Here is a 112,154-nt window from a genome sequence, read left to right on the forward strand (position 1 = left end):
TTTCCCTGTCACCCGCCGCCGCCCCGGGAGGCGACGCTGCGCGTCACGGGTTTTCCCTGTCACCCGCCGCCGCCCCGGGAGGCGACGCTGCGCGTCACGGGCTGCGCGTCACGGATTCCTTGTTGACTTGTCGTCTGCCCGCGGTGGTCCGGCCTCCGCCGGCCCACCGCGGGCGGCGCGGGGGCGGGTTCCCGGGTACGGGCCCCGGACACCCGGTCCGTGCCGCCCTTCCCAAGAAGTCCCCGCCCGCCTTATCGATTCCCGATCAGTTCCCGGTCGTCGAGCCCTGCTCGCCGCCGAGCTTGGCGACGCTGGCGTGTACCGCGGCCACTACCCGGTCAGCCGTCAGACCGAACTGCTCGTAAAGGGTTCCGTAGGGCGCGGAGGCGCCGAAGTGCTCCAGGCTCACGGCCTCGCCCGCGGGACCGATGAACTCGTGCCAGCCCAGCGCGATACCGGCCTCGACCGAGACGCGCGCCTGCACCGACGGCGGCAGGACGCTGTTGCGGTAGGCGGTGTCCTGGGCCCGGAACCACTCGACGCTGGGCATCGACACGACACGGGTGGGCGTGCCGGCCTCCTCAAGGCGCTCGCGGGCGTCCAGCGCGACGGCGACCTCGCTGCCCGTGGCGATGATCAGCGCCTCAGGGCTGCCGCTGCCGGCCTCGGCCAGGACGTAGCCGCCCTTGGCGGCGTTCTCGGCCGGGGCGTAGCGCTCGCGGTCCAGGGTCGGCACGTTCTGGCGGGTCAGCGCGAGCGCGGTGGGGCGCTCGCCCTTGGCCAGGATCGACCGCCAGGCCACCGCCGTCTCGTTGGCGTCGGCCGGGCGCACCACGTCCAGGCCGGGGATGGCCCGCAGCGCCCACAGGTGCTCGACCGGCTGGTGGGTGGGGCCGTCCTCGCCCAGCCCGATCGAGTCGTGGGTCCAGACGTAGGTCACCGGCAGGCCCATCAGCGCCGCCAGCCGCACCGCCGGGCGCATGTAGTCGCTGAAGACCAGGAACGTGCCGCCGTAGGGCCGGGTGGGCCCGTGCAGCGCGATGCCGTTGAGGATGGAGCCCATGCCGTGCTCCCGGATGCCGAAGTGCAGCACCCGGCCGAACCGGTTGCCCGAGAACGCCTTGGTGGAGTACTCCTCCGGGATGAACGACGGCTCGCCCTTGGGGGTGGTGTTGTTGGAGCCGGCCAGGTCGGCCGACCCGCCCCACAGCTCGGGCAGCACCGGCGCGACGGCGCTGAGCACCTCGCCGCTGGCCTTGCGGGTGGCCACGCCCTTCTCGTCGGCGTCGAAGACCGGTAGGGCCTTCTCCCAGCCCTCGGGCAGCCGACCGGCGTGGAGCCGGTCGAACAGCTCGGCCCGCTCACCGGCGGAGCCGTGCCAGGCCGCGAAGGCGGACGTCCACTCCGCGTGGTCGGCGCGTCCTCGCTCCACCGCCCGGCGGGTGTGGGACAGCACGTCCTCGGGCACGTCGAAGGAGGCCGCCGGGTCGAGGCCCAGCTCGCGCTTTGTGGCGGCCACCTCCTCGGCGCCCATCGCCGCGCCGTGGATTGCGCCGGTGTTCTGCTTGTTGGGCGAGGGCCAGCCGATGATGGTGCGCAGCCGGATGAACGAGGGCCGCTCGGTCTCGGCCTGGGCGGCCGTGATCGCCCGGTGCAGCGCCTCCACGTCCTCCTTGTAGGCGCCGCCGGCGGTCCAGTCGACCTCCTGCACGTGCCAGCCGTAGGCCTCGTAGCGGGCCGCGACGTCCTCGGAGAACGCGATCTGGGTGTCATCCTCGATGGAGATGTGGTTGTCGTCGTAGATGAGCACGAGGTTGCCCAGCTTCTGGGTGCCCGCCAGCGCGCTGGCCTCGTGGCTCACGCCCTCCTGCACGTCGCCGTCGGAGCAGATGGCGTAGACGAAGTGGTCGAAGATGCTGTCGCCGGGCGCGGAGGCGGGGTCGAACAGGCCGCGCTCGCGGCGGGCGGCCATGGCCATGCCCACGGCGTTGCCGATGCCCTGCCCGAGCGGGCCGGTGGTGGTCTCGACCCCCGGTGTGTGGCCGACCTCGGGGTGGCCGGGCGTGAGGCTGTCCCACTGCCGCAGGCGCTTCAGCTCGTCCAGGCCGAGCCCGTAGCCGGCCAGGTAGAGCTGGATGTAGAGCGTGAGGCTGGAGTGGCCGCAGGAGAGGACGAAGCGGTCGCGGCCGACCCAGGAGGGGTCGGCGGGGTCGTGCCGCATGATCTTCTGGAAGAGCAGGTAGGCCGCCGGAGCGAGGCTCATCGCGGTGCCGGGGTGGCCGGAGCCCGCCTCCTCGACGGCGTCCATCGCGAGGGCGCGGACCGCGTCCACTGCGCGCCGGTCCGGTTCCGACCACTCAAGGGACTTGGAGGTGTCGATGTTCACGCGGGCTCAGGGCTCCTTTCGCGCATTCAGCAGAACCCGGGCGCGCGCCGCCCGGGATGGTGAATGTGGGGTTGTCCAGGGTCGCGGTGGCCTGAAATCCCGCGGGTGCCGGCGCACGGGTGCCGTGGGAGGGGGGCCGCCGGGCCGCCAGCGCCGGCGGCGGACCGGGGCCCGGGCCGGGACCGGGGTGCCCGCCGGGGTGACACGTGCGACCGTGTGCGAGCCTATCGTTCCCTGTCGGGATGGCCTATGTCCGACACGTCTCATCGCGCCGGGCCCCTCCTGACGGCCGTGCGGGGCGGGCCCGCGCGGCGGCTGTGCGCGGCACCCCGGTGTGTGCGACCCTGCCACCGCGGCGGCGGCGCCCGGCAATGGGCCGCGCTCCGGAGCGACCGGCGGGGGACCCCGGCGAGGTGCGCCCGGGGGAAGTACTACAGTATGTCGTTGACGGGGTCGTCCTCGGCGCGCTGCCACCGCCGGTACGGACGGGCCCCGCTGTGGCGAGCAGAGCAGACCCCTGAGTTCCGTTGAGGTAGAGCGTGTCAGTGTCCGGAGTGCCGAAGTCCCCCGAATCCGCGGTGCCCGGGGCGGCATCCGCCGTGCGGTGGTACTGATGGCGCTCTCCGAGCCTCCCGCGCACGAGTCGGCGGACGGAACGGCCGCCGACTCGCCCGGCGAGCCCGCCGGCCGCCCCTCGCCGGGTGCCTCCCTGCTGGCCCACGTGCGCGCCTACGTCGCCCTGTCCAAGCCGCGGGTCATCGAGCTGCTGCTGATAACCACCATCCCCGTGATGTTCGTGGCCGCGTCGGGGGTGCCCCCGCTGGGCACCGCGCTGGCCACCCTGGTCTTCGGCACCATGTCGGCGGCCAGCGCCAACGCGATCAACTGCTTCATCGACCGCGACATCGACCAGGAGATGCGCCGCACCCGGCGGCGCCCGGTGGCGATGGCCCGGGTGACGCCGCTCGGCGCGCTCGTATACGGGCTGGCGCTGGCGGTGGGCTCCACCGCGGGGTTCGCGCTGCTCGTCAACCTGCTCTCGGCGGCACTGTCGGCGTTCGCGATCCTGTTCTACATCTTCGTCTACACGATGCTGCTCAAGCGGCGCACCGCGCAGAACGTCGTGTGGGGCGGCATCGCCGGCTGCATGCCGGTGCTGATCGGCTGGAGTGCGATCACCGACCGGTTGGACTGGGCGCCGTTCGTGCTGTTCCTGGTGGTGTTCTTCTGGACGCCGCCGCACACCTGGGCGCTGGCGATGCGCTACCGCGAGGACTACGCCGCCGCCAAGGTCCCGATGCTGCCCGTCGTGGCCACCGAGCAGCGCGTCATGCTGGAGTGCGTGCTCTACAGCTGGGCGACGGTCGTGACCTCCCTGCTCCTGTGGCCGGTCGCCGACACCACGCCGTTCTACGCGCTGGTCGCGCTGGCGCTGGGAGCGGTGCTGCTCGTGCAGGCCCACCGGCTGCTGGCGCGGGTGCGCGCCGGCGTGACGGGGCCGAAGCTGTCGACGATGGGCTTCTTCCACTTGTCCAACGCCTATCTCGCGCTGCTCTTCTGCGCGGTCACCGTCGACCCGCTGCTGGCCGGCCTGCTCGACTGAGCCCGCGCGGCCGGCCGCCGCACAGCGTCGCGTCAAGCCCCGCTCGGTGGCCGGTAGTGGCCGCCGCCGAGGCCGGGCCGGAATCACCCCGGCACTTCGGCGATCGCGCTGATGGAGCGGCTGTCGCCATACCTGCGCACTCCCGGAAACCACTACGATCTGAGGCCATGCCCGCACTAGACGCGAAAGCCATCCTGGAGGGCCGCAAACCCGGCCGCCGCTCCGTCGGACTCACCATCGGCATCATCATCAGCGTGCTCTGCATGCTGGCCATGATGGGCTACCTGCTGTGGTCAGGCCTGGCCGGCGGCGGCGTCGCCGGTGTCGTGGGGTTCGTCATCAGCCTGGTCGCCGCGATCATCCCCGTGGCGATCCTGGTGCCCCTCATCCTCACGCTCGACCGGCTCGAACCCGAGCCCGGGATGGTCCTGCTCTTCGCGTTCCTGTGGGGCGCGGGCGTGGCCGTGGTGGTCTCCTTCATCCTCAACACGGCGGGCATGGCGCTCGTGACGGTCCCCGCGTTCGGGCAGTCCATGGGCGACTTCGTCTCGACCGCGGTGGGTGCTCCGCTGGTCGAGGAGAGCGCCAAGGGCCTGGTGCTGCTCATCCTGCTCTGGCGGCGCCGCTACGAGCTCGACTCGCTGACCGACGGCGTCATCTACGCCGCAATGGTGGCCACCGGGTTCGCCTTCACCGAGAACATCCTCTACTTCCTCAGCTCCTACATGAGCGAGGGCGCCTTCGGCCTCGGCTTCACGTTCGTGCTGCGCGGGCTCGTCTCGCCGTTCGGCCACCCGCTCTACACCTCGATGATCGGCATCGGCGTCGCCTACGCCGCCATCAACCGCGGCGGCGGGCGGCTGTTCGCACCGGTGCTGGGCTGGCTCGGCGCCGTGGTGCTGCACGGGCTGTGGAACGCCTCCACCGCCTTCGGCTGGATCGGGTTCGGCATCGCCTACGTGGTGCTGTTCTTCGTGCTGGTGTCGATCATCGTGCTGGCCGTGCAGGACCGCCGCCGGCAGGTGGCCGCGATCGCGCACTTCCTGCCTCCCTACGTCTCCACCGGCCTGGTGACCCCGGCCGACGTGCGCATGCTCAGCTCGATCCCGGGGCGCCGGGGCGCACGCTCGTGGGCGCAGCGCAACGCCGGCCAGCGCGGGCGGCGGGCGATGAAGGACTACCAGCTGGCGGCGACCGAGCTGGCGCTGCTGCACCAGCGCCTGGCGCGCGGAGTGGCCCGCCCGGCCTGGCAGGAGCGGCGCGACAGCTTCCTCGCGCTGATGCACGCGGCGCGCACGGCGTTCCTCGGCCACATGCAGCAACCGGTCGTCCCGGCCTGGGCCCCCCAGGCGACCGACTCCGGTTTCCTGCAGCGCGCCGACTTCGCGCATGTCATCGCCCAGGCCCAGCAGCAGCGCGCCGCCCAGGGCCAGCCTCCGCCGCAGGGCCCTCCGCCCGCGCCGGGCGCGCCAGGTGCCGGGCCGCCTAGTCCCGGGCAGCCGCCGTATCCCCCGCAGCAGCCGGGGCCGGGCCGGGGCTGGTGACCTCCACCCGCTCGGCGGTGGCGAAGTAGACGCGCAGGACGGCCACCCACACCAGGCCCGACCCCAGCACGTGCAGCACCACCAGCCATTCCGGCAGGCCGAGCAGGTACTGGGTGTAGCCCAGCGCGGCCTGGGCGAGCACGGCCGCCAGCAGCAGCCGGGCGGCCGTGCGCAGCGGGGCGGGCGCGCGGCGCACGGTGGCGACCGCCAGCGCGGCGGAGCCCGCCAGCAGGGCCCAGGCCAGCCCGGAGTGGATGCGGGCGACCGCGACCATGTCGAAGCCCCAGCGCGGAGCGTCGGCGTCGCCGCCGTGCGGGCCGGTGCCGGTGACCACCGTGCCGGCCACCAGCAGCGCGAACCCCAGCGGGAGCAGGGCGGTGGCCAGCAGGCGCACCGGCCGGGCGACGGTGGGGCGCAGCAGGCCCCGCGGCTCGCGGCAGCGCACGTAGTAGGCCACGGCCGGCACCACGACCAGCATCGACAGCAGGAAGTGGGACGCCACCGAGGCCGGGTGCAGGTCGCTCCAGACGGTGATGCCGCCGACCACGGCCTGGCCGAGGACGCCGAGCGGGATGAGCGTGGCGTAGGCGAGCAGGTCGCGGCGGCGGGGCCGCATGCGCAGGGTGGCGATGAAGACGATGACGCCCACGGCCAGCACCAGGAACGTCAACGTGCGGTTGCCGAACTCGATGGCGGCGTTGATCGCCGAGTGGCCGGTGTCGACGGGGACGAAGCTCTCCTCGGTGCAGCGGGGCCACTCCGAGCAGCCCAGGCCGGAGGAGGTCACCCGCACCGTCGCTCCGGTCACTGCGATCCCGACGTTGACCACGATGTTGCCCAGGCCCCACCAGCGCAGCGCCGCCGTGGTCGGCTGCCACACGGTGCGCGCCAGCAGCGCCAGGACGACGACCCCGACCACGGCCAGCGCGATCTGCCAGGCCCACAGGGGCAGGTTCAGCAGGAGGATTTCGTCGGCCGCATAGGGGGCCGGAGCTGGGAGACCACGCATACGACAGACTGTAGTACCTCCTGTCCGGGCCCCGGCACGGGGACGGCGGCCCCGGCCCGGGTGCGGTTCGGGTGCGGCTCGCGGCGTCCGCGACACGGGTACGTGAATGCTTGCTTATATAAGCCGCGGCCGTAAGTTGGCGCCATGAACGCGTTCGACGTGCTCGGCGACCCTGTGCGCCGCCGCATCCTCGAACTGCTCAGGGAGGGGGAGTCGACCTCCGGAGCGATGAGCGCGGTCATCTGCGAGGAGTTCGGAATCGGCCGGCCCGCCGTCTCCCGGCACCTCAAGGTGCTGCGTGAGACCGGGTTCGCCACCGTGCGCCGGGAGGGGGCGCGGCGGTTGTACGCGGTCGACTCCGGGCCCCTGCGCGACATCGACGTATGGCTCGACCGGTTCCGCGGCTTCTGGGAGCCCCGCCTCGACACCGTGGGCGCGGAGCCGGCCCGGGCCGGGCGCGCGCCGCCTCCGCGAGCGCCGCGCCGGCGGGGACGGGACGCACCCGAGCCGGACCACCACCGAGGCTCGTGAGGAGACCACAGTGATCGACGTAGACCACCAGATCAGCGCAGTACGCAGGCGTCTGGGTACCCGGATGCTCGACGCGGGCGAGGCGCGCGTGCTGACCATCGGCCAGACCTACGAGGTGCGCGTCGAGGACGTCTGGGACGCCTTGACCAACCCCGAGCGCATCCCGCGCTGGTTCCTGCCCGTCTCGGGCGACCTGCGCGAAGGCGGCCACTACCGGCTGGAGGGCAACGCCGGCGGCACGATCACCGCCTGCGACCCGCCCACGTCCTTCACCGCCACCTGGGAGTCCGGCGGCCAGGTCAGCTGGATCGAGGTCGGCCTGGCCGCCGAGCCCGCCGGCACCCGGCTGGAGCTGGTCCACATCGCCCACGTCGACGACGAGGCCTGGGAGTCGTTCGGCCCGGGTGCCGCGGGCGTCGGCTGGGACATGGCTCTGATGGGGCTGGGCGAGCACCTGGCCGGCGGCGAGAGCGCCGACGCGGCCGAGATCGAGAGCTGGATGGCCTCCGACGAGGGGCGGCGGTTCGTCGAGCTGAGCAGCGACCGGTGGCGCCGGGCCAACGTCGAGTTCGGCACCGGCGAAGAGGCGGCCCGCGCCGCCGCCGACCGCACCACCGCCGCCTACATCGCGACCGAGGAGCCCGAGGGCCGGGGCTGAGCGGGCGCCGGGTCCGGTCGGCGGACCAGGCCCCGGCGCCGCCGCCGGACCCGGCCCGCCTCCGGTGCACCAACCCCGGCCGGCTCAGCGCACCGGAGCCGCCGGGTCGAGGGACTCCGCGGCCGCGGAGCGGTCGGAGCCGGCGAACTGCGTCCGGTACAGGACCTCGTAGCGGCCGCCGGCCGCCAGTAGCTCCTCATGGGTGCCGCGCTCCACGATCCGGCCGTCCTCGACCACCAGGATCATGTCGGCCGCGCGCACCGTGGAGAGCCGGTGGGCGATCACCACCGCGGTGCGGCCCTCCAGCGCCTCAGCGAGCGCCTCCTGCACCGCCGCCTCGGAGGTGGAGTCCAGGTGGGCCGTCGCCTCGTCCAGGATCACCACCCGGGGCCGGGCCAGCAGCAGCCGCGCCACCGTCAGCCGCTGGCGCTCGCCGCCGGAGAAGCGGTAGCCGCGCTCGCCCACCACGGTGTCGAGGCCGTCGGGCAGCGAGGCGACCAGGTCGTCCAGGCGCGCGCGGCGCAGCGCCCCCCACAGCTCGGACTCCTCGGCGCCCGGCCGGGCCAGCTGCAGGTTGGCGCGCACGGTGTCGTGGAACAGGTGGCCGTCCTGGGTGACCATGCCCAGGGCGGAGCGCAGGGACGCGGCCGTCAGGTCGCGCACGTCCACCCCGCCCAGACGCACGGCTCCGCTGTCGGCGTCGTAGAGCCGCGGCAGCAGCGAGGCGATGGTGGACTTGCCGGCGCCCGAGGAGCCCACCAGCGCCACCGTCTGCCCCGGCTCGGCGCGGAAGGACACCTCGTGCAGGACCTGCTTGCCGGCGCGGGTGTCCAGGTCGGCGACCTCCTCCAGTGAGGCCAGGGAGACCTTGTCGGCGCTGGGATAGGCGAACCCGACGCCGTCGAACTCCACGGAGACCGGGCCCTCGGGGACGGCCACGGCGTCCGCCCGTTCCGTGATCAGCGGCTTCAGGTCGAGCACCTCGAACACCCGCTCGAAGCTGACCAGGGCGCTCATGACCTCGACCCGGGCGCCGGCCAGTTCGGTCAGCGGGGCGTAGAGCCGGGTCAGCAGCATCGCCAGCGCCACCACGGCCCCGGCCTTCAGCGTGCCGCTCAGCGCCAGGAACCCCCCGAGCCCGTAGACGAAGGCCAGCGCGAGTGCGGAGACCAGCGTCAGCGCCGTCATGAACGTCGTCTGCAGCATGGCGGTGCGCACGCCGATGTCGCGTACCCGGCGCGCCCGCGCGCGGAACTCGTCGGACTCCTGCTCGGGTCGGCCGAACAGCTTGATCAGCACGGCTCCACTCGCCGAGAACCGTTCGGTCATCCGGTCGCCCATGGCCGCGTTGTGGTCCGCGGCCTCGCGGTCCAGCCGCGCCAGGCGGCCGCCCATCCGCCGCGCGGGGATCACGAAGACCGGGAGCAGCAGCAGCGAAACCAGCGTGACCTGCCAGGACAGCACGAGCATGGCCGCCAGTGTCAGCAGCAGCGTCACCAGGTTGCCCACAACACCCGAGAGGGTGTCGGAGAACGCCCGTTGGGCTCCGATGACGTCGTTGTTCAACCGGCTGACCAGGGCGCCCGTGCGGGTCCGGGTGAAGAAGGCGATCGGCATGCGCTGCACGTGGTCGTAGACGGCCGAGCGCAGGTCCAGGATCAGGCCCTCGCCGATCCGGGCCGAGAACCACCGGGTCAGCAGACCCAGGCCCGCCTCGGCCAGGGCGATCGCCGCGATCAGCACCGCCAGCGCCACCACCGTTGCGAACGGCTCGGAGGCGGTGATCGCGTCGACGATGCGCCCGGCCAGCAGGGGAGTCGCCACCGCGAGGGCGGCGGTGACGCTGCTGAGCAGGACGAACGCGAGGAGTGCGCGCTTGTGCGGCCGGGCGAAGCGGCCGATGCGCCGCAGCGTGGCCGCTGAGAACGGACGCGTGTCGTTCGGCGCGTGTACGGCGTGGTACATCGAGGTCCACGCACTGATCTCTATGCTCATGAGCCTTTCATCCTGTCCGTGCTCGGCGGCGTGCGGAGGCGGGGGGACGGCGGTCCGGCCACCGCTCCGACTGCACGGCCGACACTAAAATCTCAAGTTAGCTTGAAGTCAATCGCGCGGGGAGGCCGGAACAGGCCGCCCGGCAGCGCCCGGCCGTGTCCGGGCGCGGACGCGCGCACCCCCGGGGCGGGGAACGCTACGTTGAGTCGCATGCGGCTGCTGATCATCTCCGACACCCACATCCCGCGGCGGGCGCGCGGGCTTCCCGCCGAGGTCGGCGCCGAGGTCGAGCGCGCCGATGCGGTGGTGCACGCCGGCGACTGGGTGGACCTGGCCTCGCTGGAGGACCTGCAGGCGCGGGCGCGCCGGCTGGTGGCGGTCTACGGCAACAACGACGGCCCTGAGCTGCGCGCGCGGCTGCCCGAGGTCGCCCGCGCGACCCTGGAGGGGGTGCGCCTGGCCGTGGTCCACGAGACCGGGCAGGCCAAGGGCCGCGAGAGGCGGTGCGCCGAGCGGTTCGGCGACGCCGACGCGCTCGTGTTCGGCCACTCCCACATCCCCTGGGACACCACCGCCCCCAACGGGCTGCGACTGCTCAACCCCGGATCGCCCACCGACCGCCGGCGCCAGCCCCACCACACCTACATGACGGCCACCGCCGCCGACGGGCGGCTGAGCGACGTGCGCCTGCACCGCATCGGCCTGGACTGAGGCGGGAGCCGCCCGCGCGCGAAGCGGCGCGGTCGTAAGCGCCCCGCGGGGGTATCACCCCGTCGGGGACGCCGCCCCGGAGGGGGCGGGACCCGCTGCGAAAACCCGGGCGCACCGCGATGAGTCCGCGCGCCCGCGCAAGTCCACCTTCCGGCACCGCGGTGCGGTGCCCTCGGGCAGGCGGGCCGCCCGGGTCCGCACAGCGTGAGGAGCCTGCCATGCAGAAGATCATGACGCACCTGTGGTTCGACACCCAGGCCGAGGAGGCCGCCCGGTTCTACACCTCCGTGTTCGACGACGCGCGGATCGTGGAGATCAACGACTACGGCAAGATGGCGCCCGACAGCGACGTGGCCGTCAAGACGGTGGCCTTCGACCTGGCGGGCCAGCGCTTCCTGGCCCTCGACGCCGGCCCCGTCTTCACCTTCAACGAAGCCGTCTCGCTCTACGTCGACTGCGCCGACCAGGAGGAGGTCGACTACTACTGGTCCCGCCTGCTGGAAGGCGGCGGGCAGGAGAGCCAGTGCGGCTGGCTCAAGGACCGCTACGGCCTGTCCTGGCAGATCGTGCCGCGCAAGCTCACGGAGCTGACCACCGACCCCGATCCGGCGCGGGCCGGGCGCGCCATCGACGCGATGATGGGCATGCGCAAGATCGACGTCGCGGCGCTCGTCGCCGCCGCAGACGGCGCCGGGTAGCGGCGCGGCCGCCCGTGGCGCGGCCCGCCCGGCGGCCGCGGCGTGTGCGGCCGCGCACCCCTCCCCAGCGCGCCGGTTGGCCCCCGGGCGACGCGGGTAGGCGCCCGCGCGGACGACGCTGGGCGGGGCATCGGCCCGCGCCCCGATGACGGACGACGACCGCGGTCCCGCGCGGCTGAGGGGTGCCGACGTTGATCGAGCTGGTGCTGGCCTTTGCTGTGGTGCTGTTCGCGGCGGTGCTGGTTTCGGGCATCGCGCACCGGACCGTGCTCTCCACGGCCGCGCTCTTCCTGGTCGCCGGGTTCGTCCTCGGCCAGGGGGTCCTCGGCCTGGTGCCGCTGTCGGGCGGGACCCACTCGGTGCGGCTGCTGGCCGAGGGCGCGCTGTTCGCCGTGCTGTTCACCGACGGCATGCGGCTGGACGTCAAGGATCTGCGCGCCCACTGGAGGCTGCCCGCCCGCGCCCTCGGGCTCGGCATGCCGGCCACCTTCGCGCTGATCGCACTGCTGGCCCATTACCTGGCCGGGCTGGACTGGCCTGAGGCCCTGCTGATCGCGGCCGTGCTCTCGCCGACCGACCCCGTCTTCGCCGCCGCGCTGATCGCCCGCGAGCGGGTGCCCTACCGCGTGCGCCACCTGCTCAACGTCGAATCGGGGCTCAACGACGGGCTCGCGCTGCCCGTCGTCGTCGTCCTGCTGTCGCTGGCCGCGGACCAGCCGCCGCACCCGGCGTCGCTGGCGGCGGAACTGGGCCTGGGCGTTCTCGTGGGCGTGGGGATCGCCCTCGGCGGGATCGCGCTGGAGCGGCTGCCCGGCCTGACCGCGACCACCCGCTACGAGCCCCTGGGCGCGTTCGCCATCGGCCTGGCGATTCTGGCGGTGTGCCAGCTTGTGCACGCCAACATGTTCCTCGCCGCCTTCACCGCGGGGGTGACGATCGCTTCGGCGAGCCCGGAGATGCGTGCCGCCTTCGACAGGTTCGGCGAGTCGGTCGCCGAGCTGCTCAAGCTCGCGGCCCTGCTGGCCTTCGGCGCGCTGATGTCGCCGTCCTTCCTCGCCGAGATCCCGCTGAGCGGGTGGGCCTTCGCGGTGCTCGTGCTGCTGGCGGCCCGCCCCGCCGCGATGCTGGCGGCGCTGACCGGCTCGGAGCTGGGCAAGCGGGAGCGGGCCGCGGTCGCCTGGTTCGGCCCCAAGGGCTTCGCCTCGGTCGTCTACGGCCTGCTGGTGCTGGAGTCGGATTTGGGGCGCAGCGACGAGCTGTTCCACCTGGCGGCCCTGGCCATCGTGCTGTCGATCCTGGCCCACTCCTCGACCGACATCGTGGTCGCCGGCCGGTTCGCGGAGAACGAGGGCAACAGCCCGGCCCGAGGCGCGGACGGTGGTGGCTCCGCGGACCGCCGGGGGCAGCAGGAGCCGCCGCCGGGAGGCGCCGCCCCCGAAGGGCCGGACACGCGCTGAGGGCGCCCGCGCCGCGCGGGGGAGGCCCGAAGCCGCGGTTGCCCCGCGCGGGGGAGCAGCGCGCCCGGGCGCCCGAGCGAGAGTGGTGGCCATGGAACCCCACACGGAACCACGCGGCGTCCCCGGTCCGGCCATGCGCCGAGAGGGCGGGGCCGCGCCCGGTCCCGGTCGGCGCGGGCGGCGCGCTCGGAGCGGGTGGGCGGTGGCCGCCGCCGCGTGGACGGCGCCGTACGTCGCATCCAAGGTCCACTACGCGCTCGACGGGCGCCTGGGCGTGACCGGAGGCCCGCGGGTGCCCGAGTCCGGCTACGCCGCCTACGGGCCGGGCGAGGCCGCCGCGGCGCAGTGGGCCAACGCGGGCGTCGGCGCCGCCGCCCTGCTGCTGTTCGCCGCGTGTGCGCTGCCCGCTGTGCGCCGAGCCCCCCGCTGGCTGCCGGCCCTGCCGGTGGGAGCGGCGGCCCTGGTGGCCGCGGCCGGCGCGATCGGCATGACCGGGCGGGCGATCGCCACCGACGCGGGCGGCGCGCTCTTCGGCGCCTACTGCCTGGTGTGGGCGGTCCTGGCGCTCGGGGTGCTGCGGGAACTGCTGCTCGGCGGTCGGCGCCGGAAGGGCTGAGCGCCGGCCGGGGACCGCCCCTGCCCGCGCACCGGCGGACGGGTGCAGGCGAGAATGCCCCCGGGGCCGGCGCCCTACGGGCCCGCCGGTCCGGACGGGCGTCGAGCCGGAGGGAAGGCGGCACATGAGCGAGGACGCGGCGGCGGGCGGGGCGCACGGCGATGGAGTGGACGGCGGGCCGGAACTGCTGGTGGAGCGGCGCGGCGGCGTGCTGGCGGTGACGTTCAACCGCCCTGCCCGCCGCAACGCCATGACCTGGGCGATGTACGACGGTTTGGCCGAGGCGTGCGAGCGGGCCGACGCCGACGACGACGTACGTGTCCTCCTGCTGACCGGCGCCGGGGGCGCCGCTTTCGTGGCCGGCACCGACATCGGCCAGTTCGCCGGGTTCGCCGACGGAGCCGACGGCGTCGCCTACGAGCAGCGCATCGGCGCCGTCATCGACCGCCTCACCGCGGTGCGCGTGCCCACGCTCGCGGCCGTGCGCGGCTACTGCGTGGGCGGCGGGCTGGCCATCGCCGCGGCCTGCGACCTGCGCATCGCCGCTCCGTCGGCCCGCTTCGGCGTGCCGATCGCGCGCACGCTCGGCAACTGCCTGGCCATGCCGGCCTTCGCGCTGCTGGCCGACCACCTGGGCACGGCGAGGACGCTGGACCTGCTGCTGACCGCGCGGATGCTCACCGCCGACGAAGCCCACGCCGCCGGGTTCGTCACCCGGCTGGCCGCGGAGGACTCGCTCGACGCCGGCGCGGAGGAGCTGACCGGCCGCCTCGCCGAGCACGCCCCGCTGAGCATGTGGGCGGCCAAGGAGTCGGCGCGGCGGCTGCGCGGCGCCGGTCTGCCCGCGGACCGCGACATCGTCGAGCGGGTCTACGGCAGCGAGGACTTCCGCAACGCGGTCGCCGCCTTCGCCGACAAGACCACCCCGACCTGGCGCGGCCGCTGACCCGCCCGAGCCTGCCCCGCGAAGCCCGCCGCAGCGCGGGGCCGGACGTCGGCCGACGCCGCGACGGCCGCCGGATCACCGGCCGCGGCGACGCTCCGGCCCGCCCCCGGCGGGGTGCGGCGGGTGCTGCCGCGCCGCGAACGGAACGCTGGCGCCGCCGGTCGAGGGCTCCGGGGCCGGTGGTGCCGGCTCGGGCCCACGAGGTCCGGGCCCGGCGGCGCCGGGCCGAAGGCCGGGCTGCCCTTGCGGTGTCGTCCGAGCGGTGACGGGGCGCGGTCGGCGCGGTCCCGCGCGCGGGACGGCACAATCGTGGGCGTGCGCAATGGTGCGGGGCATGAGGACCGGCTCGCGGACGCGGCCGGGATCGCGGCGGCCGTTGCACGGGGGCGGACGAGCGCCTCGGCGGCGGTCGCCGACGCGCTTGCCGCGATCCGGCGGCTGGACGGCAACACCAACGCCTTCTGCGCTGTCTGGGACGAATGGGCGCGTGAGCGAGCGGCCGCCGTCGACGCCGCGTTGGGGCGCGGCGCCGCCCTGCCCCTGGCCGGGGTACCCATCGGTGTGAAGCGGTCCGAGGGCATCGAGTCCTTCCAGGCACGCCGGCTGGTCGCGGCGGGAGCCGTGCCCGTGGGCGCGACCGCCGTGCCCGGTCCCGGAACCGAATGGAAGACCTGGGGCGCGACCGACCGGGGCACGACGGCCAATCCGCGCCGCTCCGGGGCCAGCCCGGGCGGGTCGTCCGCGGGTTCGGGTGCGGCGGTGGCGGCGGGCATGGTGCCGATGGCCACGGCCAGCGACGGCGCCGGCTCCACCCGCATCCCCGCCGCGTGGTGCGGCGTGGTCGGGTACAAGCCCACGACGGGCCTGCTGCCCTCCCGCGACGCCGCAGGACTGACGGTCGGCGGCCCCATCGCCCGCAGCGTGGCCGACATCGCGCTCTACCGCCGCGCGGTCCTGGGGGACGGCGAAGCCCGGGACGCCTCCCGCTCGGCGGGCGGCCGCCGGCGCCGCCTGCGGGTCGCGTGGTCGGCGACCCTGGGCTTCAACCGGGTCCACGCGGGCGTGGCCGCGGCCGCCACCCGTGCGCTGGGCGAGTGGGAGCGGTGCGCAGGGGTCGAGGTGAACGAGGCCGGCCTCGCCCTCGACGACCCGGCCGAGCAGTGGCGTGCCCTGCGCTCCCGTCCGCAGGGCACCCCGTGCGGCGACCGCAACGCCGCGCGCCTTGCGGAGCTGTTCGCCGGATTCGACCTGCTGGCCACTCCGACCACCCCGAACCCGCCGCACGGACCCGGCGGACCGGGCGACGCGATGAGCGTGGGGCTGACCTGGCTGTTCAACATCACCGGCCATCCGGCCGTCAGTCTGCCGACCGCGGCGCCGGCCGACTGCGGCCCCGTCGGCCTCCAGCTGATCGCCGGTCTCCATGCCGACGCCGCCCTGCTCCGGGCGGCCGCGGACTACGAGCGGCGGGTGCTCGCGCCGACCTCGTGACTTCGGTGCTTCCGTTGTGCGAGCGCTGCTCGGGCTATGTCGGCGGTCGGCGAGGGCGGGGGCGCGGGGGCGCCGCGCGCGGTTCGGCGACGGCGGTCGGCGGAAAAGGGGGACGGGTGGTGGAGGACGGCCCGGCCGGATCGGCCGCTCAACGCCGGCCGGGTGTCACCAGTGGGCGAGGCCGGGAACGTTGTGGCGGAGGAGGCCGCGGAAGGCGAGCCGCTTCAGTTCGCCGCGCTCGGCCGGGGTGGCCGGGCGCAGGTGGGCGCCGGCCTCCAGCAGGTCGGCCCTGCGCGCCGAAGGCTCGGTGAACGGAGCCGCGACGCGCGTCGCGGCTCCGCCCCCGCGGACGAGCAGTTCGAGGCGGCCGGTCGTGTCGCGGTGCAGCACGCCGACCCCGTGGCGCTCGCAGGCGCCGCCACCCTCGGAGCACGGGTCGCCGCCGGCGCCGTGGCCGGGACCGGTGGGGACCCGGACCTCCAGTTCGCCGCCGGACGGGCCGTCCGGGCGGTAGGTCAGCACCAGCGAGTCACCGCCGACCCAGACCTCCCGCAGCTCCCAGCGCGGATGCTCCAGGACCGGAACGGCGCCGTCAGCGGACTCCACGGCCGCCGCGGCCTCGCCCCGCATTCCGCCGAGGAAGGCCGCGGCGCAGCCGGCCGCCAGGACCAGCAGCGCCAGCGCACTGCCGGCGGCCGCCCAGCGCAGCGGGGCTCGCCGCTGCGCCAGGTGCACGACCAGCACGAACGCTCCCGCGCTCAGCGCAGCGCTCAGCGCGAACGTCGCCGGGTCCGGCGGCTGCCACGCCCTCCACACCGACCAGACCGCCGTCGGGCAGGCCAGCAGCAGTGCCACCGCGGCCGCCGCCCCGCCGTGTGCCGCACCCCGGCGGCTCAGCAGGCGGCCGACCGCCAGGGCTCCCCCGAGGGGGACCGCCGCCGAGAACAGGACGACCCAGGCGGCCTCCTGGAGTGTGTGGGAGTAGGCCCGCCAGAACAGGTGCTGGACGCCGATACCGGAGACGGCGAGCACGACCGGCCACGCCGCACCCGCGGCGGCCGCGGTGGCGACCTGCCCCCGCGGGACCGGCGCCCGCGCGGTCCGCCGCCGCCCCGCCGGCCCGCCGGCCCCGTCCGCGATGCCGGCACCCACCGCTCGTCCCGCCCGTCCGCGCTGCATTCCGGGTTCGATGCGCGCGGCGGCGGGGCGGTTCCGACGCTTCGGGGACGCCGCCGGCGGCGAAGCGCCCGGCCTCCGGCCGGCCGTTCGGCCGAGCGGAGGCCGCGGGCGGGGCGGGCAAGAGCAGAGGAGAACCGCACCGGGGCCGGACGCTGTTGCCGTCCGGCCCGGGTCGGCGCGCCGACCCCGCGGTAGGCCGCCGACGCCGGCGAGTCCCGGACCGTCCGCGTCGGCGGATCCGCTCGATGCGGCCCTCGGCGGAGGCGCCCGGCCCGTCCGGCTTTCGCCGCGGGCGGGCGCTCGCGCGAGGAGCGTGTGGGGGTGCGCCCGCGGTGCGCGGCCGCCCACACTGGCCCGCGGGGCGAAGGTGTTAGCACCCGGCGGGTTGCATGTCCGGCTACCCGAGCTCCCCGCGGCGGAAACCGAAACTCCGCAGGTACCTCGCACCTCCCTCTCCGCGGGCGGTCGGGCGGGGCGGGGGAACGCCGAGGCGGTCTGCTGCGTCCAAGCGGGCGTCGGTGCAGGAACCTCGGAAAGGGCGGGCATGAAGCGGTACTCGGGACCATCCGGATCCTCCGACAGCGGGGCGCGGCGCGGCCTCGCCATCGTGTTCGCCATACCGTGCGGCATCGCCGCACTCGTGCTCCTGATCATCGGCGGGATCTTCACGCTGGTCGCGCAGGCCGACTACAGCGGGCACACGGGACGGGCCGAGGCCGTGGTCAGCACCGTCGAGGTCGAGCGGGACACCGTCGGCTCCGGCGACGACGGCCAGGGCAGCGACGACGTGGACATCACCGTCTACGTCGACTACAGCGCCGAGGGTGTCGAGTACAGCGACGTCAAGCTGAACGGACTGAACCCGGACGACCACGCCGAGGGCGAGCGGCTGACCGTCGCCTACGACCCCGCCGCCCCCGGCGACCCCGTGACGGTGGAGAGCACCGAGGAGGGCGCCTTCGACGTGTTCCTGTGGTTGGGCGTCGGCATGCTGGCCGCGGGCGGGCTCGCCGGCCTCGTCGGACTGGTCCTGGTCGTCGTCGCGGCCCGCGGCTGACACCGGCGGGCGTGACCTCATCAGAGCCTGGCCGGAGGCCCCGTCATTGGCGTGTCCGCCCGGTCGGCGGGTGGCAGCCGCCCCAACCGGACCGGCGGAAAGGACGGACACCCGCACCGCGGCGGCCCCTCGACTCCGCCGGGCGGGCGCTGGGCTGCGCGCAATCCGCGGCCACCGTCACGTCCGGGTCCGCTCGGGCATGAGGCGGGACAGCAGCCACGCCGCAGCGCCGCTGACCGCGCCGACCAGGACGCCGGTGACGACGCTGCTGACGAACGCGGCCGTGCGCACCACTGCGCTCTCCACCGCCGGAGGCAGGACGCCGGCGAGGCTGCCGCCCAGCTCCGGGGGCTGGCCCGCGAAGCTGTGGGTCCACAGCACCTGGTGCGCCGCTCCTAGCAGCAGGCCGTAGACCGCGCCCACCGCCAGCAGCGCGAGCACCGGCCGGGGCAGCCTGCCCAGTACCGCCACCGCGACCCACACCACCATGGGCGCGAAGACCAGGACCGTGTTCACGCCCGGCCCCACCAGGTCCAGGTCGTGGGCCACGGCGCGCGGCAGGCCCAGGGCGGCCAGCCCGAGCACCCCCCACCAGGGGATCCGCCGCCGTCCGCGCACCTCGCCGCCGCTGTCGCCGTCCACCGATGCCGCCCCCTTCCTCGCGTGCCGCAACCGCTCCGCCGGCCCGTGCCGGCCGTGCGCGCACCCGCCCGCGCAGCTCGCGCGGGCGGGCCTGGGCGCGCACAGGACGACGCTAGGGCGGCGGCACGCATCGGGGCGTCCGACTCCGCGCCCCATCCGGGCTACATCCCGCGATGTAGCGGGGCGGGCGCCGCTGCGCCCCGGGCGGCACGCTGCCCCGGAGCGCGGCGGGTCAGGCTCCCTGCACCACCGGGTTGGACAGCTCCCCGACCCCCGGGATGCGGCAGCCGGCGACGTCGCCCGGCGTGAGGTGCACCGCGCCGGGGGTGCCGGTGGAGAGGATGTCGCCGGGGAACAGCGGCATCACGCGGCTGTGGAAACCCACCAGGAACTCGGGGGAGTAGCGCATGTGGTCGACGGTGTTGACCCGCTCGTCGGAGCCGTTGAGCACCGTCGTCACGCTGAGCCGGCCGAGCGAGCCGGCCTCGGCCAGCGCGACCGACAGCGGCACGATCGCCGGGCCGAAGGAGAAGAACCCGGGGAAGTTCTTGCTGCGGGTCAGAAAGCGCGGATTGCGGGCCAGGATGTCCTCGGCGGTCTGGTCCAGGACCGTGCACACGCCCCACACGTGGCCGAGCGCGTCCTCGTCGCTCACGTCCCGGCACTCCCGGCCGATGATCAGCCCCAACTCGGCCTCGGCGGTGACCCGCCGGCTCTGGCCGGGCAGGGGGATCGCCTCGCCCGGCGCGATGATGGTGTGGTCGCCCTTCATGAAGGAGGCGGGCTCCTCGGGCACCGACTCGGTCAGGTCCGAGGCGTGCTCCACATAGTTCAGGCCGATGCCCCAGATCTTGCGCGGCCGGGTGTAGGGCGCGGCGAAGACGGTGCCCTCCACCGGGGAGAAGGCCGAATCGGGGGCCGAGCGGACGGCGGCGGCGAAGTCGGACTCGGCGACGCGCTCGACGACCTCCAGCGCGGTGGCGGGCGCGCCGGGGAGCACGTCGGCCGCGGCCGCGACGCCGCGTCCTCCGTCGACGACGACCGCGGCCTCACCGGCGGCGCTGCGTGCTGTGGCCAGGTACATGCGAACTCCCTAGGGTCGGGCGGCCCGCCGGCGACGGGCCTTCGGGGGGTGGCAGGCGGCGGTGGCCGCCTCCCGGTGCGGGGCCCGGCCGCGTCCGCGCGGACGCGGCCGGGCCGTCCGTGCGCCGGCGCACGGACGCGAGCGGGGGCGGGGGCGCCGCCTCAGGGCAGCGACGGCACGAGCCCGCCGTCGACCAGCAGGCTCTGTCCGGTGACGTAGCCGGCGCGCTCCTCAGCGAGGAAGCCGACCATGGCTCCGAGCTCCTCGGGGCGCCCGTAACGGCCCGCCGGGATCGCGGCCTCCGCGCCGCGCCGCACCTCCTCGGCGGTGGTGCCCTGGCGCTGGGCCTTGCGCTCGTCCAGCGTGCGCACCCGCCCGGTGTCGATGCGCCCGGGCGAGACCATGTTGACGGTGATGCCGTCCGGAGCGAGGTCGGTGGACAGCGACTTGACCAGGCCCGTGAGCGCGGGGCGGAAGACGTTGGACAGCACAAGACCGCCGATGGGGTGGCGGACGCTGGAGGAGCCGATGACCACGATGCGCCCGAACCCGCCTTCGCGCATCGCGGGAACGGCGGATCGGATCGCGGTGACCGCGCTGCGCAGCGTCAGCGCGTAGGCGGCGTCCCAGTCGTCCATGCTCACGTCGGCGAAGTCGCCGGGCGGAGGGCCTCCGGCGTTGACGACCAGCACGTCCAGTCGGCCGTAGCGCTGGACGGCCCCGTCGACCAGGCCCTCGACCTCCTCGGCGGACGAGACGTCGGCGCGCACGCCGGCCACGGCCTCGGGCCCGGCGACCGCGCCGAGCTCGGACACCGCCTCCTCCAGGCGCTCTGCGTCGCGGCCGCAGACGGTCACCCGCAGTCCGCCGCGCAGCAGCTCGGCCGCGCTGGCCTGGCCCAGGCCCCGGGTGCCGGCCATGACGACCGCCGTCCGGCGCGGGGCGTTCTCCTCTGCCATCGTGCTCCTTCGTGAATCGTGGACGTCTCGGTGGGCGGGCGCCCGGCGCGCCGGCCGCCCGCGTGCCCGGCCGCGGCGGTGACCGCGGATCCGGGAACGGTATAGCGTTCCACCGCCTCAGGGACGAAGCCGAACCCGGGCCCCGGCGTCTGCGGCGGCACCGGCTCGCCGCCGCGCACCTCGATCCGCGTGCTGAGCAGCCTGCGGAGGTCGAGCCTCCGGTCGTGTCGGGGGTCGAGGCCACCAGATGCGCGTGCAGGCCGTGGAACCGGTGCGGCGCCACGGGCACCGACCGTGGCCGGCGGCCGGTGCCGCGATCAGGCGGAACCCGGTGACCCCGCCGCAGACGGCGGTGCGGGTCTGCAGCGCATCCGCAGCTTCCTTCTCCGGCAGCTCCTTGTGCCGCCGGCGCCCGGCCCCGATCCCGCGGGTCGCCACCGGGTCCCGGAGGCGCGCGCGAGTCGGGCGCGGCGGCCACGCGCGCCTTTTCCGTCACGACGGCGGTGCCGCTCCCACCGGGCGTCTCCTCGGCCATCCCACTCACTCTCGACCCTCATCGCGCGAAAGGCGTCCCCTGCCCGGCGGGCCCGCGCCGGGCGTTCGACCGCCGTAGCGGGATTTGGCATTTGGTATTCCATATCCCCTTGTTGCGGTCCAGAGCGCAATGTACCGTGCGTCACATGGATGCGCTAGCCCCCATGCGTGCACACGGCCCCCTCAAGACCTCGCGGATGAGCGAGACCGCCTACGAGGCGATCGAGGGCGCCATCGTGCGCTGCGAACTGCCGCCGGGCACACCGCTGGTCGACCGCCAGCTCTCCGAGGCACTCGGGGTCAGTCGCACGCCCATCCGCGACGCGATGCAGAGCCTGGAGGCCGTCGGCCTCGCGATGCGCGTGCGGGGGCGCTACGCCGTCGCGGGCTTCGACGTCGAGGACGTCCGCGAGCTCTACCAGGTGCGCCGGCTGCTGGAACCGGCCGGTCTGGAGGAGCTGGCCCGCACCTGGGACGAGGAGACCGTCGACGAGCTCGCCGGCTTCTTCGACGAGGCGCAGCGGCCGGGTCCGCCGGGGCCCTACGAGGACTACCTCGCCCGCGACCACGCCTTCCACAAGCGCATCGTCTCGCTGACCGGCAACTCGCGGGTGAAGCGCTTCTACGCCGTGAACGAGAAGCAGATCAACCGCATCCGGCACTACCTCGCCCCGGGCTACGAGGGCCGGATGACCGAGGTCGTCAGCGAGCACAAGGAGGTCTGCGAAGCGATCGGCAGAAGGGACCTGACCGCGGCCCGCGCCGCGCTCATCGGCCATCTGGAGGCCGGCGAGGCGACGATGATCACGTTCCTGGCGCAGCAGCAGGAGCCGAACGAGGGCTGAGCTCGCGCCGGAGGCCGCATCCAACCCCCCGTTGCACGCGACTCCGTCCAGCACGGCGCCTCGGCCGAGGTGTGCCGCATTCCACGCAGGCGGGATCGCTGCGGCCCCGGTGCCGGCCCGGAGGCCACGGCGGCGCATCCCCGACCGGGAGTCGGTCCGCGCGTGAGCGTCCGCACCCCCACGATCGCCACACCGCCACATGAAAGCGGGGACAGCACATGACCGTCCGCAACGGGCACCTCCCGGGCGTCGAGCCCGGCGGACTGCGCGACCTTGCCGCCGCGGTGTTCACCGCCGCCGGGATGAGCGGCGACGACGCGGCGGCGACGGCCCGCCACCTGGTCGAGGCCGACCTGCGCGGAGTCGACTCCCACGGGGTCAGCCGCACCGCGGTCTACGTCCACCGGCTCCGCCGCGGCCTGGTCACCGCCCGGCCGCGGCGCCGGGTGGTGACCGAGACACCGGTGAGCGCCCTGCTGGACGCCGGCAACGGCCCCGGGATCGTCGCCGCCGAGCACGCCATGCGCACCGCCGCGGACAAGGCCGCCGCGACGGGGGTGGGCATGGTCAGCGTGCGCAACTCCAACCACTGCGGGATGCTCGCGCACTACACCGCCGCGGCCGCCCGCGAGGGGCTCGTCGCCCTGGCGACCACCAGCGCGCCCGCCGCGATGGCCCCGTGGGGCGCCAAGGACCCCTACTTCGGCACCAACCCGGTCTCCTACGCCGTGCCCGCGCCCGAGGGCCGGCCCGACATCGTCTTCGACATGGCCACCAGCCACGTCGCCAAGGGCAAGATCATTCTGGCCGGCAAGAACGGGCAGGAGATCCCGCTGGGGTGGGCGCTGGACGGCGCGGGCCGGCCCACGACCGACCCGGCGGCGGCGCTCGCCGGCAGCGTGCTGCCGGTGGGCGGGCCCAAGGGGTCGGGCCTGGCGCTGCTGGTGGAGGTGCTGTCCGCGCTGTTCTCGGGCGCCCACCACGGCCCGCACATCCCCCCGCTCTACGACAACGACGAGCATCCCCAGGGTCTCGGCCACTTCTTCCTGGCGATGAGCCCGGCCGTGTTCCTGCCGCAGGAGGAGTTCGCCGCGCGGGTGGGCCGCCTGGCCGACGAGGTGGCGGCGCTGTCGGCGGCCGAAGGCCACGAGCGCGTGTACCTGCCCGGCGAGCCCGAAGCCGAGCGCGCCGCGCACCGCCGCACCCACGGCGTCCCCTTGTCGGCCGAGGTGCGCGCGGAACTGCGCGCGGTCGCGCAGGAGCTGGGCGTCGCCCCCGCGCTGACGGCGGTCCTGGACGGTGCCGCCCCCGCTTAGGTGCCACCAGGGGCCCAAGGCGCCCAGCACGGGGCGCGGCAGTGCCGCCGGTAGGCGCAGCGAGGAGCTGTTCTCCGAGGAGGGGGTCGCGGGGCGGGGTTCACCGACCGGGCGATGACACGTCCACGGGGCTGGACGACGCGAGCATCCGGCGCCCGCTCGTCGACGCGGGTCCCGTCGGCGGCCCGCGGATGCCCCACCGGCCCCGGCTCGCTGCGAGCAGCAGCCGGGCGCCCGGCTCGCGGTGCGCAAGGACGGGCTGATGCGGCGCGGCATCCTCGCCGACGACGCACAGCGGCGCCCCTCGGCGCCGCCGACGCCCGCGGAGGCCGACCACCTGCTCACGCGCCTGGCGCGGAAGGACCGGCGGGCCGCGGCGGTGCTCCGGTGGCACGGGCTTCCCCGACTCGGGGAGGCCCGCCGCGGCGGGACCGGAACGCGGCCGGTCCCGCTTGCGCCGAAGCCGCCCCGCCCCCGCCGCGGGCCGCTCGCACGCGGCGGGCGGGACGCCTCAGTCCCGCGGGCCGCCGCTCCCGGCGCCCGCGGGCGCCGGGCCGCTGTCGTCGCGGTGCTCGTGGCCCCAGGTCACCAGCGGCTCCAGGGCGTCCAGCAGGCCCCGGCCGCGCGGCGAGGGCCGGTAGAGGATCTGCACCGGGGTGGTGGGCACCACCTCGCGTTCGAGCAGGCCCAGCGACTCCAGCTCCTTCAGCCGCTGGGAGAGCATCCGGTCGGAGATGGCACCGATGAACCTGCGGTACTCGCTGAAGCGCTGCGCCCCGCGCGCGCCGGCGAGCAGGATCACCCCCATCCAGCGGCGCCCGACGAGCTCCAGCACCTCCTGGAAGACGTCGCAGTCCTGGTCGTGGGCAATGTGGGAGGGCGCGGCGGCCGGGGCTCCGGCGCCGCCGTCTCCGGCAACTGCTGAGATAGTCACATACTCAAAATAAGTAGCTAACCTGAGTCTGGCAAGGGGGTCGGGCTCGGCGGCGCGGCCGTGCGCCGCGAACCCGCGGAGCGCCCGCATCGGCCGCATTCGGGTCGCTGACCGTGCACCCGCGGCCCCGGGACCCTGGGGGCCCGCCGGGGTCGGCACCGCCCGTCGCGCGGGTGCGGAAACGCCGCCCGGACAGAGCGCCGCGGCCGCCGACCGGCCCCTGTTCAAGAAGGCGCGTGTGCCGGGCGTGACCGGCATGTCAAAGCTGCACATGAACGAGGCCTCCGGTAAACGGGACAACGACCAAGCAGCCCGTATACGGAGACCTCGGTGGCCAGGGTACCGATCGGAGGACGCAAAGACCTCGGCGCCAAGCAGTGGCGCACCCTGCGCCCGCTGCTGCCCGCAGCAACGGGGCGCGGCAGGCCGGCCAGATGGAGCCGCCGGCAACCGCCGGACGGCATCGGATGGCGCAGCCGTGTCGGCGCGCCCCCGGGGCGACGTTCCGAACGCTACGGCCACTGCCAGTCGATCTATGCGCTGCTGCGGCGCCGGCAGCGCGCGGGAGAGCGCGGGCCGCCGCTCTCACGCGCCGGGCCGGAAGCGGTCCCGCTCCGCCGTCGCCTCGCGTTCCGCCGCGTCCGCGCCGTGCGAGAGCGCGCGCAGCGCCGGTGCCGCCAGCGCCGTGCCGAGCACGATCACGGTGCCCGCCGCCAGCGACGGCAGCCGCAGGTCGACGCGACCCAGCAGCCCGCCCAGAACGGCGCCCAGCGGTGCCGCGCCCTGCCCGACCGTCTGGATGCAGGACAGCGCGCGTCCCAGCAGGGCGCCCGGGACGACCAGTTGCCAGATCCCCGCCGCGACCACGTTGACCACGGCCGCGGCGAACGCGAGAGCGCACCACGCCAGCCCGGCGGTCACGGCGCCGGGGGAGAGCGCGAACGTGGCCGAGAGCGCTCCCAGCGCACCGAAGGCCAGCACGCAGGTGGCGAACCTCCCCAGGCGGCGGACCAGTCCGCCGGTGGAAGCGGCACCGAGCACGCCGCCCGCCGCCGCGGACGACAGGAAGAGGCCGTAGAAGGCCTCGGGGACACCGAAGCGGTCCTGGACCAGCAGGACGAGGACGACCGACTGGGCCGTCATCGCCGCGTTCACTAGCGCGAGCAGCAGCGCGACGCTGCGGAACCCGCGCCTGCCGAACACCGCGCCCAGTCCCGCTCCCAAATCGCCGGCGACCGACCGGAGGCCGGCGCCGGAGCGTGCGGGCACCCCCGGCTCTGCCGGGCGGCGCACCGCCGCCGGCAGGCCCAGCAGCACGAGCGCGCCGACCAGGTAGGCGCCCGCGTTGAGGGCCAGCGGCAGCGCCGCCGCGACGGCGAAGAGCAGTCCGGCCAGGGAGGCTCCGGCGAAATGCTCGGCGACGAGCTTGCCGCCCTGCAGCCGGCCGTTGGCCCGGTCCAGCGTCCCGGCGGGCACCACCTCCGGCAGCGCGGCCCGCCCCGAGAGGTCGTAGAACACCTCGCAGAGCATCGCGGCGAACATGACGGCGTACAGCCACCAGACGGTGGCCTGACCCGCGCCGACCAGGACGGCCAGCAGCGCGAGCGCGCAGCACCGCACCGTGTTGGCCGCGGCCATCAGCCGCACGCGGTCCACGCGGTCCACGACGACGCCCGCGAACAACCCGAACAGAAGCCACGGCAGGAACCGCGCGATCGCCAGCCCGGAGATCTGGAGCGGGTCGTCGGTCAGCGTCGCCGCCGCCAGCGGCAGCGCCGTGAGCATGACGCCGTCGGCGAGGTTGCTGGAGAGTGCGCCGGTCCAGAACCGGCGGAAGTCCCGCCCCAGAGCGACTGCGCCGCCTCCGCGGCCGCCCGGCGCGCCCCGCGCGGCGGGAGCTGCGCCGCCTTTCTGCGGGCGGGACCTTCTCCTGTTGAACACGACGAGCGCCGATTATCCGCCATCGGACTCCCCGACAACAAGAGCGCCGGTAGCCGCCGCCGGCGAGGCGGTCGAGGCCGGTGAAAGTCCGCTGTGCGGACCGGCGGAACCGCCGGACCCGGGGCTCGCGGGTGTCGATGCGGCCGAGCGCGAGGAGCCGACCGCGCCGCCGCGTCTCGTCGCGAGACGGCCGAGAGGGGCCGCCCCAGAGCGGGCCTGCGATGGTCGCGGTGCGCGATCGGCGGGGCTTACCCGGCGGACGGCGCGGGGGCCTCGGCGGCGTCCCGCGCCAGCGCCGCCAGCCACCCCGGCGCGTCCGGCTCCCGCAGTACGGCGCAGAGCGCTCCCCGGAGACGGCGGCGGTTGCGGCCCGAGCCGGCCGACGCCGCCTTCGGCGGGAGGGCCGCCAGGAGCGGTTCGCACTCTCGCCATGCCCCAGCCGCCGTGTACGCCCGCAGCAGGGACACCTGATGGTGGAGAGCCGCCCTGCCGTCCGGGTGCTGCGCGGCGGCGGCCGCCGCCGCGTGTTCGAGCTTCGGCAGGGCCGCGCCGGGGTTGTCCAGGGCGAGCAGCGCCTCGCCCTCGTGCCCGCTCAGCTCGCCGTCGTCGACCCACCACGTCCACGCCGGATCCCGGCTCGTGAGCGAGTCGCTCAGAGCCGAACGCGCACGGCCGAGCTCGGTCGCGGCGCCCCGGCCGTCGCCCATCCGGGCGAGTGCCCTTCCCCGGCGGATGCGTGCCAGCAGTGCTACGCGAGGCGGGATTCCGGACCGGCTCAGCAGTTCGTCCGCGATACCGAGCGACTCCCCGGGGCGGCCGGCCTCCGCCTCCAGCAGCGCCAGGTTCGTCAGCGCGAAGTGCTCCATGGAGCGGTCGCCGGCGTGGCGCGCGAGGACGCGGGCCTCCAGCGTCGCCCTGCGTGCGGCGCCCTGCTCGCCGGCGTCGAACAGCAGCCACCCCGCGAGTTCGGCCGCCTCGGCCGCCGAGGCCAGGTGGTCCCGCCGGTACGGCTCGCGGACGGCGCCGGAGGCCAACCGGTGGTGCGCACCGCGCCAGAGGCGCACGGCGGCGGGAGCGGTCGCCTCCCCTCCATGGCGGCTCTCCTGAGCGACGAGGCGGTCGACGGTCGCCCGCATGTGCTCCATCTCGCGCATGTGGCGGGCGAGGCCTCGGGGGGACCGGCCGCACTCGTGCTTCGCGCGGCGGACGGGGATGCCGAAGTCGTCGGCCATAAGGCGGGGCTCCCGGGGTGGCGGCCGTTGCCTCCCAGCGTAGGCGGCCGGATCACCGCCGCACCGGCGGCCTCCGCCGCGGACGCAGCGGGACCGCGGCCGGAGCCGTGCGGATCGCGCGGCTCGCCGAGCGCGGCCGCGCCGGAACGGCGGGGCACATTCTCGGAAAAAAGCTCGGCTGGGGTGTCGATCCGGCGGGCGGCCGTTCGACGCACAGGGTGAGGGGCGGGGAGAGTCCCCGCCGAACGCGAACCGGGGAGCAGACCATGCCGCGCTTTTTGTCGATCAGCCGCCACGACGAGCAGAACCGTCCCACCGAGCCGCCCGCTCCCGAGCTGCAGCAGCGCATGGCCGAGCTGTACGAGGAGATCACCAAGGCGGGCGTCGTGCTGGACATGGCCGAGCTCGCGCCGACGTCCGAGGGGACCCGGGTCGCCTGGGTCGACGGCCGGGCCGAGTACACCGACGGCCCCTTCACCGAGAGCAAGGAGGTCGTCGGCGGCTACACCGTCATCCAGGCCAAGGACAAGGCCGAGGCCCTGGAGTGGACCCGGCGCTTCCTCGAGGTGCAGGGCCGGTACGAGCCCGGCACCACGGTCGAGGTCCGCGAGATCTCCGAGGGCTGAGCGCACGTGCTTGCCGCGCGCATCCGCCCCTGCTGAGATGGCGGCATGAGCACGGTGAGCACGGCCGAAGCGGTCGAGACGGTCTTCCGCATCGAGTCCGCGCGGATCATCGCCGGCGTCGCGCGCATCGTGCGCGACGTCGGCATCGCCGAGGAGATCGCGCAGGACGCCGTGGTCGCCGCGCTGGAGCAGTGGCCGGAATCGGGTGTCCCGGACAAGCCGGGCGCCTGGCTGACGGCCACCGCCAAGCACCGCGCCGTCGACCTGGTCCGCCGCAGGCAGACCTACGCCCGCAAGCTGGCCGAGGTCGGCCGGGCGCTGGAGGACCGCCCTCCCGCCGAGCCGCCCGACGCCGACGGCATCGACGACGACCTGCTGCGGCTGATCTTCACCGCCTGCCACCCCGTGCTCTCCGCCGAGGCGCGGGTGGCGCTCACCCTGCGGCTGCTGGGCGGGCTGACCACACGCGAGATCGCCCGCGCCTTCCTGGCCGCCGAGCCGACCGTCGCCCAGCGCATCGTGCGCGCCAAGCGCACACTGGCAGCGGCCGGGGTCCCCTTCGAGGTCCCCTGCCGCGCCGAGCGCGCCGAGCGGCTGGACTCGGTGCTGGAGGTGGTCTACCTCGTGTTCAACGAAGGCTACTCGGCGACGGCCGGAGACGACCTCGTGCGCCCGGGACTCTGCGAGGACGCGCTGCGCCTGGCCCGGGTGCTGGCCGGACTGATGCCCGATGAGCCCGAGGTGCACGGGCTGGCGGCGCTCCTGGAGTTCCAGGCCTCCCGCACCGCGGCCCGCACCGCCCCCGACGGCGCGCCGGTGCTGCTGGCCGACCAGAACCGCGCCAAGTGGGACCGGCTGCTGATCAGCCGCGGCTTCGAGTCGCTGCGGCGCGCCGGGACGGGGCCCTACGCGCTCCAGGCCGCGATCGCCGCCTGCCACGCCGGCGCGGCGTCCTACGCGGACACCGACTGGGCGGCGATCGCCTCGCTCTACGGGCGGCTGCTGGAGGTGCGGCCCTCTCCGGTGGTCGCGCTGAACCGGGCGGTCGCGGTGTCCCGGGCCCGCGGTCCGGAGGCGGGCCTGGCCCTCGTGGAGGAGCTGGCCGACGTGCCCGCCCTGCGCGACTACCACCTGCTGCCCAGCGTCCGCGCGGACCTGCTGCACGCGCTGGGCCGGACGGAGGAGGCCGGCGCCGAGTTCGCGCGGGCGGCGTCGCTGACCGCCAACGAACGCGAGCGCGCCCTCCTGCTGGAGCGCGCAGCCCGAGCCGAAGCGGCCGGAGGCCCTCCGGCGGGGGAGCGGCCGGCGTGACCGGCGCCGCGGGGCGGGTGCTCCACGACGACACCGGCGCGGCGGTGGTGCTCGCGCGCCCCCCGCGGCGGGTCGTCTCGCTCGTGCCCTCGCTCACCGAGGCGCTCGCGGCCGGTGCGCCGGACGTGTTGGCGGGCGCGACGCAGTGGTGCACGCACCCGCCGGAGCTCGGGGTCGCGCGGGTGCGCGGCACGAAGAACCCGGACCGCCGCGCGATCGCGGCGCTGGAGCCCGGCCTGGTGGTGGCCAACAAGGAGGAGAACCGCGAGCTGGACGTGCGCCGGCTGCGTGCGGCCGGTATCCCGGTATGGGTGACCGTGGTCGAGTCCGTCCCCCAGGCGCTGGCCTCCCTTGAGCGGCTGTTCACCCTGGCCCTGGACCGCCCGGCGCCCGACTGGCTGCGCAGCGCGCAGGACCTCTGGGACGGACCGCCGCCGCGTCCGCACGCCCGGGTCGCGGTGCCGGTCTGGCGCGACCCGTGGATGGCGGTGGGCTCGGCGACCTTCGCCGGCGACCTGCTCGCCCGCCTCGGCCTGGAGAACGTCCTCGCCCGCGACCCCGGCCGCTACCCCCGCGTCGACCCCGCCGAGCTGGACCGCGCCGGCCTCGACCTCGTGGTCCTGCCCGACGAGCCCTACCCCTTCACCGCCTCCGACGGCCCCGACGCCTTTCCAACGACGCCCGCCGCCCTCGTCGAAGGCCGCCTGCTCACCTGGTACGGCCCGTCCCTCGTCACCGCACGCACCGCGCTGCCGGGCCGCCTGCGCGCCCCGCGATAGCCGTACCTCCCGGGCTCCGCGCCCCGCTCAGCAGGTCGAGTGGAAGAGCCCGCCGACCGGCACGGTCGCGGCGAGGCGGTTGTAGATGCGGACGGCCTCGGTGGTCTCGGCGGTGTGCACCTCGACCGAGCGCGAGCGCAGCAGGTCGAGGGTGCGCGGGTCGACCTCCAGGCGGCCGTGCATGCCGCGCGAGAGGACCACCGCCGCGGCGCCGCGGTCCAGGAGCTCCTCGACGTCGGCGGGCTGGATGCCCGGGTGGTGGGCGGTGCCGGTCTCGTTCCAGTCCCAGGCGCGGCCGCCGCCGGGGTAGAGCTTGAAGTCCTTGCCCACGGTCGTCGGCGAGGGGCCGCCGCGGCCCTCCGCCGAGCCGGCGCGGGCGACCTCCATGCGGCCCCACGACAGCGACAGCACCCGCGGCGAAGCGGTCGGTGTATCCGCCATCTGCACTCACTCCCTCCGTCCGCTCGGCTCCCGGAACCCCGCCGCTGTCGGTGTCCGGCGATTCCGCGCCGCCGCCTGCGGGGCGCCCGCGGATCCGGCGGATTATGTTCGCGGAAGTCGCCCTATGCGCGGGAGCGGACCCGTACAGTTTCCCTCAGACAAGGCTGACGCGCCGTCGAGTCCGGCTGTTCCCCGCCCCCCGACAGTGAAAGAGCAGAATTCCGATGAGCGATGCCCTCAGGTTTCCCCCGACAGATCTGGACATGTCGAAGCCGACCATCGCCCGGGCCTACGACGCCCTGCTGGGCGGCAAGGACAACTTCGCCCCCGACCGCGAGCTCGCCGCCGCGGTGGAGGAGCTCAACCCCGGCATGACCGTACTCGCGATCGAGAACCGCGGGTTCCTCTCGCGCGGTGTCGAGTACGCGGCCGGCGAACTGGGCATCGGCCAGTTCCTCGACCTCGGCTCCGGGCTGCCCACCGTCGAGAACACCCACCAGGTCGCCCAGCGCAACTCTCCGGAGAACCGCGTCGTCTACGTCGACATCGACCCGATGGTGCTCGCCCACGCGCGCGCGCTGATGGTGGAGAACGAGACGACCACGGTGATCACCGCCGACCTGCGCGACGTCGACCAGGTCCTCGGCGACCCGGGCGCGCGCCGCCTCCTCAACTTCGACGAGCCGGTGTGCCTGATGCTGGTGTCGCTGCTGCACTGCATCCCCGACGAGGACGACCCCTTCGACCTCGTGCGGCGCTACCTGGAGCCCTTCCCGTCGGGATCGGCGCTGGTGTACTCGCACCTGTGCTCCGACATCGCCGAGCACGGCCGGCTCTTCACCGAGCGAGTCCACGCCTCGGGGGCGCCGTGGGGCCGGGTGCGCAGCCCCCGGGAGTGCGAGGCCGCGGTCGCCGGCCTGGAGCTCGTCTCGCCGTCCGTGGACGGCGCGGAGCCGGCGCGCCTGGTCGACTGCGACACCTGGCGCAAGCCGGGCACCGCCCCGGTCGACATCCCCGGCGAGGACAAGCGCATCTGGGAGCACGCCGGGGTCGCGATCAAGCCCTGAGGGCGAAGCACCCACGACGAAGGCCGGGCGCCGCGGCCGGTTCCGCCGCAGCGTCCGGGCGCCGGCCGGCCCACCCGGCGGACGCGGGCGGCGCACCCGCGTGCGCCGCCCGCGGCGGACGAGCCCGTCATGTGCGCACTAGTGCCCGCCTCTGCCGTGGCCGGGCCGGCCCGGCCACCACCGCTTCTCGTCCTTGAGCGTGTCGTACACCGCGAAGAAGGACTTCTTGCGGGTGAAGTCCTCGGTCATGACCGTGGCCGCGCCCTGGCCCTCGAAGAACACCGGCACCCAGGAGTACTTGTCGGTGAAGCCCCAGATCGTGAAGGAGTCGCAGCCCTCCACGTCCAGGCAGGCCGACAGTGCCTGCCGGTAGTAGTCGGCCTGGGTGTCCAGCTGCTCCGCGGTGGGCTCGCCGCTCTCCGGCAGGGTCATGCGCACGTCGATCTCGGTGATGGCGGTGCCCAGGCCCAGCTCGTCGAAGCGGCGCAGGTTCTCCTCCAGGCCGCCGGGGAACGGGTAGTCGAGGCTGAGGTGCGCTTGGGCGGAGAAGCCGTGCAGCGGGACTCCGTCGGCGAGCAGCTCTCGGGACAGCTCGTAGTAGGCGTCGCTCTTGGCGTTGACGCTCTCGACGCCGTAGTCGTTGAGGTACAGCTCGGCGTGCGGGTCGGCGCGGTGCGCCCAGCGGAACGCGTCGGCGATGACACCCGGGCCCAGCTCGCGCAGCCAGATGTTCTCCTCGGTCCGCAGGTTGCCCTCGGAGTCGAAGATCTCGTTGGCGACGTCCCACTGCTGGATGCGGCCCCTGTAGCGGCCGACGACGGTGGTGATGTGGTCGCGCAGGATGGACCGCAGCTCGGCGTCGGAGAAGTCGCCCTCCTCCAGCCACGCGGGGTTCTGGCTGTGCCAGAGCAGGGTGTGGCCGCGCACGACCTGGCCGTGGCGCCCGGCGAAGCGGACGATGCGGTCCGCCATCTCGAAGTCGTACTCGTCGCGCTCGGGGTGGATGTACTCCCACTTCATCTGGTTCTCGGGCGAGACCGAGTCGAACTGGCGCGCCAGCGTCCTGCGGTAGCGGCGGTCCGAGGTGAAGGGGTCCGGGTAGTCCTGTTCGAGGTGGTGGCCGCCTCCGGCGACCGCGGTACCGATGTGGAACCCGTGGGGTGCGGCCCAGCGCAGCCGCTCGGCCTTGCCGTGGGAGTGGTGGGGAGGCCAGTGGCGCTCGGCGGTGTCGGCGGAGGCCGCGGGGACGGCCGCCGGAACGGTCAGGGCGGCCGCGGCCAGGGCGGTGATGGCGAAGCGGATGGGTCTCATCTGGGGGATCTCCCATTCGGTCTGCCGCTTGCTACTTTTCCGGAAAATTCCGATTTGCGGCGTCGATGGACAGTAAGCGCTCCTGGCCAGGGCGTCAATCCCCCGGGTCGGGCGCCCCGCCGCCTCCTCCGCCCGCGCGGTCGGGCCTCCCGCCCGCGCGCCTCCGCCCGCGACGTCCGTACTCTGGGTAGGTACGAAGGAGGAGCAGTGGCCGATACCCCGACCCCAGCCGTGACGATCTCCGCCATCGCCGAGGAGGCCGGCGTCTCCGCGCCGACCGTCTCGCGCGTCCTCAACGGCAGGGGCGACGTAGCGCCCGCCACCCGCGAGCGCATCGAATCCTTGCTGCGTGCCCGCGGCTACCGCCGCCGGGGCAGCCGCGGGGGTGAGATGGTCGGGCTGCTGGACCTGGTCTTCAACGACCTGGACAGCCCGTGGGCGGTCGAGATCATTCGCGGTGTCGAGGACGCCGCCCACGCGGTGGGCAGCGGCATCGTCGTCTCGGCGATCCACCGCCGCGCCAGCTCCACCCGCCAGTGGCTGCAGAACGTCCGCTCGCGCACCAGCGACGGCGCCATCCTCGTCACCACCGACCTGGACTCCTCGCTGCGCGCGGAGCTGGAGGACCTGCACATGCCGTCGGTGGTCATCGACCCGGTGGGCGTGCCCGATCTCGCGGTGCCCACGATCGGCGCCACCAACTGGGCGGGCGGCCTCAGCGCCACCGACTACCTGATCAGCCTGGGGCACCGGCGCATCGCGTTCGTGGCCGGCCGGCCCGAGCTGTGGTGCAGCCGCGCCCGCCTCGACGGCTACCGGGCGGGGCTGGAGACCGCCGGGCTGGACGTCGACGACGACCTGGTCGTGCCGGGCGAGTTCGACTACGAGTCGGGGTTCCGCGCAGGCGAGCACCTGTTCGGCCTGGCCGAGCCCCCGACCGCGGTGTTCTCCGCCAGCGACCAGATGACGCTCGGGGTCTACGAGGCGCTGCGCCGGCGCGGCCTGCGCGTGCCCGCCGACGTCAGCGTGATCGGCTTCGACGACCTCCCCGAGGCGCGCTGGGCCTCGCCTCCGCTGACCACGGTGCGCCAGCCGCTGGCCGAGATGGGCCGGCTCGCCGTGCGCACGGTGCACCGGCTGGTGAGCGGCGAGTCCATCGAGAGCCCGCGCGTGGAGCTGGCCACCGAGCTCGTCGTGCGCGACAGCACCGCCGCCGTGCCGGGCGCGCCGGCGGAGTGAGGAGAGGAGGGGAGAGAGGAGCGGATCTTCATCCGCGACCGGCTGCGGCGGTTCGGGCCGTGGGGCGTTGACATCCCGCACTCCGCTCTTTATGTTGCGATTATCTTCCGGAAAATTCCGGAACACAACGCTCGAGGAGTCTCGCGTGAGTGACGGAATATCCCCCAAGCGGGGCCGCGTCGTCGCGACCCTGCTGACGATCGGCCTCACCGTCTTCGCCGCCGCCGCGCCGGCGCACGCGGTGCCACAGGACTATCGCTATCACCCCGCCGGGCGCACCGAGGGCACCGCCACGCCGGAGGTCGTCACCCAGACGGGGGTGCCCGGCCAGTCGGTCGCCCTCACCTTCGACGACGGCCCCAACCCGGGCGAGACGCCTCAACTGCTCGACGTGCTGCGCCGGCACGACGTCAAGGCCGTGTTCTGCCTGTGGGGCGAACACGTGCAGCAGCACCCCGGCCTCGTCCGGCAGATCGCCGACGAAGGCCACACGCTGTGCAACCACTCGATGCGCCACGCCGACCTGAGCTCCTGGTCCAGGAGCCGCATCGCCGCCGACCTCGAGGCGACGAACCAGGCGATCCACGACGCCGTGCCCTCGGCCGACATCCCCTATTTCCGCGCGCCCTACGGTTCCTGGGGCCAGAGCCCGCAGGTGGCGGCGGACATGGGGATGCAGCCGCTGGGCTGGAGCCTGGCCGTCGAGGACTGGAACCCGCCCGGCGCCGACGTGCTGGCGGAGCGGCTGCGGCGGGGCATCACGTCCCAGTCGGTCGTGCTCCTGCACGACGGCGGCGGCGACCGCAGCCAGACGGTCGAGGCCGTCGACCGCGTCGTCCCAGACCTGCAGTCCCAGGGCTGGCGGTTCGTCCTCCCGGCGAACCGGGGATAGCCCCGTGCGCCGGCAGGACACTCCGGCGCGCCTCCGAGCCCGGCGCATCGGCGCCGTCGCGGCGGGCGCGCTGCTGCTGATCGGTGCCGGGGCCGCGGCCGTCGGCGCCGAGCCCCGGCACCACCCCGGCGGCCACCGCGGCTGGGTGGGCACCTGGGCGGCCGTGCCCACCGCGACCCCCGAGTCGGCCACGCCTGTCCTGGAGGACGAGACCGTCCGCCAGGTCGTGCACACCAGCGTCGGCGGCGACCGGCTCCGGCTGCGGCTGACCAACGAGTTCGGCGAGACGCCGCTGCGCATCGGCGAGGTGCGCGTGGCGCTGCGCGCCGGTTCGTCGGGCACCGACACCGACCCCGGAACCGACCGCGCGGTCACCTTCGGCGGCCGCACGTCGGTGTCGGTACCGGCGGGCGCGCCGCTGCTCAGCGACCCGGTGAAGCTCCGCCTGCCTCCGCGCTCGGACCTGGTGGTCAGCATCCACCTGCCCGAGCGCACGCCGGTGACCACCCTGCACGGGTTCTCGTTCCAGGAGAACGAGGTCGCCGCGGGCAACGTGACCGCGAAGCCCTCGATCACGCCGACCGGGACCATGACGCAGTGGCACTTCCTCTCCGGTGTCAGCGTGCGCGCCCGCGGGCACACGGATGCGGTGGTCGCGCTCGGCGACTCCATCACCGACGGCTCCGAGACCACCGTCGGCGCGAACAACCGCTGGCCCGACCTGCTCGCCGAGCGGCTGGGCGGGCGCACGGGAATGCTGAACTCGGGCATCGCGGGCAACCGGCTGCTGCACGACCCCAACCCGCCCGAGGGCAGCGAAGCCGAGGGCTACGCGGCGTTCTTCGGGCAGAGCGCCCTGCGTCGTTTCGACCGCGACGTGCTGGCGCACCCGGGGGTCGGGCACGTGATCGTCCTGCTCGGCGTGAACGACCTGGGCCATCCGGGAACCGCGGCGCCGATGTCGGAGACCGTCACAGCCGAGGAGATCATCGGCGCGCACCGGCAGATCGTCGCCCGGTCCCACGCTGCCGGGCTGAAGGTCTACGGCGGCACGATCCTGCCGTTCAAGGGCGACACGCTCGGCTTCCACAGCGAGGAGAACGAGGCCAAGCGGCAGGCCGTCAACGAGTGGATCCGCACGAGCGGGGAGTACGACGCGGTCATCGACTTCGCGAAGGCGATGCGCGACCCGGACGACCCTCTGCGGCTGAACCCCGCCTACGACAGCGGCGACCATCTGCACCCCAACGACGCGGGCATGGCAGCCATGGCCGACGCCGTGCCTTCCGGGCTGCTGCGCCCGGGCCGGGCGCGGTAGGCAAGGCCCTCCGCCCCGGCCGTACACGGAGCGGCCGGGGCGGAGGCGGGTCCCGCGCGGGCGCGTGGCGGGGTGCCGTGGTGCGCCCTCCAGCGCCGCGCGTTCGTGTTGCCCACGACGGCGTGACCAGCGTCGACCCGGGCCGGGGAGGGGGCACCGTGTTCACCGTGGTGTGCCGGTGCGGTGAGGGGGGCGGGGCGGCCCCCGCGCCGCAGCCGTCGGAGGCGCCCCGGGACCCCCGAAACCCCCGGGCGGCGGACGCATCTCCCTCTGGCGCGGGAGGCGGCGGCCGTCCCGACCTGGTTGCGTTGACACCGACGTTTCGGGAGAGAGCAGCCAGGGAGGGCAGCCGTGGGCAACGACGGGTCGCCGATCGCGGCGAGAGGCGGAGCTTACCAAACCGGGAGTGCGAGGCGGGGCGTCCGGGTCCTGGGCGGTACGGCAGCGGCTTCCGCGGGGCTGCTCGCCGCCGCGCACCTCGTCATCGCCGGCGCCGGCGACGACGCAGCCGCTGTGAGCGGAGGGTCGGCGGGCTCGGGTGCGCTCGCCTGGGTCCTCCTGCCCCCGCTGGTCGTGGTCGGCTTCGCGCTGGCGACGCTCGCGCTGGCGTTCGAGAGGACGGCGCTCCCGCGAGGTCTGCTGCTCGGCCTGGTGTGGGCCCACACGGGGCTGATGGGGGTGCTCGTCGCGCTGAGCCTTGCGGGTTTTGTGACCGGGGTTCCGGTGACGCCGTCCTCGGTGTTCGGCGGACCGTTCGCCTATGCGCTGGTCTCGCTGGCGGCCTACGCGGCCTTCCTTGTCCGCTTCCCCACGGCACGGCCCGCCTCCGCTGACACGCCCGCTGATGCGCCCTGAGCCGGATCGCCAGCCGGTGCCGCCCGCCGGTCGCGGCGGGCGGTGGGGCGGTGAGGGGGCGTGGGGCTGAGCGCGAGCCCATCGGACCCGGTGCTCGCTGGTGGCCCGTGTGGCGGGGCGGCGAGGGTTGCGGGTGGTGGGGGCTGCGGTGACCGTGCTTGTGGTCTTCCGGTTGCGCGTGCGGCGAGGGCGGCGAGGCGTTGAGCGCGAGCCGATCGGTTCGGGTGCTCGCCGGTTGCGGGAGCGGCGGGGCAGCGAGGGCGGTGGTTGGTGGGGGCTGCGGTCACCGCACTTGTGGTCTGCGGGTTGCGCGGGCGGCGGGGCGGAGAGGGAAGCGGGTGGTGCAGCCTGCGTTGATCGGTTCGGGTGCTCGCCGGTGGCTCATCCGGCGGGGCAGCGAGGGTTGCGGGTGGTGGGGGCTGCGGTGACCGTGCTTGTGGTTTGCAGGGCGCGGCGGGGCGGCGAGGGCGGCGTGGGGTTGAGCGCGAGCCGATCGGTTCGGGTGCTCGCCGGTTGCGGGAGCGGCGGGGCAGCGAGGGCGGTGGGTGGTGGGGCACTTGCCCATCGGACCCGGTGCTCGCCGGTGGCCCATCCGGCGGGGCAGCGAGGGCGGCGGATGGGCCGGGAATGCGGGTACGTGTGCCACCGTTCCGCTCAGGTTCTCTGTAAGAATCTCGCATTCTGAGCATATTGGATTTCGATTCCAACCGGCAACGGTATGTGTGTAGCGCGAGCGGCAGTCCGGCATCCCTGGCTCGTAGGACTTCCATGATGCGAAAAATATCGGGTCGATTTGCCTGGTTTGTACCTTTAGGTCACAGCGAGCTGCGTCCATGTGGCGGCGAGAGTGCCGAAACCAGCGCCCAAAGGCCCTTGAGAGGTGCATCAGGCGGGTTTCGTCGCCGCCGAGGCCGCTGTGAGCCACCTTGTCGGGGTGCAATCCGGACGTTAGTACATCAATCGCCTCGCATTGAGCGGTGCAGTGGCGTGCCAGAGCGGATTCGCATGCATTAGGGCGGTCTCGTCGGCCTCTTGAGCCGGATTCCAGGACGGAATGCCCGGTTTGTCGACGATGCGCATTCTCCTGACTCGCCGATCGCCCGCGTGGAGTTAAATTAAATCGGGCATTTCTCTTTTCGGTCTGAAATGCACATACTAAAGTCCGTGCCGAAGGATTTTCCGCCGGGCCTTCGTGTATTCGGCCATGGACCGCAGCGCGCCATCGGGCGTCGTTGCTGCCTCGTTGTTTGGATCACCGGCGGGCACCGGTTCCGATGGGCTCGGGCGTAACCATCCGGGGTCCTCGCTGCCCTCGTCGGGCGCGAATCCGGCGGGCACCGGGTCCGACATCCGCGGGCTTCACCGTCCGGCGTCGTCGCTGCCTCGTTGCTTGGGTCACCGGCGGGCACCGGTTCCGATGGGCTCGGGCGTAACCATCCGGGGTCCTCGCTGCCCTCGTCGGGCGCGAATCCGGCGGGTACCGGGTCCGACATCCGCGGGCTTCACCATCGGGCGTCGTCGCTGCCTCGTTGTTTGGATCACCGGCGGGCATCCCGTCCGTTGGGCTGGGGCTTGGCCGTCAGGCGTCGTCGCCGCCCTCGTCGCTTGGGTCGCCCGCGGGCACCGGGTCCGATTGGTTACCTCGGAACCAGCACCTCGACCGCTCCGGGAACCGCTTCGGCGTGGAGGGGGAGGGCGCCGGCGGGCTCGCCGTCCGCGTAGGCGCGCATGCCGGGGGTGTGCAGCCGCACGCGGCGGGCGTGGAAGGTGCGCACCAGCGGATGGGTCGTGTGGGTGCCCCGGTAGATGCGCGGGAACGCCCGCAGCAGCTGCCCGGAGGTCGCCGGGCCTACGGCGGTGACCGCGAGTCTGCCGTCGCCGGGGTCGGCGTGGGGGCAGATCCGCATGCCGCCGCCGTAGAAGGCGGTGTTGCCCACGGCCACGAGCACCGCTTCAAGGTGCTCCTCGTGCCCGTCGGCCTCGACGGTGAACGGCAGCGGGCGCAGTCGGCCGAGCTCGGCCATGACCGCAGCGGCGTAGCGCATCCGGCCGCGCGGCCAGCGCATCCGGTCGGTGCGCTCCACGACCAGTGAGTCGAATCCGCTGGTCAGTACCGTGCCGAACCAGAGTGGGCGGTCGGCGTCCTCGGGCGGCGAGCAGCGGCCCAGGTCGATGCTGCGCCGCACGCCGCCGATGAGGACGTCGGCGGCGGCGTCGGGGTTCGCGGAGGGGATGCCCAGGACACGGGCGAAGTCGTTGCCGGTGCCGGTCGGCAGCACGGCCAGGGCCGTGGAGCTGCCGGCCAGCTCCTGCAGGGCGAGGTGGACCATGCCGTCGCCGCCGGCCACCGCCAGCACGCCGGCGCCGGCGGACACGCAGGCGCGGGCGCGCTCCCGCGTCTCGGCGGCGTCGCGCCCCGCTACAACGTCGACCTCCACACCTCGGCCCAGCAGGCGCCGCGCCGCGCGCGCGGCGACCCGCTCTCCTGTGCTGCCGCCCGCTGCGGGGTTGACCAGCAGCGTGACCGCTCCCGGTGCCGCTCCCGCTCCCGATGCCGCGGCCGCGGCACCGGAGTTCACGACCGCTCCGGGATGAGCTTGCCGGGGTTGAGCACCCCCGCCGGGTCCAGGGTGTCCTTCACCGCGCGCAGCACCTCCACGCCCAGCGTGCCGACTTCGGCCTCCATCCACGGCCGGTGGTCCGTGCCCACCGCGTGGTGGTGGGTGATGGTGGCGCCGCACGCGGCGATGGCGTCGCCGGCGGCGCGCTTGGCCGCCCGCCAGCGGTCCAGCGGGTCCCGCCCCGCCGCCGCGGCCACCGTGAAGTACAGCGACGCGCCCTCGGGATAGACGTGGGACACGTGGCAGAGCACCAGCGGTGCGCCGCCGCCGCTCGTCAGCGCGCCGGTCAGCGCCTCCGTGACCGCCTCGCGCAGACGGTGCAGGCCGGACCAGGTCGTGGCGGTCTCCAGGGTCTCGGCCAGCACGCCGGCGTCCAGCAGGGCGTCGCGCAGATAGGGGGCGAGGTAGCGGTCGCCGCGCCACCGGGCGACCGGCTCGGCGCCGAGCTCGCCGCCGCCGGCCCGCCGCAGCGTCTGCGCGGTCAGCGCGCGCACCGCCGCCGCCTGCTCGGAGCCGCCCTCGTGGGTGATCACGGCGAGGCAGCCCGGGGCGGCCTCCTGACCGGCGAGGAGGGCGTTGACGAAGGTCTCCTGCTCGTCGGAGAGCCGCACCAGGGTGGGCCGAACCCCGCTCTGGGCGAGCGCGCGCAGGGCCTCGGCGCCGGCGGCGAAGTCGGGGAAGGTCCAGGCCTCGTCGTGCCGCGCCTCCGGCAGCGGGCGCACGCGCAGGGTCGCCTCGGTGATCACGCCGAAGGCGCCCTCCGAGCCGAGCAGCAGCCGCCGCAGGTCCGGCCCGGCCGCCGAGGAGGGCGCGCGGCCCAGGTCCAGTGTGCCGCGCGGTGTCGCGGCCCGCAGCGACACCACCATTTCGTCGAACCGCCCGTAGCCCGTTGAGGACTGGCCGCAGGAGCGGGTGGCCGCATAGCCGCCGATGGTGGCGTACTCGTAGCTCTGCGGCTGGTGCCCCAGCGTCAGCCCGTGCGCGCCCAGCAGCTCCTCGGCCTCAGGCGTCCGCAGGCCCGCCTGCAGGGTCGCGGTGCCGGCCGTGCCGTCCACGGCGACGAGCCGGTCCAGGCGCCGCAGGTCCAGGGCGACGGCCGCAGGGAAGGCGCCGCGCAGCGGCTCGACCCCGCCGACGACGCTGGTGCCGCCGCCGAAGGGCACCACGGCCACGCCGTGCTCGGCGCACACGGCCAGGACCGCGGCGACCTCGTCGTGATCGGCGGGCAGGACCACCGCGTCGGGGGCGCCGGCGACGTCGCCCGCGCGGCGGCGCAGCAGGTCGGGCGTGCTCTTGCCGCCGGCGTGGCGGACTCGGGCGGCGGCTCCGGTGTCCACGTGCGCGGCGCCGACGGCCTCGGCGAGCGCGGCGCGGGCGGGCTCGGGCAGGGCGGCGGGCGGCAGGCGCAGGTCAAACTCGGCCGTGCGGCCGGGGGTGTCGTCCGGCGCGGCGCCGAGCACCCGCCCGATCAGGTCCCGCTGGGACTCCGTCAGCGACACGGCGTGCGCGGGATCGCCCCAGGCGTCCCAGGACGCCTCGCCGACGCGGTGGGTGGGTTGTGTCATGCGTTACAGTTTTCCATATGATGTCAATCAGTAACGACGGAGAGGCGGAGCCTCCCGTCGACCAACTGGCGCAGACCCTCCTCGACGCGGCCCGCGAGTCCGTCGCCGTCTTCGGCCTGCGGCGGCTGACCCTCACCGACGTCGCCCGCCGCGCGGGGGTGAGCCGCCCGACCGTCTACCGGCGCTGGCGCGACATCGACACCCTTCTCGGCGACCTGCTGACCCGCGAGATGCGCGCCGTGGTCGCGGCGGCCGCGCCGCGCGCCGCCGCCGAGGGCGCCGACGGCCGCACCCGGTTGGTGGCGGGCGCGGCGTGCGTCCTCGCCGACCTGCGTGCGCACCCGCTGATGGCCCGCATCCTCGCCACCGAGCCGGAGGCGCTGGTGACCTACACCTTCCAGCGCCTGGGTTCCAGCCAGCGCCACGCGCTCGCCTTCGTCGAGGAGCAGATCCGCGCCGGGCAGAGCGACGGCTCGGTCCGCGCGGGCGAGCCCGCCGCACTCGCCCGGATGGTGCTGCTCCTGGTGCAAAGCGCCGCCCAGTCCTGGCGCCTGGTGGAGGACGTCCTCGACCTCGACGGCCTCACCCGCGAGGTCCGCCGCATGCTCGGCAGCTACCTGCGCCCGCAGGAGGAGCCCGCCGACGACCGCCCGCACCCCGGCCGGGAGGCCGGTACCGGAGAAGGCGGGCGGGCATGAGCACCGGCCCCGCCCCCGGCTCCTCCCTCAACGCCGCCCGCCGCGCACGGGAGCTCGACCGCCTGGCACAGAACCCGAACGTGGACCTGCTGGTCGTCGGCGGCGGAGTCACCGGCGCGGGCATCGCCCTGGACGCGGCCGCGCGCGGGCTCTCCGTGGTGCTCGCCGAAAAGCACGACCTGGCGTTCGGGACCAGCCGGTGGAGCTCCAAGCTCGTCCACGGCGGCCTGCGCTACCTCGCCACCGGCCAGGTCGGCATCGCCCGCGAGAGCGCGCGCGAGCGCCACATCCTGCTCTCGCGTACCGCACCGCACCTGGTCCGGCCGCTGCCGATGCTGCTGCCGCTGCACGCCGGCGTGAGCCGCGCGCAGGCCGCCGCCACCCGCACCGGGCTGCTCATGGGCGACGTTCTGCGCCTGTCGGCCGGCACCCCCGGCTCGCTGCTGCCCGCCTCCCGCGGCGTTTCGCGGCGGCGCGCGCTCCACCTCGCGCCCGGGCTGCGGCCCGACGGGCTGCGCGGCGGCCAGCTGTCCTTCGACGGGCAGCTCGTCGACGACGCCCGCCTGGTCGTCGGCCTGGCGCGCACCGCCGCCGCCCACGGCGCATCGGTGCTGACCCGCTGCGGGGCCGAGGAGCTGCACGGCGACCGCGCGGTGCTGCGCGACGGCCTCACCGGCGCGGCGCTGGACGTCCGGCCGCGCGCCACGGTCAACGCCACGGGCGTCTGGGCCCGGGAACTGGCTCCGGAGGTCCGGCTGCGGCCCAGCCGGGGGACGCATCTGGTGCTGGCCCAAAGCCGCCTCGGCGGGCTGCGCGCCGCCCTGACCATCCCCGTCCCCGGCGATCCGACCCGCTTCGCGCTCGTGCTGCCGCAGCAGGACGGACGCGCCTACGTCGGCATCACCGACGAACCCCTCGACGGCCCCGCGCCCGACGTGCCCCCGGTGCCCGAGCACGACGTCGACTTCCTGCTGGAGGTGCTCGGCGGCGTCCTGGCGTCGCCGCCCGGCCGCGGCGACGTCGCCGGCGCGTTCGCCGGGCTGCGCCCGCTGCTGGACGCCGAAAAGGGACGCAGCGCCGACCTCTCCCGGCGCCACGCGGTACTGGCCTCGCGCGAGGGCGTGCTGACCGCGGTCGGCGGCAAACTGACCACCTACCGGAGCATGGCCGAGGAGGCCGTGGACGCCGCGGTCGAGCGCGCCGGACTGCGCGCCGGCCCGTGCCGCACCCGCCGCCTGCCGCTGGTGGGCGCCGCCCGTCCCGCCCTTCTGCGCGGCGTGGACGCGCCCGCCCGCCTGCGCGCCCGCTACGGCACCGAGGCCCCCTCGGTCGCCGCCGAGGCCGACGGCCGTCCCGGCCTGCTGGCTCCGATCGCCGCCGGTGTCACCGCCGCGGAACTGCGCTGGGCGGTCCGCCACGAAGGGGCCCTGGACGAAGCGGACCTCGTGGAGCGCCGTACCCGCGCGTCCCTGGTCCGCGAGGACGCCGAGCGCCTGAAGGAGGCCGCGGGCGACGCCCTCTCCACGGCCGAACAGGCATGACGCGGCGGGCGACCGCCGTGCCGCCCGGCGCGGGAGGGCGGATGGCGCGGGTGCGGTAGGGCCCGCGCCATCCGTTCGGCTTCCCCGCTGCAGCCCGGCGATCCGCTCCGCCAGACGCGTGCTCAAGCGCGTGCTGAAGCCCGCGCTCAGGCGGCGGTCGAGGTCCGCCGGCGGAGGCCGCCGCCGCGGAGCAGTCGGCCGGGACCTCGCCGTAGGAGGCGTTCAGCGCGCTTCTGCCGGCCGGTCCGGCGATGCACGACGCGGTCGTGCACCCGCTCATCCGGGGCGGGGAGCGGGGCTGGGCGCCGGGACGCTCGCCTCCACGCCGCGGCGCTCCCGCTGGCGGCGCCGTCCGCCCTGCACCGGCGCCGCCGCGACCGCACCGCCGGGCCGGCCCTCCGGGGCGGCCCGGCGGCCCCGTCCCCGTTCGCACGCCGCTCGTAGGCGGCCGGGACCGCGGTCGTGTTCGCGCTCCTCTCCGGCCCGGCCTCGCTCTTCCCGGTGCCGGCCTACCCGCGGGCCGCCCCGCGGCCGTCCGGCCGCGGCAGGGGCCGCGCGGCAGGGCCCAGCGGGTCCCGCCGCTACTCCAGTTCGCGGGCCAGGAGGGGGATCTGGCCGCCGGCCAGGACGGACTCCACCTGGGGCGCCGACAGCCGGTGTCGCAGGGTGTACTCCTCGTCCCGGGTCTTGTTGCGGAGCACCACCTCGCTCGCGGCGGGCAGGGTCTCGCGGAGCCCGTCGAGGACGAGGACGTCGCCCGACTCGATGCGGTCGTAGTCGGCCGGGTCGGTGAACTCCAGCGCCAGCACGCCGAAGTTGGCGAGGTTCTGCCAGTGGATCCGGGCGAAGGACCGGGCCACGACGGCGCGCAGCCCGAGGAAGCGCGGGGTGATGGCGGCGTGCTCGCGGGAGGAGCCCTGGCCGTAGTTGTCACCCCCGATCACGAAGTGCCCCTGCCCGTCGGCCAGGTCGTGCGCCCGCCTCGGGTAGTCCTCGTCGATGCGGGTGAAGGTGAACTCCGCCAGCCGGGGCACGTTGGAGCGGAACGGCAGCGCCGCCGCGCCGGCCGGGGAGATCTCGTCGGTGGACACGTCGTCGCCCACCTTGAGCAGCACCGGCGCCTCGATGCGGTCGGGCAGCGGCGGGAAGTCCGGCAGCGCCGAGATGTTGGGCCCCTTGACCAGCTCGGCGCGCAGGGACTCCTCCCGCGGCGGCGGGGGCACCAGCATGCGCGTGTTGACGCTGGAGCGCTCCGGCGGCTCCAGCTCGGGGTAGGCGATGCCCAGCCGCTCGGCCAGGTCGCGCGGGTCGGTGATCTCCCCGGCGAGCGCGGACGCCGCCGCGGTCTCCGGCGAGCACAGCCAGACCGAGTCCTCCTTGGTGCCCGAGCGACCGGGGAAGTTGCGCGGGAACGTGCGCAGCGAGTTGCTGCCCACCGCCGGTGCCTGGCCCATGCCGATGCAGCCCAGGCAGCCCGCCTGGTGGATGCGGGCGCCGGCGCCGATCAGGTCGACGGTCGCACCCGTCTTCGTCAGGTCCGCGAAGATCTGGCGCGAGGAGGGGTTGACGTCGAAGCTCACGGTGCTGTCCGTCTGGCGCCCCCTGACCATGGCCGCGGCGACGGCGTAGTCGCGCAGCCCGGGGTTGGCCGAGGAGCCGATGACGACCTGGCCGACCTTCTCGCCCGCCGCCTCGCGCACCGGCACGACCTTGTCGGGCGCCGACGGCAGGGCGATCAGCGGTTCGACCGAGGACAGGTCGATCTCGTCCGTCACGTCGTAGGCGGCGTCGGTGTCGGCGAGCAGCTCGGTGAAGTCGTCCTCGCGCCCCTCGGCGCGCAGGAAGTCCCGCACCGCGCCGTCGGCGGGGAAGACGGTGGTGGTGGCGCCCAGCTCGGCGCCCATGTTCGCGATGACGTGGCGGTCCATCGCCGACAGGGTGTCGAGCCCCGGGCCGTGGTACTCGATGATGCGGTTCAGCCCGCCCTTGACGCCGTGCCGCCGCAGCATCTCCAGGATGACGTCCTTGGCCGAGGTCCACTCCGGAAGCTCGCCGGTGAGCCGCACGCCCCAGATCTGCGGCGCCCGGATGCGCAGCGGGCGGCCGGCGATCGCCATGGCCACCTCCAGCCCGCCGACGCCGACCGCCAGCATGCCCAGTGAGCCCGCGGCGCAGGTGTGGGAGTCGGAGCCGGCCAGCGTCTTGCCGGGCACGCCGAAGCGCTGCATGTGGGTGGGATGGGAGACGCCGTTGCCGGGCTTGGAGTACCACAGTCCGTAGCGCCGCGCCGCCGACTGCAGGAACTCGTGGTCCTCGGCGTTCTTCTCGTCGGCCTGGAGGAGGTTGTGGTCGACGTACTGCACGCTGACCTCGGCCCGTGTCCGGTCCAGTCCCAGCGCCTCCAGCTCCTGCATCACCAGGGTCCCGGTGGCGTCCTGGGTGAGCGTCTGGTCGACGCTCAGCGCGATCGGACGACCGGGCACCATCTCGCCTTCGACCAGGTGCGACTCGATCAGCTTGTGTGCGACACCGCGTCCCATCTCGCTCCTTCCCTCGCTCTACAACGAAGCTGACCGCACACGTGCGCGGCAAACGGTCCGCGGCGCACACGCACGGCCGCGAACGGGCGGGGGAGAGCCCGGGGGAGAGCCCGGGGGCCGGGCGCGGCTCAGCCGGCCGTCTCCGGGGCGAGCACCTCCATCGGGTGGGCCTTCCACGCCTCCCAGTCGGCGCTGATCGCGCTGGCGGCGCCCAGCAGCAGCGGCAGGTGGCGGTCGGTGAGCGTCTCGACGGAGGTCTCGGCGGCGTGGGCGTTGACGTTGACCGCGGCCACCACCGCGCCCCGGCCGTCGCGGATCGGCGCGGCCACCGAGCGGATGCCCAGCGCCAGCTCCTCGTCGGTGAGCGCCCACCCGCGCGCCCGCACCCTGCTGAGCACCGTGTCGAGCTCCGCGCGGTCGCGGCGGTGGGTCGGCTCGATTCCCGAGCGCGAGGGCTCGGCCAGGACCGCGTCGAGCTCCTCGGCCGAAAGCGCCGCCAGCAGCACCTTGCCCAGCGAGGTCGCCGGCGCGGGGAACCGGGTGCCGATGGTGACGGCGAGGGTGACGAGCTTGGGCACCGCCACCCGCGCCACGTAGACGATGTCCGAGCCGTCCAGCTGCGCGATCGAGCAGGACTCCCCGGTCTGCTTGACCAGGTCCCGCAGGTGCGGCACGGCCAGGTCCCACAGGCTCTGCGAGCGGATGTAGGCCATGCCCAGGTCGAGCACCCGCGGGGTCAGGGAGAACTCCCCCTCGACGCTGCGCACGTAGCCCAGCTGCTCCAGGGTGATCAGAATGCGCCGCACCGTGGGGCGGGCCAGGCCCGTCGCCGCGGCCAGCTCCGAGAGCGTCATCGACGGCCGTCCGGGCTCGAAGCAGCGCAGGACGTCGAGTCCGCGCGCGAGCGCCTCGATGAACTCGGGGGTGGTGTCTCGACGCATGAACGACCTCTCAGGATGTCACCCGGTTGCGCGTCTCAGCCGGCGGCGGGGCACCGGTTCAGCGTAGCGCCCGCTTCCGGGCGACGGTCGAGGTCGGGGGCCTATGCGGGTGCGGCGGGCGCCCCGCCGGCCTGCCCCCGGCCGCGGACGCTTGCGCCGCCCCGGCCGGGCTCAGCCCTGGGCTCCGGTGCGGCGCAGCAGGGCGCGCCGCCGCAGCAGCACCGGCGCCGCGGCAACCAGGCCCAGCGCGACCGCGCCCGCCCCGACCCACGCCGCGGGCCGGGCCTGGCCCAGCAGCGCGTCGACGGAGTAGGCCCCGGGCCCGGTGAAGCCGAGCGCCGCGCCGATCAGGGCGTAGACGAGCGCGACCTCGTAGCCGCCGTGGTGGGCCCACAGCCCCTTGTCGGCGTTGGCGGCGGCCGCCACGGTCATGGTGCCGACGACCACGGCCGCCCCGAGCGGTGTGGCCGCGCCCAGCAGCACCAGCGCGGCCCCCGCCGTCTCCGACAGCGACGCCGCCACCACCATCGTCCGGGCGGGCCGGAAGCCCAGGTTGTGGAACATGGAGGCGGTGCCCTCCAGGCCCGATCCGCGGAACCAGCCCAGGCTCTTCTGCCCGGCGTGGCCCAGCAGGAGGGCCGCCAGCGCGATGCGCAGCAGCAGCAGACCCGCGTCCACCGCGATCACTCCTTCGGTTGCAGGACGAAGTCGAACTCGGCGGTGGCGAAGGGGGTGTCGAACCGGGTGCCGTCGGGCGCGGCGCCCGACTCGTGGTGGTGGAAGGGCACGATCAGCTCCTCCTTCGTGCCGAACACCACGTCGGAGTCGAGGTAGCTGGTCTGCGCCTCGAAGATGTGGGTGACGAGCTTCTCGTAGCCGGGCTCGTCGATGAGGAAGTGGATGTGGGCGGGCCGGAAGTGGCTGATGCGGGTGTGCTCGATCAGCTCGCCCACGGGTCCGTCCATCGGGATGGTGTAGCCCTTGGGCACGACGCTGCGCAGGCAGTAGGTGCCGTCCGGCCGGGACGCGTACTTGGCGCGCAGCCGCGCCTCGTCGACCTCGCCGAGCTGGGCCTCGTAGACGCCGTCGGAGTCGGCCTGCCACACGTCCAGCACAGCGCCGCCCACCGGTGCGCCGCCGGTGTCGCGGACGGTGCCGTGCACGAACAGCGGCACCCCCTCGGCTCCGTCGGACATGTCCCAGCCGAACGGGGCGGTGGGGGAGCCGTCGATGTAGAAGGGCCCCAGCACGGTGGCGGGGGTGGCATCCGGGCCGAACCGGTTGTTCATCTGCACCACGAGCATGCTCAGCCCCAGCACGTCGGAGGCGAGGATGAACTCCTCGCGCTTGTCGTCGCTGATCTGCCCGGTCCTGGTGAGCCAGTGCATCGCCGCCGCCCACTCGTCCTCGGTGAGGTGGACCTCGCGTGCGAAGGCGTGCAGATGGCGGACCAGGGCACCCATCAGCTCGGCCAGCCTGGGGGGCTCCGCGGTCGCCCAGCGCTCGGCCGCAAGCTCGGTGATGTTCTCCTCAGTCGCGTACGGCATCGTCGTCTCCGTCCTCCGGTGCGGTGTAGGTGGCGTTGCGGTCGACGAGCAGGTAGGTGTCCATCGCCATGGGGCGCCGCCGCTCCTCGGCGAGCTGCCCCAGCAGGCCGCCCGCCCGCGCCAGCAGCGCGAAGCCCCGCAGCAGGTCGGGCGGCAGGTCCAGGTCGGCCAGCGCCGCACCGCACACCCCGGCGCCGTTGAGCACCAGCCTGCGGCCGAGTACCCGCTCGTGGGTGCGGCCGATGGCCTCGAACAGGCGCAGGTGCGGGCCCCGAAGCCCTTCCTCCTCGGCGATCCGCAGCAGGGCGGGGGTGCGGGGGTCGCCCTCCTTGTGCACGGGGTGGCCCAGACCGGGGATGATCCGCCGGGCGGCCCGCTCGCGGGAGACGACCTCCTCGGCCAGGGCGTCCCATCCGGCCTCGTCGCCGGGCTGTGGCCCCTGCCGTTCCAGCACGCCGGACAGGAACCGGCCGGTGTCCTCGGTGACGCCGAGGAAGCGCGAGCCGCCGCCGAGCAGGCCGGCGGCCAGGGCGCCCTGGAGGGAGTCGGGTGCGCTGAGGTAGGTGAGGCGGGCCGCGATCGCGGTGGGGGTGAAGCCGTGGTCGGCGAGGGCGACCAGACACGCCTCGAACAGCCGCACCCGGCCGGGCGAGGGCCGCCGCTGGGTGACCATCCACAGCACGAGCTCGCCGAAGCCGACCTTGCCCATGAGGTCCTCGGCCAGGTCCCGGCCCATCAGCGAGATCGTGGACTCGGTGGAGGTGCCGAGCGAGGTGGGAAAGGACAGGCCGCCCGCCGCGCCCCCGGTGTCCGTGTGCCCGCCTCCGGCGCCGCCGGTGCGCTCGCCGCGGTCGGTGCTCTCAGCCACGGCCGCCCTCCTGTTCGTCGCGGTCGGCGCGCAGCCATGCGCGGATCTGCGCGGAGTGCTCGTCCAGCCGGGGCGGCGGGCGGTCGTAGCGGGTCGTGCTGCGCGACATGGTGATGGGGTTGCGTATACCCGGGATCCCGTCCTCGCCGTCGCCCGCGACCACGACCGGCTCCAGCCCCAGCGATTCGGCGAAGGAGACCCCCTCGTCGACCGTGTTGATCGGTGCGCAGGCCACCCCGTGGGCCAGGAGGATCTCGAACCACTCGGCCTTGGTGCGGGCCGCGAGCGCCTCGACCAGGTGCGGGCGCAGTTCGCCGCGGTTGGCCGTGCGGTCCTGGTTGTGGGCGAAGCGGGGGTCGCCGACCAGGTCGGGGCGGCCCAGCGCCTCGCACAGGCGGGAGAACTGGCCGTCGTTGCCCGCGATGACGATGAGGTCGCCGTCGGCCGCGGGAAGCGGCTCGTAGGGGAACAGGCTCGGGTGCGCGTTGCCCATCCGGTAGGGCACGGTGCCGCCGGCGGCGTAGGCGCCCGACTGGTTGACCAGTCCCGACAGCGCGGAGGAGAGCAGGTTGACCTCCACGTGCTGGCCTTCGCCCGAGGCGGTGCGCTCCTGCAGGGCGGCCAGGACGCCGACCGCGGCGTGCAGACCGGTGATCACGTCGAACACCGAGATCCCGGCGCGGAAGGGCGGCCCGTCCGGGTCGCCGGTCAGGCTCATCAGGCCGGAGATCGCCTGGACCATCAGGTCGTAGCCGGGGATGGCCGCGCCCTCGCCCGAGCCGAATCCGGAGATGGAGGCGTAGACCACGCCGCGGTTGCCCGCCCGGACCGACGCGTAGTCCAGGCCGAAGCGCTTGAGGCCGCCGGGCCGGAAGTTCTCGATCACCACGTCGGCCCGCCCGGCGAGCTCGCGCGCCGCCTCCAGGTCCGCGGGATCCGCAAGGTCCAGGGCCACCGACCGCTTGTTCCTGTTCACCGACAGGAAGTACGTCGCCCGGTCTCCGCGGGCGGGCGGCGACCAGGTCCGCGTGTCGTCGCCGGCGGGAGACTCGACCTTGACCACCTCCGCGCCGAGGTCGGCGAGCAGCATCGTCGCGTACGGGCCCGCGAGGATCCGCGAGAAGTCCGCGACCAGCAGGCCCGACAGCGGGCCTCCCGTAGGGTCGTTCATCGAAGACCTTTCGTGTGACGAGTGTCCACTGTCCGGACGAACGTCCGATATTCAGGTTCGGTCGGCGCGTGCCGTCTGTCAAGGCCGCTGGCCGTTCCCAGGCTGCGCTTTGCGAAGGTCGAGGCGGACCCGACGGCCGGGTGTGCGGCGGGCCGTTGACAAGCCACCCGGCGCAGTATCAGTCTTAAGGCATGTCTTGATCGCCTGACGGACGATTGTCCGTTCGTCTGACGGGAGTCGCCACATGCCTGAGAACACCCCCCGCGGACCGGCCCCCGAGCCGGGCAGACCCGTCGTCTTCAGGAACGGCACGGTCCTGGTGATGGACGGGACCGGACGGACCCTCCCCGATACCGACGTACTGGTGGTCGGGGAGCGGATCGAGGCGGTCGGCCCCGCGCTGGAGGCGCCGGAGTCCGCCCACGAGATCGACGCGTCCGGCGGCATCGTCATGCCGGGCATGGTCGACACCCACCGGCACATGTGGCAGACGGTCATGCGCGGCTACGGCGCCGACTGGACGCTGTCGCAGTACTTCGTCTGGTACTACCTGGAGTGGGGCTCCCGGTTCCGGCCCCAGGACATCCACACGGGGAACATGCTGGGGGCCTGGGAGGCCCTCGACGCCGGGGTCACCACCACGGCCGACTGGTCGCACGGGCTGGTCACCACCGAGCACGCCGACGCCGCCCTCGACGCGCTGGAGTCGGTCCCGGGCCGCTACGTGTTCGGCTACGGCAACATCCACGCCGGGCCCTGGGAGTGGGCGGCCTCGCCCGAGTTCCGCGCCTTCTACGACCGGCGCATCCACGGCAAGCGGGGCAACATGCTCGGTTTCCAGGTCGCCTTCGACGTCACCGGCGACGAGGCGTTCCCCGAGCGCCCCGCCTTCGAGGCCGCGCGGGAGCTGGGCGCCGAGGTCACCACGCACGCCGGTGTGTGGGGCGCCACCGGCGACACCGGGATCCGGCTCATGCACGAGCACGGGTTCATGGGGCCGGGGACCGTCTACGTGCACGCCGCCACGCTCTCGGAGGACTCCTACCAGCGCATAGCGGCCACCGGCGGGGCGGTCTCGGTCTCCACCGAGAGCGAGCAGAGCGCCGGCCAGGGCTACCCGCCCACCTGGCGGCTGCGTCGCCACGGCATTCCGGTATCGCTGTCCATGGACACCGGCGTGTGGTGGAGCGCCGACCTGTTCAGCGCGATGCGGGCCACCCTGGGCGCCGACCGCTCCCGCGAGCACCTGGAGGCCCACGGGCGCAGCGAGACCGTCACGCACAGCTCCCTGCGCGCCGAGCACGTCGTCGACTGGGCCACGCGCGGCGGCGCGCGCGCCCTCGGGCTCTCCCGGTCGGTGGGCAGCCTGGAGCCCGGCAAGAAGGCCGACGTCGTGCTGATCAAGAACGACGCCTCGCCCGTGATGTTCCCGCTGCTCAACCCCTACGGGCACGTCGCCTTCCAGGCCCAGCGCGCCGACGTGCACACCGTCGTGGTCAACGGGCGGGTGGTCAAGTACGAGCACCGCCTGGTCGACGCCGACCTGGCCGCCGCCCGCCGCATGGCCGAGTCGACCCTGGACTACCTGCGCGACCAGGTGGGCGATGCCTGGAACGAGGGCATGAACCCCGACATCCCGCCCACGAAGATCCTCGACAACCCCTACACCTACACCGACTTCCGCGACTCCTCCACCCGAGGCGGCCGCGAGCCGTCCACCGAGAGGTAGCCCCGGCCGCGGGGGAGCGGGCGAGGGGCCCGCGGTCGGCCGGCTGCCGCCGGGCCCATCCGTGCGGCGGGCCTGGGGGCGCGCCTGATTCCGAAGGCGGTCGGCCCGGGCCGGGGGGCCTTCCCTCCTGTGGGCGGTGTTGTGGAAGTCCGTTGGGGCGGGCGATCCGGGGGACTGCGGGGGTTGACGGGCGGGAAACGGCTACTCTACGATGCCCAAACAATTACGAAACGTGTTGATGATCGTCCCCATGGGCGATCTCTGCACGTCCCGTCAGAGGTGCCCGGTCCGCAGGGTCCGCCTTGGTTGCGGCGGCATGCCGCGCGAGGCTGAGCAGCGGCGCGAGATCCGTGTCGCGCGGTCCGCGGCCGGCACCCCGTCCGCACTGCGGAGCCGTTTCCGAGCAGGCCGATTCCGACAACTCCACCGCAACGCTGAATGTTAGCGCTAACACGAAATGTGAGCGCTAACATCCTCACCCCGGCGGCGGACCGCCCCCCGCGGTCCCGGGCGCCGGAGCGCTATCAGGGCCGACCCCCTCGACCACGAGCCCTAGGAGTCCCCCATGTCCGATCACACCCGAGCCCGCTCCGCACCTCTGTCGCGGCGCCGACTGCTGGGCGCCGCGCTGGCCGTCGGCGGCGCGGCCGCCGCGGGCACCGTCTACACCACCTCGCGCCACGGCGGCACCGCCGCCGACCTGAGCGCCGCCGACTACCCCGGTCCCGGTGCGGTGACCGGCGACATCCGGGTGCACGACCCCAGCTTCGTCAAGCGGCCGGGCGGGGGCTACCTCGTCGCGCACACCGCGCCCGACATCGCCCTGAAGACGTCGAGCGACCGCACCGCGTTCAGCAACGCGGGGACGGTCTTCCCCGGCGGCGCCCCCTGGACGACCGAGTACACCGGCGGCGACCGCAACCTCTGGGCGCCGCACATCTCCTACATCGGCGGGCGCTACCTCCTCTACTACTCGGCGTCCACGTTCGGCTCCAACCGCTCGGCGATCTTCTTGGCGACCAGCACCAGCGGCGCGTCGGGAAGCTGGACCAACGAGGGCGTGGTCGTGGAGTCGTGGACCTCCGACGACTTCAACGCCATCGACCCGCACCTGGAGGTGGACGCCGGCGGCCGCTGGTGGCTGGCCTTCGGCTCCTACTGGTCGGGCATCAAGATGATCCGCATCGACCCGGCGACCGGCCTGCGCCTGGGCAACGCCTTCCACTCCATCGCCGGACGCGGCGGGGACTCGATCGAGGCTCCGACCGTCTTCCGGCACGGCGGGCGGTACTACCTGTTCGTGTCCTTCGGTGCCTGCTGCCAGGGCGCCGACAGCACCTACCGGATCATGGTGGGCCGCTCGTCGAGCATCACCGGCCCCTATTACGACCGGAACGGCACCGCGATGACCTCGGGCGGCGGCACCGAGATCATGGCGAGCCACGGCGGCATCCACGGCCCCGGCCACCAGGACGTGTTCGCCGACTCCGACAACGACATCCTCACCTACCACTACTACGCCGACGACGGCACCGCGCTGCTGGGCATCAACTGGCTCGGCTGGGACGGCGACGGCTGGCCCTACGCGCACTGACGCACCCCACGGGCGGCGGCGGTCCCGGGACCGCGGCCCCGCGGCCGTCGCCCTTCCCTGTGCCCGGAGCGGCGGCATCGCGCCCTCGGTCCGGGCACGGCCGCGAGCCGCTCTCAGGAAGTCGTCCGCGCCAGGGGCTCCGACCGCTGGCTCGCGCCCTCCTTGAGCGGCTCCCACCAGTTCCGGTGGTCGCGGTACCAGCCGACCGTGCTGCGCAACCCGTCCTCGAACCCGGTGCGGGGCCGGTAGCCCAGCTCGGTGCGGATACGCGTGTCGTCCAGGGAGTAGCGGCGGTCGTGGCCCTTGCGGTCGGGCACATGCCGCACCCGGTCCCAGCCCGCCCCGCAGGCCGCCAGGAGGCGGGCGGTCAGCTCGGCGTTGGTCAGCTCGGTGCCGCCGCCGACGTTGTAGACGGCGCCTGGCTGCCCGTATACGGCGGCCAGCGCGACCGCGCGGCAATGGTCGTCGACGTGCAGCCAGTCGCGGACGTGGCGGCCGTCGCCGTAGAGGGGTACGGTGCCGCCGTCGAGCAGATTGGTGACGAACCGCGGGATGACCTTCTCCGGGAACTGGTAGGGGCCGTAGTTGTTCGTGCACCGGGTGATGACCACGTCCTGGCCGTGCGTGCAGGAATAGGCCTGGGCGAGCAGGTCGCTGCCCGCTTTGGAAGCCGAGTAAGGCGAGCTCGGCGCGAGCGGCTGCTGCTCGGTGAAGGAGCCGGAGGCGGTCGAACCGTAGACCTCGTCGGTCGACACGTGCACGAACCTGGTGATGCGGTGCCGCCGGGCGGCGTCCAGCAGCACCTGGGTCCCCAGCACGTTGGTGCGGGCGAACTCCTCGGCGCCGAGGATCGAGCGGTCCACGTGGGACTGCGCCGCGAAGTGCACGATCAGGTCGTGGCCTGGCGCGACCTCGTCCACGAGCGCGGCATCGCAAATGTCGCCCTTGACGAAGGACAGCCGCGCATCGGCGGCGACATCGTCGAGGTTGGCGCGGATTCCGGAATAGGCCAGCGCGTCCAGGACGGTGGCACGGGTGCCGGCCAGGCCCGGATAGCCTTCGCCGAGGAGGGTCCGTACGAAGCACGAACCTATGAACCCGGCACCGCCGGTGACCAGCATTCTCATCGGGCCTCCCTGAGTGGATGCGTGCTCTGCTGCGGAGCGCCGGTTCAGGCGCGCTCTGCGATGATCACGTGGAAGGGCAGGCCGGGTACGGTCTGCTGGTCGAGGTGGGAGAGCCCGCTCGCGGCGAGCATCTTCTCGTAGGCCGATGCGGGGTGGACCTCGCCCAGGCTGGTCCACACGAGCATCAGCACGGAGAACAGGTGCGGCTCGGGGTCCTGTTCCGGAGGGTGCTCGTCGTCGCGGACGAACCCGACGATAGCTACGCGTCCTCCGGGCTTGAGCACCCCGGCGACCCGGGAGAGCAGTTGGGTGGCGCGCTCCTCGGAGAAGTGGTGCAGCACGTTGGTGACCGTGACCAGGTCATAGGGTCCGCCGAGCGGCGCTTCGAACATGTCTCCCGTGATGAACCGCGTCCGCTCGGACACCTGCAGTTCCTCCGCGTGGCGCGCCGCGACCTCGACCACGTTCGGCCAGTCCAGCCCCCACAGCCGCGCCTGCGGGTGGCGTTCGGCCATAGTGAAGCCGTAGACGCCGTGCCCGCAGGCGACGTCGAGGACGTCCAGCTCGTCGCGGCCGCGCGCCCAAGGTTCCAGCGTGTCGGCCATGACATCGGCCGTGGGGCGCGCGATGGCCGCGGCGTAGGCGGCGAAGTCCTCCCAGTAGGCGTACTCAGGGGTCTCGGCGTTGACGTCGAGCACGGTTCCGCCACTGCGCACCGCTTCAGGAAGGCGCCGCAGCGCCTCCCACTCCCAGTCGCTGGCGATCACGTGCACCATCCCGCCGAAGTAGGCCGGGCTGGAACTGACCAGGAGTTCGTCCGCCCCGGCGGCCAGCCGGAACGCCTCGCCGCTCGTTTCGTCCCGGCCCGCATCGGCGGCCGCCGGAACGGTCTCCAGCAGCTCCAAGGCGCATAGCGCGTTGAGCAGGATGTGTGTCGCGCGCGCATCGGTCCCCAGCCGCCGGGCTACCTCTCCGCTGCCGAGCGGCGCCTCGGCGAGCGCATCGAAAACACCAAGCTCAAGGCCTGTGCGTACCAGGCTCGTCGTCTTGTAGGCCTGCATCATTGCGTGCAGCTTCCGGCGGTCCAGGCCGGCAGCGGATCCGCTGGCGCTCACCATTCGACTCGACGTCCTCTCCAGAACCCGGGATTCTCTCCACTGGACGCTCCGCAGCGTCGCGGCGGGTTCTCGAATCCCGCTGGATCCGTGCTGAAACGGGAAGCGGCGCCGGGACCGTCGCCGCTTCGCCCGGGGGATTCAGCGATGCTCAAGAGGACTTCGAGGCGCCGCGGCCATGGTCGGAAACCGCAAGTCACCCGAGATCCGGCGGCGGGTCCCCTTGCCCGGCCGGTCAGCATGTGGAGCGGGAATGCCAGATACCAAGGCCGCCGCGGCCGCCAAGGTCGCCCAGGCCGCCGTCGCGCCCACCCGCCGCCAGGGCGGGGAACTGCGGGCGCTACTCACCCCGGCGTCCGTGGACGCCACCGACGGGTTCATGGGCACGCTGGTCCTGGCCCCCGGCGAGTACGTGGCCGAGCACTACCACCCCTACTCCGACGAGTTCGTCTATCTCGTCCGCGGATCGCTGGAGGTGCTGCTGGACGGCGCCCAGGTGCGCCTGGAGGCCGACGAGTCGGTGATGGTGCGCCGGGGAACGCGGCACCGCTTCGCCAACGCCGGTGTCGAGCGCGCGTTCGCCGTCTTCAGCATCGGCCCGCTGGCGCCGCGTCCCGAGCTGGGCCACGTCGACACCGAGCCGCCGCCCAATCCGGGCGAGGAGGTGCCGCGAGTCGGCGGCCCGGGGTGAGGCCCGCCGCGCCGCGCGGGCACCGCCGCCCGTCTGCACACGCTGCCGGCGGACAGCGCCGGCAGCGCACCGTCGGATGATGAACGGAGCACCGATCATGGCCAGTACGGACAACACCATCGTCATCGACGCCCCGATGGATCTCGTCTGGGACAGGACGAACGACATCGAGTCGTGGCCGAACCTGTTCACCGAGTACGCCGAGGCGCGCATCCTGGAGGCCCTGGACGGCGGTAAGCGGCTGCGGATCCGTCTCACGCTGCACCCCGACGAGCAGGGCCGGGTGTGGAGCTGGATCTCCGACCGCATCCCCGACCCCGAGACGCGCACGGTCCGGGCCCACCGCGTGGAGACCGGGCCGTTCGAGTACATGGACATCACCTGGACCTACCACGAGGTCGAGGGCGGCGTGGCGATGCGGTGGATGCAGGACTTCTCCATGAAGCCCGACGCCCCGCTGGACGACGCGGGAATGACCGAGCGGCTCAACCGCAACACCCGCATCCAGATGGCCGCGATCCGCGATCGCCTTGAACGCGAGGCGCGCGAGGCCCGGCAGCCCTCAGCGGCCCGGGAGGCGGAGCGGCGATGACCGCGTCCACGCGCACCCGCCAGGAGACGTCGTCGTGGGTGGTGTGCCGGAAGTGCCGGGAACTCGTGTACGGCCCCCGGTTCCTGCGGGAGCTGAGCGTGTGCCCCGAATGCGGCTGGCACGGCCCGCTGGGCGCCGTCGAGCGCACCGAGCAGCTCCTCGACGAGGGGAGTTGGAAAACGCTCGCCTGCGCCGACGTCGAGATCGACCCGCTGGAGTTCGTCGACTCCAAGCCCTATCCGCATCGCCTCGCGCAAGCGCGGGAGCGTACCGGTCTGGACGAGGCCGTGCTCTGCGCGGTCGGCACGGTCGAGGGGCACACGGTCGTCACGGCGGTCATGGACTTCCGGTTCATGGGCGGCAGTCTGGGCGCGGGCGTGGGCGAGGCCATCACCGCGGCGGCCGAGACGGCGCTCGCCCAGCAGGCGCCCCTGCTGATCGTCTCCGCCTCCGGCGGAGCACGCATGCAGGAGGGCGCGATCGCGTTGATGCAGATGGCCAAGACCTGCGACGCCCTCACCTCGCTCGACGAGGCGGGCGTGCTGACCGTGTCGCTGGTCACCGACCCCACCTACGGCGGCGTCGCCGCGTCCTACGCCACGGCCTGCGATGTGGTCCTGGCCGAACCCGGCGCCCGGATGGGTTTCGCCGGCCCTCGCGTCATCGAGCAGACGATCCGCCAGGAGCTGCCGGAGGGGTTCCAGGTGGCCGAGTCGCTCTCGGCCAACGGGCTGGTGGACGGCATCGTCCCCAGATCCCTGCTGCGGCCGACCCTGGCCCGGCTGCTCTCGATGCGCTCCGCGTCGCCCGCGGTGCTGCCCCAGGCCGCGGATCCACTCGTGCGCGACCCGCGGCTGCTGCCCGAGCGCGACCCGTGGTCGGCGGTGCTGGGGGCCCGCGAACTGGAGCGTCCCACCACGCTGGACTACATATCGGTGGCCGTCGACGGGTTCGTCGAGCTGCACGGCGACCGCACGGCCGCAGATTGCTCGGCGATCGTGGGCGGCGTCGGTCGGTTGGGCGGCCTTCCGGTGATGGTCATCGGCACCGAGAAGGGCCACACCCCGCGCGAGCTGGGCGATCGGAACTTCGCGATGGCCACCCCGCCGGGCTACCGGAAGGCGGTGCGGTTGATGCGGCTCGCCGGCAAGCTCGACCTGCCCGTCGTCACCCTCATCGACACCCCGGGCGCTTACCCGGGTGTCGAGGCCGAAGAGCAGGGCCAGGCCCTCCGCATCGCCGAGAGCCTCAGCGAGATGGCGCGCCTGCCGGTCCCCACGGTCGCCGTCGTCACAGGCGAGGGCGGCAGCGGGGGCGCGCTGGCCCTCGGGCTCGCCGACCGGGTCATCCTCAGCGAGAACGGCACCTACTCCGTCATCAGCCCGGAGGGATGCGCCGCCATTCTGTGGAACGACCGCTCGGCGGCCTCCCAGGCCGCCGAACGGCTGGGTCTGGAGGCCCGGGAACTGCTGCGCCTGGGGGTCGTCGACGCGGTGCTGCCCGAGCCGCGGGGAGGTGCCCACCAAGATCGCCTTGGGGCGGGTGCCGGGTTGCGCGACGCGCTCGTGTGCACGCTCCGCGACCTGCTCGCACAGGGGCCGGACGAACGGCGATCCCAGCGCCGGACTCGCTTCCGGCGCTTCGGCGCCATCGAACCGACAGCGCGAGAGGAGGCGGCGCGATGAGCGAGGAACCGGACCGCTACTCCGAGGCGCTGGCGGCCGTGTGCGCGAACGTCCCGCGGATGGTGGCGACCGGCTCCGGACCGGTCCGGCGGTTGCACGTGAGCGCCGGCGACGTCTCGGTCGAACTGGAGTGGGAGGTCGCGGAAGGGGTGTCCGGCAACGGTGCCGGGCCGCCTCCGGCCCTCGCCGCCGAGCAGCCCGTGGCACAGGCCGGCGACTCGGAGCTGCACTACGTCCCCGCACCCCTGGTGGGCACGTTCTACCGTTCGCCCGACCCGGGTGCCCCGCCGTTCGCCGAGGTGGGCGACTTCGTCGAGCAGGGTCGCCAGGTGGGGGTCCTGGAGGTCATGAAGCTGATGACCTCCGTGGAGGCCGACTGCTCCGGACGTGTGGTCGAGGTCCTGGTCGACGACGCCGAGCCGGTCGAGTACGGCCAGTCCCTGCTGGCCATCGAGCCCGGCGGACCAGGGGAGGGGGAGGGCGGAGCCGCCGAGGATCCCCGCGGCGCAGGCGAGACCACCGGCTCCGCGTGAACCGCGGCACCCTAAGGGGAGGCAAGGCATGTTCGACACCGTGCTCGTCGCCAACCGCGGTGAGATCGCGCTTCGAATCGTCCGCACCTGCCGTGAACTGGGTATTCGCACGGTCGTGGTGTACGCCGCAGACGACCGCGACTCGGCCGCGGTCGAGCTGGCCGACCGGGCCATCAGCATCGGCCCGGCTTCAGGACGCAGTTACCTGAACATCCCCGCGGTCATCGAGGCGGCGCAGTGGTCGGGCGCCGACGCCGTCCACCCCGGCTACGGCTTCCTCTCCGAGGTCGCCGACTTCGCCGAGGTCTGCGAGTCCCACGGCCTGGCGTTCGTGGGCCCGTCGGCGTCGGTGATGCGCGACCTCGCCGACAAGTCCTCCACCAAAGCGCTGATGCGCGAGGTCGGGGTGCCGATGCTGCCCGGCAGCGGGGACGCGGTGGAGACCGCCGACGAAGCCAAGAGGGTCGCCGATCGGGTCGGCTACCCCGTCATCATCAAGGCGTCCGCCGGAGGAGGCGGCCGCGGTATGCGGGTGGTGCGCTCGGCCGGCGACATCGAGCGCGCCTACCAGGAGACGCGCTCCAACGCCTGGGCCTTCTTTCGCGACAGCCGTGTCTATCTGGAGCGCTACGTGGAGGCCGCCCGCCACGTGGAAGTGCAGGTCCTCTGCGACGGCCGGGGAAACGGTGTCGCCCTGGGCGAGCGCGACTGCTCGGTGCAGCGGCGCCACCAGAAACTCGTCGAAGAGACCCCCGCGACCTGTGTGGATCGTGCCACCGCGGCGCGCATGGGCGAGGTCGCTGTCGAAGCGGCCCTGGCTGTGGGCTACGTCGGTGCCGGCACCTTCGAGTTCGTCGTCGACGAGGACGGCGACTTCCACTTCATCGAGATCAATTGCCGCCTCCAGGTAGAGCACCCGGTAACCGAGATGGTCACCGGCGTGGACCTGGTTCGTGAGCAGTTGCGGGTCGCGTCCGGTGAGCCGCTGTCGATGCGCCAGTCCGACGTGGAGTTCCGCGGCGCCGCCGTGGAATGCCGGGTCAACGCCGAGGACCCCGAGCGCGGGTTCGTGCCCACACCGGGCACGCTGCGGGAGTTCCGCACACCCGGCGGCCCGTTCGTCCGGGTCGACACCCACGGCTACGCGGGCTACCGCATGCCCGCTTCCTACGACTCCCTGCTCGCCAAGACGATCGCCTGGGGCCCCGACCGCGCCGCGGCCCTGGACCGCCTGCGCTGCCGACTGGGCGAGTTCCGCATCGAGGGCCCGGGGGTGTGCACCACCATCGGCTTCCTCCGCGACGTGCTGGCCGACCCGGTCTTCCGCGGCGGCCGGCACACCACCTCCCTGATCCAGGACATGACGACCTCCGAGCAAACCGCCGCGCACAGCTGATGCCATGACACCCAGGAGGATTCCATGAACACGCCCGATGCACCGGTGGTCCGTGTGCAGCGGTGCCGCGTCTGCGGGGACGACGATTGGGCCGAGGTGCACTCCTTCGGACTGATGCCGCTCGCCAACGACTTCGTCGACCCGGCCTCCGACCCCGCCGACGACGAGCGCTACCCGCTGGAGGTCGGGGTGTGCCGCACCTGCAGGCTGTTGAGCCTGCGCCACGCCGTGGACCCGGAGCGGCTATTCCGCGACTACGCCTACGAGACCTCCGAGTCCGACACCATGGACGAGCACATGGGCTGGGTCGCCGACGAGTGCCGGCGCCGGTTCGGGCTGGCCAACGCGAGCCTGGTGGTGGAGTTCGGCAGCAACACCGGGCTCCAGTTGCGCCACTTCGCCCGTCTGGGGATGCGGGTGCTCGGCGTCGACCCGGCGCGCAACCTCGCCGAGACGGCCCGGGCGAACGGCGTGGAGACCTGGACCGACTTCTTCGGCGAGGAGGTCGCCCGGCGCGTCCGCGCACAGCACGGCGCCGCCGGGCTGGTGCTGGCGCGCCACGTCTTCGCCCACGTCGACGACTTGAGCGACGTTCTCGCCGGCCTTCGGGTGCTGCTGGGGGACTCGGGGGTCTTCGCGTTCGAGGTGCCCTACCTCGGCGACCTCCTGGAGGGCCTCCAGTTCGACACCATCTACCACGAGCACCTGTCGTACTTCTCGCTGCACACCCTCGAATACCTGTTCCGCCGCAACGGAATGCGGTTGGTCGACGCCGACCGGGTGCATGTACACGGCGGGTCGCTGCTGGTCTTCGCCGCCCCCGAGCAGAGCGGCCGGGGGCCCAGCCCGACAGTGGCGGACATGCTGGAACACGAGCGCACCGCCGGGCTGACCGGTGCGGAAAGCTTTCGGAACTTCACCGCGGGAATCGGCGAGGCCGTCACCTCGCTCACTTCGCTCGTGCAGCGCTACACCGCCACCGGACGAACGGTAGCGGGCTATGGAGCCCCGGCCAAGGGGACCACGCTGCTCGCGGCCTGCGGCCTGGACTCCGGCAACGTGTCCTACTGCGTCGACACCACCGCGGCCAAGCAGGGCAGACTCACCGCCGGCACCCGCATCCCGGTTCGGGCCCCCGAGGAGGCCGGCGCCGCTCCGCCGGACTGCTACCTGCTTCTCGCCCGCACCTACCGCGAGGAGATCCTCCGCAACGAGAAGGCGTACCTGGAGGCCGGCGGCGCCTTCGTCGACCCGCTGCCGCGGCCCCGGCTGATCACGGTCGAGACGCTGAACAGCGTGACCTGATCCGCCCTGCCGGCCCGCACGCGACACGACCCACATGACGAGGGAGGACATCATGGGCGACCGCATCCTCATGGTCAGCAGAATGGACCCCGACAACGCCGACACCGTCGCGCGGCTCTTCGCCGAGCACGACCGCAGCGACCTTCCTCGGCGGGTCGGCGTCTCCAGCCGGACGCTGTTCCACTACCAGGGACTGACGATGCACTTGATCCAGGCCGAGCACGACATCCGCGAAAGCGTCCTCGCCCTGCATCGCGAACCCGCGTTCCGCGAGGTCAACGAGCAGCTCGCGCCCTACATGAGCCCGATCGTCAGCGACTGGCGCGGTGTCGGAGACTCCCAGGCCATGGAGTTCTACCACCGCAGCTGGGTCTAGAGCCCCGCCCCGGCTCCGCCGGGGCGGCCGAGACAGGGAGGTGGCAGTGCGCGTCACCCTCATGGCACTGGCGTCGCTCTCCAGCGGGCTGGCCGCCGGCGCGCTGCTCGTGGGAGCGGTGGTGATCCTGCCGCTGCTGCTGAGTCAGCCGGTCGAGCGCTACCCCGCCGTGAACACGTTCGTACTCAGGCGCATGGACAAGATGATGCCGGTGTGCGTGGGTCTGGCAGTCCTCAGCGGGGCTGTGCTCGCATTCGCGATCCAGGACCCGGCCGGGCGCGCGATGTACGCGGTCGGCGCGCTGCTGCTGGCCGGCGTCGTCGCGGTGTCCATCGGCCGGATCGGACCGATCAACGACGCGATCGGGCGGATGGACACCGAAGCGCCGCGGCCCGACTGGCGCGAGCTGCGGGCTCGTTGGCGCAACTGGCACATCGTCCGCGTCTCCTGCGGCCAGGCCGGAGCTCTGCTGTACACGGCGGCGCTCGCCGCGGTACTGGTGACCGCCTGAGCAGGCCGCGGACCCTGCCCGCCCACCTCGACACGCGCCGGCAGGGCGGCTCTCCCGCGACGACGCGGGAGAGCCGCCCTGCTGCGGTTGCGCGGGTGTTCGGGCAGGAGTCGGGCGCCGCGGCGCGCCGGGATACGTACCGCCGTTGCGGCGGCGGGTCGACGGGCGGCTGCGCCCCGGCCGAGGGGTTCCCGGCGCGGCGACGGGGCGGCCGGAGTCACCGGCCGCCCCGTCGCCGGGGTCCCGCGCAGCGGGCGGGCTCCTATTCCTCCAGCAGATCCAGCAGGTAGCCGCCGTAGCCGCTCTTGCGCAGCGGCTCGGCCAGCGTCCGCACCTGCTCGTCGTCGATGAGGCCCTGGCGCCAGGCGACCTCCTCCACACACCCGATCTTCATGCCCTGGCGTTCTTCGATGACCCGGACGAACTCGCCGGCCTGCATCAGCGACGTGAACGTCCCTGTGTCGAGCCAGGCCGTCCCGCGGCCCAGCGGCGACACGTGCAGCTCACCGCGGCGCAGGTAGTGCTGGTTGATGTCGCTGACCTCCAGTTCGCCCCGGCCGCTGGGCGAGAGGCCGCGTACGATGTCGACTACCCGGCCGTCGTAGAAGTACAAGCCGGGTACGACGTAGCGCGACCGCGGCCGCTCCGGCTTCTCCTCGATGGAGACCGCGCGATGCCGCTCGTCGAACTCGACCACACCGTAGGCCTCGGGACGGGCCACCGGGTAGGCGAAGATCCTTCCGCCGTGCTCGCCGGCGTGGTCGCGCAGTCGGCGGCCGAGTCCTGAGCCGAAGAAGATGTTGTCGCCGAGGACCAGGGCGACCGGCTCGCCGCCGATGAAATCGGCGGCGATCAGAAACGCCTGGGCGATGCCCTCCGGGCGCGGCTGCACCGCGTACTCGATCGAGATGCCCAGGTGCGAGCCGTCGCCCAGCAGGCGCCGGAACTGCTCCTGCTCATCGGGGAGTGTGATGACGAGGATCTCGCGGACCCCCGCCATCAGCAGAGTGGACACCGGATAGTAAACCATCGGTTTGTCGAAGACCGGCATGAGCTGCTTGGACATGGCCCGGGTGAGGGGCCACAACCGCGAGCCGGTGCCGCCGGCGAGGACGATGCCGCGCATAGGCTCTTCCCAACGCCCTTCGTCACGCCCGGTGCGGAAGCCGGTTCACGTGGTCGACGAGCATGCGGGGGGTGTCCAGGTCGGGCAGGGCCTCCTCCTCGATCCGGACGCCGTACTCCTGCTGGATGCGCGCGGCGACCTCCAGCAGGGCGATGGAGTCGTAGCCGAGCTCTTCGAAACTGGTTTCCGCCATGGCGTCGGTCTGCGTGCCCTCGGCCTCTCCGGCGCACTCGCGCAGCAGACGGGTGAAGTCCTCCATGGTGAAACTCGACATGTCTGCGATCCTTTCCGTTGCCTGACCGGTCACGGACCCGCGGCCCGCGACCCGCCTTCGCTGGTCGGTTCCGGTATGCGGTTGTACGGAGGGCGGTGCGGACGGTATGCGCCCCGCCCTCGGACAGGCGGCGCCGGTACGGGGGAGCTGCCTTCAGCGGCCGATCCCTGACCGGCGTCCTGCCGCCCGGAGGGCCCGCGCCGCATGGCGGCGCGCACCGACGCGGGCGCTACTCGGCACGGCGCAGTACCAGCGCCGAGTTGAAACCGCCGTATCCCCGGGCGAGGACCAGGCAGGTGTGCAGGGAGGTGTTCCGCGGCTCGCCGATCACCAGATCGAGGTCGCAGTAGGGCGCCGGGTCGGTGACGTTGACCGTGGGGGGCACCACGTCCTCGGCCATCGCGAGCAGGGCTGTGGCCGTGTCCAGCGCCGCGCCGCCGGAGTACAGCCGCCCGGTCATGGTCTTGGGCGCGGTGACGGGCACCGGGCGCGTGCGGCCGCCGAACACGGCGTCTACGGCCTCGGCCTCGCGCCGGTCGGCTTCGGGCAGCCCGGCGGCGTCGGCGAAGACGGCATCGACCTCGTCGGGGCCGGCGCCGGCGTCGGCGAGGGCGGTCTCGATCGCTCGCCGCAGTCCCGGTTCCCGATCCGACCACGGTGGTGGGTCGAACGTCGCGCCGTACCCCGCGATCTCGCCGTATGCGCGGCATCCACCGCGCCTGGCGGCGGACCGCGGGTCCTCGACCGTCAGGATCGCGCCGCCCTCGCCCGGCACGTATCCGCAGGCGTCGGCGTCGAAGGGAAGGTATGCGCGATCGGGATCGCGGCGCCCGCTCAGCCCGCCGCTAGCGATCTGGGCCGTCCAGCCCCACGGGCACAGGGAGGCGTCCACTCCGCCGGTGACGACGACCCCGGTGCCGTCGCGCACGTGGCGGCGCGCCTGGGCGACGGCGTCGAGTCCGCCCGCCTGCTCGGTGACGAGCACGCCGCTGGGACCCTTCATACCGTGGCGGATGGAGATCTGGCCGGTGTTGACGGCGTAGAACCACGCGAAGGACTGATAGGCGCTTACGTGCTCCGGGCCGCGGCTCCAGAGCTTCTCCAGCTCGCGCTGGCCGAACTCGAAACCGCCGGAGGCGCTTGCGGTGGTCACACCCGCGGCGTATTCCGGCATCTGCGCCGGGTCCGCCCCGGCGTCGGCCAGTGCCCATTCGGCGGCGACCAGCGCCAGCCGCGTCATGTGGTCGGTCTGCGGGATGAGGCGGCGTGGCAGATGGTCGGCCGGCTCGAAATCGGGGACCTCTCCGGCCAGCTGCGCGGGGTAGCCTCCAGCTTCGAAGCGGGTCAGCGGACCGATCCCGCTTCGCCCGTGCAGCGTCGCCTCCCAGTAGTCCGCCGCTCCGAAACCGTTCGGGGCGACGATGCCCAGGCCGGTCACCACCGCCCCGCCACTCACTGCGCACCTCCGTGCGCCGTGAGCACCATGGCGCTCTGGAACCCGCCGAATCCGCTGCCGACGGTGAGGACGGTCTCGGTGGGAAGCTCGCGTGCCTCGCGCGGGACGTAGTCGAGGTCGCACTCGGGGTCGGCCTCGGTGAGGTTGGCGGTCGGCGGGACGGTGTCGTTGGCGATGGCCAGCGCCGAGGCGGCGATCTCGATGGATCCGATCGCGCCCAGTGAGTGGCCGACCATCGACTTGACGGAGCTGATCGGAGTACGCCGGGCGTGCTCTCCCAGCGCCCGCTTGAAAGCGGCGGTCTCGTGGCGGTCGTTCTGCTTGGTGCCGGAGCCGTGGGCGTTGACGTAGTCGACGTCCTCGGGTGCCACCCGCGCCTCGGCGAGGGAGGCGCGAATCGCCTCGGCCATCTCCTTGCCGTCGGGCCGGAGCCCGGTCATGTGGAAGGCGTTGCAGCGGGAGGCGAAACCGCGAACCTCGGCGACGATCTCGGCGCCACGCCGGCGGGCGTGCTCGAGCTCCTCCAGGACGAACACCGCTGCGCCCTCGCCCAGGACGAAGCCGTCGCGATTGCGGTCGAAGGGGCGGGAGGCGCTCTCAGGGACGTCGTTGCTAGGGGTGGTCGCCTTGATCGCGTCGAAGCATGCGGCGGTGATGGGCGAGATCGGCGCGTCGCTGGCCCCGGCGATCATCACGTCGGCCGACCCCTCGCGGATGAGGGCCCGGGCGTGGCCCACAGAGTCCAGCCCCGACGTGCAGCCGGTGGAGACCACGGCAGCGGGGCCCTCCGCTCCGGCGCGCCACGCGACCTCGGCGGCGACCGAGCTGGGGACGAACTGGTCGTAGAGGTGCGGAATCGCGTAGGAGTGGTCGACCAGCCACGAGGCCCCCGAGTCGCTGACGACGCGGTACTCCTCGTCCAGGCTCATCGTGCAGCCCACGGCTGTGCCGATGCTCGTGCCCGTGCGGTGCGGCGGGAGGCCCTCGAACTCCAGGCCGCTGTCGGCCAGGCACTGGTCGGTGCAGGCGGCGGCGAACTGGGCGACGCGGTCCATGCGCCGCACTTCCTGGGCGCCGAGCCCTTCGGCGCGGGGGGCGAAGTCGCACTCGGCGGCGACCTGCGAGCGGTAGGGGTCTGGGTCGAAGAAGGAGATCGTGCGGGTGGCGGTGCGGCCGGAGGTGAGGAGGTGCCAGAACCGCTTGCGGCCAATGCCGCCCGGAGCCACGACCCCCATTCCGGTGATGACGACTCTTCGTTCGCTTCGTGACACGGTTATCGACCTGTCCGTCTCGGTTGCGGGCGTCTTGCCTGTGGTCTGTCGCGCCTGCGAGCCAGCGGAGCACCGGCGCCTCGAACGGCGATGGAGGGCGGCTTGAGGGGCCTGTGCCGTCCGGCGACGCTGCCTGCGGGCCGTCGCGCTCAGCCTTCGCCGGTGCGGACCAGCGGTCCCACGGGCAGGATCAGCTCCAGGTGCACGCCGTCGGGGTCGGTGAAGTAGGCGGTCTTGGGCACGCCGTGCTCGGGGCCGACCGGCGGCGGTTCGCCGGCGAAATCGATCCCCGCGGCGCTCAACCGCTCGTAGACGCCGTCGAAGTCGTCGACCTCGAAGCACAGGTGCACCGCCGTGGGCGCGTTGACGGCGAGGCGCTGGCCCGAGGCGGGACGCCGGTACTCGACGAGATCGATGTTGATGTTGCGCAGCCGAAGGGTCGCGGCGCGCAGAGCGGCGTCCTCGACGCCGATGCACCGCGCCATCTCCGGGGTATCGGGTAGTTCGACGGGGCCGGCGGGTTCGCGCCCGGTCAGCGCGCGGTAGAAGGCGATCGAACGGTCGAGGTCGGCGACGGTGATGCCCACATGGTTCACCGAGGCCAGCCCTACTCCGAAGTCGGCGGTCCTCGCTGTGCTCACGCTCGGCCTCTCTTTCCGGTGCCCGGCCCTCCGGCGAGCTCCTCCAGTTCGGCGACCAGGTCGGCGGGTACGGGCCGCCCGGCGGCCTCCTGCGAGATCCGCCGGGCGGCGGACGCATAGGAGGGATCCCGCAGCACCTCGGCGATCGTCTCGCGGATGCGCTCGACGGAGGCGTTCTCGTCCACGCGCGCGCCCGCGCCCGCCTCGGTGAGCCGGGCGGCGTTGTGGAAGGGCGGGTAGTTCATGGCCTCGGGCGGGCTGATGACCTGTGGGACGCCGCTGACCAGGGACGTCGCCACGGTGCCCACGCCCCCGTGGTTGACGATCAGCTGGCAGTCCGGCAGGAACAGTTCCAGGGGAAGGTTCTCGACGAACCGCACGTTGTCCGGGGCCTCGGGTACGAGCTCGCGGGTGCCCGACGGGATCGCCGCGATCACCTCGGCGTCCAGCGTCGAGAGCGCGTCGACGAACCTGCCGACGGGGGAGAGGTGGCCGGTCATCCACAGGTAGGTGCCGCCGACGGTCACCGCGACGCGCGGCCGCGACGGTTTCTCGAGCATCCACTCGTGCACCTGCCCGGTGCCGTTGTAGGCGACGAAGCGAACCGGCCGGTGGCGCCGTTCGTCGGCCGCGGGGAAGCCCAGGGTCGGCGGGCAGGGGTCGATCGTCAGCTCGCCGTCGGGGCGGACCTCCTCGACCCCGTACTCGCGGTAGAGCGCCTCAAGGCTCTGCCTCTCGATGCGGCGCCACTCGGGTACGCCCGATGCCAGGTCGGGGCCGGGGAACAGGTGGCGCACGGTCGGGATACCCAGGATCTCGCCGGCCAGGTGCCCGGCGTAGCTCTGCCACTCGAAGACGATCAGGTCGGGGCGCCAGTGCTCGGCGTAGGAGACGAGTTCGTCGACCACTGACGCGGCAGCCTTCGCGAAGACCGCCACGGCCATGCGGGTGTGGAACGTGCGGTTCTCCTCGTCGCCGGTTCCCCCGCCGTCTCCGGCGGAAGCACCGCCGGCTTGGGCGTGCTCGCGCATGCCCGCGTCAAGTCGCGGGTCCGAGCCCACCACGACGGAGGTCAGCCCGGCGGCCTGCACATGCGGGGCCAGCGAGGGATGGTGGGCGATACGTACCTCGTGGCCGGCGGCGCGCAGCGCCCACGCCAGCGGAATGAGGGGGAAGAGGTGTGATGGCTGCAGGGCAGCGTTGAACAGTACACGCAAAGATCTGACCGCCAATCGATCGCGGGAGGAGGTGGTGCCACCTCCTGCGGACGCGTTCGGATCCAGCGTGCCCGGCGCCGCTCGCGCCCCGCTCGACGCGTACTTGAAGACGCCTCGGCGGACCCAGCAGGGCGGGGTACTGCTCTTCGTTCCAGCTCTACCGAATGTTCGCCGGTAGCACGGTTGACATCTCGTGGCATAGCACGCCTATTGTCTTCCCTTGGAAAGATAACCTATGTTGGAAGATAACTGCACGGTGAGATGAGCCCACCCACCGCAGTCCGAGGACGGGCGGCACGATATCGGCGGCAGCCCGAAAGCGGGCGCCGCTGTACGACGCCGGCCGTTTGCGCCGGCCGGCGTACCGAGTTCGCTCCCGCTCTGCGGCGTGGGACGGAGGTCGGAGCAGGAGTCCGTACTCCCGCCCGGCCGGTCACCGCCGCAGGAGGGGCAGGAGGGGAAGGGACATGACCACCGCCGACGTGAAGACGGTCTGCCTGAACTGGTTCGACGCCATGCGTTCGGGCGGGCTGGAGGATTTCGCGGCCCGCGTCCACCCGGAGGCGGTCAACCGCGAAGCCCGGACCGAACCCTGGTCCTGCCGAGTTCCGGGGCCGGCCGGCACCCACGCGACCGCGGTACTGCTACGCAGCGCGTTCGCTGATCTCGACTGGACCGTGCACGACGTGGTGGCGGAGGACGACATGGTCGTCGTGCACGTAACCATGTCGGGTCGCCACGTGAACACCATGTACAGCTACGGCGAGGACGGCCGCGTCAAGTCGGCCTTCCCGCCCACGGGACGCAGGTTCGCCGTCACCCAGACCCACCTGTGCCGGATGACCGGGGGCCTGATCGCCGACCACTGGGCCAACCGCGACGACCTCGGCATGGCGGAGCAGCTCCGCTGGGTTCCGCCCACTCCGGCCTATCTCGCGCGCATGGCGCTGGAACTGCGCCGCGCCCGCCGTGCCGAGGCGCGGGCGGGCGGCCCGATCGCGGAAGGCCATCATCACCGGCCCGCACCCTCCGGCAGCGAATGAGGCCTTGCGCCCCTGGTCCCCGGCAAGCCACCTCGGGCGGGGACAGGGCGCGTCGGCGAGCCGGTGCCGGTCGGAAGCAGGCCGGAGGCGTGAGCGGCCGCGAACGAGCGTACGCGATCTTGATTTCGCATGTGATCTCCATTAGATCCAGGTGAATCCATCCCCGTCAGAAAACAACAAGCCGCCGCGGACGTCGGTCCAAAGAATGCAGGTCTGCGCTCGATGTACTTGTTCGGGGCCGGGAGTGCTCCGACAAAGACGTTGACATGCGTGTGCGTGCGTGGCGTAGATTGCGCCCGTGAAAGGCCGGAGGCTCCGGACGGCCACGACTTGTTCGCGGCAGAAAGGCTCGACTGTGAGATTCGGTATCCTTGGCAGACTTGAAGTCGTCAACGGTGACCTAGAGTACACGCCCGGAAGTCCGAAATTGCGTCAGTTGCTGGCACTGCTCCTCTGCTCTCCCAACAAAGCCCTGAGTACGGACGCAATAATCGACGAATTGTGGTGCGACGCGCCGCCACGAAGTGTCACGACCACGCTGCAGACGTACGTTTACCAGTTGCGCAAGGCCATGTCCCAGCATTTTCCCGGCCACTTCTCCGGCGAGTCCCTGGTGACATGCTCTCCCGGCTATGTGCTGCGCGTTCCCGAGGACCGCATCGACTCGATCTCTTTCGAGCGCTACAACCAGGAGGGCCGGGAGCACTTCTACGCCGGCCATCCGGTCGAGGCCCGGGCGAAGCTCAACGCGGCGCTCGCCCTCTGGCGGGGTGACGCCATGGCCGACGTGCAGCGCGGGCACCGGCTCCAGGCGCATGCCGTGGGCCTGGAGGAACAACGCATCGAGTGCCTGCAGCTGCGCATCGCCGCCGAGATGCGGTTGGGCCGCCAGCACGAGTGCATCTCCGAACTGCGCTCGATCGTCGCCACCTATCCGCTGAACGAGTGGTTCTACGCCCAGCTCATGTGCGCCCTGACCCTCGTCGGCCGCCGCGGCGAGGCGCTGGAGGCGTACCAGGACCTGCGTCGGGTACTCACCGAGGAACTGGGGCTCGATCCCTCGCCGGAGCTGCAGCGCTTCCAGATGGAGATCCTCAACGCCGATGCGCAGACACTCATCGATCGGGTTCCCGACAGTCCGGGCTCGCTGACCATGTCGGAGATCGTGCGCTGACGGGCGGACGGCGGGCAGGGGGGTGCTCGAATGGAGCCCTTGGGTATCGAAGGCGCGTGGCTCCACCGGCCGCGCATACACCGCGATGATCGGGGGAGTTTCCTCGAATGCTTCCGTGCCGCCGACCTGACGGCGTGCACGGGCCGGGGGCTTGCGCTGGCCCAGGTCGGCGTATCGGTCTCCTCGCAGGGGGTGCTGCGCGGAATCCACTTCGCCGACGTTCCGCCGGGGCAGGCGAAGTACGTGACGTGTACTTCGGGGGAAGTGCTGGACGTGGTCGTCGACATCCGTCAGGGGTCCCCCACGTTCGGGTCGTGGCGGTCCGTCCGCCTCGACGAGGAGGAGCGGGCGGCCGTCTTCGTCTCCGAAGGGCTCGGCCACGCGTTCATGGCCCTGACCGAGGGGGCGACTCTCGTCTACATGTGCTCGCAGCCGTACGCGCCCGAGCGCGAGCACGGCATCGATCCGCTCGATCCCGAGTGCGGAATCGAATGGCCGGGGGACGTTACTCCTGTGCTTTCAAATAAGGATCGCGCGGCTCCCGGGCTTTCCGACGCGCTCGCGACCGGGTTGCTGCCCTCTTATCGGCGGTGCCAGGACTTACACGAATGCCTGGCGAGTGCGGATTTCCCGAAATCGGCTGCGGGTTTTCCGCATCATGGCCGGGATACGAACCGCCCGACGGAATCGGAAACCACCGGTGGGAATGCGCGGTAGGGCCGACCGGTTTCGGTGCCCGCGGTGCGGCGAGGGTGAATGCGCCGGCGGGCCCCTCCGGTTCTGGGGGAGTCCCTGGTAGAAGGGTTCTCGCCAAAGGACAGCCCGTCACCGAAGGCTCCACGTGTCTTCCCGTATCACCCATACCGCCACCCTGGACATCACGCGTGAGACGGCGCCTATCCGGCCCGCCTGCCCGCCGCGCACCGCCGCCCCACCTAGGAATCCGCAAGGGCACCCGAGCTCTGGGCGCCCAACCAAGGCCCTGCTCGCAGTCGAAGAGGGGTGCCCACGTTGTGCGACCTGGGGTATCAGAAGCTGAGCCCGGCGCTGCACCACCCGGTCAAGAACCCGCCGGGCGCAGGCTGAGCGAGGACGACAAGGCCTACAACCAGCTCATCCGCGGGGTGCACCGTGTCGCTGAGCGCGCGAGCTGCCTGCTCAAGGCCACGTTCAAGGCACGGCGGCGGGTCAGTCTGAACCCGTGGCGCATCGGGAGCGATCACCCGCGCGGCCCCGGTCCTGCTGCACCTGGAACACGGACGCGCCGCCTGACCTTCACGATGGCCGACCGCGGACGAGCCGCCGGATTCGCCGCCGGTGGCGAATCCTCCGCCGGACGTCCGCCGGCAGCGGGCCGGGCGGCGCAACGGCACCGCCCGGCCCGGCGAGCCAGCGAATCGGCGGTGCAGTGGTGACCCGCGCCGCCGCGGTGGATCAGGCCGCCAGGGCGGTGACCTCGTGGTACATGGCCGTATCAGGGATCGGAGCGGCCTCGCGGAGCCGGAGACCGGCCTTCGCGAGCAGTTCCTCGTACTCGCCGAGTGTGCGCTCGCGGCCCGAGGTCAGCGTCATCAGGGAGATGTCGAAGAATGACAGCGCCGTCATCTGCCCGCCGTCGATCGTCCGGGGGTCCTCCGGAACCAGCGAAGCGATGATCTTCACCGCCCCGCCGGGCGCCATGGCCTCGCGGCAGTTTCGCAGAATCCGCGTACAGGACTCGTCGTCCCAGTCGGGCAGGACGTTCTTCAGCAGATAGAGGTCCCGTCCGGCCGGTACCGACTCGAAGACGTCGCTTACCGCAGTCGTGCACCGATCGGCCACCCCGGCTTCGCCCAGCACAGAGGACGCTTCGGAGAGTCCCTGGGCGGTGTCGGCCAGAGTGCCGCTGATCCGGTCGTCGGCGGCGAGGATCGCGGCGAGGTGCGTCCCGTTCCCGCCGGCGAGGTCGACCACCTCGGTGAAGTCGCCGAAGTCGTAGTGTGCCACGAGGGCGGGAATCTGAGTGGAGGTGCTGGCCGCCATCGCTCTGTGAAAGGTCTGCGCCAGCTCGGGATCGGTTTCGAGGTGGTCGAAGAGGTCGGCGCCGTGCGCCAGTTCGAACGCGGGCCGACCGGTGCGTACCGACTCCTCGAGCCTCGCCCAGGCCTGCCACACGGCCGGGGCGGCGTGCAGCGCCATCATGTGCTTGACCTGGGACGGCGAGTCCTCGCGCAGCAGCCGGCCGAGCGCGGTCACTTCGTATCGGCCGCCCTCCCGCAGTGTGAGCAGGCCCGCGGCGGCCGCCGATCTCAGCAGCCGGGATAGGTGAGCGGGGTCCGTCCGGGTCGCGGCGGCGATCTCCTCGACCGTGGCGGGCGACTCGCCGATCGCCTCGGGGACACCTACGCTTGCGGCGGTGTGCGCGATCTGGAAGAAGGCGTAGCCGAAGACCGGTGCCATCAGCCCTGACATGTCCGGGCCGGAGTCTCCATCGGCCGCCTGCTGTGCTGAGCTGCTCATTCGTGCTCCTCGATCGTCGTGGAAGTCCGTGTTCGCCGGAGGTTCGGACGTCGGGCGCGCGCAGGCTCTCGCCGCCTTTCGCCGCCCGGATCGGCAGTGCCGCAGGGTCCTCGGCTCCGCCGGTGGGAGCCGATTCGCACTGCGTTCCGCTCGTGTTGGTGTGCAGGCCGCGGCGGTACGGGACCTCCGTCGGGTGCGCCTGCACGTACCCGTCGGAGGTCCGTGCTCGGAGGGGTCGGTCCAAGGGCGGATTCGACTGCGAGAGTCGCGCGGAGTGCTCGACCCCCAGTGGAGGCGCGCTTGAACCTGCCGCTTCGCCACCGGACGTGCGCGGCGGCCACGAGCAGGCTCAGCCCGCCGGGCCGATCAGCGGAAGACGTGGGCGTTGTCGGAGACCCACTGGGCGAAGGTGCGTGCAGGGCGGCCGGTAACCTGCTCGACGGTCGGCGCCACCCGTGATCCCGCCTCCCGCATCCGGGCCAGCAGGTCGATCAGCTTGTCGATGATCTGCTCCGGAACGCCCGCGCCGCTCAGCATCGCGCGCGCCTCCTCCGGGGTGATCTCCTCGAAGGCGAGGCTCCGGTCGATCTCCTTGCCGATGATGCGCACCTGTTCGGCCTGGGTGAGAGTCTCCGGCCCGCTCAACGTGTACCTGTGGCCGGTATGGCTCTCGTCGAGCAGGGCCGCGGCTGCCACGGCGGCCACATCGTCCTCGTGGATGGGAGCCAGCCTGGCCTCGGGATAGATCCAGCGGACCATGCCGAACTCGCGGATTGCGTAGGCCCACCAGTTACGCGCGTTCGCGGAGAACGGTCCGGGCCGCAGGATCGTCCAGTCGAGACCCGACCCGCGCACGGCCTCCTCGACGGGATTGCGCACCTCGGCGCCGTCCTGCTCGTCGGCCATGATCGAACTGAGGGCCACGATGCGCCGTATGCCGGCCTCCTCGGCATGCGAGACGACCGTGCGCGCCGTCTCGGGATCCGAGAACAGGTAAGCGCTGTCGACGCCGTCGAACACGGCGGGAAGCGTCTCGGGTGCCCGGAAGTCCCCCGAGCGCACGTCGACGCCGGTCGGCAGGCCCTCGGCCCGCGACGCGTCGCGCGTCATCGCCCGCACCTGCTGCCCGGACTCCACTAGTCGGTCGACCAGTCGGCGGCCCACACTGCCCGTCGCTCCCATAACCAAAATCTTCATCGGATCACTACCACCTTTCGTGTCGGTCTCCTGTCGGGTCGCAGGTGCTTTCGCTAGATGCGCTCCGACCGGCGCGCCCCGTTCGCCTCGGTGCCCTCCGGGACCGACGCGCCGCCCCCGGTTGTGCGCGGGAGCAGGAAGGTCAGCAGCATGCCGAGCGCGAGCATGCCGATGTTGACCCACAGCGCCGCCTGCAGACCCGAGGCAAACGCCTCCAGCCCGCTGGCCCCCGTCTGCTCCGCTGCGGCGATCCGCACGAAGAAGACCGTGCCCACCAGCGACACACCGAGGGCGATGCCGAGTTGGTCGGCGGTGTTGAGCAGGCCGGACGCGGCGCCGGCCACGGCGTTGGGCACCCTGGCGAGGATGACGTCGATGATCGGAGCGACGATCAGTCCGACACCGATACCGCTCAGCAGCATCGGTGGGACGAAGTTCCAGATGCCGGCGGTCTCGTCGACCCGGCCGGCGATCCAGATGAGCATCAGCTGTCCGGCCGCCGCGATCGTCGCTCCGGCGGTCAGCACGCGCGGGCCGAACCGCGCCGATAGGCGCACCGAGAAGACGGAGACCACCATGGTCGCGACCGGGGAGGCCATTGTGGCGAGCCCCGCCTCCAGGACGGACAGTCCCAGCCCGCTCTGCAGGTAGATCGAGAACACGAAGAACAGGCTGAACGCGCCGCCGAAGAACATGAGCATGGCGGCGAGCCCGACGACGAAGGATCGCTGCCGGAACAGTTCGGGTGCGGCGATCGGCGTGGCGCCCTTGCGGTGCCGGGCCTTCTGGTGCGCGGCGAAGGCCAGGAACAGCGGCACCGACGCCGCCATTGCGGGAAAGGACCACCATGGCCAGCCGAGTTCGCGCCCTTGGATCAACGGGTACAGCAGCATGAACAGCGCGACGGCGAGCAGTGCGACTCCGGCGGGGTCCAGGCGCAGCGGCCGCTCGGAGCGCGACCCGTGGACGAACATCGCCGCGCCGATGAAGGCGGCCGCCCCGATCGGCAGGTTGATCAGGAAGATCGGGCGCCACGCCATTCCGAGCAGGTCGGCGTGGACCAGCAGGCCGCCCAGCGGCGGGCCAAGCGCCGCCGAGACCCCCGCTACGGCGCCGAACAGGCCCAGTACCGTGGCGCGTTCCTCCGGCGGGAAGGCGACCTGGAAGATCGACAGTCCCTGAGTGACGACGAACGCCGCGGTCAGCCCCTGGAACACCCGGCCGATCAGTAGCGCGCCGACGTCCGGTGCGAATGTGCAGACGGCTGAGGCGAGGACGAATCCGCCGATCCCGAACAGAACCGTGCGCTTGCGTCCGACCATGTCGCCGATTCGCCCGGCGGTTACCAGGATCAGGGCGAAGGCCAGGGTGTAGGTGGCCGAGATCCATTGCAGTTGGGCCTGGCTGGCCTCCAGTTCCCGTTCGATGACGGGAAGCGCGATCGTGACGACCGTGGTGTCGACCATGATCATCGCGATTGCGACGAGGAGGAAGGCCGAACCCGCCCAGCGGTGCTTGTGAGGTGGATGCACACCGGCGCCTCCTGCGCCGGTGGCCGGTTCCGACGACATGTCCCCTCTCCCTTCCGGCGCTCGCGGCACGTGGTCTAAAATCGCTTCCGAGAGAAGTTATCTTCCCTGAAGGGAATCTTCCGTTTGGAAGATAATACGTACGGAGAGCTGGGGTATGTCAAGCGAGTCCGATGTCAAGAACAGGTGGGAGCTCAGCGAGGACGAGTCCCGACGCCTGAGGCGGTTCGTCACGGCCACGCTGCTGAACGGTCAGGTCACCGCAGAGGCGGCCGGTCTGCATCCCGTCGACCTCTACGTCCTCAACCTGCTGGACGTCGACGGGTCGGCGACGGCGGGCGAACTCGCCAAGCGCACAGCGCTGACCACTGGTGCGGTGACCAAGCTGGTCGACCGGCTCAACCGCGTCGGCCTCGTGGAGCGCGCGGAGGACCCTCGTGATCGGCGGCGTGTCGTGCTACGCATCGTGGGCGACGCCACCGCAGACGCCCTCGGCGGCGGCTCGGCCCCCCTGTTCGCCCCCATCGCCCAGCGCATGGACGACCTGATCTCCAGCTTCACCGACGAGCAGCGCGCGGTTCTCGCGCAGTTCTTCGATCTGGCCACCGAGCAGCTCCAGTGCGCGACCGAGGAGGTGCAGGAGGCCCGCCGCGAGAGCAGGCGCGGCAAGCGGGCCTAGGCAGTTGCGCACCCGATGCCCCCGGGCCTTCTGAAGGGTGGTGCAGGCGCGGCGAGGGCTTCCGCCCGTGCCCGCTGCGGCCGCGGGTGCCGGGGCGGCCGCATCCGGTCACCGGGTTCTCACTTCGCGTTTCGGGCCCGGGGGTACACCCTCTCCGGCGGCCGAGCGGAGGGAGTCGGGTCGGTGGCGATGACGGTGCTGGCCGGCGCGGGCCACGGAGCGCACACGGCCGGGCTGCCGGACTGGGTGCGGGTCGGCTTCGCCGTCCTACTGGCCGCTGTGGCCGTCGTCCATCTGCGGCACGGGGCGCAGATGGCCGGGCAGCGGCGGTGGTGGCACGCGGGCCATGCCGTGATGGCGGCCGGCATGGCGGCGATGTACCTGCTGCCCCGCATGCACTTCGAGGGCCTCCACCGGAGCGGGCTGGTGCTGTTCGCGCTGCTGGCCGCCGCGACGGCGGCCGCGGCGCTGGGGCTGCGCTCGCGCGAGGGCGCGCTGAACCCCATCTGGACGATGTCGGCCCTGGACTACCTCGCCATGACCTACATGCTCGCCGACCCCGGGGTGCGCCCGGGCTGGCTCGGCTACGTGTTCGCCGCCTACTTCGGCTGCGCGGTGCTCGGCTGGGTCGCGCGCGCCTTCGACCGGCTGCCCGTCTTCGCCCGCCCGGTCGCCGCGGCAGTCGGGGCCGGCGGCGGGACCGCCGCCGGCCCGGCGCTGCTGTCGGCGCACCCCGCCGGCGGCTCCGGCGGTGCGCCGGCCCGCTCCCGGATGTCGGTGGCGCTGACCCTGGCCGCGATGGCGGCGGCGATGGCCTTCATGCTCGTCGCGATGTGAGCCGCCCGCCCCGGTCCGCCTCGGCGCGCGCCGGCGCCGGCGCGCGCGGGGCTCACTCCGCGGGCTCACTCCGCGGATTCAGCCCGCGGATTCAGCCCGCGGGCTCGGTCTGCTGCTCGGTCTCGCGGTTCCACTCGCGCTTGGTGGACTGCCAGCCGTCCTCGTCGAGTCCCAGGCGCCAGTAGCCCGAGATCGACAGGCGCTCCAGCGCGATCCCGCGCTCGCGCCGCAGCAGGCGGCGGAGCTCGCGGACGGCGCCGGCCTCGCCGTGGACGAAGGCGTGCACGTCGCCGGGCGGGAAGTCGAGGCCGGCGACCGCGCGCACGAGCGGCGCGCCGACGCGCTCGGTCCCGCGGTGCAGCCAGGTGACGGCCGCGCCGGCGGGGGACTCCAGTTTCTGCTCCTCCTCGGGGCCGGCGACCTCGATGAAGGCGTGGGCGCGGGCGTGGGGCGGGAGGTTCTCCAGGGCGGCGGCGATGGCCGGCAGCGCGCTCTCGTCGCCCGCCAGCAGGTGCCAGTCGGCGGCCGGGTCGGGCGCGTAGCCGCCGCCGGGGCCGGAGAGGTAGATCTCGTCGCCGGGTCGGGCCGCGGCGGCCCAGGGGCCCGCCAGCCCCTTGTCGCCGTGGTGGACGAAGTCGAGGGTCAGCTCGCACGAGCGGGCGTCCCACCGGCGCACGGTGTAGGTGCGCATCACCGGCCACTCCGCGCGCGGGCGCTCCTCGCGGATGCGCTGGGGGTCGAAGGGCTCGGGGTAGGCGCCGCCGTCGGCGGGGAACAGGAGTTTGACGTAGTGGTCGGTGTACTCGCCGGCCGCGAAGTCCTCCAGGTCCGCACCGCCCAGCACGACGCGGATCATGTGCGGGGTGAGCCGCTCGGTTCGCAGGACCCGGGCGCGCTTGGCGCGGGGTGCCTGGCGGCGGGGGCGTTCGGCCATCGTCGGTTCCCTTCGTCGGTCCGCCCGCTTCGGGGCGTCCCCCCCCAGCGTGTGGAGGGCGGGCCGCCGGCCGGGGTCCGTGCCGGCCGGTGTCCCGCGCGGTGTCGGTGCGGTCTCTCGACAGGGGGTGCTGTGCTCGAAGTCCGGGCCGGTGGTGTGCCGCGCGTCGCCGGGACGGGGCTCCCGGCCGCGCGGCCGCTGCCTGCCGAGCCTTCGCCGGCACGGGCACCCCTGCTCCTCGCGTGCCGCCGCGATGGCCGCGCCGCGCTCACAATGGTAGGAGACGCCGCCCGCGCCGTCCGCGCCGGGCGGGGCTTCAGCACGTCCAGGGGTGCCGATGCGAGTGCGGCGACTACGCTGGAGCCATGGCCGCCCCGGTGACCGTGTTCCTGAGCGGCGACGTGATGCTCGGCCGCGGCGTCGACCAGATCCTGCCGCACCCGGGCGACCCCGGGCTGCGGGAGTCGGTGGTGCGCGACGCCCGCGACTACGTCGGCCTTGCCGAGCGCAGCAGCGGCAGCGTCCCCGCGCCGGTCGGCTTCGCCTGGCCCTGGGGCGCTGCGCTGGAGGAGCTGGAGGCCGCCGCGCCCGACGCCCGGGTCGTCAACGTCGAGACCGCCGTCACCCGCGGCGGCGACTTCGCGCCCGGCAAGGCGGTCCACTACCGCATGGACCCCGCGAACCTCCCGTGCCTGAGCGCGGTCCGGCCCGATGTGTGCGTCCTGGCCAACAACCACGTGCTCGACTTCGGCCGCCGCGGTCTGGCGGACACCCTCGCCGCGCTGGAGGGCGCGGGCCTGCGCGCCGCGGGCGCCGGGTACCACGCCGCACAGGCGCGCCGACCGGCCGCCGTACCCCTCCCGGGCGGCGGGCGGCTCCTGGTCTTCTCGCTCGGCGCCGCCTCCAGCGGCGTACCGCCGGACTGGGCGGCCGCCGGCGACCGCCCCGGGGTCGACTTCCTGCCCGGGCTCGGGGCCGCCTCCGCCGCGGAGCTCGCCGACCGGATCGGCCGCGCCAAGCGTCCCGGCGACGTCGCCGTCGCCTCGATCCACTGGGGGAGCAACTGGGGCTACGGCGTGGAACCCGGCATGCGGCGCTTCGCCCGGGCACTGATCGACGGCGGCGCCGACATCGTGCACGGGCACTCCTCGCACCACCCGCGCCCGCTGGAGTCCTACCGCGGCGGCCTCGTGCTCTACGGCTGCGGCGACCTGGTCAACGACTACGAGGGCATCCCCGGCTACGAGGCCTACCGCCCCGGGCTCCGGCTGCTCCATCTCGCGGTCGTCGAGCCCGGGCGAGGGGCGGCCGCCCTGCGGATGGTCGTCCTGCGGGCCCGGCGGATGCGGCTGGAGCGGGCCGGGACGCACGAGGCGCGGTGGCTCCAGCTGACACTCGACGAGGCGAGCCGCGGCCTCGGGTGCCGGGTCCGTATGGCACCGGACGGAGCCCTGGCGGCGCTGTGACGGCGACGGGCCCGGCGGCGCCGGCGCAGACCGGTGCCGCCGGGCCCTGGTCGGGGCCCGCGTGGTTACACGGGGAGGCCCCTCCCGCTGGGAGGAGGCGGGAGGGGCCGGGACGGGGGATTCCCCCCGGGCTACTCCGCGGCGCCGGAGGGCTGGCTCCGGCGCGGGGAGGGGTAGCGGATGCTCTCCACCATGTCGGTGACGTGCCGCGAGGGCGCCGGTGTGAGCAGCGAGACCACGACCGTGACCACGGCGTTCACCAGCGCGCCGACGGCGCCGATGCCTTCGGGGCTGATCCCGAGAATGTAGTCGTGGGCCGAGAGCCCGAACACCTCCAGCGTGTAGAGCATGTAGGTGATGGTGAACCCGAGACCGATGATCATGCCGGCCGCGGCTCCGATGGCGTTGCATCGCTTCCAGAAGATGCCCAGCACGATGGCCGGGAAGAAACTGGAAGCCGCCATACCGAAGGCGAACGCCACCACCTGGGCGACGAAGGCCGGCGGGTTGATACCCGCGATCACCGCCACGACGATGGCCAGGGCCATCGCGATCCGTCCGGCGAACAGGCGCTCGTGGTCGCCCGCCGTCTTGCGGAAGTAGCGGAAGTACAGGTCGTGGGAGACCGACGAGGAGATGACCAGCAGCAGCCCGGCCGCCGTGGACATCGCCGCCGCCAGACCGCCCGCCGCCACCAGGCCGACGATGGGCGCGGGAAGACCCGCGATCTCCGGCGAGGCCAGCACCAGGATGTCGTTGTTGACCGTCAGGTCCGCACCCGCAGCGGGGTCGTTGCTCACCGAGTTGACCACGTCGGCGTTCTCGTTCACCGAGACCAGGCCGGTCGCGGCCCAGTTCTGCACCCAGGCCGGCAGGTTGTCGGTCGAGGTGCCGTTCACCCCCTGCAGCAGGTTGAACTTGGTGAACGCGCCGACGGCGGGGGCGGTGGTGTAGAGCAGGGCGATGAAGAACAGCGCCCAGAACGCCGACCAGCGCGAACCGCGCACGGTCTTCGTGGTGTAGAAGCGGATGATCACGTGCGGCAGGCCCGCCGTGCCGATCATCAGCGCCATCGTCACCAGGAAGATGTCGAGCATCGGCCGGCTGGTGAACGGGTCGGTGAAGACCTCCAGGCCCAGCTCCACGGACAGGTCGTTCAGGCCGCTGAGGATTTGGCCGAAGGACACCTGCGGGATCGGGATGCCCGTCATCGTCTGAGCCACCGCCACGGCGGGGATCAGGTAGGCGATGATCAGCACCGTGTACTGGGCCACCTGGGTCCAGGTGATGCTCTTCATGCCGCCGAGCACGGCGTAGACGAAGATGACCACCGCCGCGATGATCACGCCCCAGGTGATGTCCACGTTGAGGAAGCGGCTGAAGACGATGCCGCCGCCGTTCATCTGGCCCACCACGTAGGTGAACGAGACGATGATCGCCGCGACGGCCGAGATGGTGCGCACCAGCTCCGAGTAGCGGTCGCCGACGAACTCGGGGACCGTGTACTTCCCCCACTTGCGGAGGTAGGGCGCCAGCAGCAGGGCCAGCAGCACGTAGCCGCCGGTCCAGCCCATCAGGTAGATGCTGCCGTCATAGCCCAGGAAGGCGATCAGGCCCGCCATGGAGATGAACGACGCCGCGGACATCCAGTCCGCGCCGATCGCCGCGCCGTTGGCGATGGTGGGCACACCGTGGCCGGCGACGTAGAAGCCTTCGGTCTCGCGGACGCGGCTGCGCCAGGCGATCGTCATGTAGACGCCGAAGGACAGGACGATGAAGATCGTCGTCCAGATCTGGATCTCGCTCACGACGCACCCCCCTCACGGCTCGCCGTGCCGCCGGAGGCGTCGTCGTCGTACTCGTACACGCCGTACTCCTTGTCAAGCCGGTCCATGTACAGGCAGTACACGAGGATCAGCAGCAGGAACACGTAGATCGATCCCTGCTGCGCGAACCAGAACCCCAAGGGGAAGCCCGCGATGACGACCTGGTTCAGCGGCTCGACCAGAAGGATGCCGAATCCGAACGACACGACGAACCAGACGGCCAGCAGCACCACCATCAGCCGGAGGTTCTTCTTCCAGTACTCGCGCCTCCAGCCGTTGCCGCCCGGGGGTCCCGAGCTCTTGTCTTCCGTATCAGCCACGATCGCTTCTCCTAGTTGCCGGGTAGGGACTTCAGTCATGGCGGGCCCCGTACCGCTGAGGTAGACACCAACGCACGTGTGGCACGGCGCACAAGACCGATGCCGCCGAACGGCCGATCCTTTTTCCGAACGGTCGCCTGGATCCGACGAATGGCACAGATCACACCGGTGACCGCTCGGGGCCACCGGCCGACCGCTGGTACCACGCCCCCCTCACTCCTGCCCGCGACCCCCTCAACAGCAAGGACCTGTGCGGCTAGGATGCGGCCATGTCAGCTTCCAACGGCTCCGCCGCGCCGCCCGCGCGGCGAGGCATCCTGCATACGGGCAGCTTCGGGCTGATGACCGGCGGACTGCTCCTGATCATCGGTGCCTTCACGCCGTGGGTGTCCACGCCCCTGGGCAACCTCTCGGCCATGGCGGGACCGGGCCTCTGGCTGCTGTGCGCGGGCGTGGTGGCCGTCGCCGGCGCGCTGCTGCCCCACCGCACCCTCGCACTCGCCCACGCGCTGATCCCGGCCGCCGCCGGCGGCTCGCTCGTGGTCTGGCAGCTCGCCAAGATCGCGCAGATCAGCGCGGAGACCGACAGCTGGGGCAAGATGCTGCCGGGCGTGAGCATGGTGATCGTCGCCGGCGGGGTCGTGCTGCTGTTCAGCGCGGCGCGGCGCATGTACACCGCGGCCTGAGCCGTGCGCGACGACGGGCACGACCTCTCGCTGGGATCGGCGGACGAGCACGACACCCCGGCCGAGGTCGACGCCGCCTTCCGCACCCTGCGGCGGGTCGCCGTCGGCCACGTCGCCGTGTTCGCCGGCGTCGTCGTGGGTGTGCCGCTGCTGACGGCGGCGCTGGACTGGTGGTCCCAGGGCAGGCTCTTCGGCGGGATGAGCCCCATGTTCGCCATGACCGCGTTCGGGCTCTACGTCTTCTTCTTCGTGCTCTGCCTGGCCGCGGCCACCCTGTCCAACGCGGTCGAGGAGCGCATGCTCGGCGGGCCGGCCCGTGAGGCCCACCACGACGAGGAGGGGACGCTCCCGCCGTGATGACGAGCATCGTGCTCCTCGTCGTCCTGCTCGCGGCCGTCGGCTCGGTGGCCGTCCTGATCCGGCCGCAGCGGACCTCCACCTTCGAGTTCTACCTCGCCGGCAGGCGGGTCGGCGTGGTCACCAACGCCTGCGCCATCTGCGGCGACTACTTCTCCGCGGCGTCCTTCCTCGGCGTGGCGGCCGCCGTCTACGCCTCGGGGCTGGACGGCATGTGGTACGCGACCGGGTTCGCCGCGGGGTTCGTGCCGGTGGTGCTGTTCATCGCCGCGCCGCTGCGGCGCTTCGGCGAGTTCTCCATCCCCGACTTCCTGGGCCGGCGGCTGGAGTCGCACGGCGTGCGGCTGGCGTCGGTCGCCATCGTGCAGTTGATCATCCTGGCCTATCTGGTGCCCCAGGCCGTGGCCAGCGGGATCATCTGGGAGCTGTTCATCGGCCGGGGGCTGGGCGGGATGTCGGCCTACTCCACCGGTGTCCTCGTCTCCACCGTCGCGATCATGCTGATGGTCTCGCTGGGCGGCATGCGCGGCACGACCTGGACCCAGGCCGTGCAGTTCCTGCTGCTGCTGGCCATCTTCCTGTGGCTGGCGATCATCGTCGTCGTCTCGGGGTTCAGCTACACCGACGCGCTGCGCGAGCTGTCCTCGCGGCCGCTGGCCAACCCCGTCGACACCGGCGGCGGCTGGCGCCTGGAGGCGGTCACCAACCGGCTGCACCCCGACTCGGCCGCCTTCTTCGGCGAGCCTGGCGGCCAGTACAGCCAGCTCGGCCAGTTCGCGCTGATCCTCTCGCTGGTTTTGGGCACCGCCGGGCTGCCGCACATCATGAACCGCTACTTCACCAGCCCCACGGGCACGGCCGCGCGTATGACCACCGTGTGGGTCGTGGGCCTGGCCGGGCTGTTCTACGCCCTGGCGGTGCTGCTGGGCACCGCGGCCCGCTCGGTGATCAGGGAGGTCGCCGCCGACGTGCCGTGGGTGGCCGAGCTGACGACCGGCGGCATCCTGCGGGTACCCGAGTACGCGCTGCTCGTCCTCGGCCAGATCTTCGGCGGCCGCGCGGGACTGGCGCTGATCGCCGTCGGCGCGCTGGTGGCGGTGCTGTCGACGATCGCCGGGCTGCTGCTGGCATCGGCGGCGTCGTGGGGCCACGACATCTACGAGCGCTACATCAACCCCCGCGCGACCCAGGCCCAGGCGCTGTGGGCGGGCCGCGCCGCGGTGGCGCTGGTCGCGGCGGTCTCGGCCGTGATGGCGCTGAGCGTGCGGCCCGAGACCCTCACCGGCCAGTTCCCGTCTATTGTGGCGACCATGGTGACCTGGGCGTTCGTGCTCGCCGGATCGGCGCTGACCCCGGTGTTCATCCTCGCCATCTGGTGGCGGCGCACCACCGGCCCAGGCGCGGTGGCGGGCATGCTCACCGGGGCCGCGGCCGCGGTGGGCATGGGCGCGGCCGGGGTGCTGCTCGGGGACTCCGCCTACTCCGAGGTGCTGCTGACCCCCACGGTCTTCTCCGCGCCGTGCGCGGCCGCCGTGACGGTGGCGGTCTCGCTGGTGACCCGGCCGCCCCAGGACACCGACCGCATCTGGGTGCGCATGCACGGCACCGCGGCCGACCGCCGCGCCGTCCGCATCGCCCGGCTGACCGTGACCGGACTCGGGCGGCGCGGCGGTGAACGCGGTTGAGCAACGGCAGCCTGCCGCTGGCGGGGGTCATCCTCCTGGCCTGGGGGGCCGTGTACCTGGTCACGCAGCTGATCACCGCGCCGCCGCTGGGCACCGGCACCACCGTGCTGATCGGCACCGCCCTGACCGCCGCTCTGATCTTCGGCTACCCCTCGGCGCTGCGGGGGCCGCGCAGCAAGCGGTCGGCGCAGCCGGTCTCGACCCGCTTCCAGCAGGGGAGGCAGAGCACCACGATCGCCGCGGTGGGCCGCTCCATGCCGCTGCGGTCCGGGCTGACCGCCGAGAGCGCGCGGCGGACCGTGCAGCTGCTGCAGCCCCTGCTCAGCGGCGCCGCGGTCGCGATCACCGACCGGGAGCACGTCCTGGCCTTCGCCGGCCCGGGATCCGCACACCACCGCTCCGGCGAGGAGGTCCCCGCACCCACCGCCCGCGCGCTGAACCGGGGCAGGACCGTGCTGGTGCGGCGGCGCGGCCAACTGGGCTGCCCGGACCCCGCATGCCCGCTGCGCACCGCGGTCGTCGCGCCGCTCACCGACGGCAACCGCACCGTGGGCACGCTGCAGGTGTACCGCGGCGACGGCGCGCTCTCGCCGCAGGGCGTGGTGGAGGGCCTGGCCGGCATCCTCTCGCTGCACCTGGAGCTGGCCGAGCTCAACCGCCGCCAGCGGCTCGCGGTCGACGCCAAGCTCGACGCGCTGCGCGCCCAGATCAACCCGCACTTCCTGTTCAACACCCTCAACACGATCGCCTCCAAGGTGCACACCGACACCGAGGAGACGCGCCAGCTCCTGGTGCGCCTGTCCGACTTCTTCCGCTATGTGGTGCGCCAGGAGGGACACTTCGCCGAGTTCGGCCAGGAGTACTTCTTCGTGCGCACCTACGTCTCCCTGGAGCAGGCGCGCTACGGCGACCGGGTCCGGGTGCGCTACGACATCGACCCCCAGGTGCTCACCGCGCACGTGCCGGTGCTGATCATCCAGCCCCTGGTGGAGAACGCGATCAAGCACGGGCTGGCGGGGAAGGTGGAGGGCGGCACCGTCACCCTGAAGGCGCGCGTGGACCCGCTGACGCGCACGACCTCCATCCGCGTCGCCGACGACGGCGTGGGGATCCCGTCCGAGCTGCTGGAACGGATTTCCGACGGCGAGCGCCGCGAAGGCGGCGGCCAGGGGCTGAGCAACATCGCGGGACGCTTGGCATCCCTCTACGGTGAGCGCTATCGTCTGGACATCCAGTCCACCGAGGACGGTGGCACTGTAGTGGATCTGCAGATACCGCTTGGGTGAGCCTATGCGCGCGCGATGCCTCATCGTCGACGATGAGGCCCCAGCGCGGGCGGACCTCCGCTACCTGCTGTCGAGATTCGATCACGTGCAGGTCGTCGGTGAGGCGTCCAACTCGGAGGAAGCCCTCCTGCTGCTGGACTCGCTCGACTACGACCTGGTGCTGATGGACATCCGCATGCCCGGCGGCACGGGGCTGGACATCGCGCGCAAGCTGCGCGAGGCGGCCAACCCGCCCCGGATCATCTTCACCACGGCCTTTCCCGACTACGCCGTCGAGGCCTTCGACCTGGACGCCGCCGACTACCTGGTCAAGCCCTTCGACGCCGAGAGGCTGGCGCGTGCGCTGGACCGCGCGCTGGCCTCGCGCGCGGAGGAGGCCGACGCCCAGCCGGTGCCGCGGCGCTCGGAGGGAAGCGAGTCGCCGCACCGCATCCCGGTGCACAAGGGCGACCGGACGGTGCTGCTCAACGAGTCCTCGATCGTCTACGCGGGCGCGGCGCGCGGGTACTCCTACCTGCAGCTCGCCGACGAGCGGGTGCTGGTCAACTTCTCGCTCAACGAGCTGGAGCGCCGGCTGCGCGGCTCGCACTTCTTCCGTGCGCACCGCTCCTACCTGGTCAATCTCGACTACGTCCGCGAACTGGCACCGGACTTCCGGGGCACCTTGATGCTGCTGATGGACGACCCCCGCAAGAGCCGCGTCGAGGTCTCCCGGCGCCAGGCCCGCGAGCTCCGCCGGGTGCTGGGGCTGTAGGGGCGCGAGCGGTTCCGCCCGTGTTCACCCTGCGTTGCCCCCCTTGACGGAAACCGCTTTCCCACTAGATTTGGTTCCGCGCGCCCGGGTGCGCCACCTGCGGCGCCGCCGGGAGTCCTGCCGCGGTCGCGCGGCGCCCGTCCCCGCGATCCCCCGACCCCCCATCCCCCGTCCGAGAACCGGGAGGCCTTCCTTGCGGGCTATTGAAACGATTTATTGCCGAGTTCGACCCGCCCTGCGCGCGGTCGCGGCCGGCGTATGCGCGGCGGTGCTCGTGCTGCCGGGCGCCGGGGCCGCCTACGCCGAGCCCTCGGGCGGCGGCCGCGGCGGAGGCCGCGGCGTCCAGCTGGAGGACCTCGACCGCGGCCTGGTCGCCGCGTCCACCGGGGACGGCGTGTTCCTGAGCTGGCGGCTGCTGGGCCACGAGACCAGGGCCGCCACCCCGCACGGGCTGAAGTCGCCGGCCTTCCGCGTCTACCGCGACGGCCGCCGCATCGCCACGGTCACCGACAGCACCGACTACCTGGACACCGAGGGCGGGCCCGACGCGAAGTACCGCGTCGTCGCCGCGGGGGAGCGCGGCAAGGGCGCCTCCGCCGAAGTGTGGCCCAAGGAGCACTACGACCTGCCCCTGCGCAAGCCCGCGGGCGGCACCACCCCCGCCGGCGAGGACTACACCTACACCGCCAACGACATGAGCGTCGGCGACGTCACCGGCGACGGCCGCTACGAGTACGTGGTCAAGTGGGACCCGACCAACTCCAAGGACGTCTCCCAGGTCGGATACACCGGCAACACCTACATCGACACCTACACCCGCGACGGCACCCTGCTGCACCGCATCGACCTGGGCGTCAACATCCGCTCCGGCGCCCACTACACCCAGTTCCTCGTCTACGACCTCGACGGCGACGGCCGCTCGGAGCTGATGTTCAAGACCGCCCCCGGGACGAAGACCATCACCTACGGTCCCGACGGCGAAGCCGCCTCCGCGGACTACATCACGATGCCGCAGGACGACGCCGAGGCGGGCCGCTCCCACAGCGACGACTACCGGATGAGCGCCGAGGACTACTACGACCACGTCGTCACGATGTTCCAAGACTGGCACGGGCACCCCGAGGTCGAGGCCGGGAACTGGCCGGCGACCCTGGAGGAGGCCTTCGGCATCGAGCCCCGCTACGACTACCCGCTCTCGCGCTCCGACGCCGAGGCGCTGGCCGACTACTTCATGGACACCTACGCGCCCGGCCGCAGCGAGCGCAACAGGCTGCGCGGGTTCGAGGGCTTCGTGCTCAGCGGTCCGGAGTATCTGAGCGTCTTCGACGGCGAGACCGGCGCCGAGCTGGACACGGTCGACTACGAGCCCCCGCGCGGCGACGACGGGCTCATGTGGGGCGACTACGCGATGTCGCGCATCGAGCCGGGCAACCGCGTGGACCGGTTCCTCTCCGGCGTGGCCTACCTGGACGGGCGCCACCCCTCGGCGGTCTTCGCCCGCGGCTACTACACCCGCGCCACCCTGGCGGCCTACCGCTTCGACGGCGAGGAGCTGCGCAAGCAGTGGCTGGTGGACAGCGGCCACGCCCCGATGTCCAACCCGTTCAACGACTCCCCGCACGGCGTCGAGGGCACCGACCCCGAGTACGGCACCCTCACCACGCAGGGCAACCACCAGATGACCTCGGCCGACGTCGACGGCGACGGCCGGCAGGAGATCGTCTACGGCGCCGCGACCATCGACGACGACGGGTCCCTGCTGTACTCCTCCTACGGCATCGGCCACCCCGACAGCGCCGTCCCGGGCGAGCGGGTGAAGCTGGGCCACGGCGACGCCCTGCACGTCGGCGACATCGATCCCCAACGCGAGGGCCTGGAGATCTGGGGCGTCCACGAAGGCGCGGCGCACGCCCCCTACGGGTTCGCGATGCGCGACGCGGCCACGGGCGAGGTCCTCTTCGGCGAGTACACCGGGGCCGACACCGGCCGGGGCATGGCCGGCGACATCGACCCCCGGACCCCGGGGCTGGAGGCGTGGTCGTCCATGCCGCCCGGCCAGGAGGTCGACGCGGGGCTGTGGACCGCCGACGGCGACTACCTCGGCCGCGACGACGTGCCCGGAACCAACATGAGCATCCGCTGGGCGGCGGACGGCACCACCCAGATCGTGAACGGCACCCGGGCGCCCACGGTCGACGACCACCGCGAGGGGACGCTGCTCACCGCCGAGGGCACCCACACCAACAACGGGACCAAGGGCAACCCGGCGCTGGTCGCCGACGTCTTCGGCGACTGGCGCGAGGAGCTGCTGCTGCGCACCGAGGACTCCGAGGCGATCCGGTTCTACACACCGACCGAGCCGACCGACCGCAAGCTCTACACCCTCATGCACGACCCGCAGTACCGCGCCGGGATCGCCGGGCAGCAGACGTCCTACAACCAGCCCGCCTACCCCGGCTTCTACCTGGCCGCCGACACCGACTGGTCGCAGGTCCCGGTTCCGCACGCCCGCTACCGCTAGCCCATTGAGGCGGGTGGCGGGTGCGGGTCGCAGGTCCCACGGGCCGGCCTGCGCCCGTCGCCGATCCGCCGAACCGCGGCGCCCGCGTCCGATCGGGGCGCGGGCGCCGGGTCGGGCGTCCTCAGCCGTCCGCGAGAGCCGCCCGCGGCGCCGGGCGGCGCCGGAGCGGCGGCGGCTCTTCAGGGCTCGCCGGCGCGCGGCGCCGGGCCCGTCGACTCCCGGATGACCAGGCGTCCGGGCTGGCGGACCACCCCCGACGCCTGCTCGCCGTTGAGCGCCCCGAACAGGTGCCGCACCGCCGTCGCGCCGAGCTGCTGGAGGTTCAGGTCCACCGTCGTCAGCGGCGGTCGGCACTCCGCGGCGAACACCTCCCAGTTGTCGTAGCCGACGACCGCGACGTCGTCGGGCACCCGCCGCCCCAGGTCGCGCAGTCCCTCGACGACGCCGGTGGCGATCTGGTCGCTGCCGCAGAAGACCGCGTCGACGCCGGGGTCGGCGCTGAGCAGGATCCCGGCCGCCTGGCGCCCCCACCGCTGGGACCAGGCGCCGTAGAGCGCGCCGCCGCCGGCCGGGGCCAGGCCGTGCTCCTGCAGGACCGCGGCCATTCCGGAGGCCCGGTCGCGCGCGGCGCGGTAGGTCTCCTCACCGGTGATGTGGCCGATGCGGCGGCGGCCGAGCGAGACGAGGTGCTCGGCGGCCAGGCGCGCCCCGCCCTCGTCGTCGGCGAGGATCGACAGGTCGTCGGGGGAGTCGGACTCGGCGTAGACGTAGGCGACGGGCACGGGGATGTCGGCGCTCAGTGAGGGGCGGACGTCGTTGCGGTCGCCGAGGACGATCAGCGCGTCGACCTGGCGGGCCACCAGGGTGCTGATGTAGTGCCGGCGCCGGATGGCGTCGCCGCGCGCGTCACACAGCAGGACCGACATCTGCTCGTCGCCCAGTGCGTTCTCCACCCCCAGCAGGATGGGGATCGCAAAGCGCCCGCCCAGCTCGTCGGTGATCAGGCCGACCATCCGGGTGGTGCCGGAGGTGAGGCCGCGCGCGAGGGCGTTGTGCTGGAAGTCCAGCTCCTCGGCCGCCTTGAGGACGCGGCGGCGGGTGGCGGCGGCGACCTCGCCCCGCGCGTTGAGCGCCTTGGACGCGGTGGCCAGCGAGACGCCGGCGAGCTCGGCGACGTCGCCGAGCGTGGGCGAGGCGGAGCGTTTTCTGCTCACCGAAAACCTTTCGAAATTACCTGGATTCCCGGCGGAGCCCGGAGGCCTGGTGTCATTGCGCAGGTGCCGTGGTCGGGTTGGTCCATCCATTCTACCGCGTGCGCCGGCTCCGTTGACATTCGTGGAGTCCGCTGCCTACGATCCCGAAAGCGCTTTCGGAATGTGGTCGCCATCACATCGCCGGCGCGCGTTCGAACGGGATACACGACGAGGAGCGGAGCGGGTGGTCACCGTGCACGACCCCGGCACAGGACGAACGCGCCGGCGCGCGGCCGCGGCGGCGAGCGCCGCCGCAGCCGCTGTGCTGGCCCTGGCGGGCTGCGGCGGCGCAGAAGGCGGCGGCGGGGCCACCGGCCAGACACTGACGATGTGGACCCGCGCGGCCACCGAGGTGCAGACCCAGCGGTTCATCGACGAATACAACAAGCTCGGCCGCAACACCGTCGAGCTGCGCGTCATCCCCAACGACACCTACCTTCAGCAGATCGCGACCGCGGCCGGCGGCGGCAACCTGCCCGACATCCTCGGCGCCGACGTGGTCTACGCGCAGCAGTTCATCGACCAGGGGTTCTTCGCCGACATCACCGACCGGGTCGAGGGGCTGGAGTACGCCGACCGGCTCGCCCCTGCCCACGTCGACGTCGCGACCTCCGGCGACGCGGTCTACGGGGTCCCGCACACCCTCGACCTCTCCGTCCTGTTCTACAACCGGGTCCTCTACGAGGAAGCGGGCCTGGACCCCGACGAGCCGCCGGAGTCGCTCGAGGAGCTCGCCGAGCACGCCGCGAGGATCCAGGAGCTCGGCGGCGGGGTCAGCGGCTCCTACTTCGAGGGCCGGTGCCCCGGCTGCATCCTGTTCACCCTCTGGCCCAGCGTCTGGGCCGAGGGCGGCGACGTGCTCAACGACGACGGCACGGCCGCCCGGCTCGACAGTGCCGAGATGGAGGAGGTCTTCGGCGTGTACCGGGGGATGGTCGAGGACGGCCTCATCCCGGAGAGCGCCAAGCAGGAGAACGGCTCGACGTGGATCTCGGCGTTCGAGGACGGCGACATCGGCGTCACCCCGATGCCCTCGACCTTCCTCAGCCGCTTCGAGGAGGGGCCCGACCTCGACATCGGCGTCGCGCCGATCCCCGGCGTCGACGGCGGCGAGTCGACCTTCGTCGGCGGCGACATCGTGGGCCTGTCCAGCACCACCGAGAAGACCGAGGCGGCCTGGGACTTCGTCTCCTGGACGCTGCGCAAGGACACCCAGCTGTCGGTGCTGGGCGGGCATAGCGACGTCATGGCGCGCGTCGACCTCTCCGACGAGGAGGCCGTGGCCGGCGACGAGCGGCTCGCGGTGTTCGACTCCCTGGTCCCCAAGGGCCGCACGCCCAAGTCCGTCGCCTTCGGCCCCACGTTCAACGACCCGCAGGGCCCCTGGCTGACGCTGGCGCGCGGCGCCGTCTACGGGCCGGACCTGCGCGCGGCGCTGGAGACCAACGACCCGAAGGTCGACGAGTCGCTCGGCGGCGGCGCATAGGCCGTGCCCGACAAGGAGCCCCCGATGACCCCCACCGCCCGGAGCCGCGGGCGCTCGCCCGTCCAGGCGCGCACCCGGGAGACCGCCACCGGACTGGTCCTGTCCGCCCCGCTCGCCCTCGTCGTCACCGTGCTGTTCGCAGTACCCCTGGTGCTGGCCCTGTGGATGTCGCTCAACGACTGGCCGCTGCTGGGCGAGCCCGCGTTCACGGGCGGCGACAACTACGCCGCCGCCGTCGACGAGGACCTCTTCACCGGCGCCGTGTGGTTCACCCTGAAGTACACGGCCTTCACCACCGCCATCCTCATCCCCGTCTCCCTGGCGATGGCCCTGCTCGTGCAGCGGCCGCGCCGGCTGACCGGGTTCGTACGCACCGCGTTCTTCCAGCCCGCCGTGGTCGGCCTGGCGGCCGCCAGCCTGCTCTGGTACGTCATCTACAGCAACGAGGTCAGCCCGTTGGGCCCGCTGCTGCGGACCGTCGGAATCGGCGACGGCAGCATCGACTGGCTGGGCACCCCCGACAGCGCGCTGTGGTCGACGATCCTGATGATCACCTGGCGCTTCGCCGGCTTCTACATGCTCATCCTGCTGACAGGCCTCCAGGCGATCCCCGACGAGGTCTACGAGGCCGCCCGCGTCGACGGCGCCGGGTGGTGGCGCACCCTGCGCAGCGTCACGCTGCCGCTGCTGCGCCCCACCCTCGCGCTGGCACTGGTGCTGTGCGTCACCGGCTCGGTGCTCGCGTTCGAGCAGTTCATGCTGCTCACCAGCGGCGGGCCGAGCAACTCCACCGTCACCGTCGTGATGGCGGTCTACCGCGAGGCGTTCACGCTGCTCGACCTGGGAGTCGCGGCCGCCATGTCGGTGCTGGTCACCGCCGTGCTGGTGGCGGGGAACGTGATCCAGCTGTCCGTGCTGCGCAAGGGGGACGACTGACATGCAGAGCGTGCACCCGCCCCAGGCCCCGACGGCGAGCGGGCCCGCCCCGCCGCGGCAGGGAACCGCGCCTGGGAGGCCGCGGCGCCCGCGCCGGCGCCTCGTCCTGCGGATCCGGACCTCGGCGCAGCAGACGACGATGCTGGCGCTGGCCGTCCTGTTCCTCGCCCCGCTGCTGTGGACCGCATGGGCGTCGGTCTACGGCCCGCAGGCGAGCGGCGGCACCGCCGGGTTCGGCACCGGAAACTACGAGCGGCTGGCCGCCTACGGCTCCGGCCTGGGCCGCTACTCCCTCAACAGTCTCGCCGTCTCGCTGATGACGGTCGCCGGCACCCTGGCGGCCGGCACACTCGGCGGCTACGCCATGGCACGGTTCCGCTTCCCCGGCCGCGACCTGCTCTTCCTGTTCACCCTGGCGATTCTGATGGTGCCCTACCCGACCATCCTGGTGCCGCTCTACGTCCTGCTGGGGTGGCTGAACCTGCAGAACTCGCTCATCGGGCTCGCCCTGGTCCTGGTGATGTTCCAGCTGCCGTTCGCCCTGTTCATGATGCGCAACGCCGTCGAGGGGGTGCCGCGCCAGCTGGACGAGGCGGCCCGGATCGACGGGTGCGGGCCGCTGCGCACCCTGGTCAGGGTGGTGGTGCCGATGGTCACGCCCGCGATGATCACCGTCGGCCTGTTCGCGTTCCTCGCGTCCTGGAACGAGTTCATCGCCCCCCTGATCCTGCTGTCCGAGGATGCGAAGTTCACGCTGCCCACGGCCCTGGCCGCGATGCGGTCCGGCAACCACGGCGCCATCGATTTCGGCGCGCTGCAGGCCGGGACCCTCGTCTCGGCCGTCCCCTGCATGCTCCTGTTCCTGCTCCTGCAGCGGCACTACGTCCGCGGCTTCACCTCCGGCGCGCTCAAGGGGTGACCGCGGCCCCGACGCCGCGTACCGCACGCCGACCGCTCACCGCGAAGGATCTCATGACCGAATCGACAGACAGCCTCGCCGACACCGACACCGCACCGGCGCTGCCGGACACCGCCGGCGCCCGGCCGGTCGCTCCGACCCGCGGGGCGCTGCGCCCCCTGGGGCTGGGGGAGGTGCGCATCACCGGCGGGTTCTGGCACCGGCGCCAGCAGGTCAACGGCGGGCCGACGATCGAGCACTGCCGCACCTGGATGGACCGCCTGGGCTGGACCTCCGACTTCACCGACCCCGCCCGCCGGGGCGCCCGCGACGGGCGCGGCCTCCAGTTCGCCGACTCCGAGGTCTACAAGCTGCTGGAAGCCATGTCCTGGGAGTCCGGCCGCTCGGTCGGCGGCGCGCACCGGTGGCGGGCCGCCGTCGCCGAGCTGTCCGAGGGCGTCGCCGCCGTCCAGAGCCCCGACGGCTACGTGCACACCGGCTACGGCGGACCCGGTCGGCCCCGCTACAGCGACCTCGGCTTCGGCCACGAGCTCTACTGCGCCGGCCACCTTCTCCAGGCCGGCGTCGCCGCCGCCCGCACCGGCGCGGACAGCGGGCTCCTGGAAACCGCCCGGCGCGCCGCCGACCACGTGTGCGAGGCGTTCGGACCCGGCGGCATCCACGGCGTGTGCGGCCACCCCGAGATCGAGCCGGCCCTGGTCGAGCTCGCCCGCCTGACCCGCGAACAGCGCTATCTCGACCAGGCCGTCCGCTTCCTCGACCGCCGCGGCCACCGCACTCTGCCCGAGCACGCGGTGGACCGGGCCTACTTCCAGGACGACGTGCCGATCCGCGGTGCGCGCGTACTGCGCGGCCACGCCGTGCGCGCCCTCTACCTCTCCTGCGGAGCGGTGGACGCGGCCGTGGAGACGGGTGACGAGGAACTGCTGGAGGCCGTGGCGGCCCAGTACGACCGCACCCTCGACCGGCGCACCTACATCACCGGCGGCATGGGCTCCCACTACGCCGGCGAGGCCTTCGGCGACGACTTCGTGCTGCCCGCCGACCGCGCCTACTCCGAGACCTGCGCCGGCGTGGCCTCGGCGATGCTGGCCTGGCGCCTGCTGCTGGCGACCGGCGAACCCCGCTACGCCGACGCCCTGGAGCGCGTCCTCTACAACGTCGTCGCCGCGTCCGTCGCCGACGACGGGCGGTCCTTCTTCTACGCCAACACCCTGCACCAGCGCGTGCCCACCGAGCCGGCGGTCGCCGACCGGGCGACGCGGCGCTTCGGCGGCGGCCCCCGCGCCCCGTGGTTCGAGGTCTCCTGCTGCCTGCCCAACGCCGCCCGGCTGCTGGCCTCCCTCGGCGCCTACCTGGCCACCGCCGACCACGGCGGCCTCCAGCTGCACCAGTACGCCGACGCCGAGGTGCGCACCCGCCTGGGCGACGGCCGCCCCGTCGGAGTGGCGGTGAGCACCCGCTACCCCGACACCGGCACCGTGGCGGTGCGCGTCACCGAGGCCCCCGGCGGCCCGTGGTCGCTCACGCTGCGCGTGCCGCACTGGGCCGAGGGCGCGGTGCTGGCCGAGCCCGGCGGCCCCCGGCGGCCCGTCGCCCCCGGGACAGCCGTCGTGCACCGGGCGTTCGAGGAGGGCGACGAGGTGCGCCTGGAACTGCCCGTCCACCCGAGGTGGACGTTCCCCGACCCGCGCATCGACGCGGTGCGCGGCTGCGCCGCCGCCGAACGGGGGCCCGTCGTCCTCTGCGCCGAGTCCCCCGATCAGGGCGGCGGCGACCTGGAGGATGTGCGCGTGGACACCGGCGCCGAGCTGAAGTACGCCGGCGACGGCGCCGAGGTGGACGGCCGCTTCGAGCCGCCCCTCGACAACGGCCGCCCCTACACGTCCCGAGAGCCCGCGAGAGAGGAGGCCGACACCCGCACCGTCCGCCTCGTGCCCTACCACCGCTGGGCCCGCCGCGGCCCGTCGACCATGCGCGTCTGGCTTCCCCGGCTGGACTGAGCCCGGCCCGGGCGGCGGCCCCCGAGCCCGGCGGCCGTGCGGCCGGGCCGCCGGGGCGCCCGTGCCGGTCCACCCGATCCGCAAGCCCCGGCCGCCTCGCCGGGGCCCTGCAGAAAGGTCCCCCGATGAAACGAACGGCACTGCGCTGCACTGCCGCGACCGCGGTACTCACCGTGGCAGCGGCGGGACTCGCCGCCACACCCGCCCACTCCGCCGCGACCCTCGTCGTCGACGCCTCCAGGTCCCTGGGCCCCGTGACCCACGCGGCATCCGGCGGGCTCTACGCGCTCGCCGAGAACGAGCGGCCGGACGACTCCATGCTCCACCCGATCCGGATGCGCAACGTCACCCAGCCCGCACCCGGCAGCCTGCACGAGCCCAACGGGCAGCCGCCCGGCGGCGACTCCCTGCTCGTGGCGCCCCAGGCCGACCGCGCCGGCGCCGGTGTCGTCATCCGGATGCCCGACATCTATCCCGACTTCCCCTATCAGTGGGTGAGCTGGGACGACTGGCTGAGCAAGGTCGACACCCAGGTGCGCGACCGCCTCGACGCCTCGACGGTCAGCAACATCGAGGGCTACGAGCTGTGGAACGAGCCCGGCTGGACCTGGGACACCGAGGCCGCCGGGCCCTTCAACGAAGCGTGGGTGCGCACCTTCGAGCGGGTCCGCTCCCAGGATCCGGTGACCCCGGTCATCGGCCCCAGCATCTCCAGCTACCGGGAGGACTTCATGCGGTCCTTCCTCACCCACGCCCGCGACAACGGCGCACTGCCCGACGTGGTGTGCTGGCACGAACTGCAGTCCACTCCCGAGGCGATCGAGCGCAACATCGCCGACTACCGCGCACTCGAACGGGAGCTCGGCATCAGCCCGCGCCCTATCGCGATCAACGAGTACGGCTCGCCCGAGCAGGTGGACCAGCCCGGCCCGGTCGCCAGCTACATCGCCAAGTTCGAGCGCGGCGGCGTGGACTCGGCCAACCGCGCCTTCTGGTACGAGTACGGCACCGTCAACGGGCTGGTGACCGATAACGACCGGCCCACCGGAACGTGGTGGCTGTACAAGTGGTACGGCGACATGACCGGGCGGATGGTGGCCGCGGACCCGCCGGCCTCCACCGGCATCGACGGGTTCGCCGCCTACGACGAGGAGCGCCGCGTGTTCAGCGCGGTCTTCGGCGACCAGGCGGGCGACAACACGGTGCGGGTCACCGGCCTGGAGGGCCTGGGCGATCGGGTCCGCGTGCGCGTCGAGTCGACTCCGGCCTCCGGGCGCTTCACCCACGTTCCCGAGCCCGCCTCCGTGCTGGAGGAGACCCGCGCCGTCGAGAACGGCGGGGTCGAGGTCCAGGTGCCCGGGATGACCGCGACCAGCGCCTACCGGCTGGTCGTGGAGCCCGTCGCGGGTGTCGACCACCCGCTGCGCTACGAGGCCGAGAACGCGTCGGTCTTCCGCGCCCAGCGTCTGGAGTCGGCCGGCGCGTCCAACGGCGGCTACGTCGGACGCATCGACAACAGCGGGGACTTTCGCACCGACAGCTACGTCGACTTCACCGTCGAGGTCCCGGAGTCGCGCGAGTACACCATGACGATCGGCTACGCCAACGGCACGGGCGCGGCCGCGACCCACGGGCTGGCCTACAACGGCGGCGCGTGGCGCACCGTCGAGTACCCGGCGACCGGCGGCTGGGGCGAGTTCGGCGACACCGTGACGACCACCGTCGAGCTGCACGCCGGCTACAACACCATCCGCCTGGCCAAGGGCGCCCCGCACTTCGCCGGCGCCACCGGCTACGCCGAGCTGGACTACATCGAGCTCGACTGAGCCGACGGAGCCCGCCCTCCCGTGCGCCGCGCTGGGGCCGCGGGCTCCGCGCGCGGGAGGTACGGGTCCGCGAGGGCGCCGCCGGCGGGGTGCCGTGGGCACGGCCGCCGGCGGCGCGCCGGCCGTTCAGCGGGGGAAGACGGTGCCGTCGAACAGCTTGCGGGCGGTGCGGATGACGGCCGAGCGCCCCACTCTCGGCGGTGAGCAGGTGCGGTCGAGCTCGACCTCGACGGCGAGGACGCCGGAGGGGTGCTCGATCTCCACGGGCGCGCCGGGCGGCGGTGGTGCGAACAGGTCGGCACCCACGGAGCCGTCGAGCATCAGCGCGGTCACCGCGCTGATACCCCCCAGCACGCCGATCGAGGGGTGCGGCCGCACCGGGATGAACGTCCGGGTGCACACGGCGCCGCCGTCGCGCGGCGCGGCCACCAGAGTGGTCTTGGGCACCGGGCTCTCGGCGACGTCGCCCAGGCCCATCAGCTCTGCGGCGCGCATGCGCAGCGACTGGACGCGCTCGGCCAGCGCGGTGTCGGCGGCCAGGTCGGCCACGGGCTCGAAGCCGCGGACACCGAGGTCCTCGGCGCGTACGACCACGACCGGCATGCCGTTGTCGACGCAGGTGACGGCGATCCCGTCGATCTCGTCGCGGATCCGGCCGGTGGGCAGCAGCGCGCCGCACACCGAACCCTCCGTTCCTGCGAAGTCCAGCGAGACCGCGGCGGCGGTACCGGGAACGCCGGAGACGGCGGTGGTGCCGGAGTAGGCGGGGCGGCCGCCGGGAGTGGCAAACGACGCCACCGAGGTACTGCCGGTGTTGACCAGGCGCACTCGCACGCTGGTGCGCTCGGGGCCGGCGGCCGCCAGGCCGCGCTCGACGGCGAACTGGCCGACCCCGGCGAGGAGGTTTCCGCAGGTCTGGCGGTCGGAGACGGTCGGTTCGTCCACGCCGAGCTGCAGGAACAGGTAGTCGACGTCGCGGTCGGGCCCGGCGGCGGGCGAGACGATCGCGACCTTGCTGGTGACCGACTGGGCGCCGCCGATGCCGTCGATCTGGCTCGGGTCGGGCGTGCCCATGATCCGCAGGAGGAGGTCGTCGCGGAGCCGCGGGTCGGCCGGCAGGTCCTCGGCCAGGAAGTAGGCGCCCTTGGACGTGCCGCCGCGCATCAGCATGCAGCGGATCCCGGAGTCGGCGGCCTCCGCGGCGCTCACGGCCGCACCGCCCCGCCGGTCGCCGGGGCCGGTCTTCCGAGGGCGGCCGGGTAGTCCGCTGGCGGCATCGCTTCCCCCTCGTCGCGTTCGTCCTTGGCGTATACGTGGCGGATTCAGCATGCCGACAGTCCACAACATTGTCAACAATTTCGTAGACGGGAATGGGGTGGATGTGCCGGGAGCGGCAGTGCGCTCCAGGGCGGCCGCCCCACCCCGCCACGCGGACCCGACGCGCGCTCGCGCCGGAGGCGGCCGGTGTCGTCGTTCCGGTGGATGGTCGCGACCGTGCTGTGGCCCGGGCCGCCCACCGCACCGTCGCGCTCGAGGTGGAGGGCGGGCGATGGGCGCCGTGTCCCACATCGTCGGCTCGGACGCCGCCGTTGGCCATGGGAGGGCCGCGGCGGCGACGCCCCCCGCGGCCCGGTGCAAGGCGTGGAAGGAGTCCGGCGCTCCGGTTCGAGCCGCTCGGCTCCGGTCTGGACGGCGGCCCCGGCGTCCAGGGGTTCCGCCTCGGGCTCGCCGAGCGGGCAGGAGGGGAGGATCAGCGCCGGCTCGTCGTCCTCCTCGGGTCCGCGCGGCGGCGCAGCGGGGCGGGGACGGCTCGCAGCGGCTCCGCTCCTGCGCGTGGGGCCGCCGCCCAGGCGGGTGGCCCGGCTCCCGGCGCGGGAGCCGCGACACCCCGGGCGTTCGTCAGACCGCCTTCCCGGAGCGCTGGCGCGGGGCCGGGGGCGGGGCTGTGCTGGCGCGCTCCACCAGGCGGGTGGGCACCAGCGTGGTGCCGGGCTCGGCGGACTCGGTGCGCAGCTGGCGCAGGACGCCCTGCACGAGCCGGCGGCCGACTTCGGCGAAGTCCTGGTGGACGGTGGTCAGCGGCGGCAGGAACGAGCCGGCCTCGGGGATGTCGTCGAACCCGACCACGCTCACCTCCTCCGGTACCGCCCGGCCCTTCTCGTGCAGCGCGCTCAGCAGGCCCAGGGCCATCTGGTCGTTGGCGGCGAAGACGGCGGTGCAGCCGGGCTCCTCGGCCAGGCGCAGCCCCGCGCGGTAGCCGGAGTCGGCCGACCAGTCGCCGCGGATCATCGGCGGGACCGGGCGGCCCGCGTCGGTGAGGGCCGCCCGCCAGGTGTCGGCGCGGCGCTGGGCGGCGAAGGACTCCTCGGGGCCGGCCAGGTGCCAGACCGTGCGGTGCCCCAGGTCGAGCAGGTGGCGCACGGCGGTGCCGGCGCCGCCGGCCTGGTCGGTGTCGACGACGCTGTAGCGGTCGCCGGCGTTGGAGTCGGCCACCGCCACCTGCACCCCCGGCGGCAGCGCCACCGTCGCGGCGTCGAGCAGGTGCACCTCCATGATCACGATGAAGGCGTCGACGGCGAGCTCGCCCAGCCGCGTGAAGGCGCCGCGCACCTCGTCGTGGGTGGGCGCGGCCACCGGCAGCAGGGTGATCGCATACCCCTCCTCCGCGGCGGAGGAGGCGATGGCCTCCAGGGTGCGCACGTTGCCGGTTGTCGACAGCGTGAACAGGACGACGCCGATCGTGCGGAACTCGCCGCGCTTCAGAGCGCGGGCCGCGCTGTTGGGCCGGTAGCCCAGTTCGCGCATCGCTTCCAGGACCTGCTCGCGCGTGTCCGGCACGACCCCCGCGTGCCCGTTGGAGACCCGCGAGACGGTCTGGGAGGAGACCCCCGCCAGCCGCGCCACGTCGGCCATGGAGACCCGCTTCACACGGTGCGGCGCCTGTTCGGCGGCCGGCCCTTCGTCCATCTGCGGCTCCTCGCCCCCTTGACCTGGTCCCACGGGGCAGTGTAGACATCTCGAATCATGATGTTTACGTAAACATACCGCACCTCCTCATGCCCCGCTGGGGGATGTTTACGTAAACACCCCCCATTCGCCGAACGCGAGCGAGGATGATCGATATGACGACGTCGGCCGCGCCCGCGCCGGTGGCCGCGAGGCCGTCCCCGCGGCGGTCGAGACCCCGGCGCTCCTGGACCGGCTGGGCCTTCATCGGACCGTTCATGGCCGTGTTCGCCCTGGTCTTCCTGGCCCCCATCGCGTACTCCGTCTACCTCAGCCTGTTCCAGGACCGGCTGATCGGCGGCAACACGTTCGTGGGCCTCGACAACTACGTGCGGGCGCTGACGGACGCGCAGTTCTGGTCAGGCCTGGGCCGGGTGTCGCTGTTCCTCGTGGTCCAGGTGCCCGTCATGCTCTTCCTCGCGCTGCTGGCCGCTCTGGCCGTCGACAGCGGGCGCCTCTACGGCCGCGACTTCTTCCGCATCTCGATCTTCCTGCCCTATGCGGTGCCCGCGGTCGTGGCCTCCCTCATGTGGGGGTTCATGTACGGCACGCGCTTCGGCCTGGTCGGCAACGTCAACGACGCGCTGGGCGTCTCGCTGCCCGACCCGCTCTCGCCGGACCTGGTGCTCGCCTCCATCGGCAACATCGTCACCTGGGAGTTCGTCGGCTACAACATGCTGATCTTCTACTCGGCGCTGCGCGTGGTGCCCATCTCCCTCTACGAGGCGGCGGAGATCGACGGCGCGGGGCAGCTGCGCACCATCACCGCGATCAAGCTGCCCGCCATCCGCGGAGCCATGGTCATCGCGACGATCTTCTCCATCATCGGCAGCTTCCAGCTCTTCAATGAGCCCAGCATCCTGCAGAAGCTGGCCCCCAACGCGATCACCAGCGACTTCACGCCCAACCTGTTCACCTACTCCCTGGCGTTCGCCGGCCAGCAGCACAACTACGCGGCGACGGTCGCCATCGTCATGGGGCTGATCACGATGGTCATCGCCTACACCGTGCAGCTGCGCGGAATGCGAAAGGGAGCGTGAGCATGAGCACCTCGGCCCCCGCCTCCACGCCCTCCTCCCGCCCCGGCGCCACGAGCACGCGCACCGCCGGCGCACGGGTGCGCGCACCCAGACGCGCCGGGCGGCGCGCCGGGAGCGGCACCGCGCCGCGCCGCAGCGTCGTCCTGACGCTGCTCACCGGGCTCGTCCTGGTCTACTCGCTGCTCCCGCTGATCTGGCTGGCGATCAACGCGACCAAGACCCAGGCCGACCTGTTCGGCTCCTTCGGCCTCTGGTTCAGCGGCGACTTCGCCCTGTTCACCAACATCGCCGACACGCTGACCTACGACGGCGGCATCTTCGGCCGCTGGCTGCTCAACACCGTGCTCTACGTCGTGCTCGGCGCCGGCGGCGCCACCCTGCTGGCCGTGCTCGGCGGTTACGCCCTGGCCAAGTTCGACTTCCCCGGCAAGCGCGCGGTCTTCGCGGTCGTCATCGGCGCCGTCGCGGTGCCCGGCACCGCGCTGGCCGTGCCGACCTTCCTGATGTTCAGCGAGGTGGGACTGACCAACACCCCGTGGTCGGTGATCATCCCCTCGCTCATCTCGCCGTTCGGCCTCTACCTGATGTGGGTCTTCGCCGTGGACGCGATCCCCGACGAACTCCTGGAGGCCGCGCGCATCGACGGGTCGGGCGAGCTGCGCACCTTCGTCCGCATCGCCCTGCCCCTGCTCGGGCCGGGCACCGTCACCGTCGCGCTGTTCACCATGGTCGCGACCTGGAACAACTACTTTCTGCCGCTGATCATGCTGAAGAACCCCGACTGGTACCCGCTGACGCTGGGCCTGGACGCCTGGAACGACCAGGCGTCCACGGCCGGCGGCGAAGCCGTGTTCGACCTCGTCATCACCGGCTCGCTGCTCAGCATCGTCCCGCTGATCATCGCGTTCCTGCTGCTGCAGCGCTTCTGGCAGTCGGGCCTGGCCGCCGGAAGCGTCAAGGGCTGAACCGGCGCCCTACCGCACACCCGTCCCCCGTCCCACACCCGATACCGGACCCGAACCCGAACACCTCCCCCCCGGAAAGAAGTGAGACACCATGACTCCAGCTTTGCGCACCCCGATGCGCGGACTCGGCATGGCCGCCGCTCTGCTGCTCGGCGTCACCGCCTGCGGCTCCGGCGGCGGGTCCTCCGCCGGCGACGTCCAGTCCGCCCTTGAGGAGGGCGGCAAAATCACCGTGTGGGCCTGGGAGCCCACGCTCAAGTCCGTCGTCAAGGGCTTCGAGAAGGAGCACCCGAACGTCGACGTCGAGCTCGTCAACGCCGGAACCGGCCCCGACCAGTACTCCGCCCTGCAGAACGCCATCAAGGCCGGCTCGGGCGTGCCCGACCTCGCCCAGATCGAGTACTTCGCGCTGAGCCAGTTCGCCGTCGGCGAGTCGGTGGCCGACCTGTCGTCCATGGGCGCCGCCGACCTCGACGGCACGTTCTCCAAGGGCCCGTGGAGCTCGGTGAACCTTGAGGGCGGCGTCTACGGGATGCCCATGGACTCCGGCCCGATGGCGCTGTTCTACAACAAGGACGTCTTCGACGAGCACGGCATCGAGGTGCCCTCCACCTGGGAGGAGTACGTCGAGGCCGGCCGCAGACTGCACAAGGCCGACTCCGACGCCTACATCACCAGCGACACCGGCGAGGCCGGCCTCGCCACCAGCCTCATCTGGCAGGCGGGCGGGCAGCCGTTCGCCGTCGACGGCACCGACGTGGCCGTCGACTTCACCGACGAGGGCTCCACGACCTACGCCGAGACCTGGCAGCAGCTCCTCGACGACGACCTCGTCGCCCCCGTCAACTCCTGGACCGACGAGTGGTTCCAGGGCATGGCCGACGGCACCATCGCCAGCGTCGTCGCGGGCGCCTGGATGCCCGCCAACCTGGAGTCCAGCGTCGCCGACGGCGCCGGTTCCTGGCGCGTGGCCCCGCTGCCGCAGTGGGAGGAGGGCGCGAGCGCCAGCGCGGAGAACGGCGGCAGCTCGCTGGCCGTGCCCGAGGCCGGCCGGAACAAGGAGCTGGCCTACGCCTTCGCCGAGTACGCGACGACCGGCGACGGTGTGGCCACACGGCTCGCCGAGGGCGCCTTCCCCGCCACGACCGCCGACCTGGAGTCCGAGGAGTTCCTCTCCCGCGAGTTCGAGTACTTCGGCGGCCAGCAGGCCAACAAGGTCTTCGCCGAGTCGGCCGGGAACGTGGTCGAGGGCTGGTCCTACCTGCCCTACCAGGTCTACGCCAACGAGGTGTTCAACGACACCGTCGGCAAGGCCTACGTCTCCGACACCACGCTGAAGGAAGGGCTCGCCGCCTGGCAGACGCAGATCGTCGAGTACGGAAACCAGCAGGGCTTCACCGTCAACAAGTGACCGCCCCGCACGCGACGCACGAAAGGAAACCCGGGAACACGATGGCTGCTGCCCGACCCCACCGCTGGCTGCGCTGGCCCGAGAGCACCGCCGGGCGCGGCTCGGGCCGGAGACTGGCCTACGGCGCCGACTACAACCCCGAGCAGTGGCCGCGCGCGGTCTGGGACGAGGACGTCCGGCTGATGCGCGAAGCGGGCGTGAACATCGTCTCGCTGGGCGTCTTCTCCTGGGCCCGCATCCAGCCCGGGCCCGACGAGTGGGACTTCGCGTGGCTGGACGAGGCCATGGACCTGCTGCACGCGAACGGCATCGCCGTGGACCTCGCCACGGCGACCGCGTCCCCGCCGCCGTGGCTGACCACCCTGCACCCCGAGATCCTGCCGGTCACGGCCGCCGGCGAGACCGTCTGGCCGGGGGCTCGCCAGCACTGGCGTCCCACCTCGCCGGTGTTCCGCACCCACGCGCTGCGGCTGGCCGAGACCGTGGCCCGCCGCTACGCCGACCACCCCGCCCTGACCGCCTGGCACATCTCCAACGAGCTGGGCTGCCACAACGTCTACGACTACTCCGACGACGCCGCGGCGGCGTTCCGCACCTGGCTGCGCGACCGCTACGGCACCGTCGAGCGGCTCAACACCGCCTGGGGCACCGCGTTCTGGTCGCAGCGCTACACCGCCTTCGACCAGGTCCTGCCGCCCCGGCTGGCCGCATCCCACCCCAACCCCACTCAGCAGCTGGACTTCAAGCGCTTCTCCTCCGACGCGCTCAAGGAGTACCTGCGGGCCGAACGCGAGGTGTTGGAGTCGGTGACCCCCGACGTCCCGATCACCACCAACTTCATGGTGATGGGGGAGACCCGGGGGATGCACTACGCGGACTGGGCGGGCGAGGTCGACTTCGTCTCCAACGACCACTACGTCCGCCCCGGAGCCCAGGCCCTGGACGAGCTGTCGTTCTCGGCCAACCTCACCGGCAACATCGCCGGCGGGCGCCCGTGGTTCCTGATGGAGCACTCCACCAGCGCCGTCAACTGGCAGCCGGTCAACCGCGCCAAGGCGCCCGGCGAGCTGGCGCGCGACTCGCTGCTGCACGTGGCCCACGGCGCGGACGCGGTGTGCTTCTTCCAGTGGCGCCAGTCCGCCGCGGGAGCCGAGAAGTACCACTCGGCGATGGTGCCCCACGCCGGCCCCGAGAGCGCGGTCTTCCGCGCGGTGGCCGACCTGGGGCGGCGGCTCGACGGGCTCGCGCCGCTGGCCGGGTCGCGCCGCAAGCCCGCACCGGTGGCGATCCTGTTCGACTGGGAGTCGTGGTGGGCCAGCGAGCAGGACTCGCACCCCTCCTCGCTGCTGCGCTACCGCCAGGAGGCGCTGGACTGGTACTCGGCGATGCTCGCGCGCGGCGTGCGCGCCGACGTGGTACCGCTGGGCACCCCGCTGGAGGACTACCGGATGGTGGTCGCGCCCATCCTGCACATGGTGGGCGAGGACCAGGCCAAGGAGCTCGTCCGCTACACCGAGGGCGGCGGGCACCTGGTCACCACCTACTTCTCCGGCGTCGTCGACGAGAACGACCACGCCTGGCTCGGCGGCTACCCCGGCCCGCTGCGCGAGCTGCTGGGCCTGCGCATCGAGGAGTTCGCGCCGCTGCTGCCCGACGAGCGGGTCCGCCTCGACGACGGCTTGGCAGGCACCCTGTGGAGCGACGACATCACGGTCACCGACCCGCAGGTCGAGGTGCTCGCCTCCTACGCCGACGGCCCGCGTGCGGGACAGGCCGCCATCACCCGCCGCAGCGCCGGCGCGGGCTCGGCCGCCTACGTGTCCACGCGGCTCGGCGCCCAGGGCCTGACCGGCGTCGCGGCCCGCCTGCTCGCCCAGGCCGGTGTCGCCGGCGAGCTGCCGCCGCGGCTGCGCGGGCGCGTCGAGCTGGCGGTGCGCGCCGACGACGCGGCGGAGTACTGGTTCCTCGTCAACCGCACCGCCGAGCCGGTGGACCTGGCCGACCTCGGCGGGGACCCCCTCGACCCCGCCGGCGCGCCGGACGGCGGCGCCCGCCTCCTCCCGCCGCGCGGCGCGGCGGTGCTGCGCCGCCCGGCCGCCTGAGCCGGCGCACCGCGCCGCACCGCCGTCCCCGTCCGTCCCGCCCACCGCCCCGCCGGGGCGGTGGGCGGGACGGTGGGACGGTGGGACGGGCTCAGTGCTCGTGGTCGTGCCCCTCGTGCCCCGGCGGGACCTCCGGGGAGGAAGTGCCGGACGGGTCCGCCGGGGACGGCTCGGCGGAGGAGCCGGCCGAGGATTCGGCCGACGGATCGCCGGACCCGTCGCCGCCGTGGTCGTGGCCCCCGTGGCCGGACTGCGAACCGCCGGATCCGCCGTGGCCCCCGGACCCGCCGTGGCCGTGCTCGTCGGACTCGGCGACGGCGGCCGCGGTGGCGAAGGTGGCGGCCAGCACCGCCGCGGCGGCGACGCCCATGGCCGCCGCACCCGGCTCCGGCCTGGCGGTGCGCCACAGCAGGGCCGCCGCGACCGCCAGGATGAGAACGGCTTCCAGGCCGGCGTTCACCAGGCCGGTGGTCCCCACCGCCTCGGGGGTGCCGGCGTGCGGGCCGAACGGCATGCCGGCGACGCGGCTGAAGCCCCACAGTGCGAGGGCGCCCGCGTTGGCCGCGGCTCCGGCGCCGAGCAGCAGCGGATCGCTCCAGCGGAGCACGGCCACGCCCCACAGCACCTGGAATACGCCCAGCAGAACGAAGAAGACGCCCGATGCGGGCCATTCCGAGGCGTGCACAGGTGCCATGACGACGTGGATCTGGGCGGCGGCGATGGAGGCCGCCGCGGCGATGTAGCGCGCGGTGTGGCCGGCGCGCCGCTTTGGGGCGCGGCGAGACTGGTTCATGGTGGACGAGCTCCCGATCGTTCGTGCGATAGCGGGCCCGTAGGCCCGAAGGACCCGGGCGCGGCCGTGCCGCGCCGGCGATGCCGTGCCGACAGCGGCGCCGGTCCGCGGGGGACGGGCGCCGGGCGGCGGCGGGCATCTAGACCCGCAGAACCGAGAGTTCGGCCAGGCGCAGCCGGGTGCGCCGAAGGCGCCTGCGGCGGCGCCGCCGTCCGCGGACCGCGATCGCCCGCGGCGCTGAGGGCGCAGGGACGCGCGGGCCGGCCGAGAGGAAGGCCGGCCACAGGACCATGGCGAACACGCCGGCCGCCGGAGCGACGCCCATGCAGTCGGCGTGCGCGTGCGCCCCGGCGTCCTCAGCCGGCTCGGTGAAGCCGCAATCGGACTCGGAGCCGGAGCCGGGGATGGAGGCGGGGCGGGGGGCGGACTCGCCCTGGGAGGATGCGGCGTGCTGGTGGTGATGTCGGTGCGGGTCGGCGGGCGTCCCGTGGTCGGCGTGGTCGGCGCGGCTTCCGCCGGCGCCGTGCCCGGCCGACACCGTCAGGTAGTGGACCCCGTGGCCGGTACCGGCATCAGCGCGGGCCGCGGCCGGGGAGGGCCCCGCCGCGGAGTGGGGATGTCCGTGCGTCAGTGCGCCGCCGACCCCGTGGACGGCCGCGACGGGCAGGAGCACCAGGACCAGCACGAGAAGCGGCCGCACTGCGGCGGCCGCCTTCGGGGCGCTGGAACTGAGCGGCATCTATCCTCGGAGCCTGGGGAGGATGCGCGGGACCGTCGACCGCCTCGGTGCCGATCGAGGGGGCGGCCAGGAACTCTACCCGGTCGCGCGGCGCCTGCCTAGATCAGTACAGATCCCCACGAATCCGACATTCTCCCCGTGTGCGCCCCGCACGTGCGCTTCCGGCGCGGAGCTCTCTCCCGAAGGCTTGGGACCCGGCTCGGCGGAACGGGGCGAGTGCCGGGAGCCGCGGATGGGGCCGGAGTCGCGTAGAGCGGGCTCAGCCGCTCGGCGGGGCGCCGGCGAGGCGGTCGAGGAACTCGCCGAGCAGCGCGCGTTCGCCGGCGGTGAACAGGCCCTCCGCCTCGTCGAGCACGGCCTTCAGCCCGGCCGCGCGCTGGGCGTGGTCGGGCGGTCCGGGCGGCGCCGCGCCGGTGATGGCGCCGATCGCCGCTTCGCGCAGCCGCCGCGACAGGGCGGGGTCCCGCTTTTCGGGCGGGGCGCTGATGAGGTGGAGGACGGCTCCGCTGCCGGCGGCGTGGATGGTCTCCGCCCCGGCCTCGACGCTGACCGCCAGCCTGCCCGCCTCGGCGACGCGCCCCACGAGCATGTGCAGCCGCTGCGACGCCCGCTCGGCGGCGGGCGAGCGGCGGCCGGGGTCCGGCTGCCCGTACATCAGCAGGTAGTGGGCCGGGTGGCCCAGACCGAACTCGACGTGCCCGTCCCAGCCCGTGCGCAGGTCCTCGACCGGGTCGTCGGTCAGCGCCTGGTCGTACTTGCGCAGCAGGTAGGTGTCGAACCCGTCGGCGGCCACGGCGTCGAGGAGGCCGGCCATGTCGGTGAAGAGCCGGTAGATGGTGGGCGGCTGGACCCCGGCCGCCGCGCTCACGGCCCGCGTGGTCACCGCGTCGCGCCCCTGCGACTGCAGCAGCTCGGCCGCCGCGTCGAGGATCCGCCGGCGCACCTCGTCCCGTTCGTTCACCGATCGATGGTATCAGCGGATTGGTATCCCTGATCTGCGAAAGTCGGTGGTCTGGGCCTCTTGGCGCTGGTCAGGGGCGGTCGGCCGCCGGGAGGACCGCCGACCGGACGGCGGGGGGCGAGCGCGCCCGCGCCGTCGCTTCAGCCGGCCGCGGTCCGGTCGGCGGTGACCACGACGGCGGTGTAGGGCATCGTGAAGGCGCCGCCGAAGGCGTCGACGGCCGCGCCGACCCCTTCCAGCACACGCTCCAGGTCCTCGGGCGCCAGCCGGGTGTGGCCGCCGGTGGTGGGCACCTGGTCGAGCCACTCCTCGCGGGTGTAGGTGCGCTCCCAGTCGAACCGCCACCGCTCCGGTGCGCCGAACGCGCCGGAGTCCCGGATCCCGTCGGCCGCGCGATCGCACATCGCCTCGTACGGCTGGGCGCCGGTCGCCGCCCACTGGGCGCGGGCGAGAAAGTCGGGCAGAACCCGGCGGTAGACGGCGTCGAACGCCTCGGCCAGCGCCTGCGGCGGCCGGGCGGCGTTCCAGAACACGGCCAGGCGCCCGCCCGGCCGCAGTATCCCGGCCGCCTTCGCGGCGCCCGCGTCGGGGTCGACCCAGTGCCAGGCCTGGCCCGAGACGACGGCGTCGAACGACCGGCCCGCGGCATCCCAGGACTCGAACTCGGCGACCTCGACCTCGGTGCCGTGCCGCCGCGCCCATTCGGCCATGCGGGTGTCGGGCTCGACACCGAGCACGCGGCAGCCGGCCGCCTGGAACGGGCGGGCCGAGACGCCGGTGCCGCAGCCGGCGTCGAGGACATCGGGGCCGGGAAGCGTGGCGGTGATCGCCCGGACCAGGGCTTCGGGGTAGCGCGGGCGGGCGCGGTCGTAGCGTTCGGGATCCGTGCCGAACGACTCCGCGACCTCGCGCGCCCGGTGGGGCTCCTGGGGCTCCGGCGGCTCGGGGGGAGTGGGTTCCGGCCTTATAATGGGCATGTGCCCACACTAGTGGGCGCGTGCCCACCTGGCAATCGGGTGGGGCGGGGACCAGTGGGGAGGGATGCACCGGTGCCGACCGGGACGGCCATCCGCGACGTGCGCGATCAGCTGTTCGGCGCCGCGGAGCGGGTCCTGCTGCGGGACGGGCCGAACGCGCTGACCAGCCGCGCCGTCACGGACGAGGCGGGCTGTGCCAAGGGCGTCCTGCACCGGCACTTCGCCGACTTCGACGCGTTCCTCGCCGAGCTCGTGCGGGACCGGGTCGCCCGGCTCGACGGCCACGCCGCCGCGCTGCGCGGAGCCGCGGGTACCGGCACCGTCGTCGACAACCTCGCCGGTGCGCTGGCGGAGCTGTTCGATTCGGTGGCCGTGGCGGTCGTCAGTCTGGTGATCTCCCGCGACGGCCTGCGGGCCCGGCTCCGCGAGACCACGCCGACGGGCGTCCCCCTGCTGGTCGAGGCCGCGGCCATGCTCGCCGACTACCTCGCGGCGGAGCGCCGACTGGGGCGCATCGCCGCGGAGACCGACGTCGAGGCGCTGGCGCCGGCGCTGATCGGCTCCGGGCACCTGCTCTTCGCCGACCGCGCGAGCGGGCCCCCGGACACCGCTGCCGTCCGCAAGGCCGTGGCGGCCGCCGTCGCCGGCTGCCTGCCGTAGGCACGCGGACACCGCGCGCGGGGCGCGGCGCGACCGGGCGCGGCAGGGCGCTGGCGAAACTCGGAGCGGGGGCGGAAGGCGAACACGCGGCGGGCGGCCCGCGACCGGTGACGAAGGCGCGCTGCGGGGCGGCGGCAACGTCGTGCGGCGCGTCGGCGACCCGGTCCACCGGCCGGCCACCGCGGCGGCGCCCGCCCTGCACAGGCTGCTGCGGCACCTCCGCCGCGAGGCCTTCGAGTGCCCCGAGCCACTCGGCTCCGACGAGCGGGACACCGAAAAGCCCACCTGCGTCCGCGGCGACGTGCACGGGCGCTCCCGACCGCTGCGCTCCGGCGCACGGCTGGTGTCGGCGGCCGTGCTGCTGCGCCGCCTGCGCGACACCGGCGCCGCGTTCGCGACCGGCGCCCGAGGGCCGGTGGCGGCTGCCGCCCCGGTCGCCGCCGAGGTGACGTGCCACGGCGACGCCGCCCCCTACAACCGCGCCGTCCGCAAGCGGTCGTGATCATCGATCGACACCGCCCACCCGGGGCCGCGCAGCGGGGAAGCGGCCATGCCGCCTACCGGTGCGCCCCGTTGCACGCGCCGTCCGCCCCCGACCGCTTCGGCATGGTGGAGGAGCAGGGCCACCGCGCCGCCTTCGTCCTCCGCGCCACCGCACCCGGTCGGCGCCCTGCCTCACCGAGACTGCGGAGGATGTCTGCGGCGGTTCAGTGCCCGCATGTACGTACGCGCCGCGGAGGGTCTTCCGCCTTCCCCCGCCTTCCGCGCACTCCGCCGAGGGCCACGCCGGCTGCCCTGCCCCCTGCGTCCGCGGCCCGTCTAGATGAGTGAGTCCGAAGTCTGATCAGGTCGCGGACACAACGAAGGGTGTCGCAGAGTCTTGCTGTGACACGAGACCTGGACACCCTTCTGACCGCACTCTATGCCTTCCTCGACGACCACGTCG

At 73.4% G+C, this 112,154-nt stretch carries 97 protein-coding genes; 56 read left to right on the top strand and 41 right to left on the bottom strand.

Going from position 1 to position 112,154, the window contains the following annotated elements; translation table 11 throughout:
- Positions 1-265: 265 nt before the first annotated feature.
- Positions 266-2,386, bottom strand: a complete 2,121-nt coding sequence (tkt, locus tag ABD284_RS16085) for a transketolase (protein WP_344144124.1) — start codon at positions 2,384-2,386, stop codon at positions 266-268.
- Positions 2,387-2,999: 613 nt separating this feature from the next.
- On the opposite strand from tkt, the gene ABD284_RS16090 reads away from it, so the two are divergent.
- Together ABD284_RS16090 and ABD284_RS16095 are read left to right on the top strand one after the other, a co-directional pair.
- Positions 3,000-3,989 (top strand): heme o synthase, encoded by a 990-nt coding sequence (locus ABD284_RS16090; RefSeq protein ID WP_344144126.1) that lies wholly within the window; start codon positions 3,000-3,002, stop codon positions 3,987-3,989.
- A 167-nt stretch (positions 3,990-4,156) separates the two neighbouring features.
- Positions 4,157-5,533, top strand: coding sequence for a PrsW family intramembrane metalloprotease (locus tag ABD284_RS16095; RefSeq protein WP_344144128.1), 1,377 nt, complete (start codon positions 4,157-4,159; stop codon positions 5,531-5,533).
- On the opposite strand, the gene ABD284_RS16100 is transcribed toward ABD284_RS16095, so the two are convergent.
- A complete protein-coding gene (locus ABD284_RS16100; protein WP_344144131.1) occupies positions 5,475-6,542 on the bottom strand; it encodes a COX15/CtaA family protein in 1,068 nt (355 codons plus the stop codon). The two genes, ABD284_RS16095 and ABD284_RS16100, sit on opposite strands and share 59 nt — an antisense overlap.
- A gap of 144 nt (positions 6,543-6,686) precedes the next feature.
- Between ABD284_RS16100 and ABD284_RS16105 the strand changes: the two genes are divergently transcribed.
- Both ABD284_RS16105 and ABD284_RS16110 read left to right on the top strand, forming a co-directional pair.
- Positions 6,687-7,073 (top strand): ArsR/SmtB family transcription factor, encoded by a 387-nt coding sequence (locus ABD284_RS16105; RefSeq protein WP_344144133.1) that lies wholly within the window; start codon positions 6,687-6,689, stop codon positions 7,071-7,073.
- Positions 7,074-7,083: 10 nt separating this feature from the next.
- Complete coding sequence (locus ABD284_RS16110) at positions 7,084-7,731, top strand: SRPBCC family protein (protein ID WP_344144135.1); 648 nt, start codon at positions 7,084-7,086, stop codon at positions 7,729-7,731.
- 84 nt (positions 7,732-7,815) lie between these two features.
- Here ABD284_RS16110 and ABD284_RS16115 read toward each other — a convergent pair whose 3' ends face one another.
- Positions 7,816-9,726, bottom strand: coding sequence for an ABC transporter ATP-binding protein (locus ABD284_RS16115; protein ID WP_344144137.1), 1,911 nt, complete (start codon positions 9,724-9,726; stop codon positions 7,816-7,818).
- 210 nt (positions 9,727-9,936) lie between these two features.
- Here ABD284_RS16115 and ABD284_RS16120 point away from each other — a divergent pair, with 210 nt between their 5' ends.
- The 6 genes from ABD284_RS16120 (at position 9,937) to ABD284_RS16145 (ending at position 15,645) form a co-directional block, all read left to right on the top strand.
- Positions 9,937-10,437, top strand: a complete 501-nt coding sequence (locus tag ABD284_RS16120; RefSeq protein WP_344144139.1) for a metallophosphoesterase family protein — start codon at positions 9,937-9,939, stop codon at positions 10,435-10,437.
- Between the two features lie 218 nt (positions 10,438-10,655).
- Positions 10,656-11,135 (top strand): VOC family protein, encoded by a 480-nt coding sequence (locus tag ABD284_RS16125; protein WP_344144141.1) that lies wholly within the window; start codon positions 10,656-10,658, stop codon positions 11,133-11,135.
- Between the two features lie 191 nt (positions 11,136-11,326).
- On the top strand, positions 11,327-12,592 hold the full coding sequence (locus tag ABD284_RS16130; RefSeq protein WP_344144143.1) for a cation:proton antiporter domain-containing protein: 1,266 nt from the start codon (positions 11,327-11,329) through the stop codon (positions 12,590-12,592).
- Positions 12,593-12,794: 202 nt separating this feature from the next.
- Entirely contained in the window at positions 12,795-13,208 is a 414-nt protein-coding gene (locus tag ABD284_RS16135; RefSeq protein ID WP_344144146.1) for a hypothetical protein, read from the top strand.
- 124 nt (positions 13,209-13,332) lie between these two features.
- Positions 13,333-14,154, top strand: a complete 822-nt coding sequence (locus ABD284_RS16140; RefSeq protein WP_344144148.1) for an enoyl-CoA hydratase — start codon at positions 13,333-13,335, stop codon at positions 14,152-14,154.
- Between the two features lie 315 nt (positions 14,155-14,469).
- Entirely contained in the window at positions 14,470-15,645 is a 1,176-nt protein-coding gene (locus tag ABD284_RS16145; protein ID WP_344144151.1) for an amidase family protein, read from the top strand.
- 165 nt (positions 15,646-15,810) lie between these two features.
- Here the strand turns inward: ABD284_RS16145 and ABD284_RS16150 are convergent, their stop codons facing one another.
- Positions 15,811-16,824 (bottom strand): hypothetical protein, encoded by a 1,014-nt coding sequence (locus ABD284_RS16150; protein ID WP_344144153.1) that lies wholly within the window; start codon positions 16,822-16,824, stop codon positions 15,811-15,813.
- A 607-nt stretch (positions 16,825-17,431) separates the two neighbouring features.
- On the opposite strand from ABD284_RS16150, the gene ABD284_RS16155 reads away from it, so the two are divergent.
- The gene (locus ABD284_RS16155; RefSeq protein ID WP_344144155.1) at positions 17,432-17,881 is read left to right on the top strand and encodes a DUF3592 domain-containing protein; all 450 of its coding nucleotides are present in this window, start codon (positions 17,432-17,434) and stop codon (positions 17,879-17,881) included.
- 177 nt (positions 17,882-18,058) lie between these two features.
- Here ABD284_RS16155 and ABD284_RS16160 read toward each other — a convergent pair whose 3' ends face one another.
- The 3 genes from ABD284_RS16160 to ABD284_RS16170 form a co-directional block, all read right to left on the bottom strand.
- Entirely contained in the window at positions 18,059-18,523 is a 465-nt protein-coding gene (locus ABD284_RS16160) for a hypothetical protein (RefSeq protein ID WP_344144157.1), read from the bottom strand.
- Between the two features lie 232 nt (positions 18,524-18,755).
- Positions 18,756-19,607, bottom strand: coding sequence for a fumarylacetoacetate hydrolase family protein (locus ABD284_RS16165; protein ID WP_344144159.1), 852 nt, complete (start codon positions 19,605-19,607; stop codon positions 18,756-18,758).
- A gap of 161 nt (positions 19,608-19,768) precedes the next feature.
- Positions 19,769-20,566, bottom strand: coding sequence for an SDR family oxidoreductase (locus tag ABD284_RS16170; protein WP_344144161.1), 798 nt, complete (start codon positions 20,564-20,566; stop codon positions 19,769-19,771).
- 680 nt (positions 20,567-21,246) lie between these two features.
- Here ABD284_RS16170 and ABD284_RS16175 point away from each other — a divergent pair.
- On the top strand, positions 21,247-21,945 hold the full coding sequence (locus tag ABD284_RS16175) for a GntR family transcriptional regulator (protein WP_344144163.1): 699 nt from the start codon (positions 21,247-21,249) through the stop codon (positions 21,943-21,945).
- A gap of 218 nt (positions 21,946-22,163) precedes the next feature.
- Positions 22,164-23,261, top strand: a complete 1,098-nt coding sequence (locus tag ABD284_RS16180) for an Ldh family oxidoreductase (RefSeq protein ID WP_344144165.1) — start codon at positions 22,164-22,166, stop codon at positions 23,259-23,261.
- A gap of 511 nt (positions 23,262-23,772) precedes the next feature.
- Here the strand turns inward: ABD284_RS16180 and ABD284_RS16185 are convergent.
- The 3 genes from ABD284_RS16185 to ABD284_RS16195 form a co-directional block, all read right to left on the bottom strand.
- A complete protein-coding gene (locus tag ABD284_RS16185) occupies positions 23,773-24,195 on the bottom strand; it encodes a winged helix-turn-helix transcriptional regulator (protein WP_344144167.1) in 423 nt (140 codons plus the stop codon).
- A gap of 585 nt (positions 24,196-24,780) precedes the next feature.
- Positions 24,781-26,136, bottom strand: a complete 1,356-nt coding sequence (locus tag ABD284_RS16190; RefSeq protein WP_344144170.1) for an MFS transporter — start codon at positions 26,134-26,136, stop codon at positions 24,781-24,783.
- Positions 26,137-26,384: 248 nt separating this feature from the next.
- A complete protein-coding gene (locus tag ABD284_RS16195) occupies positions 26,385-27,368 on the bottom strand; it encodes an NsdA family TPR-like regulatory protein (protein ID WP_344144172.1) in 984 nt (327 codons plus the stop codon).
- Between the two features lie 266 nt (positions 27,369-27,634).
- Here ABD284_RS16195 and ABD284_RS16200 point away from each other — a divergent pair, with 266 nt between their 5' ends.
- The 3 genes from ABD284_RS16200 to ABD284_RS16210 are packed head-to-tail and all read left to right on the top strand — an operon-like array spanning position 27,635 to position 30,084.
- Positions 27,635-27,994, top strand: a complete 360-nt coding sequence (locus ABD284_RS16200) for a YciI family protein (RefSeq protein ID WP_344144174.1) — start codon at positions 27,635-27,637, stop codon at positions 27,992-27,994.
- A 45-nt stretch (positions 27,995-28,039) separates the two neighbouring features.
- Complete coding sequence (locus ABD284_RS16205) at positions 28,040-29,305, top strand: RNA polymerase sigma factor (RefSeq protein ID WP_344144176.1); 1,266 nt, start codon at positions 28,040-28,042, stop codon at positions 29,303-29,305.
- The gene (locus tag ABD284_RS16210; RefSeq protein ID WP_344144178.1) at positions 29,302-30,084 is read left to right on the top strand and encodes a helical backbone metal receptor; all 783 of its coding nucleotides are present in this window, start codon (positions 29,302-29,304) and stop codon (positions 30,082-30,084) included. The genes ABD284_RS16205 and ABD284_RS16210 overlap by 4 nt, the downstream gene beginning before the upstream one ends.
- Positions 30,085-30,111: 27 nt before the next feature.
- Here ABD284_RS16210 and ABD284_RS16215 read toward each other — a convergent pair whose 3' ends face one another.
- Positions 30,112-30,525: an Mth938-like domain-containing protein gene (locus ABD284_RS16215; protein WP_344144181.1), complete on the bottom strand. Its 414-nt coding sequence runs from the start codon at positions 30,523-30,525 to the stop codon at positions 30,112-30,114.
- 224 nt (positions 30,526-30,749) lie between these two features.
- On the opposite strand from ABD284_RS16215, the gene ABD284_RS16220 reads away from it, so the two are divergent.
- Positions 30,750-31,592 (top strand): SAM-dependent methyltransferase, encoded by an 843-nt coding sequence (locus tag ABD284_RS16220; protein WP_344144183.1) that lies wholly within the window; start codon positions 30,750-30,752, stop codon positions 31,590-31,592.
- A gap of 138 nt (positions 31,593-31,730) precedes the next feature.
- Here the strand turns inward: ABD284_RS16220 and ABD284_RS16225 are convergent, their stop codons facing one another.
- A complete protein-coding gene (locus tag ABD284_RS16225; RefSeq protein ID WP_344144185.1) occupies positions 31,731-32,903 on the bottom strand; it encodes an endo-1,4-beta-xylanase in 1,173 nt (390 codons plus the stop codon).
- Between the two features lie 207 nt (positions 32,904-33,110).
- Here ABD284_RS16225 and ABD284_RS16230 point away from each other — a divergent pair, with 207 nt between their 5' ends.
- From ABD284_RS16230 to ABD284_RS16245, 4 genes are all read left to right on the top strand, one after another.
- Positions 33,111-34,142: a LacI family DNA-binding transcriptional regulator gene (locus tag ABD284_RS16230; RefSeq protein ID WP_344144188.1), complete on the top strand. Its 1,032-nt coding sequence runs from the start codon at positions 33,111-33,113 to the stop codon at positions 34,140-34,142.
- Between the two features lie 145 nt (positions 34,143-34,287).
- A complete protein-coding gene (locus tag ABD284_RS16235; RefSeq protein ID WP_344144190.1) occupies positions 34,288-35,034 on the top strand; it encodes a polysaccharide deacetylase family protein in 747 nt (248 codons plus the stop codon).
- Between the two features lie 4 nt (positions 35,035-35,038).
- Entirely contained in the window at positions 35,039-36,352 is a 1,314-nt protein-coding gene (locus ABD284_RS16240) for an SGNH/GDSL hydrolase family protein (protein WP_344144192.1), read from the top strand.
- A gap of 351 nt (positions 36,353-36,703) precedes the next feature.
- Entirely contained in the window at positions 36,704-37,207 is a 504-nt protein-coding gene (locus ABD284_RS16245) for a hypothetical protein (protein WP_344144194.1), read from the top strand.
- Between the two features lie 1,637 nt (positions 37,208-38,844).
- Here ABD284_RS16245 and ABD284_RS16250 read toward each other — a convergent pair.
- Positions 38,845-39,786 (bottom strand): diacylglycerol kinase, encoded by a 942-nt coding sequence (locus ABD284_RS16250; protein ID WP_344144196.1) that lies wholly within the window; start codon positions 39,784-39,786, stop codon positions 38,845-38,847.
- On the bottom strand, positions 39,783-41,393 hold the full coding sequence (locus tag ABD284_RS16255; RefSeq protein WP_344144199.1) for an FAD-binding oxidoreductase: 1,611 nt from the start codon (positions 41,391-41,393) through the stop codon (positions 39,783-39,785). Before ABD284_RS16255 ends, ABD284_RS16250 begins: the two co-directional genes overlap by 4 nt.
- Positions 41,394-41,410: 17 nt before the next feature.
- Here ABD284_RS16255 and ABD284_RS16260 point away from each other — a divergent pair, with 17 nt between their 5' ends.
- Positions 41,411-42,091: a TetR/AcrR family transcriptional regulator gene (locus ABD284_RS16260; protein WP_344144202.1), complete on the top strand. Its 681-nt coding sequence runs from the start codon at positions 41,411-41,413 to the stop codon at positions 42,089-42,091.
- Positions 42,088-43,632, top strand: coding sequence for a glycerol-3-phosphate dehydrogenase/oxidase (locus ABD284_RS16265; protein ID WP_344144203.1), 1,545 nt, complete (start codon positions 42,088-42,090; stop codon positions 43,630-43,632). The genes ABD284_RS16260 and ABD284_RS16265 overlap by 4 nt, the downstream gene beginning before the upstream one ends.
- Positions 43,633-44,213: 581 nt before the next feature.
- On the opposite strand, the gene ABD284_RS16270 is transcribed toward ABD284_RS16265, so the two are convergent.
- The 6 genes from ABD284_RS16270 to ABD284_RS16295 all read right to left on the bottom strand — a co-directional run bounded on the left by ABD284_RS16270 (position 44,214) and on the right by ABD284_RS16295 (position 50,699).
- Positions 44,214-46,172 (bottom strand): aconitate hydratase, encoded by a 1,959-nt coding sequence (locus ABD284_RS16270; RefSeq protein WP_344144205.1) that lies wholly within the window; start codon positions 46,170-46,172, stop codon positions 44,214-44,216.
- 128 nt (positions 46,173-46,300) lie between these two features.
- Positions 46,301-47,113, bottom strand: a complete 813-nt coding sequence (locus ABD284_RS16275; RefSeq protein WP_344144207.1) for an IclR family transcriptional regulator domain-containing protein — start codon at positions 47,111-47,113, stop codon at positions 46,301-46,303.
- Between the two features lie 171 nt (positions 47,114-47,284).
- Positions 47,285-47,791: a DoxX family protein gene (locus ABD284_RS16280; RefSeq protein WP_344144209.1), complete on the bottom strand. Its 507-nt coding sequence runs from the start codon at positions 47,789-47,791 to the stop codon at positions 47,285-47,287.
- A gap of 5 nt (positions 47,792-47,796) precedes the next feature.
- Positions 47,797-48,660, bottom strand: a complete 864-nt coding sequence (locus ABD284_RS16285; RefSeq protein WP_344144211.1) for a dioxygenase family protein — start codon at positions 48,658-48,660, stop codon at positions 47,797-47,799.
- Positions 48,644-49,528: a citryl-CoA lyase gene (locus ABD284_RS16290; RefSeq protein WP_344144212.1), complete on the bottom strand. Its 885-nt coding sequence runs from the start codon at positions 49,526-49,528 to the stop codon at positions 48,644-48,646. Before ABD284_RS16290 ends, ABD284_RS16285 begins: the two co-directional genes overlap by 17 nt.
- Entirely contained in the window at positions 49,521-50,699 is a 1,179-nt protein-coding gene (locus ABD284_RS16295) for a CaiB/BaiF CoA transferase family protein (RefSeq protein WP_344144214.1), read from the bottom strand. The genes ABD284_RS16290 and ABD284_RS16295 overlap by 8 nt, the downstream gene beginning before the upstream one ends.
- A gap of 244 nt (positions 50,700-50,943) precedes the next feature.
- Here ABD284_RS16295 and ABD284_RS16300 point away from each other — a divergent pair, with 244 nt between their 5' ends.
- Both ABD284_RS16300 and ABD284_RS16305 read left to right on the top strand, forming a co-directional pair.
- Positions 50,944-52,428, top strand: a complete 1,485-nt coding sequence (locus ABD284_RS16300; protein WP_344144216.1) for an amidohydrolase family protein — start codon at positions 50,944-50,946, stop codon at positions 52,426-52,428.
- 565 nt (positions 52,429-52,993) lie between these two features.
- On the top strand, positions 52,994-54,022 hold the full coding sequence (locus tag ABD284_RS16305; protein WP_344144218.1) for an arabinan endo-1,5-alpha-L-arabinosidase: 1,029 nt from the start codon (positions 52,994-52,996) through the stop codon (positions 54,020-54,022).
- A 113-nt stretch (positions 54,023-54,135) separates the two neighbouring features.
- On the opposite strand, the gene rfbB is transcribed toward ABD284_RS16305, so the two are convergent.
- Both rfbB and ABD284_RS16315 read right to left on the bottom strand, forming a co-directional pair.
- Positions 54,136-55,149, bottom strand: a complete 1,014-nt coding sequence (gene rfbB, locus ABD284_RS16310) for a dTDP-glucose 4,6-dehydratase (protein WP_344144221.1) — start codon at positions 55,147-55,149, stop codon at positions 54,136-54,138.
- 44 nt (positions 55,150-55,193) lie between these two features.
- Positions 55,194-56,267, bottom strand: a complete 1,074-nt coding sequence (locus tag ABD284_RS16315; RefSeq protein WP_344144224.1) for a class I SAM-dependent methyltransferase — start codon at positions 56,265-56,267, stop codon at positions 55,194-55,196.
- Positions 56,268-56,517: 250 nt separating this feature from the next.
- On the opposite strand from ABD284_RS16315, the gene ABD284_RS16320 reads away from it, so the two are divergent.
- From ABD284_RS16320 to ABD284_RS16355, 8 genes are all read left to right on the top strand, one after another.
- On the top strand, positions 56,518-56,955 hold the full coding sequence (locus tag ABD284_RS16320) for a cupin domain-containing protein (RefSeq protein ID WP_344144227.1): 438 nt from the start codon (positions 56,518-56,520) through the stop codon (positions 56,953-56,955).
- Positions 56,956-57,052: 97 nt separating this feature from the next.
- Positions 57,053-57,547 carry an SRPBCC family protein gene (locus tag ABD284_RS16325; protein WP_344144229.1) on the top strand — a complete coding sequence of 165 codons (495 nt, stop codon included), beginning with the start codon at positions 57,053-57,055 and terminating at the stop codon, positions 57,545-57,547.
- Complete coding sequence (gene accA, locus ABD284_RS16330; RefSeq protein WP_344144231.1) at positions 57,544-59,232, top strand: acetyl-CoA carboxylase carboxyl transferase subunit alpha; 1,689 nt, start codon at positions 57,544-57,546, stop codon at positions 59,230-59,232. Before ABD284_RS16325 ends, accA begins: the two co-directional genes overlap by 4 nt.
- Positions 59,229-59,765 (top strand): acetyl-CoA carboxylase, encoded by a 537-nt coding sequence (locus ABD284_RS16335; RefSeq protein ID WP_344144232.1) that lies wholly within the window; start codon positions 59,229-59,231, stop codon positions 59,763-59,765. Before accA ends, ABD284_RS16335 begins: the two co-directional genes overlap by 4 nt.
- 28 nt (positions 59,766-59,793) lie before the next feature.
- The gene (locus ABD284_RS16340; RefSeq protein ID WP_344144233.1) at positions 59,794-61,161 is read left to right on the top strand and encodes an acetyl-CoA carboxylase biotin carboxylase subunit; all 1,368 of its coding nucleotides are present in this window, start codon (positions 59,794-59,796) and stop codon (positions 61,159-61,161) included.
- Positions 61,162-61,185: 24 nt separating this feature from the next.
- The gene (locus ABD284_RS16345) at positions 61,186-62,466 is read left to right on the top strand and encodes a methyltransferase domain-containing protein (RefSeq protein ID WP_344144236.1); all 1,281 of its coding nucleotides are present in this window, start codon (positions 61,186-61,188) and stop codon (positions 62,464-62,466) included.
- A 34-nt stretch (positions 62,467-62,500) separates the two neighbouring features.
- On the top strand, positions 62,501-62,842 hold the full coding sequence (locus ABD284_RS16350; protein ID WP_344144239.1) for a TcmI family type II polyketide cyclase: 342 nt from the start codon (positions 62,501-62,503) through the stop codon (positions 62,840-62,842).
- Positions 62,843-62,888: 46 nt separating this feature from the next.
- On the top strand, positions 62,889-63,353 hold the full coding sequence (locus ABD284_RS16355; RefSeq protein ID WP_344144242.1) for an anthrone oxygenase family protein: 465 nt from the start codon (positions 62,889-62,891) through the stop codon (positions 63,351-63,353).
- A gap of 262 nt (positions 63,354-63,615) precedes the next feature.
- On the opposite strand, the gene rfbA is transcribed toward ABD284_RS16355, so the two are convergent.
- The 6 genes from rfbA to ABD284_RS16385 all read right to left on the bottom strand — a co-directional run bounded on the left by rfbA (position 63,616) and on the right by ABD284_RS16385 (position 69,338).
- Positions 63,616-64,479, bottom strand: coding sequence for a glucose-1-phosphate thymidylyltransferase RfbA (gene rfbA, locus ABD284_RS16360; protein ID WP_344144244.1), 864 nt, complete (start codon positions 64,477-64,479; stop codon positions 63,616-63,618).
- A gap of 22 nt (positions 64,480-64,501) precedes the next feature.
- Complete coding sequence (locus tag ABD284_RS16365; protein ID WP_344144246.1) at positions 64,502-64,753, bottom strand: acyl carrier protein; 252 nt, start codon at positions 64,751-64,753, stop codon at positions 64,502-64,504.
- Positions 64,754-64,982: 229 nt separating this feature from the next.
- Positions 64,983-66,209 (bottom strand): ketosynthase chain-length factor, encoded by a 1,227-nt coding sequence (locus ABD284_RS16370; protein WP_344144249.1) that lies wholly within the window; start codon positions 66,207-66,209, stop codon positions 64,983-64,985.
- The gene (locus ABD284_RS16375; RefSeq protein WP_344144251.1) at positions 66,206-67,480 is read right to left on the bottom strand and encodes a beta-ketoacyl-[acyl-carrier-protein] synthase family protein; all 1,275 of its coding nucleotides are present in this window, start codon (positions 67,478-67,480) and stop codon (positions 66,206-66,208) included. Before ABD284_RS16375 ends, ABD284_RS16370 begins: the two co-directional genes overlap by 4 nt.
- 149 nt (positions 67,481-67,629) lie before the next feature.
- On the bottom strand, positions 67,630-68,121 hold the full coding sequence (locus ABD284_RS16380; RefSeq protein WP_344144253.1) for a VOC family protein: 492 nt from the start codon (positions 68,119-68,121) through the stop codon (positions 67,630-67,632).
- Positions 68,118-69,338, bottom strand: a complete 1,221-nt coding sequence (locus tag ABD284_RS16385; RefSeq protein ID WP_344144257.1) for a nucleotide disphospho-sugar-binding domain-containing protein — start codon at positions 69,336-69,338, stop codon at positions 68,118-68,120. Before ABD284_RS16385 ends, ABD284_RS16380 begins: the two co-directional genes overlap by 4 nt.
- A gap of 467 nt (positions 69,339-69,805) precedes the next feature.
- Here ABD284_RS16385 and ABD284_RS16390 point away from each other — a divergent pair, with 467 nt between their 5' ends.
- From ABD284_RS16390 to ABD284_RS16400, 3 genes are all read left to right on the top strand, one after another.
- Positions 69,806-70,381: an ester cyclase gene (locus tag ABD284_RS16390; RefSeq protein WP_344144259.1), complete on the top strand. Its 576-nt coding sequence runs from the start codon at positions 69,806-69,808 to the stop codon at positions 70,379-70,381.
- Between the two features lie 355 nt (positions 70,382-70,736).
- The gene (locus ABD284_RS16395) at positions 70,737-71,555 is read left to right on the top strand and encodes an AfsR/SARP family transcriptional regulator (protein WP_344144262.1); all 819 of its coding nucleotides are present in this window, start codon (positions 70,737-70,739) and stop codon (positions 71,553-71,555) included.
- Positions 71,556-71,585: 30 nt separating this feature from the next.
- Positions 71,586-72,272, top strand: a complete 687-nt coding sequence (locus ABD284_RS16400) for a dTDP-4-dehydrorhamnose 3,5-epimerase family protein (protein WP_344144264.1) — start codon at positions 71,586-71,588, stop codon at positions 72,270-72,272.
- A 717-nt stretch (positions 72,273-72,989) separates the two neighbouring features.
- Here ABD284_RS16400 and ABD284_RS16405 read toward each other — a convergent pair.
- The 3 genes from ABD284_RS16405 to ABD284_RS16415 form a co-directional block, all read right to left on the bottom strand.
- Positions 72,990-74,054, bottom strand: a complete 1,065-nt coding sequence (locus ABD284_RS16405) for a methyltransferase (RefSeq protein ID WP_344144266.1) — start codon at positions 74,052-74,054, stop codon at positions 72,990-72,992.
- Positions 74,055-74,420: 366 nt separating this feature from the next.
- Positions 74,421-75,251 carry an SDR family oxidoreductase gene (locus ABD284_RS16410; protein ID WP_344144268.1) on the bottom strand — a complete coding sequence of 277 codons (831 nt, stop codon included), beginning with the start codon at positions 75,249-75,251 and terminating at the stop codon, positions 74,421-74,423.
- Between the two features lie 53 nt (positions 75,252-75,304).
- Positions 75,305-76,783: an MFS transporter gene (locus ABD284_RS16415; protein ID WP_344144270.1), complete on the bottom strand. Its 1,479-nt coding sequence runs from the start codon at positions 76,781-76,783 to the stop codon at positions 75,305-75,307.
- A 154-nt stretch (positions 76,784-76,937) separates the two neighbouring features.
- On the opposite strand from ABD284_RS16415, the gene ABD284_RS16420 reads away from it, so the two are divergent.
- Both ABD284_RS16420 and ABD284_RS16425 read left to right on the top strand, forming a co-directional pair.
- On the top strand, positions 76,938-77,459 hold the full coding sequence (locus ABD284_RS16420) for a MarR family winged helix-turn-helix transcriptional regulator (protein ID WP_344144272.1): 522 nt from the start codon (positions 76,938-76,940) through the stop codon (positions 77,457-77,459).
- A 183-nt stretch (positions 77,460-77,642) separates the two neighbouring features.
- The gene (locus ABD284_RS16425) at positions 77,643-78,296 is read left to right on the top strand and encodes a hypothetical protein (protein WP_386698820.1); all 654 of its coding nucleotides are present in this window, start codon (positions 77,643-77,645) and stop codon (positions 78,294-78,296) included.
- 91 nt (positions 78,297-78,387) lie between these two features.
- On the opposite strand, the gene ABD284_RS16430 is transcribed toward ABD284_RS16425, so the two are convergent.
- Entirely contained in the window at positions 78,388-79,230 is an 843-nt protein-coding gene (locus ABD284_RS16430; RefSeq protein WP_344144274.1) for a siderophore-interacting protein, read from the bottom strand.
- Positions 79,231-79,595: 365 nt separating this feature from the next.
- On the opposite strand from ABD284_RS16430, the gene ABD284_RS16435 reads away from it, so the two are divergent.
- Complete coding sequence (locus ABD284_RS16435) at positions 79,596-80,696, top strand: CapA family protein (RefSeq protein ID WP_344144275.1); 1,101 nt, start codon at positions 79,596-79,598, stop codon at positions 80,694-80,696.
- Positions 80,697-80,827: 131 nt separating this feature from the next.
- Here ABD284_RS16435 and ABD284_RS16440 read toward each other — a convergent pair whose 3' ends face one another.
- Together ABD284_RS16440 and ABD284_RS16445 are read right to left on the bottom strand one after the other, a co-directional pair.
- Entirely contained in the window at positions 80,828-82,504 is a 1,677-nt protein-coding gene (locus tag ABD284_RS16440) for a sodium:solute symporter family protein (RefSeq protein ID WP_344144277.1), read from the bottom strand.
- On the bottom strand, positions 82,501-82,842 hold the full coding sequence (locus tag ABD284_RS16445; protein WP_344144279.1) for a DUF4212 domain-containing protein: 342 nt from the start codon (positions 82,840-82,842) through the stop codon (positions 82,501-82,503). Before ABD284_RS16445 ends, ABD284_RS16440 begins: the two co-directional genes overlap by 4 nt.
- A gap of 269 nt (positions 82,843-83,111) precedes the next feature.
- Here ABD284_RS16445 and ABD284_RS16450 point away from each other — a divergent pair, with 269 nt between their 5' ends.
- From ABD284_RS16450 to ABD284_RS16475, 6 genes are all read left to right on the top strand, one after another.
- On the top strand, positions 83,112-83,528 hold the full coding sequence (locus ABD284_RS16450) for a hypothetical protein (protein WP_344144281.1): 417 nt from the start codon (positions 83,112-83,114) through the stop codon (positions 83,526-83,528).
- A 3-nt stretch (positions 83,529-83,531) separates the two neighbouring features.
- On the top strand, positions 83,532-83,885 hold the full coding sequence (locus ABD284_RS16455) for a hypothetical protein (RefSeq protein ID WP_344144283.1): 354 nt from the start codon (positions 83,532-83,534) through the stop codon (positions 83,883-83,885).
- Positions 83,885-85,570, top strand: a complete 1,686-nt coding sequence (locus ABD284_RS16460) for a solute symporter family protein (protein ID WP_344144356.1) — start codon at positions 83,885-83,887, stop codon at positions 85,568-85,570. Before ABD284_RS16455 ends, ABD284_RS16460 begins: the two co-directional genes overlap by 1 nt.
- Positions 85,567-86,856, top strand: a complete 1,290-nt coding sequence (locus ABD284_RS16465) for a GAF domain-containing sensor histidine kinase (RefSeq protein WP_344144285.1) — start codon at positions 85,567-85,569, stop codon at positions 86,854-86,856. Before ABD284_RS16460 ends, ABD284_RS16465 begins: the two co-directional genes overlap by 4 nt.
- Positions 86,857-86,860: 4 nt before the next feature.
- Positions 86,861-87,610 (top strand): LytR/AlgR family response regulator transcription factor, encoded by a 750-nt coding sequence (locus tag ABD284_RS16470; RefSeq protein ID WP_344144288.1) that lies wholly within the window; start codon positions 86,861-86,863, stop codon positions 87,608-87,610.
- 268 nt (positions 87,611-87,878) lie between these two features.
- Positions 87,879-90,131 (top strand): rhamnogalacturonan lyase, encoded by a 2,253-nt coding sequence (locus ABD284_RS16475; RefSeq protein ID WP_386698816.1) that lies wholly within the window; start codon positions 87,879-87,881, stop codon positions 90,129-90,131.
- 179 nt (positions 90,132-90,310) lie between these two features.
- Here the strand turns inward: ABD284_RS16475 and ABD284_RS16480 are convergent, their stop codons facing one another.
- A complete protein-coding gene (locus tag ABD284_RS16480; protein WP_344144292.1) occupies positions 90,311-91,345 on the bottom strand; it encodes a LacI family DNA-binding transcriptional regulator in 1,035 nt (344 codons plus the stop codon).
- 223 nt (positions 91,346-91,568) lie between these two features.
- Here ABD284_RS16480 and ABD284_RS16485 point away from each other — a divergent pair, with 223 nt between their 5' ends.
- The 5 genes from ABD284_RS16485 to ABD284_RS16505 all read left to right on the top strand — a co-directional run bounded on the left by ABD284_RS16485 (position 91,569) and on the right by ABD284_RS16505 (position 98,554).
- The gene (locus ABD284_RS16485; RefSeq protein WP_344144295.1) at positions 91,569-92,870 is read left to right on the top strand and encodes an ABC transporter substrate-binding protein; all 1,302 of its coding nucleotides are present in this window, start codon (positions 91,569-91,571) and stop codon (positions 92,868-92,870) included.
- Positions 92,871-92,894: 24 nt separating this feature from the next.
- A complete protein-coding gene (locus ABD284_RS16490; protein ID WP_344144298.1) occupies positions 92,895-93,806 on the top strand; it encodes a carbohydrate ABC transporter permease in 912 nt (303 codons plus the stop codon).
- A gap of 139 nt (positions 93,807-93,945) precedes the next feature.
- Positions 93,946-94,725, top strand: coding sequence for a carbohydrate ABC transporter permease (locus tag ABD284_RS16495; RefSeq protein WP_344144301.1), 780 nt, complete (start codon positions 93,946-93,948; stop codon positions 94,723-94,725).
- Positions 94,726-94,778: 53 nt separating this feature from the next.
- Positions 94,779-96,728 (top strand): glycoside hydrolase family 127 protein, encoded by a 1,950-nt coding sequence (locus ABD284_RS16500; protein ID WP_344144304.1) that lies wholly within the window; start codon positions 94,779-94,781, stop codon positions 96,726-96,728.
- Between the two features lie 125 nt (positions 96,729-96,853).
- Positions 96,854-98,554 (top strand): CBM35 domain-containing protein, encoded by a 1,701-nt coding sequence (locus tag ABD284_RS16505; RefSeq protein ID WP_344144307.1) that lies wholly within the window; start codon positions 96,854-96,856, stop codon positions 98,552-98,554.
- A gap of 126 nt (positions 98,555-98,680) precedes the next feature.
- On the opposite strand, the gene ABD284_RS16510 is transcribed toward ABD284_RS16505, so the two are convergent.
- Together ABD284_RS16510 and ABD284_RS16515 are read right to left on the bottom strand one after the other, a co-directional pair.
- On the bottom strand, positions 98,681-99,763 hold the full coding sequence (locus ABD284_RS16510; RefSeq protein ID WP_344144310.1) for a 4-oxalomesaconate tautomerase: 1,083 nt from the start codon (positions 99,761-99,763) through the stop codon (positions 98,681-98,683).
- A 690-nt stretch (positions 99,764-100,453) separates the two neighbouring features.
- Positions 100,454-101,521 carry a LacI family DNA-binding transcriptional regulator gene (locus ABD284_RS16515; RefSeq protein ID WP_344144313.1) on the bottom strand — a complete coding sequence of 356 codons (1,068 nt, stop codon included), beginning with the start codon at positions 101,519-101,521 and terminating at the stop codon, positions 100,454-100,456.
- 155 nt (positions 101,522-101,676) lie between these two features.
- On the opposite strand from ABD284_RS16515, the gene ABD284_RS16520 reads away from it, so the two are divergent.
- The 4 genes from ABD284_RS16520 to ABD284_RS16535 all read left to right on the top strand — a co-directional run bounded on the left by ABD284_RS16520 (position 101,677) and on the right by ABD284_RS16535 (position 107,078).
- Positions 101,677-102,600, top strand: coding sequence for a carbohydrate ABC transporter permease (locus ABD284_RS16520; RefSeq protein WP_344144316.1), 924 nt, complete (start codon positions 101,677-101,679; stop codon positions 102,598-102,600).
- Between the two features lie 2 nt (positions 102,601-102,602).
- Positions 102,603-103,565, top strand: a complete 963-nt coding sequence (locus ABD284_RS16525) for a carbohydrate ABC transporter permease (RefSeq protein WP_344144320.1) — start codon at positions 102,603-102,605, stop codon at positions 103,563-103,565.
- Between the two features lie 91 nt (positions 103,566-103,656).
- The gene (locus tag ABD284_RS16530) at positions 103,657-104,976 is read left to right on the top strand and encodes an ABC transporter substrate-binding protein (protein ID WP_344144322.1); all 1,320 of its coding nucleotides are present in this window, start codon (positions 103,657-103,659) and stop codon (positions 104,974-104,976) included.
- 41 nt (positions 104,977-105,017) lie between these two features.
- Positions 105,018-107,078 (top strand): beta-galactosidase, encoded by a 2,061-nt coding sequence (locus ABD284_RS16535; protein ID WP_344144325.1) that lies wholly within the window; start codon positions 105,018-105,020, stop codon positions 107,076-107,078.
- Positions 107,079-107,169: 91 nt separating this feature from the next.
- On the opposite strand, the gene ABD284_RS16540 is transcribed toward ABD284_RS16535, so the two are convergent.
- The 4 genes from ABD284_RS16540 to ABD284_RS16555 form a co-directional block, all read right to left on the bottom strand.
- On the bottom strand, positions 107,170-107,871 hold the full coding sequence (locus tag ABD284_RS16540) for a hypothetical protein (RefSeq protein ID WP_344144328.1): 702 nt from the start codon (positions 107,869-107,871) through the stop codon (positions 107,170-107,172).
- A gap of 139 nt (positions 107,872-108,010) precedes the next feature.
- Positions 108,011-108,610, bottom strand: a complete 600-nt coding sequence (locus ABD284_RS16545) for a hypothetical protein (protein ID WP_344144331.1) — start codon at positions 108,608-108,610, stop codon at positions 108,011-108,013.
- A gap of 259 nt (positions 108,611-108,869) precedes the next feature.
- A complete protein-coding gene (locus tag ABD284_RS16550) occupies positions 108,870-109,571 on the bottom strand; it encodes a TetR/AcrR family transcriptional regulator (RefSeq protein WP_344144334.1) in 702 nt (233 codons plus the stop codon).
- Positions 109,572-109,711: 140 nt separating this feature from the next.
- Positions 109,712-110,548, bottom strand: a complete 837-nt coding sequence (locus ABD284_RS16555; RefSeq protein WP_344144337.1) for a class I SAM-dependent methyltransferase — start codon at positions 110,546-110,548, stop codon at positions 109,712-109,714.
- 72 nt (positions 110,549-110,620) lie between these two features.
- Between ABD284_RS16555 and ABD284_RS16560 the strand changes: the two genes are divergently transcribed.
- Positions 110,621-111,208 (top strand): TetR/AcrR family transcriptional regulator, encoded by a 588-nt coding sequence (locus ABD284_RS16560; RefSeq protein ID WP_344144340.1) that lies wholly within the window; start codon positions 110,621-110,623, stop codon positions 111,206-111,208.
- 142 nt (positions 111,209-111,350) lie between these two features.
- Positions 111,351-111,710 carry a hypothetical protein gene (locus ABD284_RS16565; RefSeq protein WP_344144343.1) on the top strand — a complete coding sequence of 120 codons (360 nt, stop codon included), beginning with the start codon at positions 111,351-111,353 and terminating at the stop codon, positions 111,708-111,710.
- Positions 111,711-112,154: the final 444 nt, after the last annotated feature.

This window comes from Streptomonospora arabica (genome assembly GCF_039531585.1).
In the GTDB taxonomy this organism is placed as follows: Bacteria; Actinomycetota; Actinomycetes; order Streptosporangiales; family Streptosporangiaceae; genus Streptomonospora; species Streptomonospora halophila.

What these genes read in the sequence shown, in the direction of transcription:
- ABD284_RS16285 (WP_344144211.1), bottom strand. Translation starts at nt 48,660, where the DNA reads ATGCCGTACGCGACTGAGGAGAACATCACCGAGCTTGCGGCCGAGCGC.
- ABD284_RS16275 (WP_344144207.1), bottom strand. Translation starts at nt 47,113, where the DNA reads ATGCGTCGAGACACCACCCCCGAGTTCATCGAGGCGCTCGCGCGCGGA.
- ABD284_RS16335 (WP_344144232.1), top strand. Translation starts at nt 59,229, where the DNA reads ATGAGCGAGGAACCGGACCGCTACTCCGAGGCGCTGGCGGCCGTGTGC.
- ABD284_RS16125 (WP_344144141.1), top strand. Translation starts at nt 10,656, where the DNA reads ATGCAGAAGATCATGACGCACCTGTGGTTCGACACCCAGGCCGAGGAG.
- ABD284_RS16315 (WP_344144224.1), bottom strand. Translation starts at nt 56,267, where the DNA reads ATGGTGAGCGCCAGCGGATCCGCTGCCGGCCTGGACCGCCGGAAGCTG.
- ABD284_RS16105 (WP_344144133.1), top strand. Translation starts at nt 6,687, where the DNA reads ATGAACGCGTTCGACGTGCTCGGCGACCCTGTGCGCCGCCGCATCCTC.
- ABD284_RS16195 (WP_344144172.1), bottom strand. Translation starts at nt 27,368, where the DNA reads ATGGCCGACGACTTCGGCATCCCCGTCCGCCGCGCGAAGCACGAGTGC.
- ABD284_RS16170 (WP_344144161.1), bottom strand. Translation starts at nt 20,566, where the DNA reads ATGGCAGAGGAGAACGCCCCGCGCCGGACGGCGGTCGTCATGGCCGGC.
- ABD284_RS16495 (WP_344144301.1), top strand. Translation starts at nt 93,946, where the DNA reads ATGCTGGCGCTGGCCGTCCTGTTCCTCGCCCCGCTGCTGTGGACCGCA.
- ABD284_RS16175 (WP_344144163.1), top strand. Translation starts at nt 21,247, where the DNA reads ATGGATGCGCTAGCCCCCATGCGTGCACACGGCCCCCTCAAGACCTCG.
- ABD284_RS16255 (WP_344144199.1), bottom strand. Translation starts at nt 41,393, where the DNA reads ATGACACAACCCACCCACCGCGTCGGCGAGGCGTCCTGGGACGCCTGG.
- ABD284_RS16305 (WP_344144218.1), top strand. Translation starts at nt 52,994, where the DNA reads ATGTCCGATCACACCCGAGCCCGCTCCGCACCTCTGTCGCGGCGCCGA.
- ABD284_RS16410 (WP_344144268.1), bottom strand. Translation starts at nt 75,251, where the DNA reads ATGAAGATTTTGGTTATGGGAGCGACGGGCAGTGTGGGCCGCCGACTG.
- ABD284_RS16295 (WP_344144214.1), bottom strand. Translation starts at nt 50,699, where the DNA reads ATGAACGACCCTACGGGAGGCCCGCTGTCGGGCCTGCTGGTCGCGGAC.
- ABD284_RS16400 (WP_344144264.1), top strand. Translation starts at nt 71,586, where the DNA reads ATGGAGCCCTTGGGTATCGAAGGCGCGTGGCTCCACCGGCCGCGCATA.
- ABD284_RS16460 (WP_344144356.1), top strand. Translation starts at nt 83,885, where the DNA reads ATGACGAGCATCGTGCTCCTCGTCGTCCTGCTCGCGGCCGTCGGCTCG.
- ABD284_RS16390 (WP_344144259.1), top strand. Translation starts at nt 69,806, where the DNA reads ATGACCACCGCCGACGTGAAGACGGTCTGCCTGAACTGGTTCGACGCC.
- ABD284_RS16300 (WP_344144216.1), top strand. Translation starts at nt 50,944, where the DNA reads ATGCCTGAGAACACCCCCCGCGGACCGGCCCCCGAGCCGGGCAGACCC.
- ABD284_RS16320 (WP_344144227.1), top strand. Translation starts at nt 56,518, where the DNA reads ATGCCAGATACCAAGGCCGCCGCGGCCGCCAAGGTCGCCCAGGCCGCC.
- rfbB (WP_344144221.1), bottom strand. Translation starts at nt 55,149, where the DNA reads ATGAGAATGCTGGTCACCGGCGGTGCCGGGTTCATAGGTTCGTGCTTC.
- ABD284_RS16515 (WP_344144313.1), bottom strand. Translation starts at nt 101,521, where the DNA reads ATGGACGAAGGGCCGGCCGCCGAACAGGCGCCGCACCGTGTGAAGCGG.
- ABD284_RS16200 (WP_344144174.1), top strand. Translation starts at nt 27,635, where the DNA reads ATGCCGCGCTTTTTGTCGATCAGCCGCCACGACGAGCAGAACCGTCCC.
- ABD284_RS16220 (WP_344144183.1), top strand. Translation starts at nt 30,750, where the DNA reads ATGAGCGATGCCCTCAGGTTTCCCCCGACAGATCTGGACATGTCGAAG.
- ABD284_RS16525 (WP_344144320.1), top strand. Translation starts at nt 102,603, where the DNA reads ATGAGCACCTCGGCCCCCGCCTCCACGCCCTCCTCCCGCCCCGGCGCC.
- ABD284_RS16095 (WP_344144128.1), top strand. Translation starts at nt 4,157, where the DNA reads ATGCCCGCACTAGACGCGAAAGCCATCCTGGAGGGCCGCAAACCCGGC.
- ABD284_RS16115 (WP_344144137.1), bottom strand. Translation starts at nt 9,726, where the DNA reads ATGAGCATAGAGATCAGTGCGTGGACCTCGATGTACCACGCCGTACAC.
- ABD284_RS16450 (WP_344144281.1), top strand. Translation starts at nt 83,112, where the DNA reads ATGTCAGCTTCCAACGGCTCCGCCGCGCCGCCCGCGCGGCGAGGCATC.
- ABD284_RS16350 (WP_344144239.1), top strand. Translation starts at nt 62,501, where the DNA reads ATGACGAGGGAGGACATCATGGGCGACCGCATCCTCATGGTCAGCAGA.
- ABD284_RS16345 (WP_344144236.1), top strand. Translation starts at nt 61,186, where the DNA reads ATGAACACGCCCGATGCACCGGTGGTCCGTGTGCAGCGGTGCCGCGTC.
- ABD284_RS16165 (WP_344144159.1), bottom strand. Translation starts at nt 19,607, where the DNA reads ATGTACCTGGCCACAGCACGCAGCGCCGCCGGTGAGGCCGCGGTCGTC.
- rfbA (WP_344144244.1), bottom strand. Translation starts at nt 64,479, where the DNA reads ATGCGCGGCATCGTCCTCGCCGGCGGCACCGGCTCGCGGTTGTGGCCC.
- ABD284_RS16340 (WP_344144233.1), top strand. Translation starts at nt 59,794, where the DNA reads ATGTTCGACACCGTGCTCGTCGCCAACCGCGGTGAGATCGCGCTTCGA.
- ABD284_RS16490 (WP_344144298.1), top strand. Translation starts at nt 92,895, where the DNA reads ATGACCCCCACCGCCCGGAGCCGCGGGCGCTCGCCCGTCCAGGCGCGC.
- ABD284_RS16405 (WP_344144266.1), bottom strand. Translation starts at nt 74,054, where the DNA reads ATGAGCAGCTCAGCACAGCAGGCGGCCGATGGAGACTCCGGCCCGGAC.
- ABD284_RS16215 (WP_344144181.1), bottom strand. Translation starts at nt 30,525, where the DNA reads ATGGCGGATACACCGACCGCTTCGCCGCGGGTGCTGTCGCTGTCGTGG.
- ABD284_RS16435 (WP_344144275.1), top strand. Translation starts at nt 79,596, where the DNA reads ATGGCCGCCCCGGTGACCGTGTTCCTGAGCGGCGACGTGATGCTCGGC.
- ABD284_RS16120 (WP_344144139.1), top strand. Translation starts at nt 9,937, where the DNA reads ATGCGGCTGCTGATCATCTCCGACACCCACATCCCGCGGCGGGCGCGC.
- accA (WP_344144231.1), top strand. Translation starts at nt 57,544, where the DNA reads ATGACCGCGTCCACGCGCACCCGCCAGGAGACGTCGTCGTGGGTGGTG.
- ABD284_RS16225 (WP_344144185.1), bottom strand. Translation starts at nt 32,903, where the DNA reads ATGAGACCCATCCGCTTCGCCATCACCGCCCTGGCCGCGGCCGCCCTG.
- ABD284_RS16545 (WP_344144331.1), bottom strand. Translation starts at nt 108,610, where the DNA reads ATGCCGCTCAGTTCCAGCGCCCCGAAGGCGGCCGCCGCAGTGCGGCCG.
- ABD284_RS16430 (WP_344144274.1), bottom strand. Translation starts at nt 79,230, where the DNA reads ATGGCCGAACGCCCCCGCCGCCAGGCACCCCGCGCCAAGCGCGCCCGG.
- ABD284_RS16500 (WP_344144304.1), top strand. Translation starts at nt 94,779, where the DNA reads ATGACCGAATCGACAGACAGCCTCGCCGACACCGACACCGCACCGGCG.
- ABD284_RS16505 (WP_344144307.1), top strand. Translation starts at nt 96,854, where the DNA reads ATGAAACGAACGGCACTGCGCTGCACTGCCGCGACCGCGGTACTCACC.
- ABD284_RS16365 (WP_344144246.1), bottom strand. Translation starts at nt 64,753, where the DNA reads ATGTCGAGTTTCACCATGGAGGACTTCACCCGTCTGCTGCGCGAGTGC.
- ABD284_RS16325 (WP_344144229.1), top strand. Translation starts at nt 57,053, where the DNA reads ATGGCCAGTACGGACAACACCATCGTCATCGACGCCCCGATGGATCTC.
- ABD284_RS16540 (WP_344144328.1), bottom strand. Translation starts at nt 107,871, where the DNA reads ATGAACCAGTCTCGCCGCGCCCCAAAGCGGCGCGCCGGCCACACCGCG.
- ABD284_RS16260 (WP_344144202.1), top strand. Translation starts at nt 41,411, where the DNA reads ATGATGTCAATCAGTAACGACGGAGAGGCGGAGCCTCCCGTCGACCAA.
- ABD284_RS16205 (WP_344144176.1), top strand. Translation starts at nt 28,040, where the DNA reads ATGAGCACGGTGAGCACGGCCGAAGCGGTCGAGACGGTCTTCCGCATC.
- ABD284_RS16470 (WP_344144288.1), top strand. Translation starts at nt 86,861, where the DNA reads ATGCGCGCGCGATGCCTCATCGTCGACGATGAGGCCCCAGCGCGGGCG.
- ABD284_RS16180 (WP_344144165.1), top strand. Translation starts at nt 22,164, where the DNA reads ATGACCGTCCGCAACGGGCACCTCCCGGGCGTCGAGCCCGGCGGACTG.
- ABD284_RS16100 (WP_344144131.1), bottom strand. Translation starts at nt 6,542, where the DNA reads ATGCGTGGTCTCCCAGCTCCGGCCCCCTATGCGGCCGACGAAATCCTC.
- ABD284_RS16150 (WP_344144153.1), bottom strand. Translation starts at nt 16,824, where the DNA reads ATGCAGCGCGGACGGGCGGGACGAGCGGTGGGTGCCGGCATCGCGGAC.
- ABD284_RS16535 (WP_344144325.1), top strand. Translation starts at nt 105,018, where the DNA reads ATGGCTGCTGCCCGACCCCACCGCTGGCTGCGCTGGCCCGAGAGCACC.
- ABD284_RS16555 (WP_344144337.1), bottom strand. Translation starts at nt 110,548, where the DNA reads ATGCCCATTATAAGGCCGGAACCCACTCCCCCCGAGCCGCCGGAGCCC.
- ABD284_RS16530 (WP_344144322.1), top strand. Translation starts at nt 103,657, where the DNA reads ATGACTCCAGCTTTGCGCACCCCGATGCGCGGACTCGGCATGGCCGCC.
- ABD284_RS16265 (WP_344144203.1), top strand. Translation starts at nt 42,088, where the DNA reads ATGAGCACCGGCCCCGCCCCCGGCTCCTCCCTCAACGCCGCCCGCCGC.
- ABD284_RS16270 (WP_344144205.1), bottom strand. Translation starts at nt 46,172, where the DNA reads ATGGGACGCGGTGTCGCACACAAGCTGATCGAGTCGCACCTGGTCGAA.
- ABD284_RS16420 (WP_344144272.1), top strand. Translation starts at nt 76,938, where the DNA reads ATGTCAAGCGAGTCCGATGTCAAGAACAGGTGGGAGCTCAGCGAGGAC.
- ABD284_RS16520 (WP_344144316.1), top strand. Translation starts at nt 101,677, where the DNA reads ATGACGACGTCGGCCGCGCCCGCGCCGGTGGCCGCGAGGCCGTCCCCG.
- ABD284_RS16090 (WP_344144126.1), top strand. Translation starts at nt 3,000, where the DNA reads ATGGCGCTCTCCGAGCCTCCCGCGCACGAGTCGGCGGACGGAACGGCC.
- ABD284_RS16140 (WP_344144148.1), top strand. Translation starts at nt 13,333, where the DNA reads ATGAGCGAGGACGCGGCGGCGGGCGGGGCGCACGGCGATGGAGTGGAC.